The organism is Ruegeria discodermiae (genome assembly GCF_030758345.1).
Classification (GTDB): Bacteria; Pseudomonadota; Alphaproteobacteria; order Rhodobacterales; family Rhodobacteraceae; genus Ruegeria_C.
Window position 1 is genome coordinate 114143 of sequence record NZ_JAVAMO010000007.1, and the last position, 86984, is coordinate 201126.

Consider the following 86984-nt stretch of genomic DNA (forward strand, 5'->3'; position numbering starts at 1 on the left):
AGCCTGCCACGATAGTTCCCGCCGAGAAAATCAACACGATGCCGATCACGACGGAGGCAAACCAGCCCCAGTTCAGCCGGCCCATCATGCACATGAAACCGGTGCCGATGACGGCCAGTGTCGCCACAGCAATACCGATGGGCCCGGTCAGTGCGGCCTCGACGGTTTCAAGCATGGATTGGATCGGGGACAGGTCCTGGGCTAGGGCAGGGGAGGCTATCAACGAGAAAAACCCGATGGCGAGCGACAGGTAGTTTGAGGGTCTTCTGAGCATGGGTCTCCCTCGTTTTGGTTAGGGTCGGGTCACCTCTGTTGCGTTCAAAACCTTTGGGTGTTCGAGGTGCCTTGCAGCCTTCAATCGCGATGTCTGGTCAATGATGTGAGCGGGTCGCCGTGAACCGGACGGGTTCAGCTCAAATACGACCGCAGAGCGCGTGTCCGCGTGCGCCTTCTTGCGGGTTTGGTGCTGAGCTGCCGTGTTCATGAGGCGGGCGCGTATCTGGTGCACGCGTGTGATATAGCCCCGGGTTTCTGAGAAGGGTGGCACACCGCCATATTCCACGATGCGATGAGGACCCGCGTTATAGGCGGCAAGGGCGAGGTCGATATCCTTGAATGTCGCAAGCTGCGCCAGAAGATATCGCGCCGATCCGTCGAGGTTCTGGGCGACATCTGTTCTGTCAACGCCAAGCTCGCGCGCGGTTTCTGCCATGAGCTGGCCCAGCCCGAAGGCACCCTTCGGACTGACCGCATTCGGGCGATAGGCGCTCTCGGCCTCGATCATTGCACGGAACAGGGCGCGCCAATCCGTTGAGCTCAGACCTGCCTCATCAAGAGCACGGTTGGTTTCATGCCGCTCTGCCGTTGCATGGATCGCCGCCAAGACGTCAGCGGGTGCCATCGCAACAAAGTTTCGGTTTCTGGATGGGGCCTGTGTGTCCCTTGCAGGCTTGTGATAGCTCCAGCCGTCAGTTGTTCTGACGCGCCCGTCCCGTCCGAAGATCATGGCCTCCGCCGGTAGGGTCGAAGGCAATGTTGTAATCGGTATCAAAACACAAAGAGCGGCCATCGCCGAATTCAAGGTGATGCTTGAAGAGACCCGGCCAGATATTGAAGAGCCGCGCATCCGGCCCGTAGGGACCGAACCGGGTTGAGACCAGGATGGCCTCGGGTTCTCCCTCACGGAGGTAGACACATTGATAGCGGGGCTTCCCATCGTCCGTGAACTCGACAAGCTCATACCGACAGCGGAAGTCGACTCCCGAACTGATGAGGTCTTTCACCCCATCAATTGTAATCAAAATCTGGTCTCGTGCTATCGGCAACTGGGCTCCCCCTCTGGGAGCCCTTCTTACAATTGGCAGGATTGCGCGCAAAGCCAGTGCTTTGCAATATGCAATATTGCGCAATACGTGATTTAAGCGGAAACTGGCCGAGTCAGGTGATGGAGGCTCTTATGATATGCAGGCAACTTGCTTCAATTCTCTTTGCGGCCGGACTGACGATCGGACCGCAAGAAACACGCGCCTACGATATGGATTGCGCCATCATGCTCTGTATGGCGGGGAACTTTCCATCCAGTGCAGTGTGTTCTGCGGCCTATGCCGAGATGATCCGACGGATCACGCCCTGGCCAAGCCGTCCGCCGTTTGGTGTCTGTACCTATGCGGCTGCGCCCGTTGCTCTGGGCGGGCAGGGTGGAGAGGAGGCGCTGGATATTTCCTCCTCTGACTACGATTGGCTGCGGCGCACCCGCGTTCTCTGGTGGAGGGGGCGAACCTATGAGCGCCGGGAGGAGCCGCGCCAATGGGACTGGTCGGTCCGGTCCTGCGACCATGAAATCCAGGGCTGTCAGTATATTGTCCGCGTCTACGGCTCCCACAAGCCATGGCCCGCATCCTTCACATCTGCAAACAACCAGAACCTTCCGACGCCGAAATATGGCGGGTTCAGATCTTTCTACGGTAGCGCGGTAATGATGGAATACAGCGACTATCAGGGCACCCTCGACTACACGGATTGGGTGCAATACTGATCGGGCTGCTGATAGCAAATATCGCGCTCCTGAATCTCTTCAGCGCAGACCGATGCAGGATCAACAAACCAACACCGCGTGGTCATGCCTGTATTCCAGCGATGCTCCTGCCAGACGACGCGGATGGTTGCATCACTTTCGACAAAACCTTCCCGAACGGGAAATGCAATTGAAAGACGATTGCACATTGGGTCTCCCCATGTGAACGGATTGGGGATGGTGAGTCTACTTATACGGGAATGTCGGGGTGCGGACTCGTTTGCCTGAGCAATGGTCTGAGGTTTGGCAGAATCTTGCCAATATACTGGGTCATATTGATGGAAACCGCCGCTTAAGGCCTATCACAGAGGATCGAGAGACTTAAGCGACGACATGGTTTAAGCCATGCAGCCAGCAACTCGCCGCCAATGGCCGCTAATTCTAGCGGTTTGGCTATGTGGTGCAGCGCCACCCAACCAATCAGACGCTGATAACCTGATTAGCCCGTTCTGACTGGCCCGGTTTGGTGTGCTAACGTGCAGGAGATAGCATCGAACAGGAGCCGTCATGAAAGAAGACGCCGATATTGTGTTTTCGAATGCACTCGCGATCCATCGAAATGGGCCGAACCGACTTCATCAAGAGAAGCACCTGCACGAGTATTACCAAACTTCGATGGTCAGCGCGCTCATGCAGGGCGTACTAGAGGGCAATGTCTCGGTTGGGAGCCTTCTGGAGCATGGCGATACGGGGATTGGCACATTTAGTGGCCTCGATGGTGAAATGATCGTCTTGGATGGTGAGATTTATCAGACGAGGGGAAAAGGTGACGCCACGCGTGCCGAGGCGGAGACCAAAACGCCCTATGCCGCTGTGACCTTTTTCGTTCCGGATGTTGAGATGGAGATTGCTTCGCCATTGGCAAAGGAACCCTTTGAAGCGAGGCTTGAGGACTCTGAGGGCTCAAAGAACCTCTTTTATGCCGTCCGCATTGATGGGGTATTTCCTTACGTGAAGATACGAAACGTGGTCCGGCAAGAGCCGCCATACAAATCGCTGCTCGATGTGGTGGTGGATCAGGTCGTGAACGAGTTTCGTGATGTCAAAGGAACCATGGTGGGCTTTCGGTGCCCAGACTATGCCAGCGGCATCGGCGTGCCCGGCTATCACCTCCACTTCATTGATGAGGATCGGGCCTACGGTGGTCATGTTTTGGACTATACCGTTGGACCCGCGAGCGTTGCATTGGATCAGACCGCCGTGTTGCATCTGGAACTGCCTGAAAGTCAGACGTTCTCGGACGCGGATATCGCAGTAGGGTCATCTGCTGACGACATTCGAAAGGCTGAATCCTGAATGGATGAGAGCCCTCGGAGCGCTAGCTGACAATCCCCCAGCATGGAACCCCAAGTTGGAGGTCTTTGCTCTACAACTTCCTGAAACTCGGCGCGAGAATGGGTGCCATGGTTACAGCAAAATAAGCTGCGGCCGTTACTACCACGGTCGCCGGTAATCCAAGGAGCGCAATAGCGGCTCCACCGAATAGCCCGCCAAATGGAATCAGGGCCCAGGCAAGCGCGGCCATCAGCGAACTTACGCGGCCCACCAGCGGCTCGGGCATGCGTTCGAAACCAACGGCGGAAATGATAGGGTTGATGAATCCAATTGCGAACCCAGCACCTGCAAGAACAACAAACATGAGATCGTAAGGTACTACTGGTAGAAGGATCAAAAAGCGCGGTGCGCCGCCGATCAAGAATGCAATTGTGTAGGTTTTCAGTCGCGGCATTCTATCGCCAAACCGGGCGGCTGTGGCAGCGCCTGCTACAGCAAATGCGGACTGCACCGCGACGAGCAAACCTATTGCACCGGGACCGCCTCCGTATTCTCTTGCCCAAACGGGAAGCATCACGGAAATAAGTGCCTGATCTAGCAAGTTCGTGACAGCGATCATGACGACGATCCGGACCAGGACCGGATCCTCAGTAAGGAAATTCCAACCCTCGCGCAAATCGGAAAGATAGCTTTTACCTGCATCGGCCAGATGTCGGCTCCTGCGTGGAATGCCAAAGGCGACAAAAAGACCAGCAAGGCAAAATGCAATAGCGTTGATGATCAGCGCTGGCGCAGCACCAACAAAAGCTACCAAGGCTCCTGCCAATCCGGCCCCCAGTGTGGTTGCCAATCGGTCTACGGTGCCTATCAGGCCCGTCACTCGCTCCAACGGAAGCGTTGCTGTGTCAGCGACAAACGGAACCAGGGCCTGCTTTGCTGCATCCGTTGGTCCGCGCAGCAGACCCACCCCAATCACCACCGGAATTAGTGTATGGATATGCAAAACATCGGCGAAGTGAATAAGCGGGATCAATGTAATGGCGACCACTGAAGTCGCTTCACCAACAACCGCCACAAATCGAGCCCCAAGCCTGTCAATGAGCGGCCCGCCAAGACCCTTAGAAATGACGTAAGGAAGCATCTCTGCGAAAGCCGTAAGGCCAGTGAGCATCGGGTTGCCGGTCATATTCAAGACGAGCCATGGAATTGCTATCATTGAGAGCCGCGTGCCCGACAGCGCAAATGCCTGAGCGAAAAGCAATGCGACAACCGGCCTGCGCGAAGGTTTCATTGCTCATTGTCATCTATCGCAAGAGACGAAAGCTCCGGGAATGGAAATGTATGCAACACAATCATGAAGTTGCGAGTTCCAGACGGCAAAGGCGCGTCCTGTCGCGGATACCTCGCATTGGCATCTCGAAGGGTGGTCATCAAAGCTTTGCTGACTTCACGCGCCTCATCTTCAGTGACAGGAATGACAATGTCGTTCGCAGTAGACATCTTGCGCCACGAGGTCGGCAACGAGCGATATTGGCCAAGGGCGCGTTGAATATGCTCCATGTGCTGTGAAATCACCGCCTGACTCATCGCAAGTCCCGCTTCCAGCGCATCTCCGGATTTCTCGGAAGCATCAAAAACAGTCATGTCGTGCTTGGACCGCCACCATCGTTCCCGATTATTGCCGAGTTCTGGTGCGGTTTCGATGAAGCCATGTTCAGCGAGCTTCCGCAGATGGTAACTTGTTGCGCCTGAATTGAGGCCCAATCGCTTCGCAAGACTTGTGGACGTGGCCGGACCCTCAACTCTAAGCAGACCCAGCATGCGCAACCGTTCTGGATGGGCAAGCGCCTTTAGCGCTGTTGTGTCTGGGACGATCTCAGCGATGTCATGTTTCAGAGCTGGCTTTGGTTGACGTTTGTTGATCATGTCGTCAAAGTAAACTGCAAACATACCTTTGCAAATGATTCTTTGTGATTTTTGACGAGCTTATTCGAAGGCCGAAAGGGGCTCAGAATCCGTAATTCGCAATCTTGCAGAAGATGGATGGTCGGCTCTACTTGCTGCTTCGCTGTGTGAGCACCAGGGTCCGCTGATGAATTTTCATGCGACGGCACCAACTATTCCGTTTGAGACAAGATGTTCTACAATTCAAAGTGCAAGCATAAGAACAGCGGCGTGCTGTCGCCCGTCGACCTCGAATCCAGACAGCACAAACAGAACTAGGCAGGTTTATAGCAACTGTGTCTATTCGCTGAGTTGAAGTTGCCAGGGATTGCCGCAGGTCAAGCGGCTGTTTCCCGCTTCGCTTGGAATGTAGCCATTGACAGCTGGGTAGTGGGTTGTTTGATACCGGTGCAGGATGGCCTCGACGGCAAGAGTTTGCTGTTCGGGGCCAATTTCGTCAGGCAGATGAGGAAAAGAGGCTATTTGAACAGCTCTAGGCGCGAATGACAGACCGCAACGACATCGAAGGGTTGATTGGCAAGGTCGCGCTTGGCGATAGGGCAGCACTTGCCTTGCTCTATGATGCAACAAGCGGGAAACTTTTCGGAGTTTGCCTCCGTGTCTTGACGGACAGGTCGGAAGCCGAGGATGCATTGCAGGATGTATATCTTCGGATTTGGGCCAAAGCCGACCAATACACGGTTACAGGCCACAGCCCGATGACGTGGCTCATCACTGTTGCGCGAAATCTGGCGATTGACCGGCTGCGGGCCAAAAAGAAAAACCATGTGGATCTCGACAGCATCGGCGAGCTTGTCGAAAAACGTCCGGGTCCTGAGGCTGCAAGTATTGCTGTTTCAGAGCACCGACGGATCAGCGCCTGTTTTGATGAGCTGCCGCCGGATCGCGCCGCTGCTGTCCGGGCCGTATATCTCGACGGTGCGACCTACCAAGCGCTCGCGGACCGCTTTGATGTGCCGCTGAACACGATGCGAACCTGGCTGCGCCGCAGTCTGATATCATTGAAGGAGTGTCTGTCTCGATGAGCGACCAAAGGGACGTACAGGAAGACGAGGCGCTCGCCGCCGAATACGTCTTGCGCCTGCTGGACGCGGAAGCAGAGCGGGTATTCGAATTGCGACTCCACTCCGAGCCAGACCTTCGCGCGCTTGTGCGGTTCTGGGAGTCAGAGTTTGCGTCCTTGGCCGCAGATGTGCCAGAGGAAGCGCCATCGCCTTCAATCCGTTCGAAGCTGCTCGCAGAGTTGAGCGGCGCGGAAACGAGTCCGAGGCGTGGTTGGGCCTGGGGTTGGCTCTCCCTCTCCGCGTTGGCTGCTTTTGTAGTTGCAGCGTTCCTGGCATTCAGCCCGATGTTGCGCGGCCCGGCCTTCGATCCAACGCTGCATGCGACGCTGATCTCGGCAGATGGGGCCGTACATATCGAGGCAGGCTATGCCCCGAATGGCAACCTGTTCAAAGTGATCCCCGAACAAGGCGCGCCGGCAGCGGGCCGGGATTTTGAACTTTGGGTAATCAACGCGAATGCCGATGCGCCCGTCTCACTTGGGGTGATACCAGCTGACCGGGAAAGCCTGTTCGAGATCACGCCTGAGATTGCCGCCTTGATCGACGGTGGAACGCTCGCCGTCTCGGACGAACCGGAAGGCGGCTCACCCACAGGCGCACCGACCGGTGCCATTTTGGCAACCGACGAATTCTTTGATGCGGCCTTATTTCAGGCGGGCTGAAACTGTCTCATACTTCGCGCCGCGTCTCTCGCGTATGCGCCGAGAGTTATAACCGTTCAACAGGTCGATGCGGACTTGGGCGGCAGGATGACAGTGGCGGCGTTTCGAGCGGCAATCACTTCTAAGCATCTATGGATGTCGTAAGCGGCGTCAGCAGCGACCGATCCAACCTAATCGCCTGCCGGGATCTGATCGAGCAGTTCCGGCAGCATATGCGCCGCTTTGGGCCGCCATGCTTGCGCGCGTTTCATTCACCTTCGCCTGCAGCCTTGATGCCAGTACTGTCGATGAGCAAGTTCAGCGGGCCATTGCCGCCGCGATTGGAGATGTTCACGTCCAGCGTCCGTTGACGGCGACACCGCATACCATGGTTTGGCACCTGCCAATCCGGCCCGACTAGTTGCAGAAGGCTCTGCATGAAACCGGTCGTCTTCCGAATCGGCATGCCAACCAGAACCTTCATCGTCACCCAGGTCTGGATCGCGGCCTCACCAAAACTCGTTTGGCGGCTAGGTCTGCCAGTCGGAGGCAGCGTCCATGTCATCTCGTGATCGAACCAGATCGCCAGCGACCCGCGCGCAGCCTCAACGCATCATTTTAAGCCGACCAGTTCGTAGTCTTTATTTCGCCGGTGCCCAACTGCTTATGCATCCCGGCTATCATGCTGGATTCACTTAGTGAAACCCTGACCGGAATTTGCGCAGCTGCGCTCTAACGCCATCGATATACCGCGCAGCCAAGGTATCCCTGAAACTTTTCCGTCATGTCGCCCGTATCTATTGGCACCATTTGGATAAGAAATAGGAGACAAAAATGCCTTTTGATAAGACGCTATTGAGAATGAACAACGGTCCGATTGATGCGGTTTACAACGTCGCGATGCTGCAAGATGGGGATCAACCGAAGCTCGATGAAGACGACATGGAATGGGGCTTCCCCAGCGCGGACCACGATGGCCCTCGCCATTGGAGCGTCCATCGGGTCGGAGGGAGCGTTCATAAGGAGGGCGATCCTGGCGAACCAAACGAGGTTGATTTCAATGTCAATGTCGGGATCAGCGACGCGCAGTTCGAAAAGCTGTGCGGTTGCGAGCCGTTCGCGATCAAGCTCGACCTCCGCCACATCGATACCAATGACGAAGACTTCGACGGGGTCACGGTGACAACGTCGTCTGGCACATACCACTTCTCAGCAAGCGATGCGATTGTTGCGGATATCTCGATCGATGATGTCACGAATGCGAACCCATCGGCCGATTTCGACGATCCAAATCCTCCAAAGGGCATGCAGCCACTATGGCAGGTCGATTTCGAGGTCACCGTACACTTCAAGGGGGACAAGGAGGTCGAACGCGTCGATGGCACGAGATATGAGGAATTCAGCCTTGATATCGTCAAGATAGGCGACTTCGAGGTAAGTGGAAACGCTGGCTGGTCAAACGTCTTCATCGCAGACGATGACGAGAACGAGAACGTCTCCATGTATCATGACGAGATATTCGACTCATTTGGCACACTGTTGCAGACGCAACCCCAGCCCATCGGTTTGTCACCATCTACTGCCACAGATGGCGATAGCTTCGTCTTCAGACCTCTACCTCCTGTGAGGCCGGACGCGCCTGACGATGTAATGCCGGACGTGACGGCGTTTTCCACACCATTGGTGCCCGGGGCATCTGATGAGCTCGACCAGCCAAACAATGTCGACGAAGTCTTAGTCGCGGGGCTTGACCTGTACGAAACTGATCCGAGCGGACAGACGTCATTTGGTGTCATTGGTGAAGATTTATTTTAAGCCAGACACCCTCCGATCCGGCACATTTGTCGAATTTGAGGCGATGATCGGAGAACCAAGACCCCATCCCTTCCTTCTTGCAAGAGATGGGTCGCAAAACCGTGTCGCTGCGCGGGCAGCGATGCGGTTGGATGACTCTGTTCAGATTGTCGACAGGATACGTTGCTGGCAAGCAGACCTCGACCAAGTTGCAGCGCAACAAGACGCAGGAGTCATCCTTGCACTGGAGAGCCACTCATGATCTCACCGTCCGGGAATTTGAAGCTCTACCTGGCCTCCAAGCCGTGTCTGCCATCAGCAAACCTGGAACAGAATAGGTTGATTGCATAGCGTAGAATCTAGCGGCCGTTTGCAGCGTCATCTATCTGAGGTCGTAAATCATTGTGGTCGTGTGAAACATTTATCAGCACAACTGCTACTCTTCATTAGATCAACCCAATTGATGGTTGAGCAGCCGCGATGCCACGAAAGTACTCGATTATCGCGCTTCTGGTCAGTTTGGGATGGAACTTCTGACCCGCCTTGCGAGCACGTTTGGACGCTGTTGCATAGGCGCATTCGTCGTCCCAGATCGACGTCAGGGCTTCCCACCAGCAGTTGGTGGTTTGCTCATCGGGAAAGTAAAGCGGGTCGGACATACAATGGGAAGGAATATCCAGAAGGATGCCCGCGCGCCCGGTAGCCTCAGGTAGCCCGCCGTGGCGGCTGGCCAGAACCGGCACACCCGACAAGCTCGCTTCGACCGCAGCGCGGCCGAACCCTTCGTGGCAATAAGACGGCATCAGGAGCACGTTGGTCCTGGCATAAACCGCGGCCATGTCGCGTTGTACAGGCAGCAGCGTCACATTGGCAAGCGATGCCAGGCCGATGGAGTCCCGCCATAGAGCATCCTTCGACATCTGCCCCTGCAATACGAGAAACTTCATTTCCGGCCTCTCGCGCATCGCCTGTCGGGCAAGCGCGATCAACATGGTCAGACCCTTGTGCGGAACCGGGTTGACATGGGTCACAAAGCCCCGACGGTGCGGCGCGGGCCGTCCGCCGATCGCGGTCGCGGGATCATTGACGAAGCGGTCCGACGAGATAATTGGATGCAGGACATCGACCGGGCCACAAAGGCGCGCGCTATAGCGATCGACCAGAAACTGAGACGGACAGATCGCCCGATCACCCGGCAGGAACCAGTCCCAGCCGTCTATCCCAGCATGGCCGAGATAAAAGACCAGTTGCGCACCTGCGGCCCGGATCGCCGAATGCATCCGTTTGGCATGTGATCCGCTGCCATAGGTGATGACGATTTCGGACTTTTTGGCGGCGAGGTATCCCTCAAGGGCCCGGTGGAAGCGGGCCGAGTCGCGCCAGGTCAGGTCATGAATGTGCGAGCTTTGCGTCTGCAAGACAAAATGCTGCACGCCTGAACGCGAAACGCGGAGGAGCCTGCCTCCGCAATTCTGGATTGGGTAGCCGTTGCGTCCGATCCGGTCTCTGAACGAAACGTCGTCTATTGCATCGAAAAGTGAGGCTGAGAAACTGGTTGCCTCGGCGCCCTCGCGGGCGAGGCATTCCAGGATCGAGCGGATCGAATGCCCAACACCGCTTGCATCGTCGAGCAGGCATTTCGACCCGATGAACGCAACCCGCAGGCCGCGCCCCTGCCGCAGAAGGGGCGGGCGCGCGGGAGCGGCGGATGTGCTGTTCTGCACCATCTTTGGTTCTCAGATCGCGAAATCGTTTTGCAACGCGAACATCTCCGCCAAACCCGGGTCCAGCGGATCGGGTTCCGGCACGGGTTCGTTCGCGCCCCGATTGAGCGTGGTATCGGGGCGATCGAGAAGCAGGAACGCGCCAGCGTCGGTGTCGTCAGTGCCATCAAAGTCCAGCGTCGACGTACTGGCATCGGGGTCGTCAAAGACAAAGTCGAGTTCGTCGTCAAAGACAGAGTTATCGACAACCACAATCGGAACGCCGTCGGCGCCGCCATCCGTACCCAAGCTCACGTCAATGTCGTCTTCGTCCGGTAGAAAGTCATCGACGAGGTCGACACCGGACATCATTTTGTCGTACCGTTCTTTCGCAATGTCGTCGCTTTTGAGCCTTGGTCTCATTTCTATGTCCTCCTGGATTGGCGCCCACAACGCGGGCCAGAATTTCTCTTCGAGCACCCGAAGAAACGGCGCCTGGAGGGAGATAGTTTCAGCGTTCACGAATATGTTATCGCGCCCGGTCACAGCGGAACCCGTCCTGCGCTCGGTTCGATAGGTGTCTGCTTTTTGAACTGTTCCGGGTCGGATACACAGCACTAGCAAAATCGGTCGGTTGCCTTGCCGACTGCCAATCCTTTCTGTGGACTGTGAGAATGACCGGTCTGACCGCTGCATGATAGTGCTGAAATCAGTGCATTTGCGGCGAACCTCCTGCTGGGAGCACACACAGCGAGATCATGACACTTCCGCTATGGGCTCACAGCCAGAATTCGCCCCTTGATGAATGAACGACGGCTGACCAGCAAGGCTCCCTTCGGCTATGACATCATCGAATTGGAAAGGTGCGGGACTTTGCAGCCATCTTGTAAACTAAGCTGAAAGGTGTGCTCTTTTAAGCGGCCTGGGCTGTGGAAAGTCCGTACGCGTGGTCACTTCGGATGACAACGCACAGCCAAATTGTCTGTAAATATCGCGGTAACGAAATTAGCCTCTTGGAGCCAATTGAATGGACCCTTTGCACGCGAAAGCTGGCGCCGATGTATTGCTGGCTAACAATTTGGGCGAGGAAGATTTTTACCATCGACATAGCTGCAATTGGCTGCACATTATCAGGTCAGTTTTTCGGAAAGCCCGACAGCGAATCCCGGGTAAGTGGCGTCGACCATTCTGGATACTGCAGCAGAATGAGAACTGACTATCGATGACTCGACCAACGCAAGACTGTTCCGAACATTCGGCTATCATGGCAGTGATCGAGCGTGAATCCGACTGTTTTGTTCGACAGGATTATGATGGTTGGGCCGCGTGTTGGGTTCAAGATGATCGTGCACGAGAAGTATGCGTTGCATCCTCCTTGGGATCTACAGTTCTTGAAGGGTGGGAGGCACTCAGCCGTTATATGCAAGATGTCATGGAGAACGGAGCGGCCTGCCAGATCACTGATATCAGACGCTTTGACGTAAGCATCACGCTCAGCGGCCAGATCGCCCATGTGGTTTTTTATGAAACTTCGAAACATGTGAGTGGTCGTATTGAAAAAACCTTTGAGACCAGAGTGCTGGAACGATCAGGTGGCAAATGGCGGATTCTATACCTGTCTTTTGTACTTAGTGGCCATCAGCACGTCGACGTAAACAGACTGGCAGTAAATGCCAAAGGTGAAATTCTCTGCGCTCCTGAACAAGCGCGCCAGCAACTTGATAGCCACCTCGGTCTTCAGATTTCCAATAATCGGCTGCGCGCCTCCCGGCCTTCGTGGGACAAAGTCCTGCAAACCGCTCTGGGACGCGCGGGTGAACAACATGGCTATTTTCAACACTATAGATACGTGGCTGAAAGCGGTCGCAGTTTCCGACTTCCCGTTGTGCTTGGCGAAACCGAAGAAGGAAGCGTTGTGGTTTGCGTTCTCTTTGTTCGAGACGGTATGACCTTTGTAGAGGCCGAGAGTGACGGTGATATCGATGCACGTTTGAAAACGGCAAGGACCGTTTTTGGGCTGTCCGAAGGACAGATGTTGCTTGCACGGCACATCGTGCAAGGTGACAATTTGGTCACCGCGTCCGAATCCCTTGGCATCACCAAGAATACTGCAAGAACGCATTTGCCACGTAACTACGAAAAGACGGGCATTAACTCACAAACCGCATTGGTTCGAACGCTATTGAGCGTCGGTTGAAATAATGGCCTCAGCACCGATAAGGCGTCGTTCGCACTGAGTGCAGCATCGGTCAAAAATGGGCTCATTCGTTGAATCCGCTGCGCCACGCGCCAACGGCGGCTTTATCCTTAACTCATAGAGTGTCATTTCGCCCGGTCCCGCAAAGGGCCGAGAAAAAACGGGGTTTTTAACATAATAGGCATTATAGGGCGCAGCGCTGGACGCCCGCGACGGATGTCTTGAAGCTCCGTTGATGCCCTTGATTCAGGAGCGCCCCACCGCTGCGGACAGGTATCCACTGCCTGGATGGAACAGCCCCCATAGCGATCACAGTGTCCGAGGCGATGGACCTGAGAAATCCAATCGCAGCCAGAGCGCTCAATCGAAACGCGGCGCGTCGGTTGACTCCGCCCGTATCGACATGATTCTTGGAGGCAGCATTGAGTGATGCTGTTTTAGGCATAAGACAGTTGCTCTCTTGATGTGAGGAATGCCCCGGGCTTGGGGCGTTTCAGGTCCTGTCGATTGCGCCAACAACCGACAGGACCGCTTTTTGCTCGATTAGTGTCCTTCCTCTTGCTGCATTTTATTCTCCGATCAGATGCACCAGGACAGGCGTTTGCCGCCGCCGTATGGCCGCGCGAGACCTTCGGAAATCAGGATGTTCCCGACGTTCTCTCCAGCGACGCGGCCGACCGCCAGAAAACGGTCATGCACGTCCAGATCGGGTTCGATGATCAACTTGATTTGGCCCGCCTTTTGGATGAGTTCTGTCAGCCGCGCTTTCGCTTTCAAGCCCAGGGCTTTTTCTGCAGCACATTGTGGCCAGTAGGTCTCTGGTGTGTCGAAGCCGACGAGGCGATAACGATCATCGCCATGGTCGAGCGTATCGCCGTCAACGGCGAACACATCTGAGGCACTAAAAACCTTGGTGGTTTGGCCAAGGTGATGGGTAGCGATCAGTAGACCGGCCAGCACTGCGCAGGAGAGAAGGAGCTTGTTCATGCGCCCTGCACTCCTTGATGCAAAAGAAAGGCAGGATCAGATGCAAGTGGGCGATGGGCATCAAAAGACTCGCCCCCTGCCCCGTGTCGTGCCGGACAAACAGTGCCTGAACGGTTTCCAAGGCGAGAGGCACGGTTCAAGCCGCGCCTAGATTTAGGGCTGAGTGTCCATGGCCAGGGCTTCTTCGAGTTGTTTGGGTGAAACTGACTCGATGGTGAAATCCGGCTTAATACACAAGAACCGGCCATCACCGAACTCTTGGTGATGGTTGATGAGGCCGGGCCAAAGAACAAGCTCGCGGGGGACGGCTCCTGTCCTTGAGATCCTCGATTTACAAAGCGCACCAACGTAATCTGGTGATGGGCGTTGTTGAATAACTCTAGCTGCGCAGGATTCACAATCTGAATCCATATGGTTAATCGGGTCGAATGAGTAAGCCATCATCCGCCCGTTACCGCGTCACGAACTGGTCTGACTATAATGCTGCGCTCAAGAAACGCGGGTCACTTCTTGTCTGGCTGGACAAGGACATGACTTGGCTCGCGGCGCACGAGGGTCGGCCCGGGCGTCCGCCGGTCTTTTCGAATGCGGCGATCCAATTCTGCCTGTCGATCAAGGTGCTGTTCAAGCTGCCACTGAGACAGACAGCGGGCATGGTCGCCAGCCTCTTGCGCTTGGCCGGGCTGGACTGGCCTGTTCCCGATTACTCCACTCTTAGCCGTCGACAGAAAACCTTGGCCGTTCAGATCCCGTATCGCCGTGCTGACGGCCCGCTCACCCTTCTTGTGGACAGTACTGGGATCAAGTTTCTCGGCGATGGCGAATGGCAAGCCCGCAAGCATGGCGTGCGTGGTTGCCGCCAGTGGCGAAAGGTACATCTGGCAATGGATACGGCGACCTCCGACATCCGCGCCATCGAGTTCACTCCAAGCAGTGATGGCGACAGCCCGATCCTGCCAGAGTTGCTCGACCAGATCCCCGAGGAGGAACAGATCGGGACTGTAACCGCAGACGGCGCTTACGACACGCGCCGTTGCTACACGGCCATCATTGAGCGTGACGCCGCCCCGATCATTCCGATCCGAAAGAACGGTCGACCCTGGAAGGACGACTGCTCGGCTTCTCGGGTCAGGAACGAAACACTGCGCGCTACCCGGCACTACGGTCGGGCGTTCTGGAAGCGCTGGACAGGGTATCACGCTCAGAGCCGGATCGAGGCGAGGATGCGTTGCCTCAAGGCGTTCGGCGAGCGCATCGCAGCAAGAGACCCCGGCTGACAAACCGCCGAAATTCACATCCGCGTGGCACTCATGAACCGCTTCAATGCTCTCGGCACCGCCGAAATCACTCGTGTGGCATAACATCAGCGGGGAAAGGGGCCGTCACGCCTTACGTGGGAGTTACGCAACAACGCCGCTTTGATGCCGGCCGTGTTGGCCCCGCTTTTGTCGATGACGATCTTGCACGGCAGCCCGTTTGCTTCGAGCGCGCGGGCAAAAAACTTCGTTGCTGCAGCTTTGTTTCTGCGTTTGGACAGCATGAAATCAAGCGTTTTGCCGAACTTGTCGATCGCGCGATAGAGATAAACCCACTCACCTTTCACTTTCACATACGTCTCATCCATACGCCAAGAACGATCCACGGTGCGCTTTCGATATCGTGCTGCTTCCGCTACGAGCCCGGCATATTTTCCTACCCATCGGTTCAGCGTCGCATGATCCAGATCGACGCCTCGTTCGGCCATGATTTCTTCCAGATCCCTGTATGAGACACCGTAGCGCAGGTAGAAGAAGACCGCGTACAAGATAACGTCCTTTGGAAAATGCGCGCCTTTAATTGAGATTGTCACGGTTTGCTCCTGTCATAGCCGAGCGCGCGCTATCAGAACTGAAGTAGGAATGACAGTTGGGAGCAGAGTTTGCGACAGAACCTTGTGATTTGTGGACCGCCCGCTGCGAGTTACTCGGGGCGCTTTGAGCATCATGTTCCGTCAGCTCGTTGAGACAGCTCGACGCTGCGGCTATGAGCGGCTTGGGCCGTCCTTTGAATGAGCGGGAACACCCCTTTCTCAAGGGACATCAACTCCCGCAATCCGGCTTCAGTTGTTCCATTTGGGGAGGTAACCTGGTTTCGAAGTTCGGCAGGTGAGTTTGGGCTGTGACGCATCAAATCGCCGCTCCCCGAAACCATTGCAGATGCCAGTTTGGCCGAAACTTCTTGAGCCAAACCCAGTTCTCTCCCGGCTTCTGCCAATGCCTCTGTCAGCGCAAAAACATAGGCCGGGCCGCTTCCAGAAATCGCGGTCACAGCGTGAAGCATGTCCTCGTTATCAAGGATCACGGTCTCTCCAACTGCCTGCATCAGCTGTATTGCAAGATCCATATGACTGGCCGTCGTGCAGGCATTGCCGACAAGAGCGGTGATGCCAGAACCAACCGCTGCGGGCGTGTTTGGCATTGTGCGCACAATTGGAGTTTGTGGACCCAGCAATTCCTCACAGGTCGAAATCAGTGTGCCAGCAGCAACCGATACAAAAAGAGTTTGCCTGGACCCAAGCGAATTCAGGTTCGACAAAGCAGAAGTCATGACCTGAGGCTTTGTCGCAATTACCGCCACGGAAGGCGGCTCCGCTGGTTGTTGGTTCAGGCGCAAGCCAAGATGCTTGAGGCTCTGCAGCCAGTCAGATGGACGCGGATCCAGAACAATGATCTGTTCGGGGTCTAACCCGGCATTGAGCCATCCGTTTAATAGTGCGGAGCCCATCTTGCCGCACCCCAAAAGCAACAAGCCACGATCACCGACCTCTAATCGGCTCTGACCTTCTGGGCCCACAACCTGTGCCATACAATCAGCTCGCAACTTTCAGGGTGCTTCGTTGCACAAGCTCTTTGTAGAGCTCGCGCAAGCGGCGGGTCATCGGACCAGCACCTTCATGCTCCCCAATCTTTTTTCCATCAATTGAAGCAACGGGTGTTTGTGCGCCGAATGTACCGGTCAGAAAGGCCTCGTCGGCTCCGTAGGTTTCATAGAGCGAATAGTTTTTCTCGAATACTGGGATATCGTCGGCCCGACACAGGTCTATGACTTTCTGGCGGGTCACCCCGTTCATGCAGTAGTCGCCAGTGGATGTCCAAACCTCGCCACGACGCACAATGAAGAAGTTGCATGCATTTGTGGTGTTCACAAATCCATGTGGGTCCAGCATCAGGGCTTCGTCAGCGCCAGCCTGTTCCGCCTGTAGGCTTGCGATGACGCAGTTCAGCTTTGAATGACTGTTGTACTTGGCATCCTGACTCATCGGCAGACCGCGCACCTGAGGCACGGTGGCCAACCGAATGCCTTGGCTCAATAGGCTGTCGGCAGGTTTCGAATGCTCCACAATCGCGACTACGGTGGGCCCGGAACGAGACAACCCAGGATGCTGAAACGGCTTGTCCTTTGGTCCGCGAGTCACCATGAACCGGCAATGCGCGTCCGTTGTCATGCCATTGGCTTTGGCCGTGTCATTCAGTGCCTGCAGGACTTCGTCCTTCGTCATGCCGACGTCAATGGAGACGGCTTTGCAGCTGTTGAAGAACCGATCCATGTGTTCGTCAAAAAACGCCCAAGTACCGTTGTAGAGTCGCAACCCCTCCCACATTCCATCGCCCAGCATGAAACCGGAGTCGTAGACAGACACCATCGCTTCGCTGCGCGGGACGATCTTGCCGTTAAGGTAGATCTTGATGTCTCGATTGCGCGCGTCTTCCTGCGCGTCATGTGTGGAGTGGCTTGGAGTTTGCTCGCTCATATTGTCGCTCGTAAATGGGCATTGCATTGAAGAGGGGCGGCGGCGGAGACCGCCGCCCTGTTTGGGAGTCTTTAGTTTATCAGCCCGACTTCTCGGAAGTAGCGCTCCGCTCCGGGATGCATTGGTGCAGACAACCCGTTCACAACCATTTCCTCCTTCTTGAGGTTGGCAAAGGCCGGGTGGAACGTCTTGAAAGTATCAAAGTTGTCAAAGACCGCTTTGACCATCACGTAGACGGTTTCTTCCGGCACGTTTGTGGATGTCACGAAGGTGGACGGAAGACCAAAGGATGGAACGTCCGCATCCACACCGCGATACAAACCACCCGGTATTGTCACGTTGCCATAATAGGGCTTGCTTTCGACCAGCGTCTGTACTGCATCACCTTCAACAGGAATAATGTTGATATCGCAGGTCGTGGCAGCTTCCAGAACGTTGGCCACCGGGTTTCCCGCAACCATCAGAAACGCTTCGATGGTATTGTCGCACAAGGCTGAAGACTGCTCTGCGGATTTCATTTCGGTCACCAGTCCAAAATGGTCCATGTCCCAGCCCAATGCGTCTACCAGAACTTCAGCTGTGCCACGCGTTCCGGAGCCGGGGTTGCCCAAATTTATGGTCCGGCCACCGAGATCGTCCAGAGACTCAATGCCTGTATCTTTGCGTGCAGCGATAATGACTGTATCAGGATGCAAAGAGAACAGACTGCGGAGTTCAGCGTCCGGGCCATCATCTTCGAACAGGCTGGTCCCGTTCAGGGCGTGGAACTGCCAGTCCGACTGCACAATACCCATCTCCAGTTCGCCCTCGCGCATGGTGCGTAGGTTGTACACTGACCCGCCCGTGCTCTCGACCGAGCAACGAATACCGTGTTCCTTGCGCTTCTGATTAACCAACCGGCAGATTCCACCACCAACGGCATAGTAAATGCCGGTGACACCGCCAGTACCGATTGTCAGAAACTCCTCCGCTTTCGCAGGGGCGCCAGCCAGAAGCGCGGCCGCGCCAAACGCCGCAAGCCCGGTTTGTATTCTACTTTTGAGGATGCCGGTCGATAACATGAATAATTCCCTTTTCACCTGTTGCGTCATCCCGGCTCCGGACCGGGTGATCATCTCTTGCCGATGGGTGGGCAATCGCAGCCAAGGTTCGGAGCCCATCGAATCCCCACCTGCCGCGACCATACCGCTAGCTCCCCATATTGTCGACAATTTATATTATTGTCGACAATCTTAAAATTGCCGGCTACATTGAAATCGAGCTGCTGCGATCGACAATTGGCCCGAAACTGGAAGTACAGCGGCAGTCCTTTTTTCTGGCTATCTTGGCCTCACGAAGTAGTCTCGCCTTCCACCCATTGAGGCGCCATCAACGGGACCGACATGACAAGACAAGCATCTTCCGCAGAGAAATCCGGTGATACATTGAAAGACAGAACGCTGGAGCGACTCCAGAAGCTGATCTTGACCGGAGATCTGGAGCCCGGGGCAAAACTGTTGGAAACCCAGGTTGCTACTCAGCTGGATGTCAGCCGCGCCACACTGCGCGAAGCGATGGTTCAATTGAGTGAGATTGGGCTTCTTGCATACATCCCGTTCCGCGGCACTTTCCTTCGTACACTAGATCCCGTTGATCTGGACGAAATCTACTCGTTCCGAACGGGGCTCGAGAAGATGGCGTTTCAGTTCTGCTGGGATAAACGTGACCTCATCAGCCTCGCCGACCTGCAGATGCGCAACAACAGGCTGTGCGATTGCATCTCGGATAATGACCCCTACGGCGCGATCATGGCCGAAATGCACCTGCACTCATGGTGCTATGAACTTTCGGGGCACACTCTTCTGCTGCAGAGCTGGGGGCGCCTGAAACCTAACCTCCAGTTCTACTTTGCAATGCACCAAAAAGCGCACGGGCGCGGCGGCCCACTCCGGGAATCCCACGACCAATATCTCCAGCTTGCTCAAGGGAACAGCTTGGATGCCATGTTGAATCACCTTGAAGACCACATGCGGCAAGGCTTGGAAAACACTATGAGATTTCTGAAGGAACGAAACGTGTCACAAAACGCATGAGAACGGAAGAAGCCTTGTTGCACAATTCGGCTAGAGGGTTCCCTGCATAAATCCAGCGTAGTTGCTGGGGGTCACGGGCAGTTGGGCCAGATCTGTCGCAAAGTTTGAAAACTGGTCATCTCGACCAGCTGCTCCGATCAAATCGGAGCAGCTGCCGATGGGAATCTCGCCCAATTCGATAAGTTCCAGCATTCGTTTCGGAACCAGGGAGAAACTTTGCGACAGATCCCTCTGCACCATACCAGGGATCTCGCGGTCCCGCAGCGCACGCTGTTGGCTAATGTAATTCGCAACCTCACGCGCGAACTTCGCACGGTCAACTGTTTTCCGCTATACAACTCGCCAAAGCGAACGCTGGTTAAGTTTCAACAATCGCCCGCCGCTCGATATCGATTCCGGTGGACACATAAGTAGTTCAGGATGGCTGAGGATAACTCACCTGGGCAGGGCAGACCTCGTAAGTAGAATCCAACGCCACCGGACATTCGATCGCATTCAGGCCTTGTGCATCAATACACACGCTGATGCTGAAAAGATCGCTCGCCCCATCTGAATTGTTGATGCATTGCAGCTCTGGCGTGACACCGAAGGCGTTTCTAATGGCCGCTTCAACCTTGGACGTCTCGACCACCGTCCCGGAACCGGATGCACTGGGGTTAATGTCGGCATCCTCTAATGCAGAGGCGATATCAAACTGACCATGTAGACTGGCGCCGATGGAGAAATACTGCTCCATCGAAGTGACGTTCGAGTCGCACTTCACCGCGCAGGTGCCGTGCTTTTCCCACTCATGCTTCCACGTCCAGAATTCGTATTTTTCTTCCAGATCGATTTTCTTCAGAATCGGATTGGGCCACGTGCGGTTGAGTTCCCCCTCGATAGAATAAAGCTGACTGGCGTCGAATGCCTCACCCTTACATTGACCAAGGTATTTCTCTGTTCCCTCGTCCTCGGGCCAGAGGCCATGGACGACCCAGCCAAAGGACGCGTCATAAGTGTCGCACGCAGTTGAATCCGCTTTTAGGCAAAGCGTCGGGATCCAATCCTGTACAAAACGATAGTACGAAAAGCCCTCACAGCTTGAGGTAAAGCCGGACTCGTCGGACGAGCTTTGGTCCGCCTCCTGGTTTTGCGCCAAGGCGGCGCTCGAAATAAAAAAACAGGTGAGCCAAATCCACTTAAGCGCGCCGATATGCCCACGTGATGCAGAAAAGGACTCATGTTGCTTGTTGGTTGTGTTTGCCATGCTCTCTTTGCGATCAAGTTGCATCCCTCGTGACAATCTTGCAAATTCACAGATGCAAGTCTAGCGAACGCCAATCGACTGCGCAGCTTCACCGATGCTCATAAGCAGGAGAAATTTGTTTGGAAGCTCTCGACAGTTGGTTTCGAAGCGAGGCAAAAAAACAGTCTCGCCTCGTTTCCCTCTATTCGTGCCTGCTGACAAGTCGTCTGGCCCCTTACTTTGTCTTTAGGCTGCGATATCTCCTCGTGCTCGAGGTGCTGGTACTATGTGTTCATGTCGCTGAATTCATTATTCTTTCAGCTCATCTTCCGCCATCCAGCGTGATCCTCATCTTCTTGTTTCGCGCGGGCGCTCTGACGATAAGGGGAGCATGGTGGGGCGCACTGGAAGTTATGCGAGAACGCATTCGTTCATTCCGGGGTCAAGAGGCGACGGACCGAACCGGGACCGAGATTTCGGTATGGCTTGTCTTTTCGATGCTGATCGGTTCCGTCCTCGCGATCGGGATGCTAGGTCTGACGGGCTGGAGATATGGTCTGTCTGGATCAACCGAGACCGCATTGCTGATCTCGATTTACATTGCCGTCATCACGATTGAACTGGCGCTGCAATTTCCGATGCAGGTATTGCATTCGGGTATCTATGCCAGACGACGGATCTACCGGTCTTTCTGGTCGGTGGTGATCCCGACAATTCTTCAGATTGCGGTGCTGGTCGCCCTAACGCCGATTGCACCGGTTTCGGCCTTGATTGTGTCGATCCTGGCATCCTCTGCCTGCGCGCTTGTGGTCTCGCTCGTTTATGTGCTGCGGATGTACCAGATAACAGGAATACGCGCGAAACTGTCACTTGGCTGGTCAGAACTGCGCGCCTTCCTCTCCGGCCTTCCGCATTGGTCTTTCGCGACCTCTGCGATCTCCGGACTCTCTCTTCGCGTGGACGGCGTTCTGGTTCTCGTGATCCTGGGGCTGAGCAGCTTTGCTGGCCAGTCTGTTTCACTCACCAGCGGGCATCCTGATTGGAACTCTCCGCATCTCGGGGTGTATCTTTATCTCATTCTTCCTGCTGTCCGAGCTGCCTATTCCTGGACGACCCTCTTCTATTTCGACCTGGTCCGGCTGCGCCTGTCACCGCTCTACACACAGATGCGCGCACTGCTGTTTCGCAGGCTGACGCGGGCGGCCGTCATTCTGGCCGCGATCTTTTGGGGGTTGTCCTTTGCAGTTTCGAGGATTGTCTACCCTGATATTTCGGCGACCTTTATCATTGCCTTGCTGCCTGTCTTCGTTGTGAGGGCCTGGCTGGGTCTGTTGCAAATGCGCGCCTTTACGATGGGATATCACGCACGCGTCATTCTTTCTGTGGTCACACTTGCAACGGCAGTCTTTCTGATCGCCGTCGGAGAGTCTGCCGATCCTTATGAGCTGCTTGAAGTTCTGGCCGGGTTTTGCCTCGCCTGCGCGATCCTTTTATGTGCGGACTGGTGGTTTGGCATTGGCAAGCCACCACCGGTGCAGCAATCGCTTCATGATCTTGGAACGCTCTTTTTTGAACTTGAGGACGAAACGCCAATCTACCGGGCTCGTCTCGTGAACGGGCTTCGCAATAGCGCACGAGCCTCAATCGGTGAGATGTTCAACGAACGTTTGAACGGGAGCGGACACTGGGCTTGGCTGCAGCACAACGCGATCCTGTACTTCGCGACAGACGCGAAGAACACCGATCCGGTCTTGCCAAGTTCACTGGTGACGAACACAGGCGGCGCTCTCTATTCGGTAGAGCAACTGCACCCCAAACACGGCAAACCCACAAAGCCAACTGCGCGTCACGCCAGAGACAAGGCGGATACCGACGCGCTTGTCAGTGAATTCAAAACCTATTGGCCAAATGGAACCGTTATCGACCTTGACTCACATGGCTACAGAAAAGAACTGAGCCAGTTTTCCCCGGACCTGTTGCGCTCCATTCTGCCGATCGCATTGCGGGCGTTCAAAGCGGGCGACGCGTTCGTCACGCATGGGGGCATGAACATCTATCCGCTCGTCATCGGCGGGCGGATACGGATGATATTTCTGGTAAGCGCAAGCGATGGCTCGCCGCTGGGCTCTCCTTGGCCGGCGGTTCTGCGCAACTGGCAAGCAGGGGCGCTTGCGGCAAAGGACGGCGGATAGAACGATGGAAAAGCCACTGGACATCGACAAGGTGCTGTCAGACCCGGATGCCTATGAAAGTGCAATCCAGCATATCTATGAGAAGCGGCGGCTCAAGAACCAGAGCTTTCGCGAGGCCTATCTGGGCGTCAATTACATCGCCATCGATATGAAGCGGCAGCGGCTTGCGCGTCTGCTCGCAAAGACGGTGGCCAGCGGCCAATACCAGCTTTCGCCAGTGGACATGTGGATGTTGGAACATGGTGGCAAGTGGCGCCCGGCCCACCGTCCTACCCTGCCGGATCTGATTGTGGGCACCGTTATCGCAAGGGTCCTGTCGCAAAATGCCCGCGTCATGGGGCAGCCTGGCGTTTACGCCTATCAACCGGGTCTGAGCAACTATACGGCCCTCTCCGACTTTGCGCGCTTTGTCCGACGGCCCGAGCACAAGAACGGCCTCTTTGTGATGCAGTCGGACTTTACCCGCTATGGCGAGAATATCCCGGTATACAAGGATGCCATCGTCTGGGAAGAGCTGCGCCGGATTGCGGATATGGGCACCAAATCAGGCATATCGGAAAACGCCTGGGCCTTGATAACGGGGCTGGTCCGCCCGGTCACACGAGCGCCGGATGGCACGTCGTTTTCCCGCCTCTTCGGTATTCCCATGGGGACCCCTGTCGTCGCCGTGACAAGCAACCTCGCGATCAATCAACTCGACCTTCGCATGACAGCATATTCAGGCGCCTTCTTTGCCCGTTTCAATGATGATTTTCTGTTCGCCCACAAAGACCCCGAGGTTGTCAAAGAGGCGGATACCGCTATTGACGAGATGCTGGGAACTCTGGGCGTGACGCGAAAGCCAGAGAAGACCAAGCGCAGTTATTTGAACGGGGCCGGCAAAACCCTCGAGGATTGGGCTGAATTCAAGGGCCGCTCCAGCATAGAATTTCTCGGTCTCGCTGCGCACCATTCCGGGACACTTGGCTGGACACAGGAGCGTCTCAACCGCTTTTTCAGGTTCTTTTGCAAGCGGCTTGATCAAGTGTCCAACGAGTTGGCAGGGATCGCGACGCCGGAGCGCGCGCGCGTTCTTGTCAAAAGTGCCGAAACGCTTCTGGAACCGACAAACTCTTTTGCTCCGGTCATTACGCAGGCTCTTATCCGAGACACCACAAATCGAGCCGTGTTGAAGGACCTTGATAACCGTATTGCCAAAAAGGTGGCACAACGGATCACGGGCCGTGCAGGAGTGATCGGGTTTCGATCCTACCCCCCCGAGCGGCTTCGCCAGATGGGTTTACCGTCTTTGGTGGCAATCCGAAATTTACGTTGAAGCTATGAAGCGCTATGCAGGCCACGAGGGTCGCGGCTCGCGCGATTTCGCGCCACCTATGGCCGCCCACAGAGACTGCGGTTTTCGGACGGCTTGTTGTTAAGTTGATCCCCGCGACCCTCACATGACTCACGGACCAACCACAGTAGAAGGAAACTGGTACTCTGTTGTGTGAGCCGGCATGGAAAGTACCCATTAGCGGGGTGTCCGTGGCCGGAGAATACACCGCATCGGGTGTTTTGATTGTCGAGCAGGCACCATGGGTGAATATTTCACGACCCAGCGGTTCAGCGTCGCATGATCAATCGACACGTCGCGTTCCGCCTTAAAACCCTCAAGGTCACGGTACGGGACGCCGTAGCGCACATAGAAGTAGACCGCGAACAGGATCACCGATTTTGGGTATTGCGCATCTTTGAAGTCGACCACCGGACATTTCTAAACCTTGCCGCAGACAAACCATCAGTTGGATCAAACCGCACGAAGGTGCAACATGCGGGCCGAAGTGCGCGACAGATCCGGTCAATTCGAACTCTCTTAGAGAGCAAAACCTAGGCCGCGGAGTCTGATGGACAAATCCCACCAGCCACAAAACCCGGCAACGGTCAGGCGGTTTCGTGGTCTTCCTGGCTTCGGACGCCGTTTCCGACAATGATCTGTCGCTCGATGCCCTGCCAACTTTTCAAGACCTCTGGAGGCAATTTAGCCATCTCTTCGACCAACCGCTGCGGTTCGCTACCAACAAGATACTCCAGCAACTCATAAGCGAATACGCTGCGCACCGATGTTGGAGATACCGGAATACGGTCGGCCTCCCACCAAAAGTTGACGTTACAGTTCACCGCGCCGATATGCTTGAAGCTGTGGAACCAGTAAGCCGGGATAAACAAAAGCTCGCCGGCCTGAAGAGTGTCGAAGTAGCAGTCTGCATCACCGAAGTCCGGGAAACGGTCTGAATCCGGAGCATCCATGTTCACCCTGCTGAAACTGAAAGGCTGAAGTTCGGTCGCAAGGTAGGGGTATAGCAGAGAAAGCTGTTTGGGGGAGAAGAGCCAGACCTGCTTTTCCCCGCTGATCTGTGCATTTAGATTGTGCTTCCCGTTCGAATCGTAGTGTAAATGCGAACGCACGCCCTGGGGGCTGACCCAGAAGCCGATGGTCTCAAGCTTTTCGGGGTCGAAGTAGGGGGGGAGCGAGAAGTCTTCCAGCAACACTTTCAGGTCCGGATGATATCGATCCCAGTGCTCAAGCACGTTCACATCGTCACCCGACAGGCAGTATTTGCATCGTTCAACTTCCGGGACCTGCGACCAGACCCGGTCCATATATGCGCCTAGCGTTGCTTCTTCGCGCTGTGCCTGGATCATGCCTGCATCGTCCAGGGGGGGATGTGATCCGGTGGGCGATACCTTGTAGCTGACACCCACATGTCCAACCCGCTGATCCAGATAATCGAGGTCCCACTTGGAACTGGCTGGCCAGTCGTCGATCAGACCGGTGAGGATCACCGGCTTGTCGAGATTGGCGTAATTTGCCTCAAACTCTTCCCGGCTCGGACACTCCACGCGATCCAGTCCACCAATAACCTTCATGACGGCGTTCCCCCTGTTGTCCCAGATAAGGATACGTGAGCTTATAAAGTCCGTTTCAGGCTAGGTCTCTACCCGGGGTTGATCAAGCAGGAACCGATAGCTGCGTGCATTCTGAAACAAGTTTAACCCGTAAGGTGCCGCGCTGCATGCTCCTCGACCTATTGGGTCGCCGCAGCCCCGGCGCCAATCGCGATCTGCAGTTTGGCCCAGGCCTGCGCCGCGTCGTTGACCGCAGATGCAGCGGATAGGCGCGCCGATGCGGTGTCGCGATCGGTTACCAGCAGATCCGTCAGCGTGATGGCGCCCGCACGATAGTTTTCCTGGGCCAGCGAGAGCGCCTTGTCGTAAGAGGTCGCCGCCTGATTGAGCGCGTTCGCCCGCGCCCGATCCTGCGTCAGATCCGACTGCGCGACCTGAACATCCTCGACCGCTGATACCACTTGCGATCGCCAGTCGATTTCTGCTTGCCGCGCCAGCGACAGTTGGGAATCGCGCGTTGCCCTGAGCAGGCCCTGGTTGAAGATCGGCAGGGAGATATCGGGACCAAAAGACCAGGCATTCAGGCCACTTGTGCGCTCAATCGTCCCGGTCAGTGTCAAGGATGGGTAGAGATCTGCCTCTGCGACCCCGACCTCCGCGACCGCCGCCGCAAGTGCCGCTTCGGAACTGCGCACATCTGGCCGGTTTCGCAAAAGCTCGGCTGGCAGGCCTGTTCTTGGCGCAGGCGGTGTGCGCAGCTGCGGCGCACCGCGTTCCATCCGCGTCATGATCGGCCCGGACTGCTCGTTCAGCAAAGTACCAATCGCAAAGACATTGGAATTAAAGAGAGCCCGGAACTCCGGCACCCCCGCTTTTGCGGCGGCCAGCAACGCCTCCGCCTCGGCGACCGCGTATTCGGTGGCGTCGCCAAACTCAAACTGTCTGCGCGTGATCTCAAGGGTTTGTTCACGGTCTGAAATGGTTTGCCGCGTAATGGTGATCGCCGTCTGATAATATCGCGCGTTGGAATAGGCGGCGATCAGTTCCGCCAACCATGCAAGTCTTGTGGTTTCTACATCTGCCTGTGCTGCGACCAGTTCCGCCGCCGCGCTTTCGCGCTCACGCCGAACCCCGCCAAACAGATCAATGACGTAGCTAGCTTCCAACTCGTTGGTGGTGGTCGTCGTCACCTCGTCACCGCCGCTGCGCAAACCAATATACTCAACATCGGTGCTGACTCCGACGCTGCGCAGATTGTCCTGCGCTTCGCTGATGCGCTCCATGGCGGCGATTACGTCGAGGTTTTGGGCAAGGCCCCTTGTAACCAGATCGTTCAGCACTGGATCGCGGTAGTCCTGCCACCAGCGCCGTTCCGCGACAGCCCCGATCTGCGCAGCGTCACCGTTCACAAAACGCTGCTGAAGCGTAGCCTGGGGCATCTCCAACTCCGGTCCGACCGTGCAACCGGCAAGGAGCAATCCTAGTGCGGCGTGACTGGCCTTCATGTCTTTGCCTCCTTACGTCCACGAAACAGGCTGGCCGCCTTGAGCACCGCTACATAGAAAACAGGCACCAGCAAAATGCCGAGGATGGCCGAGAATATGATGCCGCCCAGCATCCCGGTGCCAATGGATTTTTGCGCCTCGGCCCCTGCCCCATTGGCCAGTACCAGCGGTGTAATGCCAAATCCGAAGGCAAATGAGGTCATGATGATCGGGCGCAGGCGCTGGCGGGCAGCGGTGATGGTCGCCTCAATCACTTCCATCCCTTCTGCGCGCAGCTTCTGAGCAAATTCGACGATCAAGATCGCATTCCGCGAGGCCAGACCGATGATCGTCAGCAGGCCGACCTTGAAATAAACGTCGTTTGAATGACCAAAATACCAAGTCGTCAAGATGGCACCCAGAATGCCTACAGGTACACTCAGCATGACGGCAAAGGGCACGGTCCAACTTTCGTAGAGCGCCGCAAGGCAAAGAAAAACGATCAGAGCCGAAAGCGAAAACAGGATCGGCTGCTGGTTGCCCGACAGGCGTTCCTGAAATGACAGCCCGGTCCAGGCCACACCAAACCCACCGTCAAGCTTGCCCACCATTTCCTCCATCGCCGTCATCGCCGCGCCCGAACTTTCGCCAGGTGCTGCGGCACCGGATATTTCAAGCGCTTGACTGCCGCCATAACGCACAAGCGTTGGCGATACCTCGGTCCAGGCCTTGGTCACGAAGGATGAAAACGGCACCATCTCATTGTTCTCGTTGCGCGCCGACCACGCATCGATGTCAGAGGGCTGCATGCGCCATTGCGCGTCGCCTTGCACGATGACCTCACGCAGATCGTCGCCCAGGGTGAAATCGTTGACGTAGTTTCCGGCGAATATGGTCGTCATCATCGAGTTGATATCCGCCAGGGTGAGACCGAACGCCTCGGCCTTTTCCTGGTCGATGTTCAATCGCAGCGTCGCATTCTTAGCATTGTCGCTGCTGCGGACACCGGTGACCCGTTCATCGGATTGAGCGGCCAGGACCAGTTGGTTGGCGGCCTCGTTAAGGGCCTCGGTTCCCCGGCCCGCCTGATCGATCAGATACATGGTAAAGCCAGAGGTCGAGCCAAGACCCTGAATCGCAGGAGGCTGCAGGAAATAGATCTGACCCATCCGGTTGTTGAAAAAGGTCCCATTCGCGCGCGCGCTGACGGAAGCGGCGTCAAGACTTCCCTGATCGGTGAATCCCTTGAGCTTGATGAACATCATGGCCTTGTTCTGGCTTACCCCGCTGAAACTAAAGCCAAGTGCCGAAAAGACCGATGTGACCGCATCCGCCTCCTCGTTGAGCAGATATTGCTCGACTGCCTCGACCGCCTCCAGCGTCTGCGCGGTCGGGGCATCCTGCGGCAGTTGTACGATTGCCATCAGCACGCCCTGATCTTCGGTCGGCACGAAGGACGACGGCAGACGTTCGAACACCCAGAACGCCGCATATCCGATGACGATGATCAGAAGGATCATCCGAAACGGCCGCAGCGCCAGGCGACCGACCAGTTTGCAATAGCCGCCGGTCAGACGATCCAGCCCGGCATTGAACAGGCGGAGCGGTGCAATCCGCTGGCGCCCCTTTGACGGTTTCAACAGATAGACACACATTGTCGGCGTCAGGATCAGCGCAACAAGCAGCGACAGGACCATGGCCGAGATGATGGTGACTGAGAACTGCAGATAGATAACCCCAGTCGAGCCTCCCATGAAGGCCATAGGCAAGAAGACCGCAGAGAGCACCACGACGATGCCGACAAGCGCGCCGGAGATTTCCTTCATGCTCTTTTCGGTCGCCTCAAACGCGTTCAGCCCCTCTTCCTCCATCACGCGTTCGACGTTCTCCACGACGACAATCGCGTCATCAACCAGCAGGCCAATGGCCAGAACCATGGCAAACATCGTGAGCGTGTTGATGGACATTCCAAGTGCAGCCAGAATGCCGAAGGTTCCCAGCAGAACCACTGGCACGGCAATTGTGGGAATAAGCGTGGCACGCCAGCTTTGCAGAAACAGGAGCGTGACCAGCGAGACCAAAACGACGGCCTCGCCCAGAGTGCGGTAAACCTCGGTGATGGATTCCTCGACAAACGGTGAGGTATCGAACGGGTATTCAACCGTCACGCCCTCGGGCAGCGCGTTGGAGAGTTTGTCAATCTCGGCGCGCACCGCTTTGGCCGTTTTCACGGCGTTTGCACCGGCGGCCAGGTTCACGCCAAAACCGGCGGCTGGTTTGCCGTTGTAGCGGCTCGACGTCCCAAAGCTCTCGGCAGACAGTTCCACGCGCGCGACATCCGCCAGATAGACGGTCGAGCCATCCTCATTTGTCTTGAGCAGGATCCCCTCAAAATCCTGTACCGAGGAAAGCTGCGACTGCGCGCTCAGCGACATGGTGATCTGCTGGCCCTTGACGACGGGCTGCGCGCCCAGCGAGCCAACGGTGACGTTGGTGTTCTGCTCTGAAACCGCAAGAGTCACGTCTGAGGGGCTAATCTGGTACTGCTCCAGTGATTTGGGGTTCAGCCAGATCCGCATCGCAAGCTGCGTGCCGAAACTGCTGATCGATCCGACACCCTCGACCCGTTGGACGGGGTTCTCGATCGTGGAATTCAGAATGTTCCCCAACTCGACCGAACTATAGGCTCCATCCTCAGAGACCAGCGCGCCCACCATCAGTATGGACGAAGTCGATCGGTTGACGCTTACTCCTTCGCTCACCACCGAGGCAGGCAGGCGTGCCTGCACCAGTTGCAGCTTGTTCTGCACCTGAACCTGCGCAACCTCGGAGTCGACGCTGTCATCGAAGGTCAGCGATATGCTGGCCGATCCCTCGGACGAGTTGGAGGTCATATAGGTTAGACCGTCGAGGCCGGTCATGCTGTTCTCGATCACCGATGTTACGGCATGGTCGACCGTTTCTGCTGACGCACCAGGGTAACCCGCCGATATCTGAATCGTGGTCGGCGCGATCTGGGGATATTGCGAGATCGGCAGTGCGTTCAGGCCGAAAATGCCTGCCAACATTGTGACAATCGCGATAACGCAAGCGAAGACGGGTCGGCGGATGAAGAATGAGGCCATCGGATTACTGCTTCGCTCCGTCCTTTGGCCCGTCGTCCTCTACCAGCCCCTCGGAATTGATCTTTGCAGCAACCGGGTTCACTTTGATCCCGGCTCGCATGGCGACCAGCCCATCTACGATCAGGCGATCCCCCTGCCCAAACCCGCTGGCCACGACCCAGTTGTTTTCATAGGTGCCGATCTCATCGAACTGCACCTGTTTTGAGGTTTCGTCCTTGTCCACAATGAAAGCGGTAAGCCGCCCCGTGTTGCCGCGATCTGCGGCGCGCTGGGGCACGAGGAAGGCTTCGATCGTGCCCACCTCGATATCGCCGTGCAGGAACATCCCGGGAAGCACTTTGCTGTCGGGATTTTCAAATCTGAACCGCAGGGAGGCAGTGCCGGTCGTGGTCGAAACCGTGTTCCCAGCGGCGATAAAGGTCCCCTCACTGGCAAAACTCTCGCCGTTCTCCAACACCAGCGTTGCTTTCAAACGATCGCTGAGCTTCAGCGTGCCCGACTCGACTTCCTTGCGGATCGCCAGAATGTGCGCGCTTGATTCCTGCATCGTAACCTCGATGGGATCGAGCCGCGTCACCGTGGTCATCGCGTCGGACTGCGCGTCCGAGACAAGATCGCCGACCGACACGCTTGCGATGTCCGCCATGCCTTCGATTGGGCTCGTGATGGTCGTCCATGAGAGTTGCGTCTTGGCGAAGTCCAGCGCCGCCTTCGCGGATCTAAGTGAGGCCTGATCCGTTTCCAGCGTGGCCTTGGCCTGCTCGACCTGCGCCACGGTGAACCCTGAACCCTCCAGCTTCTGAGCCCTCTCATAGGCGGCTTGGGACACCGTCACATTAGCCTCGGCGGTGGCGACGTCGGCCTCCGACGAGGCGACGGCGGCGACATAGCTGGCGTCATCGAGTTTGAACAGAGGATCCCCAACAGCAATGGGCTTTGTGGGATCATAGAGAATCTTTTCGATCACACCATTGACACGTGGGCGAATGCTGACTTGCTGATAGGCAACAGCCCGGCCCGGCAGATTGTAGACCCGCGGAACCTCCGTCTTGCTGAGTGTCACAACGCCCACATTCATGGCGGGCGCCTCAGATTGCGCAAGCGACAGCTTAGGAAGTGATACCGCGAGGCTGATCGCGACGGCCACTCCGAGCCCCGAGATACCGCCCCTGCTCATTTTGGTTTCGAACATGACTGCACAACTCTGGCTTTTGACAACGGGAAGATTGTACTCCTCTTGCGGTATTGTTACCGCGTCCTGAAAAACTTGATAGATCGGTCTTCAAAGGAATTTCCGGTCATGGCCTTTTTGCACGGTTTCGCTGTGTGACCACAATCTACCGGCGAGGTGGGCGGATTCCGAGTGGCGGCTAAACGACTGCGAAATGGATGCCGAAGCGCTTACCGCTTCCAATGCGACTCACGCCAATCAAACAAAGCAAAGACCCGGCCGCATGAACACAGCCGGGTCGAAGCAATGCCAGTTATACAACGGCACAGGTTGTGCCACCCCAATCAGGACGAGGCTTTTGCAGAAGAGGAGCGGGACTTCGTGGCAGTCTCGTATTCGGACTTGAAGAACTCGCGCATTTTCTCGGCGTCGAATGTCAGCAATGTGCCACCCGATTCGAAGTGCATCGTGAAAGTGCGGCCAACGGCATAGGTTGCGGCACCCGCAAATGCCGGCGCGGACACGACCCCGAGGGCGGTGCCGAACAAGGGAACGGCCTTCACGAAACTCGCCGTTGTGATACCCGCCTGCACCGGAACCAGAGTGGACAGAAGCGCTGTAACCGCCGCTTTGCCCGAGTTGGAACTGAAGGGCACGTCGTAAAGATCTGAAAGATCCTTTACCAGCTTGAGTTGCAGCGCGCCGATTGCCGCGATGTCAACAACGGGCACCGGAATAAACGCAGCCCCACCGGCATAGGCAGCGTAGCGCTTGCTAAGTGATATTGCCTGATCGACGCGGTCGACCTCTTCAACCTCAGTGACAGCCATGTCTCTCTCTTTCTATGGCGAGCGCGACGGCTCGTTTAAATGATCGAGTGCTAGATGCACCAGCTTTCAGGGAACACCCGGACTAACGGCTCCCACATACCTGCCCCTCGCGAGAGCAAGACAGGTAAAGGCTAGAAGAATTTCGCAATTCCGACAACGAAAAATACCCTTAAGGTGTATTTAGAGGCACTAACTCTCGTTAATCTTTGTCGGCCAGCGGGGCTTTCCGTGCTCAGATGCAAGCGGCTCAAGCGTATCAAAAACCACTCCAGAGAAGTGCTCAAAGTGGCTGCGAAAGAAGAAGTGCCCGCCATCAATGACCTCCAGCCTGAACGGACCGCTGGTTTCGTCACGCCACGGTTGCATGTCTCCAGGACCGACATAGGGGTCGCTGAGACCGGAAAGGGCGAGAATCGGGATATCAAGGGGCAGCCCAGCGCGGGTCACCGCTTGCCGCGCGATCCGGAAGTCCGCGCGCAGGGATGGTTCCACCAGCGCCTTGAGCTCATCGTCCTTCAACACGTCTCCGGGCGTGCCCTCGTACTGTGCGATCAGCTTCCAGAACGCATCCGAATCGAGCGAATCAGCAATTGGGACGCGCGAAGGCAAGCTCGGGGCGGCGTGCGCGGCGACGATGAGCTGGCGCGGTTGCGGATGCCTGCCCGCGAGCAGCGCGTGCGCAAGAGCCAGCGACATACGCGCGCCCATCGAATAGCCCAGAAACGCAAATGGGCGATCAAGACAGGGCAGAATTTCGGCCATCAGAGCATTGATTAACACGGGCAGATCGTTGATCGCGGGCTCAAGCAGGCGGCTTTCCCGGCCGGGTGTCTGGATGGGTTGTATATCAAGCCAGTCCGGGGCGGCCCCGCGGAGAGGCAGGAACTGTGCGGCGCCCCCGCCCGCAAAGGGTAGAACAAAGAGCCTTGCCGTAGCGGTTGTTGCGATATCGAAATGCGGCAGCCACGCGCTCTTACATGCAATAGTTGCCGCTGCATAAACGGGTGCCGCGTGCCCATTCTTGTTCGCGATCTTAGTCAAAATCTAAGTTTCCTTCCCGGTGTTCCAATCCTTCATACGAACTTCGATTTGGCTCCCGGCAATCGCGACATGGGCAATCGCATCGTCGCATGCCGGAACCCGCTGCAAGCACGCCCATTGACCTGCAACGGACACGACCCTCGGGTCCAGGCCACCCAACGCGCCAAGCTCGATTGAGCGGGGGTCAGTCATAAGGCCGGTCCCCAGCATCTTGAGCACGGCTTCCTTGGCTGTCCAGAGGATCAGGAACCTTTCGGTGGTGATACCCGCAGCTCTCGCCCGCTCCCATTCACGCTGCGTTGCGATCTGTTGCAGGAGTAGCGCCGGATCATCCCGCGGCGGCAACTCTAGGTCGATGCCGACGGGGCGCGCCGCAATGGCAAGCCAGATATGTGCGTCCGTATGGGACACGTTGAAGTGGATCGGATGGCCAGGAACCTCCGGCTTTCCCTGAGCCCCAACGGCAAGCTCCAGTTCATCAATCGGCACGCCAAGATCGGCAGATAGTCGCCGACGCACCCATGTTCGACCGGCGCAATATCGCGCAGCATCATCAGCCCGAACGAAGCGGGACGCCCTTTGCTGCTCTGCGGTGCTCAGTGAATGAGCGCATTCCAGCAGGTCATCGAATCGCGCCTCGTATATGTCCACCCGTTGCGAGGACCATGGCTGATCTGATGGTTGTCGCTGCAAGCACTCTTCCCCCTCACGTTGTAAGCTAAGCTGCGGAAGAGATTGGTTCAATTGCAGTAATTCAAGAGCTGCCATTTAAATCTCAGCGAGAATCGGCAGCATTGCCTAAAACCCCTGCGCGAATCGCCTCAGACAGCAAGCCAAACCGGACCAGCAGGAATGAAGCTCCTATACCGTTGATAACAAAGGTGATTTATGGGATCGCGCCGCCCAAACCCTATACTCATCCAGTTTCTGGTCAAAAGACGTGTATTTGGGCCACCTGCTTTGAAAAGGATGTCATGGGAAGCCTTTGCCGCATCGAAACGATTGGCGGTTATCGTTGGTTCACGCAAAGTTTCACGCAGAATGCCCAGTGCAGCAGCGCGACCGATCAGGGAAATGAGCGGCATCGAATCGGAGCGGAGGCGAATCCAACAACATTCCTTACACGTGGATTGCGTAGCAATGCGCGAGGTTGCCGACCGAAGAAAATGACATCGCCGCGAGTGAACACCAAACGGAAAAGTCACCCGAGTTTCCGCTGTGCAGCTATTCTGTGCAAGCGGTCGCTACCGCCATCAACCCATACAGAAGGTTGATACTTCTTCATTAAATTCCGGCAACTTTAAGTTGACAGATCATGGGTTTGCTAATCTTCTCAACATAACAGCAGGTTTCAAGCAAAGTCTCTACCGTAAGTTATATCCGCCGCGACCGATTTAACGACTGCCTGAGGTTTGAGACACAAATGCGCATGTTGGAATGGCCGGCTGAAAGACGCTTTGTTTGCGAGGGGAGGGCTGGTCATGACCGATTCCGTTCAGCTCCAGAACAAGCTTCTGGAGTGCGATCTTCGTCAGCTATTGCAGCAGGCCGACCCGGATCGCGGTGTACATTACGGAATGCAGGGCGATGCCTATCAGTCTTACGCCCAGCTTGCAGAGTCAGCGGAGCAGATCGCGCTCGGTCTGCTGGCCGAAGGCGTCACAGAAGGCGATCAGGTCGTCGTGATGATCGGTCCTCCCCAGCGATTTCTGGAATCGTTTTGGGGCTGCGTTCTGGCGGGGGCACAACCGGTTCCGCTGCAGCCAGGCGCCACAGACGAGGCCGCGCTCAAGGTCCTGCATGTCGCGCAGGTGCTGGTCGCCCCCTGGTTGATATCTGAAACCGGACTGGCCGGGCCGTTTGACAAGGTTGCGCGGTATCATGGACTTGATGAGGTCCTGTTGTCTCTGCGGGCGAAACAGATGAGCTATCAGGCCCTTGTAGACAGCCCGGCGGACGCCATCCTTCGCATCAAGCTCAACGCCGTCGGTCTGGATGCCGACAGCACCGCCTTCATCCAGTTCTCGTCCGGTTCAACCGGAGAACCAAAAGGGGTCGTGTTGACTCATCGCCGTGTGGTGGCGCATCTGGCGGATCTCGGCGCCAGTTGCGAAGCAACGCGGGACGATGTTTTTCTGAGCTGGTTTCCCCTCACCCATGATATGGGCATGGTGCTGATGCACCTTCTGCCACTCGCTTTGGGTGCAAACCAGGTCCAGATCGAAACCAAGTCCTTTGTGCAGCGGCCCCGACGCTGGTTGACGCGCGCATCGGAATTGAAGGCGACGGTGCTCTGCACCAACAATTTCGGTCTCAAGCACTTTCTGAAGCTAACCGGTGGCAAAGCACCGTTGACAGATGATCTTTCGCAGGTGCGGCTGATGTTTAACGCCGCCGAACCAATCTCGGCAGAGCTTTGGGAAACGTTCATGGATTTGATCGCCGGCACACATCTGCCGCGCGCAGCGATGTATCCCGGTTACGGCCTTGCCGAAGCCACTCTGGCTGTGACCGTCCCAGTGCCCGGTGATGGCCTTCGGACGTTCAGCGCGAGCCGGGCGGCGCTTGGTCCCGGCGACACCCTGCTGCCACCCAGCAGTCCGCAGGACGCCGTACAACTTGTCGATGTTGGCCGCGCGGTCGAAAACACCTCCCTGCGTATCGCGGGCTGGGATGACGGGGATCTCGGCGAGAACCGTGTAGGTGAAATCCAGCTGCAAAGCCGCAGTGCGGCGCAGAGTTATCTCAACGCGCCGCGTGCCTCTCTGTACACTGCAGATGGATGGCTGAAGACGGGTGATCTCGGCGTGTTGCGGGATGGAAGGCTTTTCATCACCGGTCGGATCAAGGAAATGATCACCCTGGGCGGCGAAAATTTCTACCCGCATGATATCGAGCGCGTCGCTGAAACCGTGCCCGGTGTCGAACTCGGAAAGGTCGTAGCAACCTCGGTCTTCGATCTCGCATCGCAGGCCGAACAATTGCTGATCTTCCTCTACAGCCGCAGGATCGACGCGGAACTGGCCGGTCTGACCCGCGCCGTGCAGCAGGCGCTGGCCGCTTTGGGTGGATGGAAGGTCGATCGGGTGATCCCGATAGGTGCCGTGCCCAAAACCTCCAGCGGCAAGATCCGACGTGGCCATCTGGGGCAGCAATATCTAGCAGGTGCCTACGATGACTCGGTTGCGTCTTTGGAGCAGTTGCAGCGGGCGGCGGCACGCCGCCTCTCCGGGGGCCGGCGGACACGCACCCGGCAGGTGCTGCGCGTGCTTCAGGCAAGCGCCGCCGAGGTACTGGGCCGGTCGGATCTCGATATCCGAAAGCCATTGGTAGATCAGGGCTTCAACTCCGCCCGTGCGATGGCGCTGGTTGTGGATGCAGGGCAAACGCTGGGTCGCGACATCCCGGTTGCCTTTCTCTATGACTATCCGACGCTGTTATCGCTGGCCGAGGCCATAAGTCTGGCTACCCCGGAACAAACCTCGACCCGAGCTGTAGCGGTTCAGCCCAAGATCACGATAGCTGGTCTGGGCTGCAGGTTTCCCGGCGGAATAGCGACACCTGAGGCGTTCAGGACTTTCCTGTCCGAAGGCCGTTCCGCCATTGGTCCTCTGCCCGACACCCGCGCGCCCAGGGGCCTGCCGCGCCACAAGCGCCCCGTCGCCGCATTTCTCGACGAGATCGACGGCTTCGATCCTGAGCTATTCGGCATCTCCTGGGCCGAGGCGAAAGCAATGGACCCTCAGCAGCGCCTCCTGCTTGAGGTCTGCTGGGAAGCGCTGGAACGCGCAGGTCTGAGCGGCGCAAAGCGGCGGGCCCACGAAATCGGTGTCTTTGTCGGGATCGGGCCAGGCGAGTATGGGTTAGGTCACGAGACGACACCAAACCAGCATTCCTACACCGGCACCGCGCCTGCGATCGCAGCAGGCCGGATTGCTTATGCGCTGGGTCTGAGGGGACCGGCGATGGTTGTCGATACCGCCTGCTCTTCGGCGCTGGTTGCGGTTCATCTCGCGGTCCAGAGCCTCATTGCCGGGGAATGCGATACTGCGATTGCCGCTGGGGTAAACCTAATCCTGGGTCCCGATGGCCATGCCAAGCTCGAAGCGGTTTCGGCGCTGTCCCCGACCGGCCAGTGCCGCGCATTCGATGACGAAGCGGATGGCTATGTCCGGGGCGAAGGTTGCGGAGCGGTGGTGCTGCGCCTTGCGGATCAACTGTGCGATGGCGAGCCATCGGTGGCGATGATCACCGGCACCGCGCTCAATCAGGACGGCCGCAGCGGAGGTCTCACGGTGCCCAGCGGCCCGGCCCAGGGCGCACTGATCAATCACGCGCTCGCCCGCGCCGGTCTGGCCCCGGCAGATATCGCCTATATCGAAACGCACGGCACCGGGACACCTCTGGGCGACCCGATCGAAGCAAACGCGCTGACCCGTGTCTTTGGCCCTTCCCGGAGTGCTGGCAAACCGTTGCTCATCGGCTCGGCGAAGACAAATCTCGGCCATCTGGAGGCGGCGGCGGGAATGGTGGGGCTGATCAAGGCGGCGCTTTGCGTCCAGTCCGGCACATTGCCAGCAAGCCTGAATCACCGGGTTCCCAACCACCGGATCGATTGGACAAACAAGACATTGGAGGTGGTGACAAAACCCCGCTCATGGCCGGAGACTGCTGCGCCGCGGCGCGCCGGTGTTTCGGCCTTCGGCCTGTCGGGCACCAACGCGCATGTGATCGTCGAACAGGCGGAGCGGCAAGCCATCACCGACGCAGAACCGGAAGAGGTAGGTCCCCTGCCCGTCCTGACCTTTTCCGCCGCCGACCCGCAGGCACTTCGGACCCGGGCCGGGCAACTGACCGACTATCTTGAGACGCATCCCGATCTCGATCTGACCCAATTCTGTTCGGCACTGGCGCATAATCAGGCTGATCTGACACACCTGGCCGCTGGTGCAGTGTCGGACATAGCCGAGGCAGAGACGGCGCTGAGGGCCCTGGCCGAAGATCGCCCCGGCCCGATCAAGACCGGGCGCAAGCGCGGAGATGCATTGCACCAGATCGCCTTTGTGTTCACCGGCCAGGGCAGTCAATGGGCCGGGATGGGCGTTGATTTGCTGGAGCGCTCGGCCCTCTTCGCCAGCGAGATTGAGCGGATCGACGCACTACTTCTACCGCTGACCGGATGGACCGTGCGCGATACGTTGACGAGCCCCGACGCCGCCAACCTTTTGCGCCGGACCGACCGCGCCCAGGCCGCGATTTTTGCGGTGCAGGCTGCCCTTGTCCGAATGCTCGAAGAACTGGGCCTGACGCCTGATGCCGTCATAGGTCACAGTGTCGGCGAGATTGCCGCTCACTATGCGTCGGGAGTGCTGTCGCTGGAGGAGTCCGTGCGGCTGGTCGCCCATCGCGGAAAGCTGATGCAGGCAGCGACAGGCCGTGGCCGGATGCTGGCTGTGCCCTTGGGAGAAGAGGCCATCGCCCCGCATCTCGCCGCCGTCGAGGGGCTGGACCTCGCCGCCGTCAACAGCCCGGATCAAGTGGTGCTGTCAGGCGATCAGCCCTGCATCGATACAATGACCGCCCGCCTCAAGAACCGGAACATACCCGGCACCGATCTGGGTGTGGACTACGCGTTCCACGGGCGGCACGTGCAGTCCGAAGCCAAAGCACTTGCAGAACAGTTGGGAACACTCTCTCCACTGCCCCCTCTCGCCTCGCTCTATTCCACCGTGACCGGCACCTTGCATCGATCCGAAGACGTGAATGCTGCATACTGGGCGCAGAACATCGGCGGCACCGTTCGGTTTGCGGAGGCGATGCAGGCCCTTCTCGCTGATGGATGCACTGATATCGTGGAAATCGGACCGCATCCCGCGTTGTCATCCGCGATCACGGCCTGCATTGACGCAGCGGGCGGCGGGGCATCTTCCTTTGCCAGTGTTCCGACCTTGCGGCGCAATATGTCAGGTGCGCGCGCGGTGGCCGATACGCTTGCCTCACTGACCTGCCGTGGCCTCGCACCGAACTGGACACGGCTTTCTGACGAACCCACCGTCCTGACCGATCTGCCGACATATCCCTGGCAGCACAAGCGGTTCTGGCTTGACGGGTATGATCCGTGGGCCGCTCTGACGGATGGATCCGCGATGGATCAGGGCGCGCTCTACACAACCGCTATCCGTCCTCTGACGATGCCGCTGGCTGAGAAGAAGCTGCCACCTCTGACACTCACCCATGGTGAAGGTGACGAACAGGCCGCCGTGCTGGCCTGTGCGCTTGCAGAACTTGTGGCGACCGAACGCAATTGCCGCATCGTTGCCTTGACAGGTCCGGCTGATGGCGCGCTGGAGGGTGACGGCTGGTTCGTTCACCTGACCGGGACCGTCTCGCCAGACCGCACATCGCAGGCATTGGCAGATCTCGCCACTGCGATCCAGGCGAGTCTGCCGCACCCTGGCTCACGGCTCTGGTGTGTGACGTTTGACCCTATGCCGGACAAAGCAAGCCCGGACGCGCTTGAAGCGTTTTCCCGGGTGGCAGCCCGCGAGCATCCCGAACTCAACATCGTGCGCGCGCGTCTGGCGGGGCAAGCGGATCTGGCCGGGCTGGCCGCTTTGCTGCGCAGTGACATGAGCGATTTCGACGCCGATGAACTGCGGCTTGAAGGGCCCGGGTTCTTCACCGAAAGGATTGCCCCGGTCGAAGAGGCGAAACCGGCACGCACATGGATGCTGCGGGGTGACGCGAGCTATCTGATCTCCGGTGGTACGGGCGGCGTCGGGCTGGCCCTTGCCGAACAGATGCTGGATGCGGGCGCGGGGCAGGTGGTGCTGACCGGGCGCGCGGCACCGGGTGAAGCCGTCCGCACCGCGATGCAGCGCCTGAACGCAGAGCAGCGACGATTGGAGGCCGTGGCGGTCGATGCCAGTGATCGCGCCGGGATGAGTGATTTGATCCGACAGCTCAGGGATGGTGCACTTCCCTTACGCGGCGTGGTCCACGCCGCAGCTGTGCTGCGCGATGGGACAATCCACAGCATGACCTCCGATCTGATCGCCGAGGTCGCAGCTCCCAAAGTCGCTGGGGGATGGGTTCTACATGATCTGACCCGCGACATCCCGCTCGACTACTTCATCTGCCTGTCTTCGATCGCCACGCTGATCGGCTCGCCGGGGCAAGGTGCTTATGCCGCGGCGAATGGCGGCCTCGATGCGCTGGCCCGCTTCAGAGCGGCGCAGGAACTGCCGTCGCTGAGCCTGCAGCTTGGTCCGGTCGCAGATCTGGGAATGATGGCAGAAGGCGAGGCGACGCGGCGCGATCCTGCCGCGCTCGGCCTCGGCACCTTGCAGCCGGACCTGCTGCTTGGTGGCGTGGAGCAGGCGTGGGAAACCGGTCTTCCGGTCGTTGCACTGGCCGAGTTTGATCCCGCAAAGTGGACGGAATATCTGCCAGATCCCGGCAACCGGGCAAGACTGTCCGAACTCGTTGCCACCCAGACTGCGACAGGCGACGTGCGGCCTGCCCCGCCGCAGCAAGCCTCTGCGGGGACAGGCCGGACACAGTTGAAACGCATCGCCGCCCTGCCAGCAGTTGAACGGCCACAAGCGCTGATGGCTGAGATCGCCGCCATCATCGAAGCAGTGGATCAGACACCGGCAGATCTGCTCGACCCCGACGCCAGCGTGCAGGATCTGGGGATCAGTTCGCTGACCCTTGTGGAATTGCGCAAGGCAATCGAGGCGCGCTTTGCCTGTCCCGTTCCGGTCACCAGCTTCTTCGAGTTCCCCACGATCCGCAGCTTCGCCGGACATCTTGTCGAGATGCTGAACTTTGGGGACGAAGCAGCCGAAAACCAGCCAGAAGCGTCCAAACCGACCATGAAGGCGGGCGAAACGCACCTCACCGCGCGCGACGCGCTGCGCAGCAAACTGGAGAAGTATCGATGAGCGCCCCACCCACGCCATCATATGACGACCGCGACCTTGAAGAGGCCATCAAGGTGATCACGCTTCTCGAGGAACGGCTCGAAGAGGCGCAATCGCGTGGGGATGAACCTATCGCAATCATCGGTATGGGGTGCCGGTTCCCCGGCGGTGCAAACAATCCCGATGCTTTCTGGGACATTCTCAATCAGGGCTTTGATACGTCCTGCAACATACCACCGGATCGTTGGAACATCGCGGGTCCGCATGAAGCGTTTTTTGCAACCATACGCGGCCATTTTTTGGACGCCCGCCCGGACGGGTTCGACGCGAGCCTCTTTGGTCTGGCACCTGCGGAACTTGCCGCGATGGACCCGCAACAGAGGCTGTTGCTGGAGGTTGCATGGGAGGCTTTCGAGGATGCCGGTCTGTCGATTGACGCCCTAGCCGGGTCCAGAACCGCCGTTTTTGTGGGCATCGAGAAATCGGACTATGAGCGCGCCAGCCTGTTTTCCGACGATCTGAACCAGATCACACCGCATACGGCAACGGGCGTCGCCCAGTCGAACGCGGCGGGGCGGATCGCCTACAACTTTGATCTGCGGGGACCGGTCGGGGTTGTGGACGCGGCTTGTGCCTCGTCACTGCTGGCTCTTGATCAGGCGTGTCAGAAGCTGTCTCAGGGCTCCGCCGATCTGGCGCTTGCCGGCGGCGTCAGCCTCATGCTTGGCCCCGAGACATTTGCCGCGCTTTCCAAGCTCGGCGCGCTGGCGCCGGATGGGCGCTGCAAGACCTTCGATGCCGAAGCCAACGGTTATGGCCGAGGCGAGGGATGCGGCGTTCTGGTGCTCAAGCGGCTTTCGGATGCGCAACGGGATAGTGACCGCATACAGGCCGTTATCCATGGCGTTGCCGTTGGGCATGGTGGCCGGGGTAACGGGCTGACCGCCCCGAATGTCAGATCGCAGGCGGATGTGATACGGGCTGCACTCGCGAGCGCGAAAAAGACCCCGTGCGAGGTTGACTATCTGGAGGCGCACGGGACGGGCACTCAACTGGGTGACCCTATTGAAATTGCCGCGATCACCGAAGTATTCGGCCCGGCTCGGCCTGCGGATCGGCCTCTCTTGGTCGGATCGGCCAAATCGAATATCGGCCATCTGGAAGCTGCCGCCGGAATGGCGGGCCTTGTCAAACTGGCCCTTGCCTATCGCCATGGGGAGTTGCCGCCAAACTGCAATATCAATACCCCAAACACACTGATCGACTGGGAGACCGCACCGGTTGAACTCGTGACCCGGTCTCGGGACTGGAAACCCTGCAGCAACGAGAGCGGGGCAAGCGCGCCCAGACTGGCGGGCATCAGTTCCTTCGGTTTTAGCGGCACGGTGGCCCATGCCATCATCGGCCCACCCCCGAAGGCGGCAGCTCAGCCGAAACCGTCGACCGAAAGACCGGTGCAAATTCTCGCCCTGTCGGGCCAACGGACCGAAGCGCTTGCCGCGGTGGCCGGGCGCTTTTCAGAAGCGTTGGGCCTGCCCGGCAGCGACCTGCCAACTGTCTGCGCGAATGCCAACGTAACGCGCAAGCATCACGCCCTGAGGGCGGCGCTGATCAGCGATACCTCGCAGGACATGAAAACCTTACTGAAAGATCCTCTGACACCGCAGGCCGGACGTGTGATCTTGGGGCGCGCAAACCCCAACGAACCGGCACGCGCCGCCTTCGTCTTCTCCGGGCAGGGCGGTCTGCGAAGCGGCGTCGGGCGCGATCTCTATGGCACGGTCCCGGCCTTCACGGACATGATCGACGCCTGCGGCAAGACGCTTGACCCTCTGCTTGGGCGGCACCTGCATGAGTTGCTTTTTGACGAGAATACCGAGCAGACCGCTTTCGACGATCCGCAAGTCGCGCAGCCCGCTCTCTTTGCGTTGCAGGTGGCCCTGGTGGCGATGTGGCGCAACTGGGGCGTGGTGCCGTCAGTGGTTTTCGGCCACAGCTTCGGGCATTTCGCCGCCGCTCATACCGCCGGGGTGCTGTCGCTCGGCGCCGCGCTGGACCTTGTGATCGCGCGAGGGCAATTGGCGCAAAGCAATGCAGTGGAAGGACGCATGGCGGCCTGTTTCACCTCCGCCGCCGAGGTCGAAGCGACCGCGCGCGCGACAGGCGTCGAAGCAATCATTGCTGCCTACAACGCGCCCGAAAATTCCACCGTCTCCGCCACGCCCGACGCGATGGAACAGCTGACATCCGCGTTGATCGCGCGGGGCGTCACGGTCAAGCCTCTGCCCATCCGCCGGGCCTTTCACAGCCATCACATGCAACCGATGGCCGAAAGGTTCGAAAAGCGTGTCGCGGCAGCGCAGCTTCAAGCACCCAAGATCCCGCTGATCCTTGACCTGACCGGCCGATTAGTCACTGGCGATGAATTGACCGACCCGTCAGTCTGGACGCTGCAACTGCTGGAACCGGTTCAATGCATGAAAGCGCTTGAGACGTTGCGCGCGCGCGGATGCACGGCGGCGCTGGAGATCGGCGCATCCGCGGTCATGTCCAGCCTGGGAGAGGAGAACGCGGACCCCGATGACAAGATGGCGTGGCTGCCCAGCCTGCGCCGCTCGACCAGCGGATGGCAACAGGCGCTTGCGACTCTTGGCGAGTTGCATGTGCGCGGCGTGCCGGTCGATTGGCGGCGCTTCCATTCCGAGGATGCGGCGCCGAGGATCAAGCTACCCACCTACCCGTTTCAGCGTAAGGCTTACCGCCTGCCGATGAAGCTGCCGGATCAGATGCGCCCGGATGAGCCGTCAGATCGACAATGGACTCCGGTGCGGGACTGGCTATTGAAGGGCGCCCCCCCGGCAAAGCAAGTCGCCGACGATCTCGCGGCGGCGGGACGCTTCGGGCGGCGGCATCTGGCCGCTTTCGCCCATGCGATCGGCCTGTTCGATCTGGCGCAGCTCGGCAGGACAGAGACCGAGTTGCTCGCGATGCTCGACATTCTGCCCGCCCATGAGCGCCTGATGCGGTGGTATGTTGATCTGCTGCTCGAAGATGGCTGGCTCGGCGCGACGGGTGACATGCTCCGCTCAACGCAACGGGCGCACAACACGGATTTCGCCGCATGGGCGGCCGAAACCCGAGCGGAAGAGAAGCGGCTGCAAGAACATCACCCCGATATGAGTGCCGCTTTCGAACTGCTGCGCCGGTGTTTCGAGGCGCTGCCCGACATTCTGAGCGGTGCGCGCGACCCGATGGAAGTGCTGATGCCGGGCGGTTCCGCCGAATTGCTTGGGGGGATTTACGGTCAGGGGCGGTTATCCCAATCCTTCAACTCGGTCATGGCGATGGCGGTTCCGGCTGCCGCTGAGGGCATTTCTGCACCTCGAATTTTGGAAATCGGCGGCGGCACAGGCGGTGTCACTCAAGGCATTCTCGACAGTTTCGCCCGGGAAAAGCGGGATGTTTCTTATACCTTCACGGACATAAGCGACGGCTTTGTCCGGCCCGCACGGGCACGTTGGGCCAACACATACCCAGCAATGGAATTTGCGACACTCGATGCCACGCTGGCGCCCTCAGCCCAGGGGTTCGAGGCCGCAAGCCAGGATGCGGTTGTAGCGTCAAACGTGTTGCACGCCACCCGGGACATGCAGGAAACGCTGCGCAACGCGGCAGAGCTCTTACGGCCCGGTGGAAAGCTCATCATCAACGAAGTCACACGGCTGCATGACGTGGTCGGCATGATCTTCGGCCTGACACCGGGCTGGTGGCAATACGAAGATGATGCGCTGCGCATCTCGCATTCGCCGGTATTGAGCGTATCGGGTTGGCGAAAGGCACTGGACGCCGCGGGCTTTACCGTCGAAGAGGTCCTTACCCTATCCGGAGACGATCCGGATCGCGCCCTTCAATCCGTGATCGTCGCGCGCCTTGTCTCAATGCCCGCACGCCTCGCCACAACGGCCCCCGCCGTGGCGGTCTCATCCGCACCAATCGCTGCCCCGGAACCCGCTTCGGACCATATTCCGGCCATGTGTGATCTGGTGAAAGAGATCAGCGGTATCGAACTGGCCCAACATGACCTCGATAGCGACCTCTTCGCGCTGGGTCTCGATTCCCTGCTGCTCATGCAATTGCGCAACGCGATCCAGAAACGGTTTGGCGCGAACCTGAAGATGAGCAGTTTCCACGATGAGATGTCCTCCGTCAGACGGATCGCGGATTATCTTTCTGAGCTGGCGCCACCGCCCGAACCACCTGCAGCGCCGAGCCCCGCTCCGACATCAGCACCAGCCGTCACGCAATCCCCGCCCATACCTCAAGCTCATGAGAAACATACAGCGCCTGCGCAGGTGAAGTCCGCGCTGGAGGAGATCGTACAGCAGCAGTTGAAACTGATGTCGGATCAGATCGCCCTTTTGTCGGGACAGCAGAGCGGATTGCCAGCACCGCAGCCAGACGCCACCGCGACGCCGGTACCGGAAACGCCGACAGTACCACCGCCCAAACCTGCAACTCTCCCCGCCGCGCACCAGCAGGCACCGACTGCTGATCTGACAAAACGGCAACAGGAATTCCTGCAAGACCTGATCAGGCGCTATAACGCGCATACCGCCGCGTCCAAGGCTTATGCGTCCAAGGCCCGTCCGCAGCTCGCCGACTGGATCGCGACCATCGGATTCAGCCCCGAACTCAAGGAGTTAATCTATCCGATTGTTACGGCGAAATCAGAAGGCAGCCGCCTCTGGGATATCGACGGCAATGCCTATATCGATCTGGCCTGCGGGTTTGGCGTTGGGTTGCTGGGACATCAGCCCGCCTTCATCACCGACGCCATCCGGGCACAGCTTGACGAGGGCATGGAACTCGCGACGCAAAGCGATCTGGCGGCTGAAACCGCGTCGCTGCTTTGCGAGTTGACGGGGTGCGAGCGCGTCGCCTTCAGCAATACCGGCACCGAAGCCGTGATGACTGCCTTTCGGCTGGCGCGCGCGGTCACAGGCAAGCCCAAGATTGCCATTTTCAAAGGGTCCTTCCACGGTTCCTACGATGGTGCGATGGCCTTTGGCAGCCCGCTTGGCACCATGTCTGCCTCGCTCGGCGTTCTCCAGAACCAGATTGAAGACGTGATCGTGCTCGACTACGGCACGGATGCCGCACTTGATGCAATCGCTGCCGAGGCTGACCAGCTGGCCGGCGTGCTGGTCGAACCGGTGCAGAGTAGAAACCCCGATCTGCAACCGCGAGACTTCCTGCACAGATTGCGACAGATCACCGAAGACCGAGATATCGCGCTTGTTTTTGATGAGCTGATCACCGGTTTCAGATGTCATCCCGGCGGCGCACAGGCGCATTTCGGGGTCACCGCCGATATCGTGACCTACGGCAAGGTCCTGGGTGGCGGGCTGCCGATCAGTGCCATCGCGGGCAAGGCGCGTTTCATCGATCCGATGGACGGCGGCGCCTGGCGCTATGGCGACAGCAGCGGGCCGACGGCGACGCAGATCTTCTTTGGCGGGACGTTCTGCCGTCATCCCTTGGCGATGGCGAGCGCACATGCCACGCTCACCCATCTGAAGGAGCAGGGCCCCGCGCTACAGGAGCGCCTGAGCGCCCGGACCCGGGCAATGACGGACCGTTTGAACGCGATGTTCGCCCGTCTTGGCATACCTTTCCGTATTGCCGGCTTCGCATCGCAATTCCAGGTGCGCCAGGTGACCCCGCAGGGAGAACTTTACCAGACGCTCCCGCTCTCGCTCTTCTTCTTCTCACTGATGTTGCGCGGCATTTATTCGTGGGAGCGCCGAACCTGCTTCCTGTCCACCGCCCATTCGGATGCCGATATCAGTACCATCGAAGACGCTATGGAGGCGGCCGCCAAGGACCTTCTGCTTGGGGGCTTTTTCGGCGGTGACGACGGCGGTGGAAAGACCATTGAACTGGAGAGCCCGCAGCCGACCCACCTGCCCCTGACTGCCACGCAACGCGAAATGCGGCTGATGGCGCTCAAGCAACGGGGCGGCGATCGGGCCGAAATGCTTGTGGGGGAAGTGGCCGGACCGATCGACTCGGACAGGCTGCAGATCGCGTGCAATCGCCTCGTCGAACGGCACGACGTATTGCGCGCGCAAACGATAGACGGTGATGCGCTGATACTCGGCAGCCAAGGTCCCTGCCTGAGTGCAAACGCGCTGTCTGATCTTGATCACGACTTGCAGGATGGCGACGGAACCGCCTGGATCGCGGAACTCGCCGGAACGCGGATCGATCCTCAACGGGACCCGCTGCTGGCGTTCGACCTGCTCGATCTCGAAAACGGTCGCGCGCTCGTAGCCTTGCGGGCTCATCCGCTCATCTGTGACGGTTGGTCCATGGGGGTCATGATCACGGAACTGGCCGCGCTCTATTCGGGCGGCGCGGATCACACGCTAGAACCATCGACCTCTTTCGGTGATTTTGCAGATTGGGCCGCAAGCGCCAAACCAGACGAAGAGCGTGCAGCGCAGGGATACTGGCGGGAACGTCTGTCTCAAGGCATCGAACCGATTGTTCTGCCGATCGACCGGCTGGCGCTTCGGCAAGGCGACAAGGCGGGGCGGCGTCTGCACCGGGTCATCGGCGGCAAGGCGGCAAAGGACGTGCTGGACCTCAGTGTCTCCCGAAACACCACGCCTTTCGTCGTTCTCCTTTCCGCCTATTCCGTTTTGCTGACACGGCTTTCCGGAGCATCGCGGCTCGCAATTGCGATCCCCGTCCCCGGTCAGGCCTCGATGGAAGCATCTCGGCTGGTTGGCCAATGCGCGGCCACTTTCCCTCTGGTGATGTCGGTCGATACCCAGGCAACGGGCAACGCCCTGCTCGGCCAGGTGAAGCATGGCATCATGGCGATGCTGGATCACCAATGCGTCCGTCCACAGGATGCGATACAGGATGACACTTCCCCGCCGCCGCTTTCGGTCGGGTTCAATCTGGATCGCGACCCGGGGCAAATCCGGTTTGAGGGTCAGCCCGTCTCGATCCGGCCAGTGCCAATCGGTGACCCCAAATACGCGCTCAATCTCAATGTCATCACGACGGATGGGCAGTTCCTTCTGGATTTCGACTATGACGCCACGCGGTTGGATACTGGGACGGTGGCCGCCTGGGCCGACGCCTATTCATCCCTGCTAAGCGATCTGTGCGACAACCCGGAACGCCGCATAGATGACATTGGGCGGCGACCTGTGACCGAAACAGGGCCACTGCCGGATCTGCCCGCTGCCATGTCGGCGGCGCTCTCCAATGCGCCGGACAGGGTTCTTGCGACCGATGCAGACGGCCAACCCGTGACCGCAGGGTCAATTGCAACTCAGAACAGCGATGTCATTGCCGCGCTGGCGGACCGCCTGGGGATGCCGGTGCCCAAAGATACGCCGTCACGCGTTGAGGCCATCACCGCCTGGCAGAATGCCTGCGGGCTGGAGATCGGTGCAACGCTCACGCTGACCGCCGGATTGCCGGTGGTGGAGGCCTTGGCGGCGGCGGTTCTGGGAAAGCTGCACCTGCGCATCTCTGAGATGCCCGCGACTGGTCAGGCGATACTTCTCCCGCAAGATGCCGTGCGCGCCTGGATTCGCGAATGGGGGCGGCGCAAACCGGTCCGTTTGATCATCGAGTGCCGGAGTTCGCCTCTAGAGAGCTACCTGCCATCGCTCCAAGCCTCTCTCGCCGAAGGCAGCAGCGTCCAACTGATCCTTCGGCCTCATACTGACAGGCAAGCTGCTGGTTATGCTGCGGCCTCCGTTGTGAGCGACATGAGACTGGTGCGCTTTGCGCCGCTGGACGGGCTGGCACTTTCGGTGCTGAACGACGATGGACAGCCCACGCTCGTGGGTTGCCGAGGTTCCTTGCACGCGGATGACGCGGCACTCGGCGTCACCGCGTCTTTGACCGCGAGTGGAGAGGTTGTGGCCTTAGCGGAGCCGCTCGAGAGCGCGGATGCTCGTGCGCTGCTGCTCTCCAATCCCGAGGTCGCCCAGGCCGAAGGCCCGTTGGACCGCCTAGTGGTCACAACGATTCCCGAGGCAATTGTTACGGCTCAGGAACTGGCTGCTGATCTTGCCCGCATGCTGCCGGGACCTTCGCTGCCGCGAAACATATCTCTTCACCGAGACGGTGCGCGCCACGATAGTTGGCAGGAGAAGTCGTATGAAGGTCCAACCGCCGGAGCATATCTTGAGACTATTCTCGATGTCTTTCGAGATCATCTTGACCAGCCGAACCTATCAGCGCAGGACAGCTTCTTCGACTTCGGCGGAACAAGCCTGACCGCGCTGCGCGTCGCTGCCCAGATCGAACGCCGCACCGGCCAGCAACTGGACGCCGCGTCCCTGTTCCGTGCACCTACGCCCGCAGGGATAGCCGAAAACCTGGGTGCAGAGTCCTACCCAATTCCAGCAACCGGCCTCCTGCGCGCACCCGCCTCTCCGGCCCAAAAACGTATGTGGACGCTGTCGCAGGTCGAGGGGCAGGAGGCGTTCTATGTCCTCTCCGGAGCATTCGTCTTTGACGGGTTGCTTGATCGGGATGCCTTGCAGGCTGCCCTGAACGCTCTTTTTGAACGCCATGGCATTTTGCGCACAGGCTACGATCTGAGCGACGGCGCCCTTTGGCAAATTATCCGCCCGTCAAAGGCCGTGGAACTGTCCGAACACATGGCCGAAGACGGAGAAGCCGCGCTGGCCCGGCATGTTCAGGAGCTGACCGCTGCTCCGTTTGACCTGAGCGCAGGTCGGGTCTTTCGCACCGCATTGCTGTGCATCGACGCTTCGGCGAAATCGCACCATGCGCTGGTTTATGCCGTGCATCACATCGCCTTTGACGGCTGGTCCGAGGCAGCGCTGATCGCCGACCTGACCGAGCTGTATCAAGCCGCGCTTGGACACCGCGCCGCCGATCTGCCCGAACTGAAGCTGCAACATATCGACGCCTGCCTCTGGCAGGACGCGCGCCTGCACGGGCCGGACGGCAGGGCGGCGCTGGATCGCTGGGCCGCGCGTCTGAAAGACCTGCCGCAGCCGACCGCCCTGCCCCACGACCGCCCGCGCTCAAACCTGCAGAGCTTTGCCGCCGCCCGCTGCGATCTCCGCCTTTCGCGGTCCACGACAGCGGGTCTGCGCGATCTGGCGCGGCAGGCGGGAACAACACCCTATCTTGCTGCGCTCGCCGGGCTGAAAGCACTGATCCACCGCTATACAGGGTCGAACGATATCACCTTCGGCACGGCACTCACACGCAGGGGGCATCCGGACCTGCTGGGGCAGATCGGGAACTTCGTGAACACCCTGCCTCTCAGGGATCGCCTGAGCGGTTCGGACAGTTTCCGCACTCTGCTCTGGCGCGTGGCTGACACCGCCGCTGACGCATTTGCGGACGGAGATACGCCCCTTGACGCAATCCTCAACCGGATCGGCCAGCCGCGCGACGTGGCACGCGCCCCACTGTTCGATATCCTGGTCAGCGCCGCCGATATCGAGCGGCCTGAGCTTGTCCTCGGGGGCGTGGCGGGCAGAGCGGTCGATGACCTGATCCCACCTGCGTCGGGTTTCGATCTCTATGTCGAGATCAGTACGGACAAAGAGTGCGCGCTTTTGCGTGTCACTTATAATTCCGACCTGTTCGACGAAGACCGTATTGCCCGAATGGGGCGGCATCTGGAAACCCTGCTTGCGGCCTGTATCCGGGACCCCTCGAAACCGATTGCCCTGATCCCCCTTCTCGACGCGTCGGAAAACGCCGAGGTCACGGCCTATTCGCAATCCCACAAGCCGGAACTCTATGTGTTCGATGACCGGATGGCACTCTGCCCGGTGGGTATCGAGGGCACGATCTTCGAGACCTGCGCCCGGGACCTGCCGGGTGCCATACCCCATGCGCTTTCGCCATCCGGCTGGCTGCGGGATACTGGGCAGCGCGCACAATGGACAACGACCGGACGGCTTGCCTATGCTGAGGTGACCAAGGAGCCGACCCCGGTCACTCCGGCTATGTCGTCGGACGAGACGACGAAAACACTGCTGGAAATGTGGCGTCGCTTTCTGCCCTCCGGCGCCGCGCCGACAACCGATGACAGCTTCTTTGCGCTTGGCGGCAATTCTCTTGGCGCAGTTCAAATCGTTGCACAGGTGCGGGACACCTTCGGTGTGGACCTGCGCGTGAAGGACCTGTTCGAGCGGCCGAGTGTTGGCGCGTTTCAAGGTTTTCTGGGCACCCTCGCGAAACCGGGCGAACTGACCGGAGAAGCCGAAGAAGACACCTCTGTAACGCTTGCCCCAGCGCAGGAGCGGATGTGGCTGCTGGACAATGTGGCGGCTGACAAGTCGGCCTATTGCATGTCGGGCGCCTTCTGGATTGGTGGTCGCCTGGACATGGACCGTTTGCGGCAGGCCCTTCGTGCAGTCGCGCAACGGCACGAGGCCCTGCGCAGCTTCTTTTCCGAGGCTGACGATGGCACGCCGCATATCAGCATCGCTGCGCAAGTCGAGCCAGCCCTGACGGTCGAGACGGCACCGGACGAGGCAACAGCTCTGGCGCGCGCTGCAGAGATGAGCGGGCAAGGTTTCGATATGTCCAGAGCGCCGCTCTGGCGCGTGCACTTCACGCAGGCCGGAGCCCGCACCCTGCTGACCATCAGCCTGCATCATGCCATCGCCGACGGCTGGTCGGTCGCCCTCTTCCTGCGCGATCTGACCAAGGCCTATCAGGGCGAGGCTTTGCCTGCCGCCAGCGGCGCTTACCGGGAGCATGCACGGCGCAGCCGGCTCCTGCTCGACAGTCCAGCGGGCGCGGAAAGCCGCGGCTACTGGCAAGAGACGCTCAGGGACGCACCGCAAGAGATCGCGCTTTTCACTGATCGGCCAAGACCGAGCGTCAAATCCTATCGCGGCGGCGTGGTTCATTCGGAACTTGACGCCACAACCGCGCAGGCGCTTCGCGCTCTGGCGACGGCGCAGCGCGGAACGCTTTATCAGGTGTTGATGGCGCTCAGCGCAACGCTGCTGCACCGCCATTCCGGGCAGAGCGATCTGGTGATCGGTAGCGTCGCCGCTGGCCGCCACAGCACCGAAGAATTCGACCAGATCGGCTGTTTCATCGAAAACTTCGCGCTGCGCCTCGATCTCGACCCCGAGACAACGTTCGAGACTCTCCTAGCCCAGACTGTCAAAAGGCTGACGGAGGCGCAGGAGCATAGCCGTTATCCGGTGGAACTGCTCGGCCAGTCGCGCGGGGGCACCGGCCGTGGCGGCAGACTGGGCCTGTTCAACATCATTGTCACGGTCGAGGAATTCACCGACGAGGCCCTGTCCTTTGACGGGCATCCGGCGCGCACCGCGCAACTGCCCAGCGTGATCTCGCGTGCGGATCTGATCTTCTACCTGCGCCCGTCGGCGAAGGGGATTGCCATAGAGATCGAATATGACGCCGATCTGTTCGATGCCGAAACCATCGAACGCATGGCTGAGCATCTCGGTCATTTGGCCGTGGCTGCGGCCAATGCGCCAACCGACAAGCTCTCCACGCTTCCCCTGATCGGCGCAGAGGAACGCGAAGCGGTCGTCAGCGGATTTAACCAAACCGCCACCGACTACCCGCGAAACAGAAATGTCGTCGATCTGTTCAGAGAGGTCGCGCAAAACTCGCCGGACGCCATCGCCCTGCGTCACCACACAAACAGCGTGACATACCGGGAGGTCGATCTCTGGTCCGACCGCATCGCCGCGGGTCTTGTCACACACCATGGCGTCAAGCCCGGCGATCTGGTGGCTTTGATGTCCGATCGTCAGCCTGCCCTGATCGCCGCGATGCTCGGGGTGCTGAAGGCCGGAGGTACTTATGTACCGATTGACGCCGATTACCCGGCAGAGCGCATTGCAACCCTGCTCGACATTGCCAAACCAAAACTTACGTTGGGCGGCGCGGGCGACGCTCGACCGAGCGACGCGGTGAAACTCGACGCGGTCGAGGTCGATCCCGACGGTGTTGCGCTGCCGGAAGTCGGGCCGGAGGCACCGGCTTATGTGATGTTCACCTCGGGCTCTACCGGGACACCAAAAGGTGTGGTCGTGCCGCATCGCGCCATCGTCCGGCTTGTGCGCAATAGCGATGTTGCCCCGCTCGGTGCGTCGGACACGCTGCTGCTGACGGGCGCGCTGTCCTTCGACGCGACCACCTATGAGATCTGGGGGCCGCTGCTGAACGGGGGCCGTCTTTTGCTGGCGGATCGGGAAACACTGCTCGACCCCTGGAGCATGGCCGAGGTCACGCGGCAGGAAAAGGTCACAGTGATATGGCTGACCGCCACGCTGTTCAATCAGTTCGCCGATCTCAATCCGACGGTCTTCGAGGGTCTGCACACCGTTCTGACCGGCGGCGAACGGATTTCCGCTCGCCATGTCGCGACCGCGATGACGGCGAACCCCTCACTTGTGGTCGTGAACGGCTATGGCCCGACCGAGAACACGACCTTCTCAGCAACGCATCGGATCGAGACCCCGCCTGAACCCGGTTCAGATGTCCCGATCGGGCGACCGATTGCCAACAGCACGATCCTGATCCTCGACCCGGCAGGGGCACCCGCGCCGGTTGGATTGCCCGGCGAAATCTGCGTCGGCGGTGACGGTCTCGCGCTTGGTTATCTCGACCGGGATGATCTGACGGCGGAACGCTTCTCGACGCACCCAGATTTCGGGCGCCTCTATCGAACTGGCGATCTGGGATTGTGGATGCCGGATGGCACCGTGCGCTATCTCGGACGTGGCGACGATCAGCTTAAAATCCGCGGGAACCGGATCGAACCCGGCGAGATCGCAGCCGTTCTGGAGGCGCTGGACGGCGTGCGGCAGGCCGCCGTCATTGCCCGCCCCGGACCGGCGGGGCCGGAATTGGCGGCTTATGTGGTGACCGACCCGCATCCGGACATGGCCCGGCTCAGGAAAACCCTTGCAGAACGTTTGCCCGAGGCGATGGTGCCCGCCCATCTGATCGCACTCGACGCCTTGCCGGTTGACGCCAACGGCAAGCTGGACCGCCGCGCCCTGCCGGACCCTGCCGATATCGCGCCCTCACCCACCGCCGGCCGCGCACCTGCCAACCGGATCGAGACCGAAATCGCCGAGGAATGGTCAACACTACTGGGTGCTGCGGTTTGTGATGTGGACGCTGACTTTTTCGCCCTTGGCGGCCACAGCCTGCTTGCGGTCCGCCTGATCAACCGGCTTCAGGCCCGCTACGGGCCTGTGGCGACCCTGCGCGACCTGTTCGAGCAACCGACCGTATCCGGCCTTGCCAGATGCGTGATCGACGGTCTGGCGGGCGGCACGAAACCCGCGCCAGCCCTGCTGCCGCTGCTGCCCGCCTCGGACGGCTACGCGGCCTCTGCGCAGCAACAGCGCCTCTGCTTCCTGCAAAAGCTTGACGGGCCGGGTCCCAACTACACCGTGATCGGCGGCTACTGGCTGGACGGAAGCCTTGACGAGGCAGCCCTTGAAACGGCGCTCGCAACCGTCTCCGCCCGCCACGAAGCGTTGCGCACCCGGTTCCAGAGCACTCGTGGCAAGATACGCCAATGCATCGACGCTGAGGCCACGCTTCGGCTGGAGCGACATGATCTGAGCGATGAAGACAACCCGACCAAGGCGGCAAAGCGTTTGGCGCGAAACATAGCTGCCGCACCCTGGGATCTGGCAAACGGCCCCCTCGCGCGCGCTGTCCTGATCAGGACAGCGCGCGACCGCGCGCTTTTTCTGCTCTCTCTGCACCACGCGATCTGTGACGGCTGGTCGATGGAGGTTCTGACGCGGGAGGTCACGACGGCCTATCTCATGGCCCGTTCCGGCGACGTTCCCGACCTTCCCGGTCTACCCTGCCAGCCAAAGGACATCGCAGCTTGGCAGACACAACGCCTTGCCGGGCCGGAGGGGAAGGCCGATCTTGCCTATTGGACCCGGAAACTGGACGGTCTGCCGCCGCCGCTGGACCTCCATGGTGGCCGGGCGAGCGACCTCGATCCGGCAGGTACGCTGGCGCATCGGTCGGTGGTGCGGCTTGATGCCCACAGAGCCGGTCTGGAGGCATTGGGAACTGCGCGGAAGGTCAGCCTCTTCACCGTTCTTGCTGCCCTGACCGCAGCCGCGCTCCATCGGTTGAGCGGGCAGACCGACCTGTGGCTGGGCACACCGGTCGCAGGACGGAACCGCCCCGAATTTGAGGATCAGGTCGGCTACCTGTCTGACATGGTTGTTCTGCGCAGCGCGATCGATCCTCAGGACGCCGTCGCCGGTTTTGTCGGGCAAACCGGCGAGGCGGTCGCCGCGGCGCTCAGCCATCAGGACATTCCGCTCGATGCCGTTGTACGCGCCCTCGGCCACGGCCCCGACCGCCCACTGTTCAATGCGATTGTCGCGTTGGAGGATATCCCGGCACTGCCGGAGCTTCCCGAGTTGACGCTGACACCATTCGATACGGGGCCAACCGGGCCGAAGACCGGTCTGAGTTTCACCTATCTCCAAGAGGCGGACGGAACGCTTTCCCTGCAGCTAGACGCCGATCCGGCGCAATTCACCGCTGAGCGCACCGAGCAGCTCGCCAGGACGGTCGAATGTCTGATCGCGTCCGCGATATGCGCGCCCGAAAAAACCCCCCTCGCTCAGCTGCGCCTGACCAGCCCCGACGAGAGAACCCGGCTTCTGGAGTCGTTTGGCCGTTGCTCCGACATATCGGCAACGCCCGCGACGACCGTGCTCGAAAGTTTCGCCACACAAGCCGCCAGCGATGGGGATGCCGCTGCGGTGACCGGGCCAGATGCCACCCTTACCTATGGTGAATTGGATATGGCGTCCAACGCCATCGCGCACGCGTTGCGCGACACTTTTGGTATAACGACGGGGGCGCGGGTCGGGCTGGCCCTGCCCCGCGATACCCGCCTGATCGCCGCGATGCTTGGCATTCTGAAGGCGGGCGCGGCTTATGTCCCGGTCGATCCATCCGCGCCGGTCGAACGGGTTGCAGGGATGCTTGCCGATGCAGAATGCGCCGCGCTGATCACCGATGCGACCGCACCCGGCGGGCGGTGGGGGCTTGCCGACCGCACGCTCGTGCTGGACGATCTCTCTGCCCGCGCCGCGACGCCTCCGAATGCTCAGCTAAGGCCCGACGACCTCGCCTATGTGATCTTCACCTCGGGCTCCACGGGGCGGCCCAAGGGCGTCATGATCGAACACCGGTCGGTCGCGGCGCTCGTCGCGGCGTTGCATCAGACGGTCTATGACGGATTGGAAGGCCAGCAGACCGTCGCGCTGGTCGCACCGCATATCTTCGACGCGTCGGTTCAGCAGATCTTCGCCGCGCTCTGCGGTGGGCACCGGCTCTTGGTGGTCGATGCCGAAACGCGCCGCGATGGGCGCGATCTGATGGATCTTTTTGCACGCGAAGCGGTGACTGTCTCGGACGCGACGCCAAGCCTGCTGTCCCTGCTGCGCAATTTCGGTTTTGCGCGCCGCAACGACCTGTGCTTGCGCCATATCCTTGTTGGCGGCGAGGCGCTTGCGACGGGGCTTGCCCGCGATATCCTCGAAGCGCCCACCTGCCCGATGCTCAAGCTGACCAATGTCTATGGTCCGACCGAAGCCACCGTTGACTGCACCGCGCTGACGCTTGCACACGCCGATCTGTCGGATGACGCGGTTGCAAGTATTGGCAGGCCGCTGGGTCAGGCGCAGTTGCTCGTGCTTGACTCATATGGTGAACCCGTCCCCGTCGGGACACAGGGTGAGATTCATGTCGGCGGACCCGGGCTGGCGCGCGGGTATCTGGACCCGGCTCTGACGCGGGAACGGTTCGTGGAACATCCGGAATTCGACCGCCTCTACCGGACCGGTGATATGGGCCTTTGGGACGAGGATGCAAAGCTGCACTTCCTTGGGCGTCGCGACGATCAGGTCAAACTGCGCGGCTATCGCATCGAACTGGCCGAGGTCGAGTCCGGCCTGAGCAGGATCAAGGGTGTCCGCCACGCGGCCTGCATCCTGAGCGGTCAAGGCGAGACCGCACAGCTTCTGGGCTTTGCCCAATGCGCCACGCATGCACCAGCCGACCTGCGCCAGGCTGCAGCAGAGCATCTGCCGGACTATATGATACCTGCCGATATCATCCGGCTCGACGCTCTGCCGATGACGCCAAGCGGCAAGGTGGACCGTCTCGCTCTGGCGGCACTGGACCGGCCAAAAAGGCAACATGCCACCCATTCAACCGGCCCCGACACCGATCTCGAACATGCCGTCGCTCAAATCTGGGCGCGGGTCATGGACCGCCCGATGGATGACATGCAGGCCGACTTCTTCGCCTGCGGCGGGCATAGCCTCGCCGCAGCGCAGTTGATCAATCTGGTGGAAGAGGCGTTTGCCGTCACCGTTTCACTGCGCGCCTTCTTTGCCGAACCGACGCCCGCCGGGCTCTGCGCGCTGATCGAGGCCGCGCCGGATGCGCAGGCGGATCTACCGGCGCAGCAGGACGGAGACGGTCTGCTTTCACCGGCGCAGTACCGGCTCTGGGCCATCGACCAGATGCATGGGGACAGCGCGGGCTACGCCATGCCCGCCGCGTGGCGCGTCACCGGCGCATTCGATCCGGATGCCTTTGCGCGCGCAGCGGATATGCTGGTGTCCAGGCACGACGCCTTGCGCACGCGTTTCGAAATGCGCGCGGGCCGCCCCGTTCAGATCATCGATGCAGCAAGCCACGCAGATATAGCGATGGAGGAAATCGCGCCCTGCGACGACTCCATGGCCGAAGCGCTTGACCGATGCGCAAAAGAGGTTGCGTGCCCCTTCGATCTGGAAAACGGCCCATTGCTGCGCTTCCGCCTGTGGAGCATAGACGAACATAATCATGTTCTCTTCGTGAACGCGCATCATATCATCGTGGACGGCCAGTCGCTGGACATGATGGCGAGGGACCTCTGGTCAGCCTACGCATCAATCGCGGCAGGCAAGGCACCGGAACTGGGACCCGACGCGCCCTCATTCCAGGACCATGTCGCAAAAATGCGCGCCCGGGCCGACGGGCCAAAAGCGCAATCGGACTTGCGCCGCTGGCAGGAGGTTCTGACCCCCCTGCCCCCACCGCTTGATCTGCCGATGGACCAAACAAGGCCCCCGCTGCGCAGCCAGAGCGGCGCATCGCTCGATATCCCGGCGGCACAAAAAACGCAGGCCACTTTGGCTAAGGTCGCCAAAGCACAAGGCACAACGCCTTTTGCAGTGCTCACCGCTTTGAGCGCTTATGCAATGTATGCCCTCTCCGACCAGCAGGGCATGTTCATAGGGGTTCCGCTCTTGGGCCGCCCGGATCGGGACAGCCAGTCCGTCATTGGTCTTTGTACCGAGACCGTGCCATTGCGCGTCACGCTGGACCCGCATCAGACGTTCGGCGCGCTGCTCACACAGGTAAAGAGCAACCTTGCCGAGATGCTGGACCGTCGGGACTGCCCGTTCGACCGGATTGTCGAGGCGATCAAACCACCCAGCAGGCCGGACCGCTCGATCCTGTTCGACGTGATGGTCAGCTACCGCAGGACCGATCCCGAGGCCGCCCCTTGCGGGCTTGATCTGACGCCGTTGCCGTTGCCCGTGCAGGGCAGTCAGCTTGATCTGACATTGCTGTTCGCCGAAACGCCCGAGGCGCTGACGCTTTCGCTGCAATATGATGATGCCCTGTTCGAGGCAGATCGTATTCGTGGCATCGGCAACTATGTCCTGTCGCTACTTGACCGGATCGCTGCGTTCATCGACCAGCCGATTGCAGCCCTGCCGCGGCCAGATGTGCGACTGCTGGCGGGACCGGTTGAGACAGCGCCAGCAGCCCTTGCGCCAAGCGGGTCTGCCCCCGGCTCCTGCGATAAGATGCTTGATCTGTGGCGCGATGTTCTCGGTCAGGCCGAACTTGGCCCGGACGACAATTTCTTCGCTGCTGGTGGGCACAGCCTGACCGCAGCACGGCTGGTTCAGAAGGTCTATGCGGAGCTCGGTGCCGAGATTAGGCTGAGCGACGTGATGCGCAACCCGACCGCCGCCGCCCTTGAGAGACATCTGCAAGAGACGACACCCGACCCGATCAACCCGGTAAAGCGCCTGCCGGAGGCTGCCGATTATGCTCTCTCGCCCGCGCAACGCCGCTTTTGGGTGCTTGAACAACTCGAAGGGCAGGAGGGCTATGGGCTGTTGCCCGGCGTGGTCGAATTGACCGGCGCGCTGGATCAAGAGGCACTGACCAGCGCTATCGACGCCCTGTGCAGCCGCCATGAAGCGCTGCGCACAGTAATTTTGACGGATGATACAGGCGTGCCACGTCAGCGCATCCTGCCCGACGGCGCAAAGCTCATCACAATAAATCTGAAAGGTTCCGATACCCCGGAAGCCGAGGCAGAGGCATGGCTAAGCCCGCTTTTGGCACGGCCTTTCGACATCGGGTCCGAAGCCCTCTTCCGCATCGGCCTCGCGCAGATCGGCGCTAAGCGGTTCCTTCTCGGCTTCTGCCTGCATCACATGATCGCCGACGGGTGGTCCATGGATGTCCTGATCCGCGATCTGTCGATGCTTTATGCCGCCGCTCGGGGCGACGCGACCGGGCTCCCGCCGCTGAAACGGCAGTACCGTGATTGCGCGGCGCATCAGATCACGCAGGCGGCGAACACTGCCGGTCTGGATTACTGGCAGGCCAGGCTCTCCGGTCCCCCGCCCCGCCTGGACCTGCCCACCGACCGGACACGCCCGACGCGCCAGGATGTCAGCGGTGAAGTTATGTCGTTCGAGCTGGACCCCGCGCAGGCCGAACCGCTCTGGCGCATGGCGGAACAGCACGATACCAGTCTCTTTGTCATCCTCACGGCGGCCTTCCAGACGCTGCTCTATCGCTATGCCGGGCAGACGGATCTGACACTCGGCACACCGGTGGCAGGGCGCGACCACCCCGACTACGCCGATCAGGTCGGGTTGTTCCTGAACCAGTTGGCGCTGCGCGTGGAAATTGACCCACAGGCCGGGTTCGCTACGCTGCTGAAGCGCACCGCAACGACGATACGGGAAGCGCTCGAACATCAGGACACCCCGTTTGATCTGGTTGTGGAGGCGCTTGACCTGCCGCGCGATCCAGCGCGCAGCGTGCTCTTCGATGCCATGATCGTCATGCAGGACCCGGATCATGCCGAGTTGACACTCGGCGACGTGCATGCGCAGCGCAAAACGCCGACGGCATCCGTCTCAAAGACCGATCTGACGCTCATTGCCGAACCAAGCGGTGCGGCGGTACGCCTGCATTTCGAATATGCGACGGCGCTCTTCGACCCTGACACAATTGCGCGGCTGATCGATACATTCGGCAAGATCCTGACCGAGGTAGCGGCCGATCCGGACACGCCGCTGGATGCGCTCGAAGTCGCTCCCGCGCACGACCGGCAGTCAATGCTGTCCTGGGGTGGTCTCACGGGTGACCTGCCGCAATCCGACGGAACCATTCTGGAGTACATCGCGAAGGCCGCCGCGCGCGCTCCAACCGCTCCGGCCACAAGCGACCGGACCCAAGCCCTGAGCTACGAGACCATCGTGCAACGTTCCGACCATCTGGCCCGGCAACTGGTCCAACGCGGGGTCGCCCCCGGCGCGAAAGTGGGTATCGAACTGGCTCGAGACGCTGACCTGCCCGCCGTGCTATTGGGTGTTCTGAAAGCCGGAGCAGCGTTTGTACCGGTAGACCCTGTGCTCCCCGAGGCACGGTGCGATCTGCTCATTGCCGAGGCGGCTTGCGCGCTGGTTCTGTCCGGCAAGCCGGATGGAAAACAGCGGATAGATATCGAAATGCTACTGGAAGCGCCGGACACCAAACTGCCGCTGCCCGAAATCACTCCGGACATGCTGGCCTATGTTCTATTCACGTCCGGCTCGACCGGCAAACCCAAAGGCGTGATGATCGAGCATCGCGCACTTGCCGCGTTTTGCGGGTCCCTGCCGGATACCTTCGGGTTCGGCCCCAAGGATCGGATCGCGGCGCTGACGAATATCAGTTTCGACATCTCGATACTCGAATTGCTTGGCGGGCTGACCCTCGGGGCCTGCGTGACCACCATTGACGGCGATGATGCCGCCGTGCCAGCGCGCACCCTGAAGGCCCTGCAGGAGCAGCGCGCGACAGTGTTGCAGGCAACGCCGACCCGGCTGGCCCTTCTGATGGACGAAGCCGCAAGCAACGGACCGGATGTGTTCGCACAAGGAACCGCGCTGCGCGCCGTGCTCACCGGCGGCGAGACCGTGCCGCAGCACCTGCGGGAGCGTTTGGCGCTGCTTGAGCACCTGAATGTCTACGAGGTCTACGGCCCCACCGAAACAACGATCTGGACCTGCGCCCGACCGGTCACGGGCTCGGCCGCCGCCGATCTCGGTCGGCCCCTGCCCGGCGAAGGCCTCGCAGTCCTCTCCCCCGAAGGCGCATTGCAACCAATCAACGCTGCGGGAGAGATCACTATATTCGGCGCGGGTCTGGCACGGGGGTATCTGGACGATCCCGAACGGTCCGCTCAGACCTTTCCCGCCGCTGGTTCGCCGATTGTTGGCAGACGCTACCGCACCGGCGACCGCGCCCGTTGGAGATCGGATGGCCGGCTGGAATTTCTGGGCCGCACCGACAGCCAGATTAAGCTCAGGGGACACCGTATCGAACTCGGAGAGGTGGAGGCCGTTTTGTCAGTGCAGCCCGATGTCCTTCAGGCTGCGGTCGAAGTGCGGGGCGCGGATACTGACGCGATGTTGGTCGCGCATGTGACAAGCCGCGCCTTCGACAGACAGGCGCTGCTCGCAGTCTTGCGTAAGACGCTGCCCCCCGCGGCAGTGCCGGGCCGTGTGGTGATGCATGACGCTCTGCCGCTGCTGCCCTCCGGCAAGATCGACCGGCGCGCGCTCGCGCAGATGGCCCTGCCGGAACCGGCGCAATTGGAAAAACCCACGCGCGAGGGCGCCTATAATGCGGCCGAGGCCGAGATCGCGACCGTATTCGCCGACCTGCTCAAACTGAAATCCATCGACCCCGAAAGCAGCTTCTTCAACCTGGGCGGGCAGAGCCTCATGGCGGCGCAGGCCGTGCGACAACTGCGTGACAGGCTGGGTGTCGGGATCGATCTGGGTGATATTTTCGCGGCTCCGACGGTACGCTCGCTTGCCGAAACCCTGCAGACGCGCGCTCAGGCAGACTGGCCGCCGCTGGTCGCCTCGAAAGATGCCGATGCGTGTCCTCTGGCCCATGCGCAGCGCCGCATCTGGGCGGCGGAACAACTGTCGAGAGTACCCGGGGCCTACATCATCCACGCCGCGATGGAGATCAAGGGCAGGTTACGGGTCCGCGCACTCAAGAGCGCGTTTGATCAGGTTATCGCCCGGCATGGTGCGCTCAGGACAGCTTTTGTGACCGGCATCGACGGGCCGCGCCAGATCGTTCATGACGCAGTGCCCTTCAAGCTTGGGCGGGATCGCGCCCGGGATGCTCGCGAAATTTCCAAGCTTCTGGACCATGACGCCTCCCACCCCTTCGATCTGTCCCAAGCACCGCTCTTGCGGGCACGCCTTATCGATACCGGCAAGTCGGTTTCCATCCTGTCAATGGCGCTGCACCATACCGTCGCGGATGGCCGGTCGCTCGAACTCTTCATGCGCGATCTTGAAACAGCCTATCAGGCCGCAGCCGCAAAGCGCGAATGCCCGCTGCCCGCGCCGCCCCTTCAATTCACGGACTTCGCCAAGTGGGAAAGCCAGGTTCTGGAGGCGCCGTCGATGCAGCAAGACCGCGACTTCTGGCGTACCGCCCTGTCCGATCTCCCGGCCCCGTTCGACCTGCCCATCGGTGCACCGCGTCCAAAGCGGATAGAGATGGAGGGCGCGACCATCCGCGCGCATCTGGACGCCGATTGCGCCGCGGCGCTTCGCGCATTTTCCGCTGCAGAGTCGAGCACGCTGTTTTCCGTATTTCTGGCCGCGGTGACCGCGATGGTGCATCGGCTGACCGGTCGCGAAGACATGGTCATCGGCACCGTTACGGAAAACCGCAACCTGGCGGCGCTCGACGGAATGATCGGCTGTTTCGTCAATGTCCTGCCCCTGCGGATGACTCTGGCGCAGGACATCACGGTCGCCGGGCTGGTGCGCGAGGCGCGCGAGGTTGCGGCCCGGTCGCTGCGTCACGGTCATGTTCCCTTTGAAGAGATCGTCCGCCTGTCTCAGGCCCCCGCGACGCCCGACCGATCGCCGCTCTTCGACATTGCGGTGACTTGGAACGACCTGGATCACACCGCGCGGAGGGACTTTGCCGGACTGCCCCTCACCGATGTCAGCCCGACGCCCGGCTTTGCCAAATACGACATGCTGATCGTCTTCTCGCCCAATGCCGAGGGCGGCATCGATTGCGCCATCGAGCACCGCCGGGACCTCTACAGCCCTGAGAGTATCGAAGAAATGTGGAACTGGCTGAGTCAGATTCTGGCCGAAATGGTATCGGCGCCCGATCTTGCAATCATTGATCTGGAATTTGGCGCAGAGGACAGCGCCAGCTTCGAACCCGACACCACCGACATCGTGAGCATACTGGATATCTGAGACCAAATGACTTCGCATCACCTTCAAACTGCCACGCCCGCCGGAACCAGCCGCTATACAACGCGCAGCTTCGAAGAGCATCGCCGCTTCTGGCAGGCCCGCGCGGATGAATTCGGCGTGCCGTTTCGCCTGTCCTGCCTGCTTGGCCTGAACGCTCTTGTGCCGGGCGAGGCCGCCCATGAGCTTGTGTTTTGCCCAGCGGCACAAGCCGTCCTCGCGCGGATTTCAAAAGGCGCTGCTCTGCCCCAGTTTGTGGTGACCACGGCGGCGCTCTCGCAAGCACTGTCGACCCATCTGGAAGAAGACAGGGTGGTCATGAGAACCCCCGGACTGATCGCGGGCGACGGCCTGCCCGACGGTCAGGATACCGTCGCGCTCGCGCTTCCCTCCAAGGTTGAGGGGACGGTACGGGACCATTTGTCGACCGCAAATACGCGCATAACGACAAGCTATAAGTACCAGAACTGGCCCGCTGACGCGCTGCTCTCCAACGCCGCGCATCTGTCCAGCGATATTTTTCTGACCGCCCCGGGGCTTCATTTTCCGCCGCAGGGCACTGGTGACGCCGCCCTGCTGATCGAGATCACGACCGGCACGGCAGTGAAACTGCGGCTTTCAAGCCCTGCGGGAACGCTGCCGGGAAGTTACCTGCGCGCGCTTGGGGCCCTGACCGAACATCTCATCCGTCAGTTTTCCGACACCTCGCTGGCTTTGGCCGATCTGAGCCTCATGCCGGACCACGAGGCCGCGCAACCCATTCTCAGGGGACCCGATCTGGACGGCAGCCCGGACGAAACGCTTGTCAGCCTGTTTTCGCAGGCGGTTGCCGATCATGGGCCGCGAACTGCGCTGGTGACGGGTGATGAAACCATCAGCTATGATGAACTGGCCAGGCGCGCAGGCGCAGTCCGGGCGTATCTGGCGGAGCAAGAGATCGCACCGGGCGCAGTCGTCGGCCTTTTTGTCGACCGGAACCCGCACTGGATTGCGGGGATGCTGGGCATCATGGCACATGGGGCGGTCTACCTGCCGCTCGATCCCGATCAACCCGAGTCACGGATAGCGGATATCCTCGAACAAGCCTGCCCCCGAGCGCTGTTGACGGCCTGCGCAGCACCGCACCGCTGGACCGATGAGGCCGCGCAGATCAACGAGATCAGGCTTTCAATGCCCGATCCTTTCGCTTCCAGGCCCGGACCGGAAGACCTCGCCTATCTTCTGTTCACCTCCGGCTCCACGGGCAAGCCGAAAGGCGTCAAGATCGCCCATCATGGCTTCACGGTGATGATCCGGGACCAGATCAAGCAACTCGAAATACGCCCCGCCGACAGCGTCGCGCAGATCGCTGCGGCAACCTTTGACGCCTCGCTGTCCGAGATTTTCATGGCGCTGGCGAGCGGCGCGCGGCTGGCGCTGCTTTCTGCCGAGACGCTGCGCGCGCCGGACCAGTTGCGCGAGAAGTTCGCGCAGCTTGATGTCAACGTCGCGACCTTCACACCCCGCTTGCTCGAAGCTCTGAATGGCGCGCCCCTGCCTACGCTGCGCGCGCTTCTGACCGCCGGGGATGTGGCCGCACCTGCCCTTATCCGGCCCTACGCAAAGGATTGCAGCGTCTTCAACGCCTATGGCCCCACGGAATGCTCGGTTTGCGCCTCCATGCACAAGGTGGACCCGACCGCTGAGGGCCTTCAAACACTGCCCATCGGCAAACCGATCGCGGGCAGTGAGGTCCATGTCTGCGACCCGCTGGGCCGACCGCTGCCTCCGGGTCTGCCGGGAGAGATCGTGGTGACCGGTCCCGGCGTCGCGCGGGGCTATCTGGGCCGGAATCCGGACACCCCACCTTTCGGGCGCAACAAGACGTCCGGCGCGCGCAGCTACGCGACGGGGGATTTTGGCGTATACGACTCGAATGATGATCTGGTCTATCTCGGTCGCCGCGACGGGCAGATCAAGCTGCGCGGATACCGTGTGGAACGGGGCGACATCGAGGCCGCTCTGACCGCTCATCCGTCGGTCGGGCAAGCCCATGTCAAAGCGCCCGGTGAGGGCGAGCCGCTGCTCGCCTATGCCACCCGCCGGTACGCCATGGAAATCTGGCCGTCGATTGCCGAGTTCTTTGTCTACGACACGCTGGCCTATGGCGCGATGGCAGGCGACACGCGGCGGAACGACAGCTACCGCGCCGCAATGGAGCGGCAGGTTGACGGCAAGGTGGTGCTTGAAATCGGCCCGGGGGCCGAGGCGGTTCTGACCCGCATGTGCGTCGAGGCGGGCGCACGCAAGGTCTACTCGGTCGAAATCAGCCCCGAGACGGCGGAGCGCGCACGCGCGCGCATCGCGGCAGCAGGGATGCAGGACAGGGTCGAGATCATCACCGGCGACATCATGAGCGTCGAACTGCCCGAACCCGCCGACATCCTTGTTGCCGAGATCGTGGGCGGCATCGGCGGGTCCGAGGCTGCCGCCTATCTCATCAATCACGCCCACGGCCTCATGCGCACGCCGGAATGTCAGATTCCCACGCAAAGCGTGACAAGACTGGCGGGCGTCGATCTGAGCGGGGTGACCGAAAATGCGGGCTTCGCCCCCGCCGCAGCCCCTTATGTCGACAGCATATTCAAGCAGGTGGGCCGCCCGTTCGATTTGCGGCTGTGCCTGAAAAACCTCCCCCCCGATCGGCTGTTGACCGGCCATGACGTGCTTGAGGATCTCGACTTTCGCGCACCCATGGCGCTGGAGAACCGCCACGCGATCCGCCTGCCCGTCACAGCATCAGGCCGTATCGACGGCCTGCTCGCATGGCTTCATCTGGTGGTCGATGCGGAACACCCAGAGGAAGCGGTTGACATTCTCGACAACCCGTCAAGCTGGCTGCCGGTGATCCTGCCGCTCGATACGCCACTGGTGGGGCTGGCGCCCGGTGACGTTCTCGAAGGAACCGTCACGCGCACCCTCTCCGCCAACGGGCGCAATCCCGATTTTCACATCGAGGGCATCTGCCGCCATGGCGACGGTCGCTCGGACCCCTTCCGCTGCGCCGCGCCGCATATCGCAGAGGGCTTCCGCACGACCGAACTGCATCAATCGGTCTTTGCACCCGACGCAACGGCGCGGGTCGCCCCCGCTGCGACCCCCGACCAGCTGCGCAACTGGATGGCCGCGCGCCTGCCCGACTATATGCGCCCGGCCGAAGTGATCCTTCTAGACCACCTGCCGCTGACGACAAGCGGCAAGATCGACACTGCCGCTCTGCCAGGCCCGGCGGACAAAGACAGCGTCCCCGCGCGCAACGACATGGAAGCCGCGATCCTGAGCGTCTGGCAATCGGTCCTTGACACCAAAAACATCGGCGTTACATCGGAATTCCTCGCGCTCGGCGGCGATTCAATCTCCGCGATCCAGATCGCGGCCCGCCTGGGGGCCGATGGGATACAGACGACAGCCACAGACATCCTGAGCGAAGGGACGGTGGAGCGACTGGCACAGATCGCCACCCGTAGCTCTGCATCATCCGGCGCAGAGCAAGAACGGGTTGCGGGGCCATCAGATCCGCTCCCGGCGCAAAGCTGGTTTTTCTCGTCCTTCCCGACCAATCGCGCGCATTTCAATCAGGCGATACGCCTGCGTCATACGGGCCGCGCCGACCGGACGGCGATCGAGGATGCGCTTGCGGCATTGGCCGCACATCATGATGCGTTGCGCACCCGCTTCGATCCGGCGGGCCGCAGTTCGCAGATCGAGATCGGAGAAGGTGGCAACCGGGTCCCGGTCACCGAAATCGACGCGCGCCACGCTGAGATCGAGGCGGCGTTGATCACGCTGCACAAGGACATAGCTCCGATAGAGGGTAAGGTTCTTGCGGCGCTGCTTATCCGGGGTGCAGCGGCGGATGACATTGTCATCGCGGCACATCACATCGCGGTCGACTGGGTCTCTTGGGGAATCCTCATTTCGGATTTCAACCGGGCATATTCAGCCGCAACCAAAGGCATGCCCATCACCTTCGATCCCAAAACCGCTTCGGTACCCGCATGGGCGCGAGACGTGACCGAGATCACCCCAAAGCTGGCGAACCGCGCGCAACCCTACTGGCACGAAGTGGCGCACCGACCTGGGCGCGCCCTGACCCCGGCCGATCCGGGCCTCTACAGTGACGCGCAGAACGTCGCGCTGACGCTACCGACCGACCTGGCCCGAGCCGTGACCGGCACGGCGAACGAGGCCTATTCGACCCGCCCGCAGGAACTGATCCTGACGGCGCTGGTTCATGCCATCGAGCAGGAATGGGGCAACGGGGCGACCACGCTGCTGCTGGAGGGCCATGGCCGCGAACCGGCGCTCAGCACGCACGACGTATCCCGCACCGTTGGATGGTTCACGACGCTCTACCCTGTTGTTCTTAACTCACCCGCTGGAGGTGCCGACCGCCGGATAAAGGGCCTAAAAGAGGCCCTGCGAGCAGTCCCCGACAACGGCGCGAGCTATCTGCCGCTTGCCCAGGCCCCCAATGCCCACCCGGCGATGGCCAATATGGTGCCCGATGTCAGCTTCAACTTCCTCGGCGGGGGTGCCGCGACGACCGACGGGGCATGGTCGCCGGTTGACGCGCCGGTCGGGCCGGTCGTCTCGGGTCAGCATCGCCGCATCTGCACGCTGGACGTCGCGGTCGTCGCCCATGGTGCCGACGTCACGCTGACCCTGACACGAAACGGCAAGGCTATGTCGGCAGAGGTGATAACGCGGCTCCTGACCGCAATCGAAGCGGATCTGCGCGTCTTGTGCGATCACTGCCAGTCGCTGGGCACGACCGAACTGACCGCCGCCGACGTCGCCATGTCCGGGCTTTCGCAGGATGAGCTTGAGGCGCTGCTGGACGACTGATGACGGGAACCGGCTTGACCAGAACATTATCGACACCGGGGCAGTTTCGATGATCCGCAAGGAACAAATCGCAGATATCTATCCGCTCTCGCCGATGCAGGAGGCGATGGTAGTCGCGGGTTTGCGCGACCCTGACTCGACAGCTTACGTGCAGCAGCTGCGCATCACTTTGAATCGCGATCTGAATCAGGACACGTTCAAAGCAGCGTGGCAAGAGCTTGTCGACCGGCACACGATCCTGCGCACCGCATTCATCCTGCGCAATACGCCCCGCTTTCTTCAGGCGGTGCTGAAGCAGGTCGAGCCGGACATCGCGACACAAGACCTGACGCAGCTTACTGAGGAGGAGCAGGCAGCGCGGATCGAACAGATCTGCCTGTCCGAACGTATACGGGGCTTTGACCTGACCTCAGGGCCACCTTCGCGTATCCGGCTCATCCGACGAGGCCCTCAAAGCCACGTCATGATCTGGACGCACCATCACGTGCTGCTGGATGGCTGGTGTCTGGGTCTGATCGCCGAGGAATTCTTCCAGCTCTATGCCGCGCTGCGAGACGGGCATGCCCCGGGTCTCGGACCCGCCCGGCCCTATAGCAGCTTCGTGAAATGGGTTCAGGACCGGCCGGTCGAACAGTCCCTGCCCTACTGGAAGGACTATCTGGCGGGTTACGAGCCGATGTCACGGCTGCCGACCGGCGACACGCCGCACCCCGCCGCTGGAATGATCGACGAGGAATGCACGCTCGACCACAGGATTTTTGAGGCAGTCAACGCATTGGCCGCGCGTCTGAGAGTGACGAAGGGCGCGCTGCTCCATGCAGCCTGGGGCGTCTTTCTCGCCAAGTACTCCGATACCGACGACGCGCTTTTCACGTCGGTGATCGCCAATCGGCCGCCCAGCCTGCCCGGCGCCGAACAGATGATTGGCCTTCTGATCAACGCCGTGCCCGTACGCGTTCGGTTAGGCGCCGAGGATAGCTTTGCCCAACTGGCCCAACAGGTCCAAGCCGACATGCTGGCGCGGGCGGAGCATGAGCATGTGCCCCTCGCCACCATCCAGGGCGTGGCACCACAGGCAGCGCAGGTTTTTGATACCCTGCTGATCGTCCAGAACTACCCGCTTGGCGGGGTGGCATCAGACGGCCTATCAGGCGGGTTGCAGGCCATCCCCGACACACTGACCGAAGAGACCCACGCACCGCTCACGCTGAACGTTTCGCTGGCGGATGGCATTCACCTGCACCTGTCAGCACGCCCCGAACACCACGATGCGGCCATGGCGTCACAAATGATCCGGCATTTCGCAGGCCTGCTGGAACGGCTGATTGATCGGGCCGATGATCCGCTAATCACACAGACGCCGCTTGGACATACGGAGGCGTTGTCTTTGTCCGCGCCGCCCGACACCCAGCCCATACCGGCAAGCATGGCCGAATTGCTTGCTGGCCAGGTTACCAAGACACCCGATGCCACTGCGTTGACCGCAGGTGCAAAGACTTTGAGCTATGCCGAGCTCTCACACCGCGCAGATCGTCTGGCCGCACATCTGAGCGCATCGCTCGGGCTGCGCAGGGGCGACAAGGTCGGTCTGATGCTGCCGCGCGGCTCATGGCTCGTAACGGCGATGCTTGCCCTGATCCGAATGGGCGTCGCCTATGTCCCGCTTGGGCCGCGCGATCCGGCAGCGAGAACGGGCTTCGTGCTCATAGATGCGGGGGTGACAGCACTTATCACTGCGGCGGATGTGGCGCTGCCCGACGGGTTCGACGGCAAGATAATCCGCCTCGGAGAGGACACATCGCTGCCCGACGCGGCATCCCATGGCGCGACGCCCGCACCCGACGATCTGATCTACATCGCCTATACCTCCGGCTCGACCGGCCAGCCCAAGGGCGTAGAGATTGCTCACCGGAATGTCGCGGCCTTCACTGAAACACTGCCCGCAACGCTTGGCCTCAGGGCGGGCCAACGCATTCTCGGGCTGACCACACATACTTTCGACATATCGTTTCTGGAACTGATCAGCAGCCTTGCGCTTGGCCTTGAGGTGGTTCTCGCCGACGACGAAACCGCCGCCGATCCGATTGCCATTTGCGATCTGATCAAAACGCAGAAGATCGACGTCCTGCAAACCACACCCTCACGCCTGCGCACGCTTGTCGAGGTCGGCGGCTGGAAGGCGCTGGAAGACCTGAACACCATCCTCGTCGGAGGTGAGGCGCTGCCGTCGGACCTGTTCGACGGTCTCCGCACCCTGCCAGAGACGCGTTCCATCAATGTCTATGGTCCGACCGAAACCACCATCTGGTCGACCGCGCAGGACCTGTCGGACGGGCTGCTGTGCATTGGTCGGCCCTTTCCCGGCGAAGCCGCCTTTGTCTCAGGGCGAAACGGCCAGGTGATGCCTGTCGGCGCGGTCGGTGAGCTATGTATCACCGGCGCAGGTCTCGGGCGCGGATACCACCAGCGCCCTGACCTGACTGCGGAACGTTTTGCAGATCATCCGTTTGTGCCCGCAGCAAAATGCTACCGCACCGGTGACCTCGCGCGGCGGCGCACTGATGGCCGTTTCGAAGTGCTGGGCCGTCTGGATGATCAGGTAAAACTGCGCGGCCACCGGATCGAGCTGGGCGAGATCGAGTCCACTCTGCGCGGCCTGCACGGCATCGAGGCGGCGGTTGTGCTGCCCGAGCGCGGCGCAAGCGGTGAGACCAAGGCGCTGACCGCCTATGTGGTTTGCAAGACTGGCACTGCCCCGGACGGGATACTTGGCCAACTTGCATCTTTGCTGCCCGCCCACATGATCCCGGGCGCGCTTGTACCGCTGGACCGGTTGCCGCTGATGCCGAGCGGCAAGATCGACCGCAGCGCCCTGCGGCAGTTCGAAGCGACCGCGCCCGTCACAAGGGACGTGACCGACCTTCCACGGGATGAGACCGAGCAAGGCATCGCGCGCATCATCGCCGAGGTGTTGGACCGGCCGGTTTTCGGCCGCAGCGAGGATTTCTTTGTGGCGGGCGGCCACAGCCTGCTAACCGCGCGGGTCATCGGTCGCATCCGGCGCGATTTCGGCTGCAGCATTTCGATCCGCGAGTACTTTGCCGCTCCGACCGTGGCCGGTCTGGCGAAACATGTCCGCGCGCGGGGCGGGGCGCAGGGAACACGCATCCTACCCGCGCCTGAGGCCCCGGACCATCCGCTGACGCCCGCTCAGCGACAGCTTTATGTGCTGGACCGGATCAGACCGGGGCGGGCGGATTACATCGTTTCGACAGCGTTCTTGCTGGAAGGTCCGCTCGATCTGTCCGCGTTGCAGCGGGCGCTCGACGGCCTAGTGCTTCGGCACGAGGCGCTGCGCACGGCTTTTGTGATGCGCGGAGATACGCCGCGCCAGATGGTACAACCCGTCCGGCCCTACGCGCTGGAACGGCGGGACGTATCGGACGTTCCCACCGCAGAAGGTGAGATTGCCGCCTTTGCAATCCGCAGTTTCGATCTGGCCGACGGGTACCTGTCACGCGCCCTCTTGCTGCGGATCGACACCGAAGCGCATGTGATGGGGTTTGCCCTGCATCATATCATCGGCGATGCCATTTCGCTGGATGTGATCGCGCGCGATCTATCCCGGCTCTACAACAGCGAACGAGCGGGGCGCCAAGCAACGCTCAAACCGCTTGCACTGCAGCAGCGCGACATTGCGCATTGGATCGCCGAGCGTGCTGAAAGCCCCGACATGGACGATGCCGCCAGCTACTGGGCCGACATCATGAAGGGACCGGTCCCGCGACTGGACCTGCCGCTCGACCGTCCCCGCCCGGCGACGCTCGACGATGCGGGCGGGATCGTGAGCCATGAGCTCGATCCCGAACTGGCGCTGGCGCTGCAACACTGTGCCCAGCGTGCGGGGATCAGCCTTTTCGCGCTGGTCACGGCCATCACCGCGCTGACACTCACGCGCTGGTCGGCGCAAGACGAGGTCATTCTCGGCACCGCTGTTGCGGGGCGCGACCTGACCGAACTGGAGCCGCAGGTCGGCCTTTACGTCAACATGGTGCCGCTTCGTCTTCGGGTCGCGGAACACGACGGCATCGACGATTTCCTTTCAGCCGCCAACGCGGTTCTGATCGGCGCGCTTGAGCATCAGCATTATCCCTATGATCAGTTGATCGACAGGCTGCAATTGGATCACAGCCCCGACCGCACTCCCCTGGTCGAGGCCGTCGTCGGCCTGCAACGCGCCGCGCCCAGCCGGGCCGAGTTCGACGGCCTCAGCTTCACGCCCCTGACCCGATCCGGAAGCGCCGTTCGCTTCGACCTGACGTTCGATCTGGTGGAACGCGGCGAACGCTGTTTTTCCCTGGACCTGAGCTATCGCAAAAGCGTGTTTTCGGGGTCGCGCGCGGAACGGTTGGCCGAGAGCTGGCGTCACGTTGCAGAGCAAATCACCTCGATGCCGGGTCACGCCCTGAGCGATCTTGCCATCACGCCGGACATCGCCGCGGAAGGCGCGCAGGTGCCGAAGACGCGCGCACTGACGGAGATGTTCGCAGATCAAGTGGCGCGCACGCCATCAGCAATCGCACTTGTCGAGGGCGACCGGCACCTCACCTATCAGGCGCTCAACGATCAGATCACTGCATTCGCGCAAGCACTGATCGCGGCTCACGGGGTTGCGCCGGGGGATTTGGTGGGCCTCCTTCTGCCGCGCTCTGCCGACGCGGTGATCGCGCTGCTGGCGATACAATATGCGGGCGCAGCCTATGTGCCGCTGGATCCCAAACTGCCGGACACCCGGCTGGAACAGATCACAAAGCAGGCCGGTATCAGGCTTGTTGTCACCGACGCAGCCGACGCAAACCGGGCGCGCGGCGCCCTGTCGGTCGATGTGGCAGAAGTAGGCGAACGAGCCTCGGCCAAGGTCAGCCTGCCCAAGATCTCCACCGATGATCTTGCATATGTGCTGTTCACCTCAGGCACGACCGGCCAGCCAAAAGGTGTGATGATCGAACATCGCAGCGTCGCTAACCTGATCCTTTGGATGAACCGAACCATCCACGGAGGGCCCGAGGCGCAACCGGGTCACCACGCAGCGCTCGCCGCGCTCAGCTTTGATGTCTCGGTGCATGAAATCTACGCCGCGCTTCTCTTTGGTCACACACTGCATATTGTGACTGACGAGGTCAAAACCAGTCCCCGCCACCTGTCCCAGCAAATCGAGCGGGATGGCATCACCTCTCTGAGCCTGACGCCGAGCCTGCTGTCGGTGCTGCTAGATGCCGACCGGATCGCCCCGAACTGGCCGGTTCGCACATTGCTTATGGGCGCGGAGGAATTGCCGCTTCCCATGATCGAGGCGGTACGGCACGCGGCCCGTCAGCCAGACCTGCGGATATTCAACCTCTACGGTCCCAGCGAGACCTGCGTCGATGCGACATGGCACGAATTCGGGACCGACCTGTCACAAGACACCGCCGCTCCGATCGGGGTGCCGATCGATGGGGCCGAGGTGCTGATCTGCGACCCGCAGATGCGCGCGCTGCCGCCGGGTGCGATGGGGCAGATCTGCATCAGTGGACCCGGCCTTGCGCGCGCCTATCTGAATGCGCCCGACCTGACCAATGCAGCCTTTGTGCCGCACCCGATGAGGCCCGGCACGCGGCTCTATTGTACCGGCGATTTTGGCTACCGCCGCGAGGATGGCGTTCTGATGTTCGCCGGTCGGCGCGATCATCAGGTCAAGGTCAGGGGGCACCGGATTGAGCTGTTGGAAATCGAGCGGCAATTGGCCACCCTGCCCGACATCAGTTCCGTCGTTGTGACAGCGCCCGAAGGGCCTGCGGGTCGCGATCTGGTCGCCTATGTCGCTGCGGAGGCCTTGGATATCCCGTGGCTTCGGCAAAAGCTGGCAGAGGCGCTTCCGGCCTATATGGTCCCCGAAGTTTATGTGCGGCTGGACAGGATGCCGCTCAACGCATCGGGAAAGATCGACCGCGCCCGGCTTCCCGCCGCAAGCGGACCGGTCGAAACCGGGACACCGCCGCGACCGGGGCGCGAGGCGCAAATTGCGGCGATCTGGTCCAATATCCTCGGCACCCGGAACGTGAAGCGCGAGGATGAGTTCTTTCGCTCGGGCGGACACAGCCTTGCAGCAATCCGCCTGCTCACCGCTCTGGAGCGTGACCTTGGCGTTGCCGTGCCGTTGCCCGACTTTTTCCGGCGGCCAACCGTCTCAGGTCTTGCCGAACTCAGCCTGCAAGCCGGCACGCCGGACACCATACCGCCAGCACCTATCGCGGCGCACTACCCGCTTTCCCCGGCACAGCGGCGGCTTTGGGTCCTTAACGAGATTGACCCTACAGCTTACCTTCTGAACGTTGCTGTCCGGATCGACGGCCCCCTGTGCATCGACCTGCTAGCCCGCGCCTGCGCTGAAGTCGGCAAACGGCATTTCGCGCTCGGCACCCGACTTGTCACGCCTGATGGTATACCACGGCAGATCCCCGCCGCTTGCCCGATCACCTTGATCAAACATGTCGCGCGCGGCTGGAGCGAAAGCAGGCTTCTAACGGCGCTGGAACAACAGGCGCGGAAACCCTTCGATCTCGAAACCGGCCCGCCTCTGCGGCTGCAAATCTGGGATCACGGAGATGACCGCGCCCTGTTTCTGCTAAGCTTGCACCATATTGTCGGCGATGGCTGGTCGCTCAATCTGATCCTGAGTGAGATTTGCACCCTCTATGATGCGTTCTCACGCGATGAACCAAGCCCACTGCTGCCTCTGACCCTTCAGGCGCATGATATCGCGGTCCACGAAGACAAGCAGATGGCCCGGCTCCAGCAGGCGCACGAGGGACCACTGGCCGCAGCGCGCGCCTATTGGCACGAGAAGCTTGACGGCGGGCCAACCCGGCTCGACTTGCCTGCGGATCGCCCGCGCCCGAGGGTCAAGACCAGCGCAGGTCATACGATCCCCTTCAGATTTCACGCTGCCGCTGCAGAGTCTCTTTGCAGACGCGCCGAGACGTTGAATGGTGGCCTATTCCCTCTGCTCACTGCGCTCGTGAAGGTATTGCTCCACCGCTATACCGGCGAGCAGGACATCTGGCTCGGCACCGCCATCGCGGCCCGTCAGGGGCAGGATCGCGCCGCCCAGGTCGGATTCCATGTGGACACGGTCGTTCTGAGAGATCAAGTGTCGGCGGCGATGCCCTTCGACACGTTTCTGGGCAACGTGGCCGAAACCATCGCGCAGGCAACGGCGCATGCCGCCTATCCGATCGACGCGCTGATCGATGAGTTGGACGTTGAGCGCGATACCAGCCGCGCCGGGCTGTTCGATGCGATGATCGTCTACAATGTTGCCGAGGCGCAGGAGATCGGGCTTCGGGACGTGACACTCACGCCGCTGCCCCTTGCCGACGATATCGCGCGGTTCGACCTGACGGTCCATATCACCCGGGATGGAGACGCTCTCCGCGGCGCGGTGGAGTACAATACCGATCTGTTTGATGCCGACCGCATGGACCGCCTGATCGCTCACCTTCAGAGCCTCGCTGCGAGCATCACGACAGCAAGTGAAGCCGCCATCGGAGCGCTTGAGCTGATCCCGCAGTCAGAACAGGCGCAACTTGACCGTTTCTCGGCGGGTCCATCTGCGCCGCTTCCGACCGGAACCATCCCCGAAGCGGTCTGGGCGCAGGCCGGGCAAACCCCGCAATCGCTTGCAATCGCCGGTCCGGACCCGCTCAGCTATGCCGAACTGAAGTCGCGGGCGCAGGCACTTGGCAGATGGCTTGTTGAAACCGGGCAGCTTGCTCCGGGTGAGGCGGTTGGCGTCTGCATGGAACGCGGCACCGATCTTATCGTCGCGCTCCTTGCTGTGATGGAGGCCGGAGGCGTCTACCTGCCGCTCGAGCCCGACCATCCCAAGGCCCGGATCGACCGCACTCTGGCCGAAGCGGGATGCAGGCTCGTCCTGTCTGATGCCGCGGGCAGCGTTGTTTCAGATCTGGCACCCCCTAGCGCCACCCGTGGCGATCTCACCTTGGGTGTCCGGGCCGCCAACGCGTTACAGACACATCCCGATTGCGCCTATCTGATCTTCACCTCCGGTTCGACCGGTCGCCCCAAGGGCGTGCGCGTCAGCCACGGCGCGTTTCTGAACATGGTTGCAGCGCAGAACGCCGCATTCGGTCTGGCGCTGGGGGATCGCGTGCTGTTCTTCGCCTCTCCCGCCTTCGATGCGTCTCTGGCCGAAATCTTCACCACTCTGACCAGCGGGGCCACTCTGGTGCCGGCGACCGCTGAGCGGGTGCGCGACGGGGCGAATTTTGCATCCTGGATGACCGATGAGCGCATCAGCGTCGCGACCCTGCCCCCGGCCTATCTGGCGGCATTGAGGCAGCCGGACCTGCCGCATCTGCGGGTCTTGATCACGGCTGGCGAGGCCCCTCTGCACAAGGACGTGGCCCACTATGCGCCGCGGCTTTCTTACTTCAATGCCTACGGGCCAACCGAAAACGCAGTCTGTTCCACGATCCAGCGGGTCACATCAGCCGATGGCCCGATCCCAATCGGCCGCCCCATCGCCAACACGAAGGTCCTGATCCTTGACGACACTCAGAGCCCCGTTCCCATCGGAGTACCGGGTGAAATCTGCCTGGCCGGTGCGAGCCTTGCCCTGGGATATCTCGACCCCGCACAAACGGCAGCACGATTTGTGAAGGGCCCGGACGGCATGCGGCTCTACAGAACCGGCGATCTTGGCTGTTGGACGAAAGACGGCACAGTGCTCTATGCCGGTCGCGACGATGCGCAGGTCAAGATCAGAGGGCAACGGATAGAACCGGGCGAGGTGGCCGCCGCGCTGGAAACACACCCGGATGTCCAATCCGCGCTGGCACTGGTCCGCGAGGATATGCTTTGCGCCTATGTCGTGGGGCACGGCAAAGAGCGGGAGCTGCGCCGCCATGCAAGTACCATTTTACCTTCGGCAATGGTCCCTTCACGTATTGTCACGCTGAAGGCCTGGCCGCTCACCAGCAGCGGCAAAATCGATCAGGCCGCCCTGCCCGCCCCGGCCAGCCCGCGTTTGACTGACGCGGACGCCCCCAAGCCCGGGCTGGAGCAGCAGATCGCCTCGGTCTGGATGCAGGTATTGGGCCGCGACGCGATAGGCCGTCAGGATGACCTGTTTGATCTGGGGGCCGATTCCCTGAAAATCGTCCTGATCGTGAGCGCACTGAAAGCCCAGGGAATAGCCGCCAGCGTCACCGACCTCTACCTTTGTCGAAGCGTCGAATTGCTTGTCCGGCAGGTGGAGTCTGCAAAGCCCGACTTGCCGGTGGCAGGCAAACGCCAAAGCGATGTGGTACCGGTGACGGCGATCCAGAACTGGTTTTTTGCGCGTTTCGACGGCGACCTGAACCATTTCAATCAGGCGGTCACCCTGCGGCTTGACGGGTCCGAGCCCAGCGAGCACATCCGCGCAAATCTGGTTGAACTCGCCCGGAAACACCCCGCGTTGTGCACCCGTTTCCGCAAGATCGAAGGCGCATGGCATCAAGACCTGAGCGGCCACGCGGACGCGGCCATTGGCACCGTCGAACATCATCGTACAGACAGCGATGCAGCGGTGCAGGATATCGCGGAAGCCCTTCAACGCGCGTTGACCATCGACGAGGGGCGGCTCATGTCCGCCGCTCGGATCAGCCACGAGACCAAAGGCGAGTTTCTGGTGCTGATCGTCCACCATCTCGCCGTGGATGGCTATAGCTGGCGGCTGATCCTCAAGGATCTGAACGACCTGATGGCGGGAAAACCGCTCACACTGGAAACCGGGTGGTCGATCTCTGATCTGGCGAATGCCGAGACCGAACTGCGGGGACTGCCTGCGCTGGAACGCGAAAGCGTGGAATGGCGGCATCTGCTCGACGCGGTGGCGCGGCCGCCATGGGCTCGGAACCGACCCTGTTCGAACCGGTCCATGTGCAATGCAAGCGCGAAACTGCCTGCCGAGGCGACTTCGCAGTTGCTGGCGTCAGTCGGCCCGGGGATGGAGAGCCTGCTGCTCAGCGCCTTCGCCTCCGCGCTGCGCCGCGCCCTCGCCCTTGGCGACCTCCTGTTCTTGCTCGAAGGGCATGGCCGCGCGCCGTTGCTGCGCGCGGCGGACCTGTCCGAGACCGTTGGCTGGTGCACGGCGATCTACCCAGTCGCCCTGCCTGCGAGCACCGCGGGTGAACCAGACAAAGTTGCCGATGCGATTGCCGCCGTGCCCTCCGGCGGCGCGGGTTTCCTGCGCCTTCTTGCGGGTGACGCGGAATTGTCGCAGCGTGTCAAAGGCGCAATCGTCTTCAACTATCTCGGTGAGTTCGGCACGCAGGCGGCAGGACAACCAGGACCCGTCATTGCCGGGGCCCACGGCACCATGATCGACCCGGCGGCATCGGCGCTTGCTCCCATCGACGGACTTGCCCTTGTGCAGAACGGCCAGTTGTCCATCACACTGCGCGCCGACCCGGATATCCTCCCGCCCGACCTGCTGAACGCCGTGGTCCGCGACATGCTGGAAGAGGCGCGATCACAGGCACCGCGACACCAGGCGAAACCGGCACCGCAAATGGCGCGGCCTTATGATGTTCCGCCAGTGGAAACGCCTACAACTCTGAATACCGCTACGGGTTCCGATCTCTTTGCCATGCCCCCGCTGCTAGGATACGGGGCCGCGTTTTCCCGGCTTGCAAATGCCCTTGAGCATACCCGCCTGCACGCGTTCGACTTCATCGAAACCGAAGACCGCATGGCGCGATATGTCGACGCGATCACCTTTGTCACAGGCGACAAACCGATCCGATTGCTCGGTCTTTCCGGCGGCGCGCTGCTTGCTTTCGAGGTGACAAAGGCGCTGGAGGCCAGAGGATACCGGGTTGCGGATCTGATCCTTCTGGACACCCCGGCCAATCTTGCGCCTGTCCAACGCTCGACCGATGAGATCGAAGCAAAAATCCAGGCAGATCTGTCTTATCTTCAGAACCAGATGGCGGAGGAAGGCGGCACCTATCAGGCGGCAGTCAATGATACCGAAGCCCAGACCACTCTGATTGCCAAGATGCGGCGGTTCATCGAATATCTCGACCCGCTGGTAACCTCTGGAACCGCAAAGGCGAACATTCACCAGATCCGGTCGGAACAGCATTGGGAAGCCGATGCGGCCTGGTCGCGCTGGCGCACGCTGACCTGCGCGCGCTTCCAGACTTACCAGGGCTCGGGCCAGCACGCGGATATGCTCGACCAGCGCAATGGACCGGCAAACGCCCGCATCATCGAACATATTCTCCAGCAAGCGGACAGGAGGCATCTGAAGGCCGCCGACGCCGCGGAAGAGCGTCCTAAGGAAAGACTCGGCTAAGGAGTGCTCCGCTGACCCCTTCAGGTAGTTCCGAAATAGGGCTGCTTCCTAGTCCGGGCTATCCCCCAACTCCATCCTGAGCGACGGGAAATCCGGCGAAACGGTTGGGACCTCCGCACAGTTTCGCTCCTTCAGATACTGTTCGACACCAGGATGCAGCGGCATCTCATGATCGGCAGCCAACATTTCAGCCGGGTCCTGAATCGATAGTGCGAGATGCTGCGCGAGCAGTATCTGGGGGTTTCCAAACAGCACGCGGGTCAGGTGGCAGGTCACATAGGCGGGCAGTTCTTCGTGAAAGAGCAGCGATACTTCGAAATCGAAGGCACCGGGGATTTCCAACTGAGTGGCAGCGGTATCAGTGCCGGCTTCGGGATCAAATGGTTCTACCACGCCCGCAATCTGGTCATCTTCCTCGAAGCTGACAACGCGCGCACCGCAACGCGCCGCCGTCTCGATAAGTGCCGGCGAGATCAGGCCAATCAGGCTGAGGAACGCGTCGATCTCACCCGAACAGAGAGACCGCAGATTGTCGTCGCGCGTGGCGTTGCGCACTTCGCCCAGATCGGCCGACGAAAGACCGTTTGCGGCCAGCAGGTTTTGCCACAATTGGCGGGTGGTCGATCCTTCCACGCCAAGGTTGATCCTTTTGCCCCGCAAGTCGGCAATTGAGTCAATCCCGGAGTTCCGAGCGACAACCATAACACCTGCATGGTTGATCAACGCTGTACCGAAGCGCGCGCGTGGTATCATCGAGGCGTCCTCTGAATACCCGGCCTCTGCGTCTCCGCGAACCAATATGGATTGTGCTTGTCCACCATTCATCAAATGAATGTTCTCCTGCGATCCTTCGGATTGCAGGGCGGCGCAGTGAATCCGATGTTGGGCGAAATTGGCCGAGAGGACTTCGCAGATACCGCTCGCCACATAGAAATAGGTGCTGACGGTCGACCCCGAATAGATGCCCAGAAACCACTCGGGCGGGCGGCGCGCGTCCGACAGGCGCTCGTTGTATTGGGCACCGTCATCCGTCAGCTCTGGGACAAGATTTGGCCGGTATGGCACCGCCAGAAGCTCTTCGGTGGTCTGCGCATCCGCAGCCAGACCGGTTATCAGCATCGCAATCAGAGGTAGTCGTTTCATCATCGCATTTCCCGGCATTCGACCTGAACCTCGCAATAACACTCCGTGACAAGAACCAAGCGGGGCATGGCCTCAGCGCACCTTGGCCATCTGTCCGTCCGCCATAGCATAGACCGTATCGGCGACATCGAAATACTGTTCGTCATGGGTGATGCAGATGACAATCCGTCCTTCGGCGGCCAGCGCCGGAAGGACCTCGCGATAGAAAACCCGACGGAAATGCGGGTCCTGATCTGCGGCCCATTCGTCAAGCATGAGGATCGGCGCGTCCTGCAGCAGGGCCACGATCAGGGCCAGACGCTTGCGCTGACCAGCCGACAGTTCTGTTGTTGTAAAGGCCCCATCGGCCAGTTCGACCTTATCGCTCAGTTCGAACTGCGCAAGCAGGGCGGCGACCCGCGAAGGATCGACATCTTCGAGCCCAAAGAGCGAGCGGAACATGTAATAGTCGGAAAAAACCACGCCGACCCCGTCGCGATAGGCGCCGAACTGTTCCGCTTCGATCGGCACCCTATCAAGCAGAAGACGGCCTGCATCGGGATGGACGAGGCCTGTCATCAACCGGAACAAGGTCGACTTTCCCGACCCGTTTCCGCCGGTGATGAAGCTGATCTGACCCCTATGAAAGGACGCATCTGTTGGTTGCAACACAAAGCTCGCCCGGCCTTCTGCGTCGTGGAACGTGTAACTCACGCCCTCAAGCGTCAGTGATTTGGGTTGCGTGTCGAAGGACAGCGGATGCTCATCGTCACTTTCAGCCGCCGCCGCGCGCAGGCGGTCGTTCAGATTGTGAATGTTTCGAAGCGCCCGTATGGTGTTGTTCACCGCAGGAACCCCCTGCGCGAGGCTGGAAAGCGCTCCGATCATGAAGAGTGCGGCCATGGTCGCCTGAAGGACGACGTCGTGATAGGTGTCGGTGAACAGGGGCACCACAAAAACCATCACACCCAGCAGAATGTAGAAAAGCGTCTGCGTCAGAACATATTCGCGCGCCCAGTGCCGCCTTATCCGGTTTGTCGTCGCACGCGTTTCGTCAGACTGGAATCTCAACTGCGCTTCGACATCGGCGCCCCGCGCCTCGTTGAAGGTGATCTCCTTGATGCCTGAGTGCATACCCCGAAAAGCGGTGAATAGCCCGTTCTGAGTGACCGAAAGTGCATCGGTCTGTTTGTGCAATGCGTTCAGCCGCGTCACATGGAACCCCACCGCAAAGATCCCGAACAGACCCACAAGCACGAAGGCAATCGTTGACAGGTAGGCGATGTATAGCGACATGAATATCAGAAGCAGGCTTTGCTGAGCACCGACCACGATCAGCGGCAGGGTGTCCGAGATTGTCTGCGCCTCTTGCGTCACCGCCTTGTAGATCGGTGCTCGCCCAATGCGCTGAAGCGCGGCGTAATCGGCGTCGCGCGTTGCCTCCAGAATGCTGCGACGCAGATCGGCGATCATCCGCTCCGCACCGTTTGCCGCCTCCTGCATCAGCGATCGTTGCGCAACGCTGTAGACAATAATGCTCAGCAGGAAGTAGAGCGCCAGCCCAAAGCCGCTATCGTCCTCCTCCCGCCCAAGAGACAGGTTGACGACCGCAATCGTCATCGTTGTGGCAAGCGCCGACAGCGCGAGCATCACCAGAAATCTGCGGCGATCCACCTCCAGGTCGTTGAGCAGTTGCCGCAGGAACTCCATCGCGATCAGTTCCCCGCCGGCGCGGCGGGGCCAGCATCGATCTGCATCCCCTCGCTGAGATGGATGCGCCGGTCTGCCACGTCGAAATAGGCATCATCATGGGTCACTGCGATGATGGTCTTTCCTTCGGTCTTCAGCTTGGGCAGGATCTCGCGATAGAATTTCTTGCGGAAATGCGGGTCCTGATCGGCTGCCCATTCATCAAGAACTAGCAGCGGGCGATCCTCCAGCAGAGCGACCACCAGAGCGAGGCGTTTCTTCTGTCCTGTCGATAGATTGAGCGTCGTGAAGCGCGCGCCCTCTACACCAACGATACCTTCCAACTCAAAGAGCCTGAGCTGCGCCGCTACCGTTTCGGCGGGAACACTGCGCAGGCCAAAGAGTTCCGGGAAAAGGTGAAAATCGGACAGAACAGACGCGATCTGTGCGCGAAAGTCCTGGGCATTGACCTCGCTGATGGCGCGCCCGTCAACCTTGAGACGACCCGCTGAGGGTACGTAGAGCCCAGTCAGTATCCGCATCAGTGTCGATTTGCCCGATCCGTTGCCGCCCGAGATGAACAGAATCTCTCCGCGCGCGACATGCAGATTGACCGGACCCAGATGGAAGGGTTCGACATCCTGTTTGGCGGGATACTCATACTCGGCATCCTCAAGCACGATGCGCTCGAACTGGGCAAATCTCACCGGATCGGCACTGGCGTGCTCACCCGAACTCGCGGCATATTCCAACAGGCGCGCCTCAAGCCCTAGGATGCGCGTTGCCGAAGCCTCGGCCGCGCCCAGAACCGCAACCGCCTGAACAACGAGCCCGATGGGCCCGATGATGAACAACACCGCGGTCGCCGTTTTTGTGAGGTTGCCCGCGCTGATATCGGTGTAGCTGGGCACCACGAACACCACGACGCCAAGCAGGAAGAACAGTGCTAACTGCCCGAAGATATAGAGGTCGAAACCTACATTCTGCATCTCAATCCGGCTCTCTGCGGCACGTTCTACTGACCGGTCGAAAGCTGCGGCAAGCTTCTCGCGGCGCGGGCGGAACATGCGGACCTCTTTCCAGCCGTCCAACTGGTCGGTGATCTGTTCAAACATCCGTCTATCATCCGCCGCGACCTGCATGTGCGACTGCATCACCTGCTGACCGCGGCGGAAATAAACATATCCGGCGAACAAAATCGCCAGAGTCAGCATTACGAAAGTCGCCTTGGAGGTGGCAAAGATGTAGCCGAGGATCGCGATGACCATGATCGCCGACCGGAACGCGATCGCGATATACTGGCTGTTCTGCGAGATCGTGTTCGAGGCCTGCGTAACGCAGTCAAAGAGTTCGGCATCGCCGATCCTGTCCCGTTGCGCAGGGTTGAGCATGCGCAAAAGGCCGATGAGATCGCAACGCGCCTCATGGATTGCATCCTCGACCAGCACCGCGAATCTGGACAGAAGGCGCAACTCAAAAACTAGAAACAGCGCCAGTGCCACGCAAAAGAGACCGGCCATCAGCCAATCCACATTATCGATGCCCTCCGACGCGATATCCTGCGCCGCCCGGTTGACCAACACCATGATGCCCACGGTGCACAGGCTGGAGCCTGCAGCCACCAGACTGAGCGCCTTCAGCGGCAGCGCAGCTTTCCGCGTGATCAGTGCAAAAAGCTGCATAGCACCTCAGTGGGCGAGTGTTTCATGAGAGGCACTCTGAGACAGAGTGCGCACGATCCCCCATCGCCAATTAGGTACCTCGAATCGGTCACGAAAGAACCCCATCCACTACCATCAAACTCTGCCCAGATTTTTCGTCCGCAAACACCTGCTCCGCGCTCTAGGGTTTGGGATTGGGTGTTGCGCCAGTGGCCGCAGACCCGTCCGATTGCACCACTGCGGGTGTTTGCTGCCCCGATCCGGGTTCTTCTTGAGGTTTGTCTGCATGCATCGGCGGTTCCTGCTGCAGCCCTTCCTGCTCAGCCGCGAAGCTCTCATGCCCCGCATCCCGGGGTTCGGATGTGATCAGTTGCGGCTGGGTCGTCGCCACAGCCCCGGACGATACGCTCTCGCCCACCCCGTCCGGCGTCGCAATCGCACCTGAATGCTGGAGACGGTAGGGGTCTGGTTGTATGGCGTTGGTGGATTGTGTCTCGGTCAGGGCAGCGTTTTGGTTCAGCGGCACGGTGATGTCTTCCAGCGTTTCACTCCGGCCTCTTGTTCCGCTGCCTTCAAACTCACCAGTATTCAGGATCACAGGAAGCCCGTCCGAACCGCCCATAACAATGATTTTTGAATTATCCGAGGTCGAAATGGCCAGAGTGGCGTCGATCCCTCGCAGGCGTAGATACTCATCGGTGATCGTACCTGATACGATCTCCTGAAACTCACGAATGCCCGTCGCCTCAATATTCTTGCGCTGGCGCTCCAGTTCCTCGCGCTCAATCCGGAAATCATATTCGAGCATGACATGGTATTGCTGCGTCTTGCGTTCGATTGCCTCGACGACGGAATCCGGCAACGCGACGGAACGAATCAACGTGTCCTCCACATAGACAAGCTGTCCCGACGGGCTTTGCGAAATCAGGGACGATCCCAGCTGAGTGACCATGCGTTCCAGTATCTGCGCCTGAATGAATGCCCGGGCGTCAGTATAGAGCTGCTCCGGCGTATAGCGCGAGATCACCTCGCGGGCGTTCGAACCGATCTCAGGGTTCAAGAGCACGTTGGGATAGTTCGGGCCGATTTCCTTGTGCAGGGTGCCCACGGAGCTTCGATTGATGCGATAGCGCGTCGCAATCTCGACCTGCATGCTCAGCCCGTTGGACGAAATAGTATCGTAGGAATGCACAATGGTGCGCAATCGCGCATCGTAGATATAGGCTCTGTCCCACGGAAAGATCAGGTGAATGCCTTCGGCCATGTATTCGGTGGTAACAGTGCCGCCGAAGAATCGTTTCCAAAGCACGCCGACATGCCCCGCAGGCACGTTCACGATCGCCCTGGGAAGGGCGAGTGCCACAAGAAAGACAATGATCAGGAGTGTCAGGCCGATCGAAAAGGCGTGACGCCTGCGCCAGAACCGGACCCGGAGGCCAAGCCTGCGCCAACGCGATGCCGCCTCGATTTCATCATCATCAGCGGACGCCGCGCCTGCTTTCTGAGTCATATAGCCCGACCTCGTGCAACTATTTCGACTTTGCCGCGCTACGACGATTCAGTCGCATCTCTTCTCGATCCAGCTTGCCCTGCTCAATCATCAGGCGGGCGCGCTTATTCGGACGTATCAGAACCAAAAGAATGAGTGCTATGATCGGGCTGAGCACGACGGCAATCAGGAAAATGCCAATGAAACCCGCTGCGGTTTCGCGGCCAAGCAAGCCAACGACCGCTGCCGCAAAAAGATAAAGCACGATGGCTGCATACATAAGCACTTCCTCGGGCAGTCGCTGTGAAAGCCAACCGAGAGCGACGCTTTCGCCGTTCTGCCTGTTTGTCTTAGCAAAATCTCCAGGCAGTGCCAATAATATTCCCGTTTGAGGCGATCCTGAGCAGCTTTTGACACCTCAACCTTATTTGCCGAGCGACGGGTTTTGAGTCCGTTACTGAGCTCAACGGGAGAGGGCCCTTTCGCGGTCAGCTTTTGGTTGTTATCCTCGCACAGAGGCTTTCATCGCGGTTTCCCAGTATGACTGAAGAAGAGCTGGTTCTGGAAGAACTTGCTGAGCTTCTAGACGCTCAGAACATCGACACGTCCTCGGACTTTTTTGCT

Annotated in this window: 38 protein-coding genes and 3 pseudogenes (1 of these 41 cut by a window edge); 14 read left to right on the forward strand and 27 right to left on the reverse strand. The window is 60.2% G+C overall.

The features are described from left to right. From Q5Y75_RS16465 to Q5Y75_RS16475, 3 genes are all read right to left on the reverse strand, one after another. On the reverse strand, nucleotides 1–274 hold the 5' portion of the coding sequence (locus Q5Y75_RS16465; RefSeq protein WP_306199430.1) for a TrbC/VirB2 family protein. Its footprint begins 8 nt before the window's first position; only the first 274 of its 282 coding nucleotides appear in the window; its start codon is at nucleotides 272–274; its stop codon lies beyond the left edge, outside the window. A gap of 18 nt (nucleotides 275–292) precedes the next feature. After that, a complete protein-coding gene (locus tag Q5Y75_RS16470) occupies nucleotides 293–901 on the reverse strand; it encodes a lytic transglycosylase domain-containing protein (protein ID WP_306199433.1) in 609 nt (202 codons plus the stop codon). Between the two features lie 67 nt (nucleotides 902–968). After that, nucleotides 969–1325 carry a hypothetical protein gene (locus Q5Y75_RS16475; RefSeq protein WP_306199434.1) on the reverse strand — a complete coding sequence of 119 codons (357 nt, stop codon included), beginning with the start codon at nucleotides 1323–1325 and terminating at the stop codon, nucleotides 969–971. Nucleotides 1326–1456: 131 nt separating this feature from the next. Between Q5Y75_RS16475 and Q5Y75_RS16480 the strand changes: the two genes are divergently transcribed. After that, the gene (locus tag Q5Y75_RS16480; RefSeq protein ID WP_306199436.1) at nucleotides 1457–2035 is read left to right on the forward strand and encodes a hypothetical protein; all 579 of its coding nucleotides are present in this window, start codon (nucleotides 1457–1459) and stop codon (nucleotides 2033–2035) included. 546 nt (nucleotides 2036–2581) lie between these two features. Continuing rightward, nucleotides 2582–3370, forward strand: coding sequence for an acetolactate decarboxylase (gene budA / locus Q5Y75_RS16485; protein WP_306199438.1), 789 nt, complete (start codon nucleotides 2582–2584; stop codon nucleotides 3368–3370). Between the two features lie 70 nt (nucleotides 3371–3440). Here the strand turns inward: budA and Q5Y75_RS16490 are convergent, their stop codons facing one another. Together Q5Y75_RS16490 and Q5Y75_RS16495 are read right to left on the reverse strand one after the other, a co-directional pair. After that, nucleotides 3441–4640 (reverse strand): MFS transporter, encoded by a 1200-nt coding sequence (locus tag Q5Y75_RS16490; RefSeq protein WP_306199440.1) that lies wholly within the window; start codon nucleotides 4638–4640, stop codon nucleotides 3441–3443. Next, nucleotides 4637–5299 (reverse strand): ArsR/SmtB family transcription factor, encoded by a 663-nt coding sequence (locus tag Q5Y75_RS16495; RefSeq protein WP_306199442.1) that lies wholly within the window; start codon nucleotides 5297–5299, stop codon nucleotides 4637–4639. The genes Q5Y75_RS16490 and Q5Y75_RS16495 overlap by 4 nt, the downstream gene beginning before the upstream one ends. A gap of 497 nt (nucleotides 5300–5796) precedes the next feature. Here Q5Y75_RS16495 and Q5Y75_RS16500 point away from each other — a divergent pair, with 497 nt between their 5' ends. After that, nucleotides 5797–6339, forward strand: coding sequence for a sigma-70 family RNA polymerase sigma factor (locus tag Q5Y75_RS16500; RefSeq protein WP_306199444.1), 543 nt, complete (start codon nucleotides 5797–5799; stop codon nucleotides 6337–6339). Beyond that, entirely contained in the window at nucleotides 6336–7040 is a 705-nt protein-coding gene (locus Q5Y75_RS16505) for an anti-sigma factor (protein ID WP_306199445.1), read from the forward strand. The genes Q5Y75_RS16500 and Q5Y75_RS16505 overlap by 4 nt, the downstream gene beginning before the upstream one ends. Before the next feature lie 68 nt (nucleotides 7041–7108). Here Q5Y75_RS16505 and Q5Y75_RS16510 read toward each other — a convergent pair. Next, nucleotides 7109–7687 (reverse strand): annotated as a pseudogene (locus Q5Y75_RS16510) (transposase); the annotation flags it as partial. A gap of 166 nt (nucleotides 7688–7853) precedes the next feature. Here Q5Y75_RS16510 and Q5Y75_RS16515 point away from each other — a divergent pair. Then, nucleotides 7854–8834 carry a hypothetical protein gene (locus Q5Y75_RS16515; protein WP_306199447.1) on the forward strand — a complete coding sequence of 327 codons (981 nt, stop codon included), beginning with the start codon at nucleotides 7854–7856 and terminating at the stop codon, nucleotides 8832–8834. Between the two features lie 425 nt (nucleotides 8835–9259). On the opposite strand, the gene Q5Y75_RS16520 is transcribed toward Q5Y75_RS16515, so the two are convergent. Together Q5Y75_RS16520 and Q5Y75_RS16525 are read right to left on the reverse strand one after the other, a co-directional pair. Beyond that, entirely contained in the window at nucleotides 9260–10540 is a 1281-nt protein-coding gene (locus Q5Y75_RS16520; RefSeq protein WP_306199449.1) for a glycosyltransferase family 4 protein, read from the reverse strand. Nucleotides 10541–10549: 9 nt separating this feature from the next. Continuing rightward, nucleotides 10550–11062 (reverse strand): hypothetical protein, encoded by a 513-nt coding sequence (locus Q5Y75_RS16525; protein WP_306199450.1) that lies wholly within the window; start codon nucleotides 11060–11062, stop codon nucleotides 10550–10552. A 718-nt stretch (nucleotides 11063–11780) separates the two neighbouring features. On the opposite strand from Q5Y75_RS16525, the gene Q5Y75_RS16530 reads away from it, so the two are divergent. Beyond that, nucleotides 11781–12713 (forward strand): nuclear transport factor 2 family protein, encoded by a 933-nt coding sequence (locus tag Q5Y75_RS16530; RefSeq protein ID WP_306199452.1) that lies wholly within the window; start codon nucleotides 11781–11783, stop codon nucleotides 12711–12713. 579 nt (nucleotides 12714–13292) lie between these two features. Here Q5Y75_RS16530 and Q5Y75_RS16535 read toward each other — a convergent pair. Next, a complete protein-coding gene (locus Q5Y75_RS16535; RefSeq protein ID WP_306199454.1) occupies nucleotides 13293–13700 on the reverse strand; it encodes a thermonuclease family protein in 408 nt (135 codons plus the stop codon). Between the two features lie 428 nt (nucleotides 13701–14128). On the opposite strand from Q5Y75_RS16535, the pseudogene Q5Y75_RS16540 reads away from it, so the two are divergent. Further along, nucleotides 14129–15061 (forward strand): annotated as a pseudogene (locus tag Q5Y75_RS16540) (IS5 family transposase). Between the two features lie 2 nt (nucleotides 15062–15063). Here Q5Y75_RS16540 and Q5Y75_RS16545 read toward each other — a convergent pair. The 4 genes from Q5Y75_RS16545 to Q5Y75_RS16560 all read right to left on the reverse strand — a co-directional run bounded on the left by Q5Y75_RS16545 (nucleotide 15064) and on the right by Q5Y75_RS16560 (nucleotide 18551). Continuing rightward, on the reverse strand, nucleotides 15064–15549 hold the full coding sequence (locus Q5Y75_RS16545) for an IS6 family transposase (RefSeq protein WP_371933278.1): 486 nt from the start codon (nucleotides 15547–15549) through the stop codon (nucleotides 15064–15066). Nucleotides 15550–15680: 131 nt separating this feature from the next. Continuing rightward, complete coding sequence (proC, locus tag Q5Y75_RS16550) at nucleotides 15681–16544, reverse strand: pyrroline-5-carboxylate reductase (protein ID WP_306199455.1); 864 nt, start codon at nucleotides 16542–16544, stop codon at nucleotides 15681–15683. 4 nt (nucleotides 16545–16548) lie between these two features. Beyond that, nucleotides 16549–17490 carry a D-amino acid aminotransferase gene (locus Q5Y75_RS16555; RefSeq protein WP_306199458.1) on the reverse strand — a complete coding sequence of 314 codons (942 nt, stop codon included), beginning with the start codon at nucleotides 17488–17490 and terminating at the stop codon, nucleotides 16549–16551. 71 nt (nucleotides 17491–17561) lie between these two features. After that, nucleotides 17562–18551: a TAXI family TRAP transporter solute-binding subunit gene (locus Q5Y75_RS16560; RefSeq protein WP_371933281.1), complete on the reverse strand. Its 990-nt coding sequence runs from the start codon at nucleotides 18549–18551 to the stop codon at nucleotides 17562–17564. A gap of 321 nt (nucleotides 18552–18872) precedes the next feature. Between Q5Y75_RS16560 and Q5Y75_RS16565 the strand changes: the two genes are divergently transcribed. Further along, nucleotides 18873–19562 carry a GntR family transcriptional regulator gene (locus Q5Y75_RS16565; protein WP_306199462.1) on the forward strand — a complete coding sequence of 230 codons (690 nt, stop codon included), beginning with the start codon at nucleotides 18873–18875 and terminating at the stop codon, nucleotides 19560–19562. 415 nt (nucleotides 19563–19977) lie between these two features. Here Q5Y75_RS16565 and Q5Y75_RS16570 read toward each other — a convergent pair whose 3' ends face one another. Further along, nucleotides 19978–20808, reverse strand: a complete 831-nt coding sequence (locus Q5Y75_RS16570) for a T2 family ribonuclease (protein ID WP_306199464.1) — start codon at nucleotides 20806–20808, stop codon at nucleotides 19978–19980. Nucleotides 20809–20927: 119 nt separating this feature from the next. On the opposite strand from Q5Y75_RS16570, the gene Q5Y75_RS16575 reads away from it, so the two are divergent. Next, nucleotides 20928–22979, forward strand: a complete 2052-nt coding sequence (locus Q5Y75_RS16575) for an MATE family efflux transporter (RefSeq protein ID WP_306199466.1) — start codon at nucleotides 20928–20930, stop codon at nucleotides 22977–22979. Between the two features lie 4 nt (nucleotides 22980–22983). Further along, a complete protein-coding gene (locus Q5Y75_RS16580; RefSeq protein WP_306199468.1) occupies nucleotides 22984–24294 on the forward strand; it encodes a reverse transcriptase domain-containing protein in 1311 nt (436 codons plus the stop codon). 246 nt (nucleotides 24295–24540) lie between these two features. On the opposite strand, the pseudogene Q5Y75_RS16585 reads toward Q5Y75_RS16580, so the two are convergent. From Q5Y75_RS16585 to Q5Y75_RS16620, 8 genes and pseudogenes are all read right to left on the reverse strand, one after another. Continuing rightward, nucleotides 24541–24723 (reverse strand): annotated as a pseudogene (locus Q5Y75_RS16585) (IS6 family transposase); the annotation flags it as partial. Between the two features lie 176 nt (nucleotides 24724–24899). Then, the gene (locus Q5Y75_RS16590) at nucleotides 24900–25886 is read right to left on the reverse strand and encodes a cupin-like domain-containing protein (RefSeq protein WP_306199470.1); all 987 of its coding nucleotides are present in this window, start codon (nucleotides 25884–25886) and stop codon (nucleotides 24900–24902) included. Nucleotides 25887–26044: 158 nt separating this feature from the next. Continuing rightward, nucleotides 26045–27370, reverse strand: a complete 1326-nt coding sequence (locus Q5Y75_RS16595; protein ID WP_306199472.1) for an efflux transporter outer membrane subunit — start codon at nucleotides 27368–27370, stop codon at nucleotides 26045–26047. Next, nucleotides 27367–30474 (reverse strand): efflux RND transporter permease subunit, encoded by a 3108-nt coding sequence (locus tag Q5Y75_RS16600; RefSeq protein WP_306199474.1) that lies wholly within the window; start codon nucleotides 30472–30474, stop codon nucleotides 27367–27369. Before Q5Y75_RS16600 ends, Q5Y75_RS16595 begins: the two co-directional genes overlap by 4 nt. Nucleotides 30475–30478: 4 nt before the next feature. After that, nucleotides 30479–31666, reverse strand: coding sequence for an efflux RND transporter periplasmic adaptor subunit (locus Q5Y75_RS16605; protein WP_306199476.1), 1188 nt, complete (start codon nucleotides 31664–31666; stop codon nucleotides 30479–30481). A 323-nt stretch (nucleotides 31667–31989) separates the two neighbouring features. Continuing rightward, nucleotides 31990–32475, reverse strand: coding sequence for a YcjF family protein (locus tag Q5Y75_RS16610; RefSeq protein WP_306199478.1), 486 nt, complete (start codon nucleotides 32473–32475; stop codon nucleotides 31990–31992). Between the two features lie 189 nt (nucleotides 32476–32664). Continuing rightward, on the reverse strand, nucleotides 32665–33516 hold the full coding sequence (locus tag Q5Y75_RS16615; RefSeq protein WP_306199480.1) for a thioesterase II family protein: 852 nt from the start codon (nucleotides 33514–33516) through the stop codon (nucleotides 32665–32667). A 3-nt stretch (nucleotides 33517–33519) separates the two neighbouring features. Then, the gene (locus Q5Y75_RS16620) at nucleotides 33520–34284 is read right to left on the reverse strand and encodes a 4'-phosphopantetheinyl transferase family protein (RefSeq protein WP_306199482.1); all 765 of its coding nucleotides are present in this window, start codon (nucleotides 34282–34284) and stop codon (nucleotides 33520–33522) included. Nucleotides 34285–34997: 713 nt separating this feature from the next. On the opposite strand from Q5Y75_RS16620, the gene Q5Y75_RS16625 reads away from it, so the two are divergent. From Q5Y75_RS16625 to Q5Y75_RS16640, 4 genes are read left to right on the forward strand one after another with little or no spacing between them, the layout of a single operon-like run. Next, complete coding sequence (locus tag Q5Y75_RS16625) at nucleotides 34998–41462, forward strand: SDR family NAD(P)-dependent oxidoreductase (RefSeq protein WP_306199484.1); 6465 nt, start codon at nucleotides 34998–35000, stop codon at nucleotides 41460–41462. Beyond that, on the forward strand, nucleotides 41459–64108 hold the full coding sequence (locus Q5Y75_RS16630) for a non-ribosomal peptide synthetase/type I polyketide synthase (protein WP_306199486.1): 22650 nt from the start codon (nucleotides 41459–41461) through the stop codon (nucleotides 64106–64108). The genes Q5Y75_RS16625 and Q5Y75_RS16630 overlap by 4 nt, the downstream gene beginning before the upstream one ends. A gap of 6 nt (nucleotides 64109–64114) precedes the next feature. Then, complete coding sequence (locus Q5Y75_RS16635; RefSeq protein ID WP_306199488.1) at nucleotides 64115–68992, forward strand: non-ribosomal peptide synthetase; 4878 nt, start codon at nucleotides 64115–64117, stop codon at nucleotides 68990–68992. After that, nucleotides 68964–80399 (forward strand): non-ribosomal peptide synthetase, encoded by an 11436-nt coding sequence (locus tag Q5Y75_RS16640; RefSeq protein WP_306199490.1) that lies wholly within the window; start codon nucleotides 68964–68966, stop codon nucleotides 80397–80399. Before Q5Y75_RS16635 ends, Q5Y75_RS16640 begins: the two co-directional genes overlap by 29 nt. A gap of 48 nt (nucleotides 80400–80447) precedes the next feature. Here the strand turns inward: Q5Y75_RS16640 and Q5Y75_RS16645 are convergent, their stop codons facing one another. From Q5Y75_RS16645 to Q5Y75_RS16665, 5 genes are all read right to left on the reverse strand, one after another. Further along, complete coding sequence (locus Q5Y75_RS16645; RefSeq protein WP_306199492.1) at nucleotides 80448–81542, reverse strand: TAXI family TRAP transporter solute-binding subunit; 1095 nt, start codon at nucleotides 81540–81542, stop codon at nucleotides 80448–80450. 72 nt (nucleotides 81543–81614) lie between these two features. Continuing rightward, nucleotides 81615–83231, reverse strand: a complete 1617-nt coding sequence (locus tag Q5Y75_RS16650; protein WP_306199494.1) for a cyclic peptide export ABC transporter — start codon at nucleotides 83229–83231, stop codon at nucleotides 81615–81617. 5 nt (nucleotides 83232–83236) lie between these two features. Next, nucleotides 83237–84892 carry a cyclic peptide export ABC transporter gene (locus Q5Y75_RS16655; protein ID WP_306199496.1) on the reverse strand — a complete coding sequence of 552 codons (1656 nt, stop codon included), beginning with the start codon at nucleotides 84890–84892 and terminating at the stop codon, nucleotides 83237–83239. Nucleotides 84893–85052: 160 nt separating this feature from the next. Then, nucleotides 85053–86381: a prohibitin family protein gene (locus tag Q5Y75_RS16660; RefSeq protein WP_306199498.1), complete on the reverse strand. Its 1329-nt coding sequence runs from the start codon at nucleotides 86379–86381 to the stop codon at nucleotides 85053–85055. A 19-nt stretch (nucleotides 86382–86400) separates the two neighbouring features. Next, nucleotides 86401–86640, reverse strand: a complete 240-nt coding sequence (locus Q5Y75_RS16665; RefSeq protein ID WP_306199500.1) for a hypothetical protein — start codon at nucleotides 86638–86640, stop codon at nucleotides 86401–86403. Nucleotides 86641–86984 lie beyond the last annotated feature (344 nt).

What these genes read in the sequence shown, in the direction of transcription:
- Q5Y75_RS16470 (WP_306199433.1), bottom strand. Translation starts at nt 901, where the DNA reads ATGGCACCCGCTGACGTCTTGGCGGCGATCCATGCAACGGCAGAGCGG.
- Q5Y75_RS16480 (WP_306199436.1), top strand. Translation starts at nt 1,457, where the DNA reads ATGATATGCAGGCAACTTGCTTCAATTCTCTTTGCGGCCGGACTGACG.
- budA (WP_306199438.1), top strand. Translation starts at nt 2,582, where the DNA reads ATGAAAGAAGACGCCGATATTGTGTTTTCGAATGCACTCGCGATCCAT.
- Q5Y75_RS16490 (WP_306199440.1), bottom strand. Translation starts at nt 4,640, where the DNA reads ATGAAACCTTCGCGCAGGCCGGTTGTCGCATTGCTTTTCGCTCAGGCA.
- Q5Y75_RS16495 (WP_306199442.1), bottom strand. Translation starts at nt 5,299, where the DNA reads ATGTTTGCAGTTTACTTTGACGACATGATCAACAAACGTCAACCAAAG.
- Q5Y75_RS16500 (WP_306199444.1), top strand. Translation starts at nt 5,797, where the DNA reads ATGACAGACCGCAACGACATCGAAGGGTTGATTGGCAAGGTCGCGCTT.
- Q5Y75_RS16505 (WP_306199445.1), top strand. Translation starts at nt 6,336, where the DNA reads ATGAGCGACCAAAGGGACGTACAGGAAGACGAGGCGCTCGCCGCCGAA.
- Q5Y75_RS16515 (WP_306199447.1), top strand. Translation starts at nt 7,854, where the DNA reads ATGCCTTTTGATAAGACGCTATTGAGAATGAACAACGGTCCGATTGAT.
- Q5Y75_RS16520 (WP_306199449.1), bottom strand. Translation starts at nt 10,540, where the DNA reads ATGGTGCAGAACAGCACATCCGCCGCTCCCGCGCGCCCGCCCCTTCTG.
- Q5Y75_RS16530 (WP_306199452.1), top strand. Translation starts at nt 11,781, where the DNA reads ATGGCAGTGATCGAGCGTGAATCCGACTGTTTTGTTCGACAGGATTAT.
- Q5Y75_RS16535 (WP_306199454.1), bottom strand. Translation starts at nt 13,700, where the DNA reads ATGAACAAGCTCCTTCTCTCCTGCGCAGTGCTGGCCGGTCTACTGATC.
- proC (WP_306199455.1), bottom strand. Translation starts at nt 16,544, where the DNA reads ATGGCACAGGTTGTGGGCCCAGAAGGTCAGAGCCGATTAGAGGTCGGT.
- Q5Y75_RS16555 (WP_306199458.1), bottom strand. Translation starts at nt 17,490, where the DNA reads ATGAGCGAGCAAACTCCAAGCCACTCCACACATGACGCGCAGGAAGAC.
- Q5Y75_RS16560 (WP_371933281.1), bottom strand. Translation starts at nt 18,551, where the DNA reads ATGTTATCGACCGGCATCCTCAAAAGTAGAATACAAACCGGGCTTGCG.
- Q5Y75_RS16565 (WP_306199462.1), top strand. Translation starts at nt 18,873, where the DNA reads ATGACAAGACAAGCATCTTCCGCAGAGAAATCCGGTGATACATTGAAA.
- Q5Y75_RS16570 (WP_306199464.1), bottom strand. Translation starts at nt 20,808, where the DNA reads ATGGCAAACACAACCAACAAGCAACATGAGTCCTTTTCTGCATCACGT.
- Q5Y75_RS16580 (WP_306199468.1), top strand. Translation starts at nt 22,984, where the DNA reads ATGGAAAAGCCACTGGACATCGACAAGGTGCTGTCAGACCCGGATGCC.
- Q5Y75_RS16590 (WP_306199470.1), bottom strand. Translation starts at nt 25,886, where the DNA reads ATGAAGGTTATTGGTGGACTGGATCGCGTGGAGTGTCCGAGCCGGGAA.
- Q5Y75_RS16595 (WP_306199472.1), bottom strand. Translation starts at nt 27,370, where the DNA reads ATGAAGGCCAGTCACGCCGCACTAGGATTGCTCCTTGCCGGTTGCACG.
- Q5Y75_RS16600 (WP_306199474.1), bottom strand. Translation starts at nt 30,474, where the DNA reads ATGGCCTCATTCTTCATCCGCCGACCCGTCTTCGCTTGCGTTATCGCG.
- Q5Y75_RS16605 (WP_306199476.1), bottom strand. Translation starts at nt 31,666, where the DNA reads ATGTTCGAAACCAAAATGAGCAGGGGCGGTATCTCGGGGCTCGGAGTG.
- Q5Y75_RS16610 (WP_306199478.1), bottom strand. Translation starts at nt 32,475, where the DNA reads ATGGCTGTCACTGAGGTTGAAGAGGTCGACCGCGTCGATCAGGCAATA.
- Q5Y75_RS16620 (WP_306199482.1), bottom strand. Translation starts at nt 34,284, where the DNA reads ATGGCAGCTCTTGAATTACTGCAATTGAACCAATCTCTTCCGCAGCTT.
- Q5Y75_RS16625 (WP_306199484.1), top strand. Translation starts at nt 34,998, where the DNA reads ATGACCGATTCCGTTCAGCTCCAGAACAAGCTTCTGGAGTGCGATCTT.
- Q5Y75_RS16630 (WP_306199486.1), top strand. Translation starts at nt 41,459, where the DNA reads ATGAGCGCCCCACCCACGCCATCATATGACGACCGCGACCTTGAAGAG.
- Q5Y75_RS16635 (WP_306199488.1), top strand. Translation starts at nt 64,115, where the DNA reads ATGACTTCGCATCACCTTCAAACTGCCACGCCCGCCGGAACCAGCCGC.
- Q5Y75_RS16640 (WP_306199490.1), top strand. Translation starts at nt 68,964, where the DNA reads ATGAGCTTGAGGCGCTGCTGGACGACTGATGACGGGAACCGGCTTGAC.
- Q5Y75_RS16645 (WP_306199492.1), bottom strand. Translation starts at nt 81,542, where the DNA reads ATGAAACGACTACCTCTGATTGCGATGCTGATAACCGGTCTGGCTGCG.
- Q5Y75_RS16650 (WP_306199494.1), bottom strand. Translation starts at nt 83,231, where the DNA reads ATGGAGTTCCTGCGGCAACTGCTCAACGACCTGGAGGTGGATCGCCGC.
- Q5Y75_RS16655 (WP_306199496.1), bottom strand. Translation starts at nt 84,892, where the DNA reads ATGCAGCTTTTTGCACTGATCACGCGGAAAGCTGCGCTGCCGCTGAAG.
- Q5Y75_RS16660 (WP_306199498.1), bottom strand. Translation starts at nt 86,381, where the DNA reads ATGACTCAGAAAGCAGGCGCGGCGTCCGCTGATGATGATGAAATCGAG.
- Q5Y75_RS16665 (WP_306199500.1), bottom strand. Translation starts at nt 86,640, where the DNA reads ATGTATGCAGCCATCGTGCTTTATCTTTTTGCGGCAGCGGTCGTTGGC.